This window comes from Bacillus sp. PSXD-155 (assembly GCF_049310765.1).
Lineage (GTDB): Bacteria > Bacillota > Bacilli > Bacillales > Bacillaceae_G > Bacillus_A > Bacillus_A cereus.
On record NZ_JBMOWC010000001.1, the window covers coordinates 115,344 to 230,686 of the forward strand.

Genomic DNA, 115,343 nt, shown 5'->3' on the forward strand with positions numbered 1-115,343 from the left:
AGCGCATTTTCTCCACCTTTGTCATCATCTCTTTCGTAATGACATACTCTGATGCACCAGTTGAACTAATTAAAATATCTGCTTCTAATAATGCACATTGTAATTCGCTTAACGATTTTGCATGTCCCATATATTTCTCAGCCATTACTTCTGCTTTCGAAAGCGTCCTATTCATAACTGTTACTTTACGAGCACCACTTCCATATAAGTTTTGTAGTGCAAGTTCGCCCATTTTACCAGCACCAAGAATAAGCACATGACAATCTGTTAACTCGCCAAATATTTTCTTTCCAAGCTCAACAGCAGCATAACTAACAGACATCGCACTTTCACCAATTGTTGTTTCTGAGTGGGCACGTTTTGCTAATGTAATGACTTGCTTAAACAATTCATTAAAAATTGTGCCTGTTGCTTTAACTTGTTGTGCTTCTAAAAAGCTATCTTTTATTTGGCCTAAAATCTGTGTTTCTCCCACTACCATAGAATCTAAACCGCACGTTACGCGGAATAAATGGTCTATTGCACCATCTTGTTCAAAAATAGTTAAATATGGTGCGACTTCTTCTATTTCAAGCTGAAACCAATCAGCTAAAAATTTCTTAATATAATACCGTCCCGTGTGTAATTGATCGACAACAGCATAAATCTCAGTGCGATTACAAGTTGATACAATGACATTCTCTAACACGCTCTTTTGATTTTGTAATGTAGTCATCGCTCGCTCTAGCTCTGCTGCCTGAAATGTGAGTTTCTCACGAAATTCTACAGGGGCTGTTCGATAATTTACACTAACAACAAGAATATGCACGCAGCATGTCCCCCTTCACCCGTTTTATCACTTTATCTACTATCATAATACAACTTTCCTCTTATGAATCTGACAATCGTGTGAACAACCGATTATTTTTTAATTATTCTCCGTATGTAATAAAGGAGATTCAGCAAACTAATAAAAAAACTTCTACTTTATAATGATTATAAATTAATAACTCTATTTGTACGTTACCAAAAAAAGTCCTCATAATCAAGTGATGGAAACTATTCCATATAAATTATAACATCATCTTTCCTATCTTCTTTCATCATGAAGGAAAATATGTATGATTGTTCCAAAATGTAGCAAACACTTTCTCAATACAATGTATTTGACATTTTATTTCTTTTTCGTTATATTTATTTTACAAAATTAAATTGTGCACAACTTAATAAGAAGGGAGTTATGTATGACAGAGGACTCTTTGCATCTAGATAACCAACTTTGTTTTTCTATTTATGCCTGTTCTAGAGAGGTTACTCGTTTTTATCGACCTTATTTAGAAGAGATGGGTATTACGTATCCCCAGTACATTACTTTACTCGTACTATGGGAGCAAGATGGACTAACAGTAAAAGAAATTGGAGAACGTCTATTTTTAGATTCCGGTACGTTAACACCTATGTTAAAACGAATGGAATCATTAACACTTGTAAAACGTGTTCGTTCCAAAGAAGACGAGCGAAAAGTTTGTATTGAATTAACAGAAAAAGGTAAAAATTTAAAGGAAAAGGCTTGTTCATTACCGACAACAATGGCTACAAACTTAGGAATTACAGAGCAAGAATATCGCTCTTTATTAATTCAACTAAATAAACTAATTGAAACAATGAAAACAATTAATGATGGAAAAGGGGAATAAATATGGATAAATTATATACTGCTTCAGTAACAGCAACAGGTGGAAGAAATGGGAAAGTAGTTTCAGATGATGGCATATTAAATCTTGATGTGAAAATGCCGAAAGCACTAGGTGGTGCAGGTGGAGAAGCAACAAATCCAGAACAACTATTTGCAGCTGGTTATGCAGCTTGTTTCGATAGTGCATTACAACTTGTCATTCGTACAAAACGTATGAAAGTAGGAAGTACAGAAGTAACCGCTCACGTTTCTATCGGAAAAGATACAGATGGTGGTTTTGGCCTATCTGCCGTGCTTGATGTACATGTCGCTGGCGTTTCACATAGCGAAGCACAAGAACTTGTAGAAGCGGCTCACGGTGTATGTCCTTACTCTAAAGCAACACGAGGTAATATTGAAGTTACATTAAACGTACGTTAACAGCTTATATAAAGAAAAAAACGCGCGACATTCGTCACGCGTTTTTTGTTTTTGTCATTTTATGAATTGCCTTCCACGCTTCTTCTTTTCCAAGTCCTGTTTCAGAAGAGAATAGAACGATTTCATCGCCAATTTCAACAGCAAGCGTTTCTTTTACAACTTTTAAATGCTTTTGCCATTTCCCTTTCGGGATTTTATCAGCTTTCGTCGCAATAATAATTGTTGGGATTTCATAATGCTTTAAGAAATCATACATCATCACGTCATCACTTGTCGGTTGGTGACGTAAATCAACTACTAATACAGCTGCGTCTAATTGCTTACGCGTTGTAAAGTACGTTTCAATCATTTTCCCCCATGCCGCGCGCTCCGATTTAGACACTTTCGCATATCCATAACCTGGAACGTCAACAAAATGCATCATCTCATTGATCAAGAAAAAGTTCAGCGTTTGTGTTTTTCCTGGTTTAGAAGAAATACGCACTAACTTTTTACGATTTAAAATTTTATTAATAAAGGAAGACTTCCCGACATTTGAACGACCTGCTAATGCAATTTCTGGTAAATCACTGTCTGGATATTGTTCTGGTTTAACAGCACTAATTACAATATCTGCTTTTGTTACTTTCATTGTTTCACTCCTACTAATGCGTGCTCCAATACTTCATCTAAATGAGATGCAAGCACAAACGTAAGGTTTTCTTTTACGCTCTCTGGAATATCATCTAAATCTTTCTCGTTTTCTGCTGGCAAAATAATTTTTGTTAAGCCTGCGCGGTGAGCACTTAATGTTTTTTCTTTTAAGCCACCAATTGGTAATACACGACCACGAAGTGTAATTTCACCTGTCATACCTACTTCTTTACTTACAGGAATACCTGTTAGTGCAGAAATAAGTGCCGTTGCCATCGTAATACCTGCTGACGGTCCATCTTTCGGAACTGCTCCTTCTGGAACATGAATATGAATATCATTTTTCTCATGGAAATTCGGATCAATCTGAAGCTCTTCTGCACGAGAACGTATATAACTAAACGCAGCTTGTGCTGATTCTTTCATAACATCCCCAAGTTTCCCTGTTAAAATTAGTTTCCCTTTTCCTGGCGCTACAGAAACTTCAATTGCAAGTGTATCGCCGCCTGCTGCTGTGTAAGCTAGACCTGTTGCCATACCAACTTGGTCTGTTTTTTCAGCTTGCCCATAACGGAATATGTGTTTACCAAGTAAATCAACAATCTTTTTCTCTGTCACAACGATACGTTTACGTTCTGCTGTAACGATAATTTTCGCTACTTTACGGCAAACTTTTGCAATTTGGCGTTCTAGCGTACGAACACCAGCCTCACGTGTATAATAACGAATAATTTCAAGAAGCGCTTCATCACGTACTTGTAAATTACCTTTTCGTAAGCCATGCTCTTTTAATTGTTTCGGCAATAAATGCTCACGAGCAATGTGTACTTTTTCAAGTTCTGTATAGCCAGCAATCGAAATGATTTCCATACGGTCAAGTAATGGACCTGGAATACTTGAAAGTGTATTAGCAGTTGCTACAAACATAACTTTCGATAGATCATATGGTTCTTCAATGTAATGATCACTGAAGTTATGGTTTTGTTCTGGATCTAATACTTCAAGTAATGCTGCTGATGGATCTCCACGGAAATCGTTAGACATTTTATCAATCTCATCTAATAAGAAGACTGGATTAACTGTTTTCGCCTTTTTCATACCTTGAATAATGCGTCCTGGCATTGCTCCAACATATGTACGGCGGTGACCACGAATTTCAGATTCATCACGCACACCACCAAGAGATACACGGACAAAGTTACGATTCAATGATGTTGCAATTGAACGCGCTAACGAAGTTTTTCCGACCCCAGGAGGGCCTACTAAACAAAGGATAGGTCCTTTTAATGAATTCGTTAACTTCTGTACAGCTAAATATTCAAGTACACGCTCTTTCACTTTTTCAAGACCGTAATGATCGTTATTTAAAATCTCTTCCGAATGAGCAAGATCAATTATATCTTCTGTTGCCTCTGTCCACGGAAGCGCTAATAACCAATCAATATAATTGCGAATAACACCACTCTCCGCAGAACTTGCTGGTAACTTTTCATAACGATCTAATTCTTTCAGCGCAGCCTTCATTGTTTCTTCAGGCATTCCTGACTGTTCAATTTTTTCACGAAGTTCTTCTACTTCTCCGCCCTTACCTTCTTTGTCGCCAAGTTCAGTTTGAATCGCCTTCATTTGCTCACGTAAGAAATATTCTTTTTGCGTGCGCTCCATTGAACGTTTCACTTGTTGCCCAATTTTCTTTTCTAGGCTAAGTAACTCTTGTTCATCTTGAATAATTGAAATAAGTGTATGTAATCGTTCTTTTACAGATACAATCTCTAGAATCTCTTGTTTCTGCTTCGTTTTAATCGGCAAGTGAGAAGCAATTAAATCAGCTAATCTCCCTGGTTCCTCTACATCAGCTACCGTTGCAAATGTTTCATTTGAAACTTTTTTCGAAACTTTAATATATTGTTCGAAATGCTCCAGTAACGTACGCATAAGAGCTTTCTCTTCTAAATCATCTTCTACTTCTTCAGTTACCGTTTTAATAGACACTTGTACTACATTTTCTTCTTCGATAAACTCTATTACTTCTGCTCTATGTAAACCTTCCACAAGGACACGAAGCGTACCGTTCGGCAATTTTAGCATTTGCTTTACTTTCGCCACTGTACCTACACTATATATGTCATCTTCTTTCGGATCATCGATATTCATTTCTTTTTGCATTGCTAAAAAGATGATATTTTCATCCATTGCCGCCTGCTCTAGTGCTTGTATCGATTTATCACGTCCTACATCAAGATGCAAAACCATCGTTGGATATACGAGAACGCCTCTTAATGGTAGGAGGGGCACGATTCTTTCGTTCGTATTCATACTAGACATAGCACCTCCATAATAAATTAAACTCCTGTTCAACTATTTTATATTACAATACACCTAGATGCAATTGCTGAGATTCCTCGCAATTGTAAATAGCTTGTTTTTCTACCTCACGAAAAGAAAAAAGACTCCGATTAAGCATACAAACTTAAACGAAGTCTGGCAAATTTTATTATTGTTTATTTTTACATAGATTGTGCATCTGTTTCGTCTACGTTAGTATGTACATCTAGCTCTCTATGCATATTTTCTTGCATAAACGTTAACTCAAATACTTCTTTTAATTTACGGACAGGAATAATTTCGATTCCCTTTATCGTATACAAAAATGGTTGCATATTTTCAGCAGGAATAATGACTTTCTTAGCTCCCGCTTTTTTCGCAGCTTTTATTTTTGCGTACACGCCACCAATAGGCTTTACTTCTCCGTGTATACTTATTTCACCTGTCATCGCTACTTCATTATTTACATATGTGCGATGCACCGCAGAATATACACCTGTTGCCATAGCGATTCCTGCAGAAGGTCCATCAATTGGGATACCACCTGGAAAATTAATATGTATATCGTATCCTTCTGGCAACACATCTAAAGAACGAAGTACTGTTAATACATTATCAACAGAGCCTTTTGCCATACTTTTACGGCGAATCGATTTCGTTTGACTACCAATACTTTCTTCTTCTACAATTCCGGTAACATTTACCGATCCTTTATCTTTCGCCGGAATTGCTGTTACTTCAATTTCTAATAACGCACCTGTATTTGGTCCGTATACAGCAAGACCATTTACAAGACCAATCCTTGGAATCGGATAAATGTGCTTTTCGTATTTCGGCGTAAGCTGACTTGAGTGAACAACCCACTCTATATCTTCATCTTTAATAAAAGAACGTTCTTCATTTATCGCCATACCAGCAGAAATTTGTACGAGATTAATCGCCTCTCGTCCATTTCTTGCATACATCCCAATCATTTCAATACCATTTTCACCTATTTGCATTTCCACTTTTTCCGCGGCGTTTTTCGCTACTTTTTGAATCTCTTCCGTATCTAATTCACGGAAAAATACTTCTAAGCAACGTGACCGAATAGCAGGAGGAATTTCCTCTGGCGAACGTGTCGTTGCTCCAACTAAGCGAAAATCTGCCGGTAAGCCTTTTTGGAAAATATCATGTATATATGTTGGGATCATCGTATTTTCTTCACTATAGTACGCACTTTCTAAAAATACTTTTCGATCTTCTAACACCTTTAACATTTTGTTCATTTGAATCGGATGGAGTTCGCCAATCTCATCAATAAACAAAATACCACCATGCGCATCTGTTACAGCACCTTTTTTCGGTTGCGGAATACCTGCTTGCCCCATCGCCCCAGCACCTTGATAAATCGGATCATGCACCGAACCAATTAAAGGGTCTGCGATACCACGTTCATCAAACCGAGCTGTCGTCGCATCAAGTTCAATAAATGTTGCATTCGTACGAAATGGAGATTTAGGATTTCGTTTCGCTTCTTCTAATACAAGACGTGCTGCCGCTGTTTTCCCAACACCTGGTGGGCCATATATGATTACATGTTGCGGATTCGGACCACAAAGAGCCGCTTTTAAGGACTTAATCCCGTCCTCTTGCCCTACAATATCTAAAAAGGTTGTAGGACGCACCTTTTCTGCTAGCGGCTCTGTTAAAGAAATCTCACGCATTTTACGAAGCTGTTCTAATTCTTTTTTCGATTCTCGATCAATTGAAACTTTTTGTGTTCGTTGATTTCGAAGTAAATGCCAGAAATATAATCCGACAATTACACCAAAAACAAGTTGAACAACTAAAAATATATTTGTCCAGCTCATTATTTATTTCCTCCCGCAATATTTTATCTCTTAGTATTTCCGCGGAGGAACGTAGCTAAACATAAAGAAAAACAGCAATTATAAAAATTGCTGTTTCCCTTTCGCATTATGCAGATGTTTTTGTATCAAGTACAGTACCGTCTTGTAACACCAATTTTGGCGGTTCATTATCAGCTACTGTTTCTTTTGTAAGAATACACTTCTCGATATCTTTACGAGATGGAAGTTCGAACATTACATCAAGCATTAAGCCTTCAATAATAGAACGAAGTCCACGAGCACCCGTTTTACGTTCAATTGCTTTTTTCGCAATTTCGATTAGTGCACCTTCTTCAAACTCTAACTCAACATCGTCAAGCTCCAATAGTTTTTGGAATTGCTTAACAAGTGCATTTTTCGGTTTCGTTAAAATATCAACAAGAGCATCTTCATCAAGTGGCTCTAGGTTCGCAATAACTGGAAGACGACCGATAAACTCTGGAATTAAACCAAATCTTAAAAGATCCTCTGGTAATACGTGAGATAAAACATGCTTCTCATTTACATCAGCATTTTTCTTCTCAGAACCAAATCCAATTACTTTCTCACCAAGGCGACGTTTAATAATCGGCTCAATGCCATCAAACGCTCCACCACAAATGAATAAGATGTTCGTTGTATCAATTTGAATAAACTCTTGGTGCGGATGCTTACGACCACCTTGAGGTGGAACGCTTGCTACAGTACCTTCTAAAATTTTCAGAAGTGCCTGCTGCACACCTTCACCAGATACATCACGTGTAATTGATGGATTTTCGGACTTACGTGCCACTTTATCAATCTCATCAATATAAATGATTCCTTTTTCCGCTTTCTCTACATCATAATCAGCTGCTTGAATTAATTTTAGTAAGATATTTTCTACATCTTCCCCAACATATCCAGCTTCTGTTAAAGATGTTGCGTCCGCGATTGCAAATGGAACATTTAGAATACGCGCTAACGTTTGTGCAAGTAATGTTTTACCACTACCTGTTGGCCCGATAAGTGCGATATTACTCTTCGCTAATTCTACATCATCAATTTTGCTGTTAGAATTAATGCGTTTGTAATGGTTATATACCGCTACCGCTAGTGCTTTTTTCGCGCTATCTTGCCCGATGACATACTCATCTAAGATTTCACGAATTTCTACCGGTTTCGGTACATCTTTGAATTCTACTTCTTCGTCCTTCGCAAGCTCCTCTTGTACAATTTCAGTACAAAGTTCGATACACTCGTCACAAATGTAAACACCTGGACCTGCCACTAACTTTCGAACTTGCGTTTGTGTTTTACCACAGAAAGAACATTTTAATTGCCCTTTTTCATCATTAAATTTAAACATATTTTCACACCCCTTACAAAGTGCTAACCTCTTGCCTTCGTATGTACACGATAAATGTATCGTATGTAAATACATATTATGTCACTACGTGGCGAGAAATACAAATAATATGACTAGTTATGTACAAATAAAAAAATTTTAAAACTTTTGAAATATGTATATTCGACTTGTAAAGGAACTTTTCCTTCTCCATCGAAAAGTTTTATAAATATATTTCTATATTTATAAAACAAGGCACGATTAAAATCGTGCCTTGTTATTTTATTATGCAGCGTTTTCTACTAAGAAGTCTACAGCTTTACGCACTTTAAGATCTTCAGCTAAAGCGTCTACACTTCCAAGAGCTTGCTTGATAGCGTCTACTGGCATACCGTACATTTCAGCCATTTTTTCAACTTCTGCAGTTACTTCTTCTTCAGTAACTTCGATGTTTTCAGCTTCAATGATAGCTTCAAGAACAAGATTGATTCTTACACGTTTTTGTGCATCTTCTTTCATTTGCTCTTTTAATTTGTCAGCGTCAGTACCTGTGAATTGGTAGTAAAGCTCAAGGTTCATACCTTGTTGGCTTAAACGTTGCTCGAATTCACGAACCATACGATCTAACTCAGTGTTGATCATAGCTTCTGGAATTTCGATTTCAGCGTTAGCAGCAGCTAATTCTACTACTTCGTCACGTACTTTGTGCTCAGCTTCGTGCTTTTTGCCTTCTTCTAAGTTTGTGCGAAGTTTTGCTTTTAATTCATCAAGAGTTGCAACCGCTTCGTCTGCTTCTTTAGCGAACTCGTCGTTTAACTCAGGAAGTTCTTTTGTTTTGATTTCGTGAATTGTTACTTTGAATGTTGCTGGTTTGCCAGCTAATTCAGCAGCATGGTACTCTTCTGGGAATGATACTTCAACGTCTTTAGACTCACCAGATTTAAGACCGATTACTTGCTCTTCGAAACCTGGGATGAATGTACCAGAACCGATTGCTAGAGAGTAGTTTTCGCCTTTTCCGCCTTCAAATGCTTCGCCATCAACGAAACCTTCGAAGTCGATTACAGCTGTATCACCGTTTTCAACAGTTCCTTCTTCTTTAACAACTAGTTCAGCTTGACGCTCTTGTAAAGATTTTAATTCGTTCTCTACATCTTCGTCAGTTACAGTTGTTTCAACTTTTTCTACTGCTAAACCTTTGTACTCACCTAATTTAACTTCAGGTTTCACTGTAACTTTTGCAGTGAAGATAAGGTTAGCATTTTTTTCGAACTTCTCGATGTCGATTTCAGGATGATCAACTGGGAAGATACCAGCTTCTTCGATCGCTTCACCGTATGCTTTTGGTAAAATGATATCTAAAGCATCTTGGTATAAAGATTCAATACCAAAGCGTTGTTCGAATAATGGACGAGGCATTTTTCCTTTACGGAAACCTGGTACGTTAATTGTTTTTACTACTTTTTTGAACGCAGCGTCGATAGAGTTGTTTACTTCTTTAGCATCAACTTCGATTGTTAAAACGCCAACGTTACCTTCTAATTTTTCCCATTTTGTAGACATTTATTCTTTCCCTCCAACTATAATAATGTATGCACATACCTCTATAGATTAAGATCTTCATTATCTCTTTTTTGAAATAACAAATACACAAATAATCCTCTAGCAAAAGCTTTCAGATATAATGTTCCAATCTACTAATTGCCCAGAAGACAACTACGGTATATTTTGTTCGAGAATAATATGAAACATATTAAGTAAGAGAATTACACTTCTCTTCTCTTACAAACAGGCAGATTTCTGCCTTTTGCAACCCTTACATTATAACATAGAATATGCTCGTTTCAAGAACTGAACGATTCTTTTTCATAATTATACGGGCAAATATCCTTCTCTTTCAACACGTAATAACCATTGATAGGCAATATGAAACTCTTCCAATTCGATATTATATGCTGCCATAAGCTCTTCTTCATCTATAGCCAATCCGAAACGCTTTCTTCCAATTCTCTCTAAAACAGCTGACCAAATCTCTTCTTTATCCATTAATAGAGCGAATGGGAAAACGCTAATTTGCAACTCTTTCCAATATGTAACCATTGCTTCAAATATATCGGGATAATTTTGCTCTAATCGGCTTGATAATTTATGTATAATGTTATTGGATTGCTCCTCATTATGACCTGTAAATGCTGGAATCACCTTAATCGTATTTCCAAACTTTTCTACCTCTATTTCTTCTTCTACCTGACTTTCTATCATTTTATACAAAATAGAAGTTTTCAAATAGGGGTGCTGCTCTTCGTCTATTAAAAATTTCTTTAAAACAGGTAATGCAAGATCTAAGTCTTTTAACGAAAGTCGCTGAATCGCTCTTAGCTTCTGTCCAAAGTTTTCTCCAAAAATTTCATTAGTAAACTCATCCAATTCAAAATTTGAATCCACTAGCGATGCGTCTCCCTCATTTAGCATACCTTCTGCAAATAAAGCAAGCTGCGCTAATTTTTCCTTTTGATCAGGCATTATATCTTTCGTTTGTAAAACCTTTTCAACAGTTTCAATAACACCTTCATAATCATTTGTTTGAACTAAAATAGTTACGTACGTTTCAAGAATATCACCAAATAAGACAACTCCTGTTTTAAGCAACTGTTCACATTTGTCTTTCGCTTCTTCCATACGTTTTAATTCGAGTAAACAAATAACTGAAGCTAATTCCGTTTGTTCCGTTTCCGCATTATACTGACGTAATATTTCAAAGCAACGCAATGCATCTTCGAATTCCCGCTCTTTCAGCGCTAAAAAACCTTCATCAATATAGCGCTCTGATAGTTGTGGAAACAATACGACCGTATTTTCTTTTTTATCCATACGTCCGCCTCTTTTTCTTGATTTTAATTATGTTCAAAGTAAATATATCAAATGCGTAATGAGAACACAACATCCCTAAACTATTTGTTTTAAATATGAAAATATTTAATTTTTACATTCCAATACGAATAAATTTCTACTAAAAATTAAAATTGTACAAATAAAAATCCCCAGCAACAAGCGCAGAGGATTCATCATTAATGGAAAGCTTTTATAATTGTGGGGTATATTACAAGGGTAATAATTTGGAGAACAATAATTGCCATAACAATCATGCTAAAATAGAAGATTGGTTTACTTCGCTTCATTAAAAACATAATAATAAGCATCGTACAAGCAAACAAACTTAAGAAGAACAAACTTGTTGTCGAACTAAGTATACCACTTGGGACAAAGAACAATAACACTACACTACAAGTACCTATAATTCCAAATAACCATTCCATTCATTCACTCATTCCCTTTCCCTCTCATGGCTGTTTTCTCTAAGCGATCAAATGTTTCACAACATCAACTACATACGTTAATTTCTCATACGCTACAAATCCAAAAGCAACCGTTAAGCCCGTTACAACTAATCCTTTCATCATTTCTGCCTCCTCGTTTTATCGTTGTTATCTTCATTATAAAAGATTAGCAATTTCTTACCATCGAACTACCTTACAGTTACCTTACAGAATTGTAAGATTCCAAAAAGAGATTGAAAAACACCTCATATCGCTTGATGTGCTTTCACGGAATTTCTCTATAATCACTTGCAAAATTAACTTTTTTCTCTTGGTTATTTTTCAGCGAATAGACTCTTAAACTAATAGATTTACTAAATAATTTAGAATCAAAATAATTATTCGTTACTTTTCTTAACTTACCTTCAGATATTTTCGTATTACAAGAAAACAACGGGTGAAAATCGTGTTAATATATTTTTGTACAATTAAGAATTTAATTTACAAGGGGGATTATATATGTTTAAAAAAATGGCGGCAGATGTATTAGGACTAAGCGATGTAGGTTCTGTCATTACACCTAAAGACTATGATAAGGTCGATGCTGATGATTATGTGATGCATGAAGATGGGGAGAAAATTTATTTTCTAATTAAATCCAAATCAGATGAATATTGCTTCACAAACAAAGGGTTAATTCACTTAGACGGTACAAGCGCAACAAGCAAAAAACGTACACTGCGCCGCTATAGCTATAGCAAATATCAAATTAAAAACGTAGCACTTGAAACTGCAGGAACGATTGATTTAGATGTAGAAATTAAGTTTCAAATGGGCGATGAACATTACTCAATTGATGTTCATAAAAAACATATTGAAGAATTAAAAGATTTATATAAGGCTTTACTTAAAATCGAAGAAATTTCATACGACAACGATATTACATTACAATATGCACATAAAAGTTTAGATATGGCATCTAATGCCTTTAGCCGCATTTCAAACGCACAAGTAAATTTAGCAGAGCAATTTAAAGAAATGAACGAGATTGCCTTTAACTGGCTTGTTGATACGAAGAAACAATATAATGTGAAAGATTATGGTTTTGTCTTTGACAAGTTTATTAACAACTAATTTAAAACACACAAAAAACCTTGTTATCAAAAGATAACAAGGTTTTCTTAGCACCCCAGGAGAGATTCGAACTCCCACTCCGGCCATTTCCGTACTATTTTATATATTTTGATCGCAGTCTTAATATATCTTCGCCCTCGCGAATGCCTGCCGATCCCTTCCTCACATTTTTTACAACAGTCCAATTCGGGTTAGTTTCATCACCAATGTTCTGTACTGTAAAGTTGCCGTCACCATATTTTCGGTGACCTTCTGCCAATTTCTCCGTTAAATCATTCTCATTTGATCTCGCCATCTTTGCGCCATCTCCCTTTTTTATACGACCTTCTTAAACCCTCTAACCAATCACAGGTCCAGTCAATTGGAGATTCTCGTTTTCCGCTTCTATTAATTGTAACACACTGCCGGGGATAAGTTCCGATAACTGCTGCTCAATCGTACTAGAATGGTAAAGAGTTTGATAATATTATAAGTAAACAATTAAGAGAATCTGGATATGGTTTTCAATACGTGCATAAACCATTTGATGAGCCTGAACAAACAAATAATATAACTGACTAGCAAAGAGCGTTTTTAAGCGCTCTTTTTAATGCACTTTAATCTGTTGCATATACTCATTATCATATATCCCGTTATAATATTTTTAAACCTCTTGCACATACATCAATTTATAGACAAACAAAAAACCTTGTTATCAAAAGATAACAAGGTTTTTTTTAGCGTCCCAGGAGAGATTCGAACTCCCGACCGTACGCTTAGAAGGCGTATGCTCTATCCGGCTGAGCTACTGGGACATGGAGCGGGTGAAGAGAATCGAACTCTCGACCAGAGCTTGGAAGGCTCTTGTTTTACCACTAAACTACACCCGCATATGTTATTTTCTTTTCTTCGTTAGCGCCGTTGCCCTATCGACAATATTTATTATATGTATAACCACACATAAAGTCAACACCTTTTTTAAAAGAGGATAAATTTTCTTATCCTCTTTTAAAAACTGCTTGTTCAACTAGTTGTCCGTCTAACGTTTCAAAACGAACTTCCATTTGATTTTCATCCATTTCTAATAAAGCAAATGTCTTTTCTACACGCTGACGTGGTAATAAAATACTGCCTGGATTAATAAATAAAACGCCCTCGATTAATTCCGCACCTAATACGTGAGAATGTCCGAAGCATGCAACTTGCGCTCCCACTTCTTCAGCATGGTACGCTAGCGTTTGTAATGTCATTTTCACATTATGGCGATGTCCATGCACTACTAAGAAGCGAATTCCATCTACATCAGTTACAATTTCATCTTGAAAGTTAGCATAATCACAGTTTCCTTTTACAACATGGAAACCTTGCAGTTCTTCATGAGCAGGAGTTAGCTCTGAATCACCGCAATGAATCATGATATCTACTTTCCCTTCATATTTCTCTTTCAACTGCTGTAATTCCTTCACAGAGCTATGACTATCGCTTACGATTAAAGCTTTCATCATTCTCTCTCCCTTATTCTCCTAAAAACCATTCCGGGATTTTTTCTTCTAACTTACGAAGAGCACGGCCACGATGGCTAATAGCATTTTTTTCATCTGAACTTAATTCCGCCATTGCTTTTTTGTATTCTTCCACATAAAAAATCGGATCGTATCCAAAGCCATTTTCTCCGCGGCGTTGTTCTAAGATAAATCCTTCACATGTCCCATTTACAATGACAGGCTTTTTATCACCTTCAGGGAAAGCAACTGCTAATGCACAATAGAAACGAGCTTTACGCTTTTCAAAGTCAACGCCATTTAATTCTTGTAACACTTTATCGATATTTGCTTGGTCATTTTTCGGTTCACCAGCAAAACGCGCTGAATACACTCCTGGTTTTCCATTTAAAGCATCTACAATAAGACCCGAATCATCCGCAATTACGATAGAATTCAACTGTCTACTCAAACTATCCGCTTTTAAGATCGCATTTTCTTCAAATGTTTCACCAGTTTCTTCGACTTCTTCAATATGAGGAAAATCGTGTAATGATTTCACTTCTAAATCAAATCGCTCAAATAACTCAGCAAACTCACGTACTTTTCCCATATTTTTTGTCGCTACAACAACTTGTTTCATACTTTCCACCTCTACTCTATATGAGATACGATGTCACCTAAAGCTTCTTTTTGTATATCAATCAGTTGGAAAATGCCTTTTTCCGCAACATCAAGTAGTTCATTTAACTGCGCTCTACTAAACGTCGCTTCTTCTCCAGTTCCTTGCACTTCAACAAATTGGCCTTTTCCAGTCATAATTACGTTCATATCAACGTCTGCTTTAGAATCTTCTGCATAGTTTAAATCTAAAACAACACCTTGCTCTTCAACAATTCCTACTGACGTTGCTGCTAAATAATCTTTTACTGGAATTTTAGATACTTTTTCTGCTTGTAATAATTTCTCGAAAGCTAATACCATCGCTACATATGCACCTGTAATAGACGCTGTTCTCGTTCCACCATCTGCTTGGATAACATCACAGTCAATCCAAACTGTTCTCTCGCCAAGCGCTTCTAAATCAACTACCGCACGTAATGCTCGTCCAATTAGACGTTGAATTTCCATTGTACGTCCTGTTACTTTTCCTTTGCTTGACTCCCTAATTGTACGTTGTTCTGTTGCACGCGGAATCATCGCGTATTCAGCTGTTACCCATCCTTTTCCTTCTCCACGCATAAACGGTGGTACACGCTCTTCAATTGTTGCTGAGCAAATCACCTTTGTATCCCCAACTTCAATTAATACAGATCCCTCTGGATGTTTTAAATAATTCGTATGAATATGTATATGGCGTAATTCTGTTTTCTCTCTACCATCTACTCGCATAAAAATAACCTCCTCTTAATTACTACTCGTTAGTATAGCCAAATTTAAATGTATGATATGTATACAATAAAAGAAGGAGAACCCAAAAAGCAATTCTCCTTTCTTACTTAAGTATATCAAATTATTCAAGATTAAAAACTACCTGTATTCACGTTTTCTGGACGATCTACAGGTTTTATTAACTTTCCGCCCTTTTCATCTATAAGATTTGCTTTTCCATTCACTTCAATAGAAATATTTTTCACACCTTTCTTTTCTGTTAAAGATAAAACTAACGACTTCAATACGTAATTTGAGATCATATTTTTATCTGGGTTTACAAATATATTTTCATTAAAGTTTAATGTAAGATTTCCGTCTTGTAATTTCGGATTCGTAATAAGCTTAACGCCTGGATTAAAATCATTCAGGAGCGATTGATGAATCGGACCTTTTACAAGTTCATCTATAATTGCTGCATAATCATTTTCTTTTCCTTCCGCAACGCGGCGTGTGACTGGTACGTAGTATTGCTGTTTATTATTATTTTGCGCCATGAAATATAGTGTGACTGGTTTTGTATTCGTTACATCTGCTACTTGTTCATCATCGAAGTTAATACCATTTGCACGGCTCACTCCTTCACCAAGCGGTGTACCAGCAACCGGCATCTTCGCCAATTTCTCACCATTTATTTGGAACTGCACTTGTTTTATCTCTGTAAATTGCGTCAACGTCCACGCTATAGATTCAATGATTTGACGCTCTTCTTCTTTCGCATAGTTTTTCATTTCTTTAGAGAAATCAATAACTGCCGTCCCGTCCTTTTTCAAATCTAAAGTCATCGTTGTATTCGCCGGAATGACTGCACGAAACCCATTCGGTAATAAATTCGTTACCGGTCCATCTTTCACAAGGTATTCTAACGTTTGCTTCACAGTCTCATTTGCTTTCGGGGTAGGTATAGCTAACGTTTGTGGTACAACATAACCATTTTTATCAACAAGGTATAGTTCTCTATTTACCATTTGCCCTTGCTTATCTTTTTTAGCTACTTCTTTCTTCCCACCCTCTGTATACGTAACTTGTTTTGGCGGATCAATTTGTTCAGTTGCTTTCTCCTGATTTATAAAGCCACACCCTGTTAGTAAAACAGCGCTCACAGTAGCACCAACAACCCATTTAAAAGTGGATTTAGGCATGCCATTCCCCCCTAAAATCTAAGTTTGTACTATTATGTATACGAGCCGTTTCACATTTTAGAACAAGCTGTGCCTCTTATAAAGTGAAACTTTAATCAGTGGAGGGTCTAACTGCCCAGCAAATAGCAAGATAAAACAAAAAACTCCTGATTTCTCAGGAGCTCACCTATATGAATTCTACTATTATTCTTTTTCTAAATGAATATGCTTCACATTTTCAATCGGTTGACCGAACCATTTTGATGCAATTTCTTTAAACAAGCCTATTTTTCCCGTTGTTAAGAAGAGATGATCGCTTTGTTCTTCTCCTTCATTCAACATTTTACTATGATATAAGATTGTACTTACTTCACGTGCTGTTTCATCACCAGAACTAATTAGTTGTACTTTATTTCCCATTACTTTTTTAATAACAGGTCCTAAAATTGGATAGTGTGTACACCCTAATATAAGTGTATCAATATCGGTACTTTTCAGTGGTTGCAGCGTTTCTCTTACAACTTCATACGCCATTTCACTTTCGAAATTCCCACTCTCTACAAGTTCAACGAAAGGTGGACAAGCTAAACTTTCTACCATAACACGGTTATTAATAGACTTTAACGCCTCTTCGTATGCACCACTTTTCACCGTTCCAATCGTTCCAATAATCCCAACGTGATACGTGTTTGTCACTTTTAAAGCTGTACGTGATCCTGGGTGAATAACTCCTACTACTGGAATTGGTAATTGTTTTTGCATCTCTTCTAATACAACTGCAGTTGCTGTATTACACGCAATAACTAACATTTTAATATTTAAATCTAGTAAATGCTCCGTCATTTCCCACGTAAATTGACGCACTTCTTCTCGAGAACGTGGACCATAAGGACAACGTGCTGTATCTCCTAAATATATGATACGCTCTTTCGGCAACTGACGAATTAATTCCTTCGCTACTGTTAAACCGCCAACTCCTGAATCGATAACACCGATTGCTCTATTCAACTTCATCACCCGTTTTCTCATTCATCATCTTTTATGTCTATCATTATATTTTACACACTTTAAGTTCGCTCACTTCAAATGCTTCTGTATGAAAATTTTCATTTGCCCATGTATAGACTAGGACCTTTTTTATTTTGCTCCTTTTTTTCATAATTTGCAAGATAGAAAAATAACCGACCTTCTATAAGAAAGTCGGTTTCTTCTATATAAAATGCATATTCATTGCTCCATCTTTTTTTGAAAAGAAGACATTCCCATTAATAAGACGAAATGAACAGAAATTAAAATGACGATCAAAATAAAATTCAATCGATAACTATTTGTAGATTCCATAATTTTGCTTGCTACAGCTGGTCCGAATGCCATACCGAAAAAGTTAATTAAATTATATAAACCAAGGCCGACTCCAACTTTAGCTGGATTTAATGTTTTCGGAATAAATGTGTTTAATGATACTTGAATTGCCGAATAACTCATAAATGTTAAAATAACCGCAAATAAAATAAAGAGTAAGTTCCCGTCTGGAATAATCCCTAAAATTAAAAAGCCAATGATCATAACTACAGACGCTACATACATCATCCTCACATTCCCAAACGCAGGAATAATCTTTCCGGTAATAAAACTAGATACAATACCAAAGAGAGATGCAACAAACAATACAATTCCAATAACGAACGGAGACAATCCGTGCCCTCTTCCTAACAGTAATGGTAATAATAATAAACTAGCACATAACGCCACATTAATGATAAATCCGACCGCTATTAAACGCAGTAATGGTTTATTTGTAAACAACTCAATATCAATAAACGGCGACTCTGCTCTCTTCATATGAGCCTTGAATAAAAATAGGAAAGCAACAGATAACACAAAAAGCCAACTATTAATGTTCACTCCTAATAAAACGGTCGTAATCAATACAAATAATAAAAATGCTCCAATGAAATCAAAGTGGAACACTTCATCGGTATGTTGCACCTCTTCTGGCATAAATTTTACGAGCAAGAAAATACCAACCATTGAAATAACCATAAATAAAAATAAATACGGCCACCCTAACGTATTTGTAATTGCCCCACCAACTAAAGGTCCAATACCAACCGCTAATGCAATAGAAGAACTAATCATTGCTAACGCACCCGGTTTTTTAGCTGGAGCAACTAATTTAGCCACCGCAATCATACTAAGCGCAATAAACGCTGCTCCTCCGCTCGCCTGCACTAGCCTTGCGAAAATGATAATCTCATAAGATTGATTTACAAACCCAACAATAGAACCAGCTACAAATATGATAATAGAAATAATTAATAGCCTTTTTACACTGTAACGATCAGCCAGTTTTCCATATATCATCGAACCGATACCGACGACTAAAGAATACCCTACTACAACCCAACTTACTTTCGATTGACTAATTGATAAATCATTAGCAATATCCTCTAGCGCTACATTAAATAACACAGCGTTCATCGGTCCTAACAAAACAATAAAACATAATGTAAAAACAAACCATTTCGAATGGTTACTTATATCTTTCCCCATGTGTAACACTCTCCTGATTGCAATTTTAAAACTATCAAACTATAGATAAAAAAATGAAGTTATTTAAATGTTGTATCACCACTAAACAACTTCATTAAATGTATAAATGGTGCTAATTTATCGCGCGATAAATTGGATTCGAAACGAAACACATATGTTGTTCGATATTCATGGAACTATCATAGTTTCAGCATTACAGTTTGTCAACGAAAAACATACAAAGTAAACTAATTTAGTATTTTTAGTTTACTTTGTTCAAAAGTTATTATACACTAATTTCGAAGCTGATATAAGGAGGACTGGCATGATTATTCAAATTTGCATTTTTTAACTTAATAAAATGAAACGAATACAGAACTTTTATATAGAAGAGACATTATAGGAGAATTATGATGAAGAAAAAAATGTTAGTTGTATTAACAAGCGTAGAAAAATACCCAAATTTAAATAGGGCTACCGGACTTTGGCTCGGTGAAGCTGTACATTTCGTAAAAAAAGTAGAAGAAGCGGGTTACGAAGTTGATTACGTCAGTCCACAAGGCGGTTATACACCAATTGATCCACATAGTTTAGCAATGGCGGAGAGCATCGATTGGGAATGGTACCAAAAGAAAGAGTTTATGAATCGCCTCGGTTCTACAATGAAACCAAGTGAAGTGAATCCAGAAGACTACGCTGTTATTTATTACGCAGGTGGTCACGGGGTTATTTGGGACTTCCCAGAAAATAAAGAACTTCAAAATATTAGCCGCAATATTTATGAAAACGGCGGTATTGTTTCTTCCGTTTGTCATGGAGCTGCTGGTTTATTTCATATTACATTAAGTAATGGGGATCGTTTAATTAGCGGTAAGAAGGTAACAGGCTTTTCAAATGAAGAAGAAAAATTAGCTGAATTAGATCAATTCGTTCCATTTTTAACAGAAGATGAACTCATTAAAAATGGAGGACTTTACGAAAAAGCTGCACAGCCTTGGGAAGCTTTTGCTCTAGAAGATAATCGTGTTATCACTGGTCAAAACCCAGCTTCAGGTGGTCCAGTAGCCGAATTAGTATTAAAACAGTTGCAAAAATAATATGTACTAAAAAAAGCAGATTTCCCTCTATTAAGGGAGATCTGCTTTTTTACGAAATCATTTGCAAAATAGCAATAACTTCTTTTTCAATTTCAGAATCATCAATTGCTTCTATATACTCTGGTTTAAAAAGTTGATACTTCTTTAATTGATAAAAATCAAGTATTGCTTTCTTTAAAGTAATATCGTACTGAATACAAAAAGAATGATCTATAATACGTCGTAACATCACATCATCTTGTACCATAAATAATTGTGCATTCATTTTATTAAAATAACCTTGTTCCATACCCGCTTCAAAAAACATTTGCAAATTATGATTACGATTTTGTTGTGCAGCGACTAATTGATCTGACAAATGCGGATATGCTTCTTTCAAATCTTGCAAAAAAACATCGGAAATATATGTCACACATTTTAAAGAGTGGATAAACGTCTTTTGGAAACGTTCTGCAAAAGACATGCTTTCATCTTGATTATCCGCATCACCTTCGAGTAGATAATTCATAAAATCCTCTACTACCGCCTCAATAATTTCATCTTTCGAAGAAAAACGTTTATATAAAGTAGCTTTACTAATATCCATATATTTCGCAATTTCATCTATTTTCAATTGGCTAAAACTCGTCTTTCTAATAACGGGCTTTATTTTATTAATATAAGTATTTGCACATGCGACTTTTCTCATTTAAAAGAGCCTCCCCTTTTGTCCATACAAAATAGTATAGCAAATTCACGAATGATTATAAATGAAGTTATTATACTCATTATGCTTTTTTAGTTTATTACATTTTCATATACTATACATAAAGAACTAGAATCCATTATCACCAACTGGACGGTTACAAACCAATTTTGAGGGGGGAATTTTAGGATAAAAATACCCACTACCTTTGTTAGTAGCGGGTACTTTTTCTATAATTTATTTACAGCCCTTTTTATAGCCTTACCTATTTCCACGCTCGACTGTGGATTTTGCCCTGTAATTAAATGCCCATCTACTACCACATGCGGCGTAAAATTAGGCGCTACATAAAACAAAGCTCCTTCTTCTTTCAACTTACTTTCTAACAAAAACGGAACGCGCTTTTCTAAATGTACAGCTTTTTCTTCATCGTTTGTATAACCTGTTATACGCTTACCGGCAACAAAAAACGAGCTATCCTTATTTTTCACACCGACTAAGGAGCTTACTCCGTAACAAACAGCCGCTACAATCCGGTTATTGTTATACATATTCTCAATCAAATTTGCTACATATGGATTGCCTGGAAAATCTACAATCGCCCCGTGCCCACCACCAAATAAAACCGCATCATAATCCGAGAAATGAACATTTGAAATCGGCCTCGTATTTTGTAATAAAGAAGCTACATGCTTGAATTCGCGAGGTATACCATTCGGAATAGACACTCTATCTATAGGTACTCTCCCGCCTTTTATTGACACAATATCAACATCAAACTTAGCCTTTTTAAATAAATGATAAGGAGTTGCGAGCTCTTCAAGCCACAAACCAGTCGGGTGTCCATTCATATCATGAGCACTTGTTGAAACTAACAGTATCCTTTTCAACATATCCCCTCCTTATTACCTATTTATGTATGGAGTGTTCTTATCATTCATATAGCAAGTGAAGCAAACAAAAAAATAGCCGACTCTTTGTATAAAAAGTCGGCTGCTTTCTTATAGTTCGAGCTCTCCCATACGAAGAAGCTCCACAACTGCTTGTGAACGTCCTTTAACCCCTAGCTTTTGCATTGCGTTTGAGATGTGGTTGCGAACTGTCTTTTCACTTATAAAAAGTTCACCTGCAATTTCCTTCGTTGTTTTATCTTGAACCAGTAATTCAAATACTTCTCTTTCTCTCTTTGTGAGTAAAGGTTTAGATTGATACGCTTTTTCCTTCAACTGGTATAACCCTCCTTGCTTAAGCCAGAGCTGTGTATGTGTAAGTTGGGTGTTTATTTAGTCAAGATATTGTATGAACGAAATGTGCAGGTGGTGAATGAAAATGGGCTTTATTTCCTATGTTATTTTAGACTTTTATACAGTGCGTACACTCCTTTTATCCACTTACTTTCCAACGCGCCATATTTGTTCTAGCAATATACTTACAACCGTACCTACAAATAAACCATTACCGAATATATATTGCATAACAGACGGCAAGGATTGAAGTGCTCCAGACGGTAAAAACATAACGCCGCTGCCAAATAATACTGCAACGCCTAAAATCGTTACATTCCTTTCACTCATCGGCACTTGTTTTATATTATTAAATCCAATTCCAATTAACTGTACGAACGAAGCCATTAAAACAGCCGATGCGACAGCAGATGGTAAAGATGCTAAGTAACGAATAATACTTGGAAAAAGAGACATTACGACTAGTAACGCACATGCCATTAAGAACGATCGTATATACTTTTGTTTTGTTAAACGTATAAATCCTGCCGTTGCTGGTAACGGAACGACACCTACAGTTGAAAATACAGAAGAGATGATATGTGAAATCCCCCCAACCCATGTTCCATCTTTCAACTGTTTTTGTTCAATAGTCGCTTTATGAATAGTTGCTTGATTAATTGCTATAATAGCTGCCACCGTATTCGAAACTAAAATACATACCATAACGAAACTTGACACAGCCATACCTGTATTCCATTTTGGAAGTCCCCAAGCAAATATATGTGGAAGTTGCACAAAATGAGTTACTTGAGATGGGATTGTCACTTTTCCTGCAATGAGAAAAATAATCCACCCACTAATTAATCCTATTAAAACTGCATAACTTTTGACAAAGCCTTTTCCGAAATTAGATAGTATAATAACGAACAAAAATATACTAAACGCGATCATTGCTGTAAATCCGTCGATTTGAGAAATAGTAGCTGTAATTCCTAACATTCCTTTTAAAAATACACCACTTAATTGTAAACATAATAAAAGTAAAAACGTCCCTGTCACAAGCGGCGTAAATAAAAATAAAATACGTCCTATAAAACCAGTTACTCCTAATCCTATTAAAATAACACCGGAGATTATCATTCCTAATTCTAAAATTTGCAGTGTACTATGTAATTGATCCTGTCCGGCCGTTGCATAAGCAAGTACGGTAAATACACCAACCCAAGATCCAGCCGGCCCATCCGCAATTGGCAGTCTATGCCCAAGCCAGCCTTGTAAAAAAGAAGATATACCAACTACAAAAAACGTACGCTGCATTAAATAAAATATTTCTTCCGTCGTAAGATGAAATAATCCGCCAACGACAATTGGTAGTGCGATTGAATTTGCTAATAAAAATATAAACCATTGCAAAGTTCCCATAATATGATTTTGGTTATGTTGATTGTCCAAAATTTTCATCCCTTCTAGCTTTCCTATAAAAAATATATTGTAAGAATAAAAAAGAAGAGTTCTAGACTTACCATTAGAACCCCCCTCAAAATATTTAAACGATTCTTCTACACAAGATTATTTAATTCCACCTCATTTAAACTTCCAACAACAATATTTCCTTTATACACGACTAAACGTTTTTCTGTTTGACGCGCTACTGCTTCAGCAGCGCATGTCGCATTTGTCAAAACAAAACTCGCTTCATCCCCTACATTCGGCCATACTCGCTTCCCTTCATTATTTAACGTTTCTTTTCCTCCTGTAATAAAGCGAAGTGCTTTTCCTAAAGACCTTTCGTCACTCCACCCAAAACGCTCTGCTAATCGATTCGCCTTTTGAAGCATATCACCTGTTCCAAACGGTGACCAATGATCTGTAATACTATCATTTCCTAATGAAACCTTAACACCATTTTTATCTAATAACGGAATTGGGATTACTTGTTTACCAATTGGTACCGTTGAAGTAATATCAATATTTACATTTGCGAGTCTTTCTGCCACTTCTTCAGCCTCTTTATCAGTAACACCACCAAGTCCAAGTGCATGACTAATTGTTACACGACCTTGCCATCCTGCTTCTTCTGTTAAACTTGCCAATCTCTTCATCGTAAATGTTCCAAGATTATTCGCATCATGCAAATGAATATCAACATCCGCATTAAATTCTACTGCGATATCCATAATTGTATGTAATGATTTTTCAATATCATTATCCACTGTAGCTGGATCTACGCCTCCGACTAGATGAGCACCCATACGCATCGCATCTTTCACGAGTTGCACAGAATTACTGCGCAATAATCCATGTTGCGGAAACGCAACAATTCTACTAGACACTCGATTTTTATATGTTTCTAATGCCGCTAACGTCGCCTCCAAATTACCAAGCCCAATAATTGGATCAACATTACAATGCGTTCTAATATTCGTTGCACCATTTTGCAGTAGTAACTCTAGCATATTTTCCGCTCTATTTTGGGCAGTCGCTAATTGCTTTGGTAAAATTTTTTCTTCTTCATTAAAACGTGTAAAAATACTTTCTGCTGGCATACAAGCTTTCCAAGGACCACTATAATATGTCTTATCAATGTGAATATGCATCTCTTCGAAAGCGGGCAAAATTAATAAACGATTAGCATCAAGAATGAGTACCCCTTCCTCTTGAACAGTCCCTGCTATAATTTTTTTAATTCGTCCCTCTTCAATAAGTAAACTACATAACTCTGTTTCTGTTTTTGAAATTCTCCCCTCTTCATATGTATACCCCGATTCAAGCGTTACATTAGTCAACCAATATACCGTCATCTCTATTTCCCCACCCTTTATTAAAAGTTACCTCTTACTATAATTTTAATATCAACTGAAAATTAAGACAATTAATATGACTGTTCCCTAAAAAAATGTCATACAACCTCATAGTCTCCTCATAGATTTCCATATAGAATAGAAGTATAGAGTTTGCTATAAAAAGGAGTGTATTGGAAGATGTCAAAAAGATTATGTAAATCCGAAACTGATAAAATGCTATTTGGTATATGCGGTGGTTTAGGAGAATATTTTGATATTAGCTCTACTCTCATTCGCATACTTTGGGTCATTGCAGTTTTATGTTTTGGGACGGGGTTTTTAGTTTATTTTATTTGTTTATTACTTATGCCACGCTCTTACTAATAACATTCTTTCATATATTTGAGCATAGTGTATACAAAATCCCCTATAGATTTTTCTATAGGGGATTTTTTCATGAAGAATATTTCATCGTTAAATGTAATACCGCCACTTCTTCTTCTTCATTTTTATAAATATGCTTCTTATTCGCTTCAAATTGAATGGAATCAAACTCATTTAATTCATATACATCATTCTCCACTTGAATAGACACTTTCCCTTTCATTACCGTTACAAGCTCAATCGCACCTTCATGATGAGCTTCTGGTTCATATATACTATTTGATCGTAAACAAGCACGGTGCATTTCCATCCCTGTTTCTTTCGTATAACGGAACATCGTTTCTAAATGCCATGCTTGTCCTACATCTACTGCAAATCCTTCTCCACAGCGCGCGACGGCTACTGGTTCTCCAAAAACCATTAATCTAGATAAAGGAATTGATAACCCTTTCGTTATTTTCCAAATGACAGCTAGCGTCGGATTTGTTTCCCCTCTTTCGATCTTTCCTAATGTTAATTTACTAACTCCTGTTTTATGAGCTAATTCTTCTAAACTTAATTTCTGTTCATTTCGAATTTGTCTCAATAACTGTCCAACTTGTTGAATGACTTCTTTCGTTTGCATATCTTCATTTTCTTTCATATATAAAACCACCTCAAAGTATAAAATAGTTTACTTTTATTAAATTAAAGTATATCATACTATACATAATTATTTATTTTCGAAAGGAGTGCTATACTTCATGCGCGCAATTTTATTAGGTCTTTTATCATCGGCCTTTTTTTCTGCAACCTTTATTATTAATAGAGCAATGAATGTATCTGGAACGAGCTGGGCTTGGACAGCTTCCTTCCGTTTTTTATTTGCTCTCCCTATTTTATTCCTTATCGTTTTATTTCGCAAAAACTTTAGGGGATTATGGAAAGAGTTAAAAAAACATCCATTGGCGTGGATCGGATGGGGTTCTGTTGCCGGTATTGGTTTTTATTCTTTATTAAGTTTCGCAGCTGTCTTTTCTCCAGCTTGGCTCGTTGCTGGAACTTGGCAAGTTACGATTTTAGCTGGTTTACTACTATCACCACTATTTTTTGTGAAAATAGAAACAAAATCAGGTACGAAACTTGTACGTGGAAAAATTCCACTTCGTAGCTTATATGTTGCTTTATTTATTTTACTTGGTGTAATTTGTATGCAAGCAACTGCCGCAGGCCATATTACAATGACTCAGTTCATTTCAGGTTTTTTACCTGTCGTATTAGCCGCTTTCTTATATCCGTTCGGTAACCGAAAAATGATGGAGCTTGTTGGCGGACGCCTTGATACGTTCCAACGTGTATTAGGAATGGCAATTGGAAGTCTTCCTATAACAATTTTGCTTGGTGTATACGGATTTTCTACTACGGGTATTCCAACATCTAGCCAAATGCTTCAAGGATTTTTGTTAGCATTATGTTCCGGCGTTATTGCAACGATGACATTTTTCTTTGCTACTGACTTAGCAAAAGATAACCTGGCTTTACTTGGAGCTGTTGAAGCAACACAAGCTGGAACGATGGTCTTTACCGTACTTGGAGAAATTGTTTTCTTGAATGGTTCGTTTCCTGGCGGGCTTTCCCTACTTGGAATGATTATTATTATGTTAGGAATGGTTGCAAATAGTATTTTAAACCGATCTATTCCAGCCGTTAAACAGAAAAAACCAGCATAAAAAAAGAGTATGGTTCTATAGAGATGAACCATACTCTTTTTTATTGTCCCCCTATTTTGCCTTATCAGAATAGTATTTCATTGGCTGTTTATACTAAAACGTATGTTATAATACGTTTCATGCGCATTAATAGGAGGTAAATTATGTTAAAAAAAGCAATCGCTGAATTTATTGGTACCTTTGTACTTGTATTATTCGGAACTGGAGTAGCTGTCACTGGCGGCGGAATCGAAGGAATTGGAACATTAGGAATCGCTATGGCTTTCGGCTTATCTATTGTAGCTATGGCATATAGCATCGGAACAATTTCTGGATGTCACATTAACCCAGCAGTATCAGTAGCTATGTTCATCAACAAACGCATGAACGCTATGGAACTTTGTTATTATGTATTAGCTCAAATTTTAGGTGGTTTATTAGGAACTGCAACGTTAGTAACAATTTTAAAATCTGCTAAAACACCTTTAGATAATTTAGGACAAAATGGTTTCGGAACTCTTGGTTTATCTGGAGCATTTTTAGTTGAGTTCATTTTAACTTTCGTATTTATTTTAGTTATCGTCGCTGTAACAGGTAAAAAAGGAAGTTCTTCTTTAGCTGGACTAGTAATTGGTTTCACATTAGTTTTAATCCACTTATTAGGAATTCCGTTAACTGGAACATCTGTTAACCCAGCTCGTAGTATCGCACCAGCTTTATTTGTTGGTGGAGAAGCACTTTCTCAACTATGGGTATTCATCGTAGCACCAATTCTTGGTGGTATCTTCGCAGCTATCGTAGGTAAATTCATTTTAAATACTGAAAAATAGAATTTTCAATATTTCTGAATAAAAAAAAGCGAGCCCTCATTATGAGGAAGCTCGCTTTTTTATTCTTTCATTTTAGACTTTAAATTTGTAACTAATTGATCTACCGTTACATTTGCAAGCACGTTTTCCATCGCTTCTTGCGCTTGCATTAAAATAATTTCTAATACTGATTGAATATTAGCTCCTACTGGACATTCAATGTTGGGATTTTCATGGAAGGAAAATAGCTGTCCTTCTTCTACAACTTCCACTGCTTTATATACATCAAGTAATGTAATTTCTTCTAAATCTCGAGCAAGTGTCGTACCACCTTTACCAGCTTGTACATCAACAAGTCCTGCTCTCTTCAACATTCCTGTAATGCGACGAATCACAACTGGATTTGTATTCACACTACCGGCAATCCATTCAGAGGTACAGCGAGAGTTTCGATCTATCGCAAGTAATGTCAGCATATGAACACCTACTGTAAAACGACTACTAATCCCCATCTGCACACCCTCCTTTTTATTCATTCTATTAAAAGACGACTCTTATTATTATATACTATTTTTAATTTATACATAAAGAAAAAGCATGATTTCAATAGGAAATCATGCTTTTCTCTCATTATTGACGCTTTATAAATTTCGCTAAATCTTTAAATTTCACTTTATCTGAGTAATTCATTACGCCATTTACGTAAATGCGGCTTGTAACAGCATTTAATATCGCAATTGTCGCCAATAAGACTGCTAATGTTATCGTAATTTCTAGCATACCTGCTTCACCAGCTACAATACGTGAGAAGGTAACCATCGGTGTAAAAAATGGAACGTAAGAACTTACAACAACGATAGTACTATTCGGATCACTTAATGATTTAATACTAATGAAGAATGCAGCCATAATTAAAATCATTATCGGGAAAGATACAGCTTGTAAATCCTCCGTCTTAGACACGACAGCTCCAGCAGCAGCATACATCATTGCATAAAGTAAATATCCCGTAATGAAATAAACAAGAAACATGCTTACAACCTTTGCATCTAATTTCGTAAAGTCAATTGGAATACCCAATAGTGAGGCACTTTCTAAATCGACCCAACCTAACAAATATGGAATAAGATAACCACACGCCAATATGACAAGTTGCAATAAAGCCGTTGAAACAACCGCTAAAATTTTCGCATACATCATCGTAAGAGGTTTCACTTTCGGAAGCATTACTTCCATTACACGTGACGCCTTCTCAGATGCAATATTCATTGCGATTGTATTTCCGAACGCTACAATAAACATATATAAAGCAAATGTAAAGAAATAGGCAATTCCGAAAGAAGATGTACGATCTTTTATCGCTTCTTGCTTTACTTGAATTTCTGTTTGTAATTGCTGTGCAATTTCTGGTGAAACATTATTTTTGGCAATTGTCACCATCGTATATTGTTGCTTTAAATATCCTGCCATAATTGCAGAAGTTGCTTGGCTTGGAAATCCATTATACATATATGTAATCGATGGAGCCCCACCCTTTTCCGTCACATGGAATAGACCATCTAAATCGCCTTCTTCTACTTGCTTATGCAGTTTATCAAAATCATCCTTTGAACCAAGTGTTATTTTTGCTGATGACAATAGCTTATTTAGCTCATCTTTTTGTACTTTATATGTGGAACTCTCTACTACAACTGCAATTTTATCTTTATCCTTATTTTTATCATCGCCTGAAGTAAAATGATTAAATGCAAAAATCCCAAACACAACTAAAAATAAAATGGCACTCGTAATTAATGATTTTTTAGATAAAAATGCTTCCCTAAAATAAAATGAAAATACGTGAGAAAATTTACGCATCGTTATTTCGCCCTCTCTACAAAGATTTCATTTAACGTCGGCTCTAACATTTTGAATTGTCGTAAGCTAACACCTTGCTCTTGCAACTGTTGCAAAATCTTGAGAGCTTCCGCATCGTCTTGTACTTTCACATAAAGAAGGCCTTGTTGTTTTTCATACGATACATGTATAGCCTCTAATCCCTTTTCATTCTCTACTGTATCTTCAATCGTTAAATTACGGAAACCGTATTCTTTCTTAATATCACTTAGCTGTCCTTTTACGACTGCTTCACCTTTTTTCAAAATACATACATGTTGGCAAAAAGCCTCTACTTGTTCCATACGATGACTTGATAAAATAATCGTCTTTCCGCTCTGTACTTGTTCTTCAATAATACTAGCTAACATCCCGGCGTTAACTGGATCAAGGCCGCTGAATGGTTCATCTAAAATGAGAAGTTCCGGATTATGAAGAAGAGCAGCAATTAATTGGATTTTTTGCTGATTCCCTTTTGAAAGCTCTCCAGCCGTTTTAAATTTATATTCTGGTATCGCTAAACGCTCTAACCAATGATCAATAGCTTGATCTACTTCTTTCTTCGACATTCCTTCTAATCTACCAAAATATCGCAACTGATCTATTACTCTACTTTTTGTATATAAACCTCTTTCTTCTGGTAAATACCCAATTGTTACGCCACTATCCCCAAATGCTTTTCCATCCCACGTAATCGTACCTTCATTAGGCGTTAATAATCCGAGAAGCATTTTGATTGTTGTTGTTTTCCCTGCACCATTTCGTCCAAGTAATCCTAGTACTTCACCTTTTGGTAACGAAATTTGCAAACCGTTAACTGCTTTTGATTCCCCAAATTGTTTCGTTAAGTTTTGAATTTGTAAACTCAAAGTATAAAGCCTCCCCTTTAGTATCATTCGTACTCTCTTTCAAAGACTATGTTTATTCAAGAAAAAATATAGCACTACACTTCATCCTCTTATATGTAAACACCGTCATTAATCCATCATTTGTTCTATTTAGTTAAAATTGTAAATAACAAAACTCTTTTTGTCAATTATAATTGTCATTACGACAATAAAACTTGTCAAAATAACTATTATTATTTTGCTCATCTTTCTAATATAGGACATACTACTATATATACAAAAGACAATATGCAAATGTTCATATAAAAATATTATATTTTAATATATAATATAAAATGATTTTCTAACATCAAGGAGGGTACATATGAAGATGAAGAGGGGCATTACCACTCTATTATCTGTAGCGGTTCTATCTACATCACTTGTAGCATGTTCAGGAACACCAGAGAAAACAGTGGCGAAAGAAGAGAAAGTAAAATTAACAGAACAGCAATTAATGGCTGATTTATGGTATCAAACAGCTGGCGAAACGAAAGCACTTTACTACCAAGGGTACAATATCGGTCAATTAAAGCTTGATGCAGTTCTTGCAAAAGGGACAGAGAAAAAACCTGCTATCGTACTTGATTTAGACGAAACTGTTTTAGATAACAGTCCTCATCAAGCAATGAGCGTAAAAACAGGCAAAGGCTATCCTTACAAATGGGATGATTGGATTAATAAAGCTGAGGCTGAAGCCCTTCCAGGCGCAATTGATTTCTTAAAATATACAGAGTCTAAAGGTGTAGATATTTACTACATCTCAAATCGTAAAACGAACCAACTAGATGCAACAATTAAAAATCTTGAGCGTGTAGGTGCTCCTCAAGCAACGAAAGAACATATATTACTACAAGATCCGAAAGAAAAAGGAAAAGAAAAACGCCGTGAACTCGTTTCTCAAACCCATGATATTGTCTTATTCTTCGGTGATAACTTATCTGATTTCACAGGTTTTGATGGAAAATCTGTAAAAGATCGTAACCAAACAGTAGAAGATTCAAAAGCACAATTTGGTGAGAAATTCATTATTTTCCCGAATCCAATGTATGGCGATTGGGAAGGCGCTTTATATGATTATGATTTCAAAAAATCAGATGCAGAAAAAGATAAAATCCGTCGCGACAACTTAAAATCATTTGAAGTAAAATAAAGAGGATGGCATTCGCCATCCTCTTTATTTTACTTTCTCTGTTAAAGGCAAGATAAACACTTCCACACGTCTATTCTTTGCCTTTCCTTCTTGTGTATCGTTTGGAGCAATTGAACGGTATTCTCCGTATCCAATCGCGCTAAATTTTTCTGGTTGTAATTCTTTATTTTGCAGTAATACTTGCATAAAATTAACTGCCCGCTGCGTACTTAATTCCCAATTCGACGCAAACTGCGCATTGGCAATAGGGACATTATCCGTATGACCCGATACTGTAATTTCACGAGGTGACGCTGAAACAAGTAAGCTAGACATCTCTTTTGCAATCCCTAAAGATTCTAATTTCACATCTGCTTTCCCCGAATCAAACAGTATATTTTCTAATATTGTCACCATTAATCCCTTTTCAGTTAATTTAGTTTGAAAAGAAGAGGATAATTGTTTTTCATTAATATATTGATCAATCTTTTTTTGTAATGCTTTCAATTCATCCATCTCTTTTTTTTCTTTAGCTCTAGCTTCTTCTTGTTTTTTTGCTTGTTCTGCCTCAAGGCTACTTGCTGATAATTCTTTTTCCTCATTTGGCTTTTGATCACTTAAAAATTCTTTGTTACCTGTTCCCCCAGCTAATTCACTTCGAAAAGCAACTGCCATCTGTTTAAACTTCGCAGCATCTATACTACTCATTGCGAATAAAACGATAAACAATGCAAATAACAACGTTAACATATCAGAATATGGAATTAACCACGTTTCATCGATATGCTCATCATGTTTTTTCTTTTTGCCTCTTCTATTTTTCTTACTCCGCATTTTTTTCTGCTCCTTTTTCTAGCTTTTTACGCTCAGTTGCAGAAAGTGCACCTAAAATGCGGTTCTTCATAATAAACGGATATGTACCTTCTTGTAGCATTAATAAACAATCAATGATTAAACGTTTTTTCTCAATTTCAGCTGAAGATTTTTGCTTTAACTTATTTGCAAATGGATGCCATAATACATAACCTGAAAAAATACCAAAAATCGTTGCAATAAACGCACCCGAAATAGCATGACCTAACTTTTCAATATCAGTTAAGTTACCAAGCGCAGCTACAAGACCGATAACAGCACCTAAAACTCCTAATGTCGGTGCATACGTACCAGCTTGTGAAAAAATAGCAGCTCCCTTTGCATGTCTTTCTTCAATTGCCTCTAATTCAGATTCCAAAATCTGCTCTAAATCTTCTGCGGATACGCCATCAATCACAAATTTCATACCGCGCAAAAGAAATTCATCTTGAATTTTGTCTAATTGTTGCTCTAAAGACAAAATACCGTATTTTCTACTTTCAGATGTCCAATGAACAAATAATTCTAGCAACTGTTCATAACTTAAATCCTTTTTATTTGAACCAAAAAGAACTTTAAATAGTTTTGGAACCCTTTTTAGTTGATTCATCGGAAATGCAATACATACTGCAGCAAATGTACCGATAAAAATAATTAATGCTGCGGCAGGATTTAATAAGGCTGTTACGTCAGCGCCCTTGACGACCATCCCTACTACCACTGCTAAAAATCCTAAAACAAGTCCAATAATTGTTGCAAAATCCATTCCCATTCACTCCTAGTCTATACAAGAAGTTCTTTATTCTCGATAATCGCTACATCTTCTTATGTATATATATTACATAAAAAATGCAATTCATGAAAGATAAGAAATGAATTATATAAAAAAATACTACAAATTCACACATTTTCTGACATTTTCTTTGCATTTCTATTACGTTATGACTCTTATATTCCTTTTCCAACAAACTAGACTTATAATAAAAAAACGATACACATTTTATTAAGAAGGGACTGTGATTACAAGGCATTATGAAAAAGATAATAATTATTTCTGCCACTACTATTGTAATCGGTATCACATCTTTCACTTACTTTGGTTCTAAATCACCACTACATAATGAAGCGAAAGCTGTCGAAAGTCAAAAACATACTAACCACCCAAAAGAAGAGATTCCTGCTTTTCCAAAAGCTGATCATAATGCAAAGAAAATAGACAATAACTTTTCAGTTGTAACAAATCCAAAATCTAATCTTGTCTTAATTAATAAACATCGAAAACTACCAGATGGATACATTCCTGAAGACTTAACGAGACCAAACGTACCATTTGCTAGTCCAAAAGCTAAAGAAAAAACATTGCTACGCAAAGATGCTGCAGAGGCACTTGAAAACATGTTCAAAGCTGCGAAAAAAGAAGGGCTTGATCTTACAGCTGTATCTGGTTATCGTTCATACAAACGCCAAAAATCGTTGCATGATACATACGTTAGGCGTCAAGGAAAAGCTGAGGCTAATTCAGTAAGCGCAATTCCTGGTACGAGTGAACACCAAACGGGTTTAGCAATGGATATTAGTTCAAAAACAGCTAAATTTCAATTAGAGCCTATTTTCGGGGAGACAGCAGAAGGAAAATGGGTCGCGGAACACGCTCATGAATTCGGCTTTGTCATTCGTTACTTAGAAGATAAAACAGATACAACAGAATATGCATATGAACCATGGCACTTACGCTACGTTGGTAATCCATACGCTACATACCTATATAAACATCACTTAACATTAGAAGAAGCGATGGAAGACAAAAAATAAGAGAGCAAATTGCTCTCTTATTTTTCTTTCACTCTATCATTGTAGTAATTTCTTCTTCCATTCTTCAGGCCATGGTTCGCCTCTTCCTGTTTTTTTCGACGCTTGAACCATCATTCCACGACCTACTAAACAAACCTCTCCTTCTGCATTCTTCACCATATAATGTAGATCTAAAGAAGAGTTCCCAACCGATCCTGCCTTTACATACACCTTCAACTGTTCATCAAAATATATTTGCTTAATAAAATTACATTGTAAATCCGCAACAACGATCATCGTTTCTGATGATGCATGTGTCCACTCTTGCATAAATCCAAGTTCTTTAAACAACGCGATACGAGCTTCTTCAAAATAAGTAAAAGCAACGACATTATTTACATGTCCAAACATATCTACTTCACCAAAACGAACCTTTACAGGATTGTAAAAGGAAAAACCACTTTCCCATTTCTCGAAGTCTTCAATATAAGAAATTCTCTTCAACGCTATCTCCCCTTCCTGCAAAAAAACAGAATAAACTGAAAAATGAAGTTATAAATATTGCCCCTTCAAGATGAAGAGGCAATATTTATTAATAGTTATTATCGCTACCAAAGAAATCTTTGAACGATTGAATTGTTGTATCACGGTTTAATGCCGCAATTGAAGTTGTTAAAGGAATACCCTTCGGACATGATTGCACACAGTTTTGAGAGTTACCACAGTTTGCTAGTCCTCCATCTCCCATAATTGCACGTAAGCGATCTGCTTTATGCATTTCACCCGTTGGATGTGAGTTGAATAAACGAGCTTGTGATAACGGCGCTGGTCCAATAAAGTCAGACTTACTGTTTACGTTTGGACATGATTCTAAGCAAACACCACATGTCATACATTTTGAAAGCTCATAAGCCCATTGACGCTTTTTCTCAGGCATTCTTGGTCCTGGACCTAAGTCATACGTACCATCAATTGGAATCCAAGCTTTAACGCGTTTTAGAGCATTAAACATGCGACTGCGGTCAACTTGTAAATCACGTACAACTGGGAATGTCTTCATCGGCTTTAAGCGAATTGGCTGTTCTAATTGGTCAATAAGAGCCGTACATGATTGACGTGGCTTTCCGTTAATAACCATCGAACATGCACCGCATACTTCCTCTAAGCAGTTCATATCCCATGCGATCGGAGTTGTTTGGTTTCCTTTTGAATCAACAGGATTACGACGAATTTCCATAAGCGCCGAAATAATATTCATATTAGGACGATATGGAATTTCAAACTCTTGGTCAAACTCTTGTGCATCTGGTCCATCTTGTCTCGTAATGATGAGGCGGATTGTTTTCTCAGACATGTTGTTTATCCCCCTTCTCTTCACCCTTAGCAGCTACATCATGTTTTGAAGAATAATCACGTTTACGTGGTTTAATTAATGAAACATCAACGTCTTCGTAATGGAATGCTGGTGCATTTCCTTCTCCTTCAAATTTTGCCATAGTAGTTTTTAAGAAGTTTGCATCATCACGATTTGGGAATTCAGGTTTGTAATGCGCCCCGCGGCTCTCATTACGGTTATATGCGCCAATTGTAATAACACGTGCTAACTCAAACATATTTGCAAGTTGACGTGTAAATGAAGCACCTTGGTTACTCCATCTTGCTGTATCGTTAATGTTAATACGTTTGTAACGATCCATTAACTCTTCAATTTTCGCATCTGTTTCTAATAACTTTTTATTTTCACGAACTACTGTAACGTTATCTGTCATCCATTCTCCAAGCTCTTTATGAAGAACATATGCATTTTCATTACCATCCATCGTTAAAATATTGTTAAATTTCTCTGTTTCGATTAATTCATTTTGCTCATATACAGTAGATGAAACAGCATCTGATGATTTAGAAAGACCTTTCATATATTCAATTGCGTTTGGTCCTGCTACCATACCACCGTAAATTGCTGATAATAGTGAGTTTGCACCAAGGCGGTTACCACCGTGCATAGAATAATCACACTCACCTGCTGCAAATAAACCTGGAATACTAGTCATTTGCTTATAGTCAACCCATAGTCCACCCATTGAATAGTGAACAGCTGGGAAGATTTTCATTGGTAGTTTACGAGGATCATCCCCTGTAAATTTCTCATAGATTTCAATAATTCCACCAAGTTTAATATCTAGTTCTTTCGGATCTTTATGAGAAAGATCTAAGTACACCATGTTTTCACCGTTAATACCTAGTTTTTGCTCTACGCAAACATCAAAGATTTCACGCGTTGCGATATCACGAGGTACAAGGTTTCCGTAAGCCGGATATTTTTCTTCTAAGAAGTACCATGGTTTACCATCTTTATATGTCCAAACACGTCCACCTTCACCACGTGCAGATTCACTCATAAGACGTAATTTATCGTCTCCAGGAATTGCCGTTGGGTGAATTTGAATGAACTCACCATTTGCATAATATGCACCTTGTTGATATACAGCAGAAGCTGCTGTACCTGTATTAATAATGGAGTTTGTTGATTTTCCGAAAATGATACCAGGGCCCCCTGTTGCCATAATCACGGCATCAGCTCCGAAACTTTTAATCTCCATAGTTTGTAAGTCTTGTGCAACGATTCCTCGGCACACACCTTCATCATCAACAACAGCTCGTAAGAAATCCCAGCCTTCATATTTCGTTACAAGTCCTGCTACTTCGTGACGACGTACTTGCTCATCTAATGCGTAAAGTAATTGCTGTCCAGTTGTTGCACCAGCAAATGCTGTACGGTGATGTTGCGTTCCACCAAATCGACGGAAATCAAGAAGTCCTTCTTCCGTACGGTTGAACATAACACCCATACGGTCCATTAAATGAATGATACCAGGTGCTGCTTCACACATTGCTTTAACTGGTGGTTGGTTCGCTAAGAAGTCCCCACCATAAATTGTATCGTCAAAGTGGATCCATGGAGAATCCCCTTCACCTTTCGTATTTACGGCACCGTTAATTCCGCCCTGAGCACATACAGAATGTGAACGTTTTACTGGTACTAAAGAAAACAGTTCAACATTTACTCCTGCTTCTGCCGCTTTAATCGTTGCCATTAAGCCAGCCAAGCCACCGCCGACTACTATAAGTTTCCCTTTCATGCTCTCCCACTCCTTACTGATTTGCTAGCTGTGGATCGATGAACGCTAATAATGCACTCACACCTACATAAGATAGACCTAAGAAAATAGCTAATGTTACATAAGTAGAGATTCTTTGTGAACGTGGAGATACTGTAATTCCCCAGCTGATGCAGAATGTCCATAGTCCATTTGCAAAGTGGAAAATTGTTGAAACAACACCAACTAAGTAGAATGCAAACATAGCTGGATTGTTTAAAATATCTGCCATCATATCATAGTTTACCTCTTTACCTAACATTGCTTGAATACGAGTTTCCCAGACGTGCCAAGAAATGAAAATCAGCGTAACGATACCTGAAATTCTTTGGAAAACGAACATCCAGTTACGGAAATAACCGTAAGAAACCGCATTGTTCTTAGCTGTAAATGCAATATATAAGCCATATATAGCATGGTACAGTATCGGTAAAAAGATGATGAAAATTTCTAGCGCATACCGGAATGGAAGGAGCTCCATAAAGCCTGCAGCTTTGTTAAAAGCCTCTGCTCCTCTTGTTGCAAAGTTGTTTACAATTAGATGTTGCGTCAAAAAGACACCAACCGGGATGACCCCCATTAATGAGTGCCACTTACGAAACGTATACTCGCGGCCTTTCATGTCCCCATTACCCCCTTGAATGTTTGACTGCTGTTTTCAGATTAATTTATAACAATAATGTTTTTTCACTATTGGCATAAGAAAAACTGAAAAAATTATTCGAAATATTTCAGCATAATTTGATAACAAGTTCATTTTACCCCTATTTTTGTCGAAGCGTCAAGAAAACGTATACATAATTTGCATATAATTTGGCAATTCTTTTTTTCTTCTTAGATATTCAGATTTCCCTAAAGAAAAATCTGTTTTTATAAATGAAAAATGTTATATAATAATCCCTATAGAAAGAGGGGAATATTGTGAGTAAAAATACAATCGATATAACATCTTTAGAAGATGTTTCATTGAACGCCTTCGCTTATGAATTGCTACGTGAAGAATTACTACCTGATTTAATCGGCAACGATTTAGATGGTATTTTATACTGGTCTGGTAGAAACCTTGCAAGAAAATATCCGCTAGAAACAATTGAAGAAGTCATTCAGTTCTTTGAAAAAGCTGGCTGGGGCACTTTAAGCATTATTGAACATAAGCGTCGTGAAATGCAGTTCCAACTTAAAGGCACACTCATTGCAGAACGTCAAAAACAAAAACGACATTCTTCTTATCAACTAGAAGCTGGATTCATCGCTGAACAAATTCAAAAGCAACGGAACGTCGTTGCAGAGTCATACGAAGAAAAGAAAAAACGTTCTGACTCTATTACATTTCTTGTAAAATGGGATATAAAAGATCTCATTGAAGTGTAAGCATTACCTACAGTCAACTAGACATATCAGTTTAGTTGACTTTTTTGTATTTTCATTCAGATGCATTTATTTTAAATCTTCAGAAATTATACCAAAAAACAGAAGACGTTGTAAACTACAACGTCTTCTTATCTGTTAAATACGTATAAATCGTCTCCGCGACATTTTTCGGCATACCCGCTTCGACAAATTCCTCTATAGAAGCTTCTTTCATCTTCTTTAATGAACCAAAATGTTTTAACAATACCTTTTTCCGTTTATCACCTATTCCTGGAATGTCATCCAATGCTGATTGAATGACAGATTTCCCATGTAATTGACGATGGAATGTAATCGCAAATCGATGCACCTCATCTTGAATACGCTGCAATAAATAAAATTCTTGGCTATTTCTCTCAAGCATCACAGGTTCCGGTGGGTCCCCAATAATTAAATGGGAGGTTTTATGTTTATCATCTTTCACAAGACCTGCCATCGGAATATATAATCCGAGCTCATTCTCTAGAATATCACTTGCAGCCGCTAGATGGCCTTTTCCTCCATCAATAATAATCAAATCAGGTAAAGGTGAATTTTCTTTAAGGGCCCTTGTATAACGGCGCCTCACAACTTCTCTCATAGACTCATAATCGTCTGGTCCTTGAACCGTTTTAATTTTATATTTTCGATACTCTTTCTTCGCCGGTTTCCCATCGATAAAAGCAATCATTGCAGAAACAGGATTTGTTCCTTGAATATTTGAGTTATCAAACGCTTCAATACGATACGGCGTTTCAATCCCAAGCTGCTTCCCTAAATGATCTACTGCTTTAATCGTTCGTTCTTCATCACGTTCAATTAAGTAAAACTTCTCTTCAAGAGCAATTTTCGCGTTTTTATTTGCTAATTCTACAAGGTCTTTTTTCTTACCACGTTTCGGCTGTGTCGCTTCTACTTCTAAAAAGCGCTCTACTAATTCCGAGTCTATACTTCCTGGAACGACAATTTCCTTCGGCTTAAAATGACTACTGTTTTCATAAAATTGGCCGATAAACGTTAAAAAGCCCTCTTCTGGTTCATCGTAAATTGGAAACATAGAAACATCACGTTCAATTAGCTTTCCTTTTCGAACGAAGAAAACTTGAACACACATCCATCCTTTATCCACTGCATATCCAAACACATCACGATCCACTAAGTCACTCATAATCATCTTTTGTTTTTCCATAATCGCATCAATATGAGCAATTTGATCACGCAACTCTTTTGCACGTTCAAACTCTAGTTTCTCTGAGGCCTCATACATTTTTACTTCTAATTCTGAACGAACTTCTTTATGTCCACCATTTAAAAACTTAATAATTTCATCTACAATTTCTTTATTTTGTTCTTCCGTCACTTCTTTCACACACGGCGCTAAGCATTGACCCATATGATAATACAAACAAACTTTATCTGGCATATTCGTACATTTCCGAAGTGGATACATACGATCTAGCAGTTTTTTCGTTTCATGAGCAGATTGTGCATTTGGATAAGGACCAAAATACTTTCCTTTATCCTTTTTTACATTTCGAGTAATGAGTAAGCGCGGTTGCTTCTCCGCCGTAATTTTAATAAAAGGATATGTTTTATCATCTTTTAATTGAATATTATATTTCGGATCATATTTTTTAATTAGATTTAACTCTAAAATAAGTGCTTCTAAATTCGAAGAGGTTACAATATATTCAAAATCAACAATTTCTCCTACAAGCCGCAGTGTTTTCCCATCATGTGAACCAGTAAAGTACGAGCGCACACGATTTTTAAGCACTTTTGCCTTTCCAACATATATAACCGTTCCTTGCTTATCTTTCATCAAATAACAACCAGGTTGATCTGGTAAAATAGCCAACTTCTCTTTCAAATGTTCGTGCACTCGTCTCCCTCCATTTCTACATACTTAGCATTTTTATTTTCCCTTGAAAACATACTATGCTCAAACACCCAACATACGTTCTTTTATTGTAACGGAAAGACTGTAAAAAAGAAAATAAAAAAAGCTACCAACTGGTAGCTTTTTTATTTTAGAAATGTTTAGAAACTAATTCTACTAACGCTTCTTTCGGTTTGTAACCTAACGTTTGATCAACTACTTTACCGTCTTTTAATACGAAAAGAGCTGGAATGCTCATTACTTCGAATTGACGAGCAGTTTCTTGGTTCTCATCAACATCTACTTTTACTACTTTTACTTTTTCGCCTAGTTCTGCATCGATCTCCTCTAATACAGGAGCGATCATTTTACAAGGTCCACACCAAGGTGCCCAGAAATCTAATAATACAACACCTTCGCTAGTTTCAGCTGCGAAGCTTTGGTCATTTGCGTTTACAATTGCCATTTTATTTCCTCCTTCAAGTATATTCTACCAAGAGTATATCATTAACTTATATACGTGGCGAATAATATGTATCGTTATGTATTGTAACAAAAAAATGTTCCTTTATACTATATAAAAATATGGATTAAATACTAAAAAGATGAGAGACAGGGGATCTCTCACCTTTTTCTATATATAGGGGTACTTCACTTGGAACTCAAGGGTACTTAAATCATGAATGTACTTTTAACTTTTTAAACTCTTCTGTTAAAAGAGGTACAACTTCGAACAAGTCACCAACAATACCGTAGTCAGCTACTTTGAAGATACTTGCTTCTGGATCTTTATTAATCGCAACGATTATTTTTGAGTTAGACATACCTGCTAAATGCTGAATCGCACCAGAAATACCACATGCAATGTATAAGTCTGGCGTAACAACTTTACCAGTTTGACCAATTTGTAATGAGTACTCACAGTATTCAGCGTCACAAGCACCACGAGATGCCCCAACAGCGCCGCCTAGTACGTCAGCTAACTCTTTTAATGGTTTAAATCCTTCTTCACTCTTCACACCGCGTCCACCAGCGATAATAACTTTCGCTTCAGAAAGATCCACACCTTCTGCTGTTTTACGGACAACATCTTGAATAATTGTACGTAAATCTTTCACATCAACTGTAATAGAAGATACGTCACCGCTGCGAGACTCATCTTTTTCCAGAGTTGCAATGTTATTTGGACGCACTGTCGCAAATAAGATGCCGTCTGTTACAATCTTCTTCTCGAATGCTTTACCAGAGTAAATTGGACGAGTGAAGATAACATTTCCACCTTCAACCTCTAAAGCAGTTACGTCAGAAACTAAACCAGCTTCAAGCTTCGCTGCTAATTTTGGTGATAAATCTTTACCAAGTGCCGTATGTCCAAAGACAATACCTTCTGGATTTTCTTCAGCATGTACAGCTAAAAACGCTTGTGCATAACCATCAGATGTATATGATTTTAATTTATCATTTTCAACTGTCACAACGCGATCTGCACCGTAATGAATCAATTCATTTGCAAAAGAGGCAACGCTGTCTCCAATTAGAAGACCTACTACTTCACCGCCTTCTGCAATTGTTTTTGCTGCTGCTACCGCTTCAAACGAAACGTTACGTAGCGATCCATCACGAACTTCACCCATTACTAATACTTTACGAGCCATAGATTTTCCCTCCTGCATATATAATTTCGTATTTTATTAGATTACTTTCGCTTCTGTATGGAGCAACGATACAAGTTCTTTTACTTGATCTTGCAGCTCGCCTTGTAACACTTTTCCTGCATCTTTCTTAGGAGGCAAATAGATTTCAATTGTTTTTGTCTTTGCTTCCACATCATCTTCTTCTAAATCTAAATCATCTAATTCTAATTCTTCTAGTGGCTTTTTCTTCGCTTTCATAATACCTGGAAGCGATGGGTAACGAGGTTCATTTAAACCTTGCTGTGCTGTTACTAAAACTGGTAATGAAGTTGCAATCACTTCTGTATCACCTTCAACATCACGCTCAATCTTCACATTTGTACCGTCAATTTCAAGTTTTGTAATTGTCGTTACATATGGAATATTTAACGCTTCAGCTACGCGTGGCCCTACTTGTCCAGATGCACCATCAATTGCAACGTTTCCGCCTAAAATTAAATCTGCATCTTTATCTTTTAAATACTCAGCAAGTACTTTTGCTGTCGTGAACTGGTCACCATTTTCTACATCATCTTCAATATTAATTAATACCGCTTTATCACAGCCCATTGCTAATGCAGTACGAAGTTCTTTCTCACTATCTTCGCCACCGACTGTTACAACTGTAACTTCTCCACCTTGTGCGTCTCTTACTTGAATTGCTTCTTCAATTGCATATTCATCGTAAGGGTTGATGATGAATTCCGCTTCGCCATCGTAAATTGCACCGTTTTTAATTACGATTTTTTCTTCTGTATCAAATGTTCGTTTCATGAGTACGTAGATGTTCATTCCATTTACCCCCTTGTTTTTCAGAAAGATTCTATCAATTTTAATTTTCTGTTAATTTATATTAAAAAAATAATTGAACTACCTGCCACTAAATGAAGGTTTACGCTTTTCTAAAAATGCGGCTACACCTTCTCTTCCATCTTCACTCGTAAATACTTCACCAAAAATTTGTGATTCACGTTGTACACCTTCATAGTAATGAGACGATTTTGTCGTTTGCAATAACTCTAGTACAGCACGAGTTGTTGCTGGACTTTTTCCAGCAATTTGTTTTGCAACTTTAAGCGTATCATCTAAAAATGATTCTTCAGAGAACAATCCGTTAACAAGTCCCCACTTTAATGCTTCTGCACCAGTAATTGGTGTACTTGTTAACATCATTTCACAAGCTTTCGCTTTCCCAACATAACGTGGTAAGCGCTGTGTACCTGCAAAGCCAGGAATTAATCCAAGTGTTAATTCAGGTAAACCAAGTTTTGCACTTTCAGTTGCAAAGCGCATGTGGCAAGACATAGCAAACTCAAGGCCGCCGCCCAGTGCCGCTCCATGAATTGCCGCAATAACTGGTTTTGAACATTTTTCAACACGCTCAAACGTAACTTGTCCAAGCTGTGCTAATTCTGTTGCTTGCTTCGCTTCAGTAACAGATGTAAATTCTTTAATATCTGCTCCTGCTGAGAAGAAACGTCCTTCACCGTGAATAACAACAACACGAATGTTATCATCCTTTTCCACTTGATCAATTAATTCAGTAACGTCATGCATAACTTGTGAAGACATCGCATTCGCTGGTGCGTGATTTAACGTCGCCACCGCGATATGATCTTCAACTCTTACAGATAGGAATTTCAACATGATCCCTCCCATTATTGACGATAACCACAAGCTGCAATAAGTAGCCCGTGTACCGTTTTTGAAAGTGCGACCAGATCATACTTATGATCGCTCATTACCCAATTGGTCACAACTTCATCTACTGTTCCAAAGATCATTTGTCTTGCCACGCGAACATTTAAATCTGCTTGAAATTCACCTTGTTTTATACCAGTCTCTAAAATCTCATCCATAACTTGTAAGTAGCCTTTTAATACTTCATTTATTTTAAGGCGCAAGTCTTGATTGGACTGCCTTAGCTCTAATTGCGTAACGATAGCAAGCGGATCATTTTGCGACAACAGCAAGAAGTGCGTTTCTACCAACATGAATAACTTCGATACAGCGCTTTCAATTCCTGCTGTTTTTTGACGAATTGTTTCGACAAATTCTCCCATCTTCTCTTGGAATAAGGATATTAATATATCTTCTTTATTTTTAAAATATAAATAAATCGTGCCATCAGCTACCCCAGCTTGCTTTGCGATTTTAGAAACTTGCGCTTGGTGGTACCCATTCTCCGCAATCACAATGACTGCCGCATCAATAATTTGATTGTATTTCGGTCTATTTTTCTTCACTTTACTGTCCCCTTCAAGAAGATGACTGAATGAATAGTCATTCATATTCTTATAATACTGACTATTTAGAAAAGTGTCAATCCTATTTTTTCAAAAAGAAAGGGCCTTAGCCCGTTTGCTCATCCTCATTCTTTCTCTTCTCTTCATCTATTAGAACACGGCGCAAAATTTTCCCTACTGTCGTTTTCGGCAATTCATCTCTAAACTCATATACTTTCGGCACTTTATAAGCCGCTAAATATTTACGTGCAAACTGATTTAATTCTTCCTCAGAGCATTCCGTACCTTCTTTTAACACAACAAATGCTTTAACTGTCTCTCCTCGGTACGGATCTGGAACTCCAATTGTCACTACTTCTTGCACTTTTTCATGCTCATATAATACTTCTTCAACTTCACGAGGATACACATTAAATCCACTCGCGACAATCATATCTTTCTTGCGATCTTTTACATAGAAGAATCCATCTTCATCCATGTAGCCAACATCACCTGTATGGAGCCAGCCATCTTGCAATACAGCCGCTGTTTCCTCTGGCTTATTCCAATATCCTTTCATAATTTGAGGGCCTTTCACTACAATTTCACCTATTTCTCCTGGCGGTAATGCCTCACCAGTTTCAAGCGACATAATGATTGCTTCTGTATCTGGCCACGGAACTCCGATGCTACCTGGCACTCGCTTTTCCCATAAAAAATTACTATGTGTAACCGGAGAGGATTCTGTTAAACCATATCCCTCTACTAGTTTACCACCTGTAACTTTTTCGAACTTTTCCTGTACTTCTACTGGCAGTGGTGCTGATCCACTAATACAAGCACGAATAGAAGAAATATCGTATTCTTTTAAAAGCGGACTATTTAAAAGAGCGATATAAATAGTTGGTGCCCCTGGAAACAATGTCACTTTATGCTTCTTAATCGCTTCAAAAACCATTTTCATATCAAACTTTGGAATAAGGACCATTTTGTATCCTTGCATAATACTTAAATTCATAACAGCTGTCATACCATAAACATGGAAAAATGGAAGAACCCCAAGAACGACTTCTTCTCCTTCTTTGCAATTATATAACCATTGAACTCCCATTAACGTGTTAGAGACGAGGTTTTTATGCGTTAACATAACTCCTTTCGGAAATCCGGTTGTTCCTCCTGTGTACTGTAAAAGAGCTAGATCATTTTCAGGATCACAAGGCACCTCAACATTCGTATTCACTTCTTTTTCTACTGAATTCCAAAGATGAATCGTTTCACTCTCTGATACTTTCACAACTAAATTCGACTGTTTTTTCTGCACAAATGGATACAATAGATTTTTAGGGAATGGTAAAAAGTCTGCAATACGAGTTACGATAATATGCTCAATTTTTGTAGCAGATTGAACATTCGTTACTCTTGGAAACACTAAATCGAGACAAAGAATTACTTTTGCTCCCGAGTCATGAAGCTGATATTCTAATTCCCTTTCTGTATACAGTGGATTGGTTTGTACTACGATACCTCCCGCAAGTAATGTACCGTAATAACCAATTACAGCTTGCGGACAATTCGGCAACATAATAGCAACTCGATCACCCTTTTCCACACCGAGTTTTTGAAGATAATTTGCAAACCGCTTCACCTTATCATGGAAGTCCGAAAACGTAATATCCTTCCCTAAAAAGTGAAGCGCTTTCTTTTCTGGGTAGCGAGAAGCCATCTGTTCTACATATCTATGAAGCGGCTGAATATCATAAGAAATCGTACTCGGAATTTCCTCTGGATAACTTTTCAACCATGGTTTTTCCACCTTCATTCCCCCTTCAAATACATAAAAAATAAATGAATGTTCATTCATGATGGTTATTTTCATTATATTATAGTCACCATAACGTTACAATCATAATATTCTGACTTTTATATAACTATGCTTTACTTCATTAACTTCTTATTATATGTAGAAACTCTCTTAATCTTAAAAGAGTAAGAGAGTTTGTCATTAACTTAATCTTATAATTGTTAATACCGCTCCTGGGGTAGTTGTTGATAATGTCGCAACAGCTAACAAACCAAATAATTGTAAGCTAATAGCATCTCCTGCTGCAAGAGTTGTAATAATTGTTGCACTAAATGATGTGGTTGCTACCGCAGGAGAATTTATCGTCCCAGCAAGTGCCCCTCCATTAATTGTAATCCGTGAACTGACTAATAATGAAGCCGTTATATTAATTGTATATGAAATATAATAATTACCAGCATTTGCAACCGTAAATACTGTGTTTCCACCAGAAACAGTAATTCCTGGACCGATGTTTTGATTATTCGGAAGCGGGACATTCGTTCCACCAAGAACTACCGATATCGCTGTTCCCGACGTATTATTTGCAAATGCATATGTCGCCGTGATACTTGTACCTGTAGCCCCGGTTGAACCCGTTGAGCCCGTCGCTCCTGTTGCTCCTGTCGGACCGGTTGAACCCGTCGTTCCCGTTGGACCTGTTGAGCCTGTTGAGCCTGTTGAGCCTGTTGCTCCCGTTGGGCCTGTCACTCCTGTTGAACCCGTTGCCCCGGTTGCTCCCGTTGGACCCGTTGCTCCTGTTATTCCTGTCGCTCCTGTTGGGCCTGTTGCTCCTGTTGAACCTGTCGCTCCTGTTGGGCCTGTTGCTCCTGTTGAACCTGTTACTCCCGTCGCCCCCGTTGGGCCTGTTGCCCCTGTTATTCCTGTTGCTCCTGTTACTCCCGTCGCCCCCGTTGGGCCTGTTGCCCCTGTTATTCCTGTCGCTCCCGTTGGGCCTGTTGCTCCTGTTATTCCTGTCGCTCCCGTTGGACCTGTTGCTCCTGTTATTCCTGTCGCTCCCGTTGGACCTGTGTCGCCTGTTACTCCTGTCGCCCCCATTGGGCCTGTGCCACCTGTTGCTCCCGTTGGGCCTGCGCCACCTGTTGCTCCTGTTGCCCCCGTCGGACCGGTTGGACCAACCTTAGGAACTGTCCCATCGCAACTAAAACAGCATGAATCAACATGTACACCATTTTGATTATTACACCCACAATATCCATTTACGTTATTGCTCCATGAAGACATGTTGATCACTTCCTTTACATTCGATCTTTTTAGCGCAATCACCGACTTAAAAAACACCTATCTAAATAACAAAGAAATACTTTGCCTAGTCGGGGATAAAACACAGATTTCCTCCATACATTCTAGTAATTATTACATGCGATTCACTCTCCTTTTGCTTGTACTTTCGCCTTATCTCCACAGACTATTAACAATACACATTACACTATCGTACACAGCCACTTTCCCATTTAAACTTTCCACATTCGCCAATATTTTTAGTAAAGAGGCTTATTCTTCATAAATAGCGACTATAATATATAAAAATCCGTATAATTCGTTATTTTTCGTCAAAATTTTAAAAATATATTGACACTTAAAATACCCTCATAGTATGATTTGGGTGTTGTAATTGATAACCATTTTCACTTATGGTACTAGTTACAAAAAACACTTAATTTGGGGGCAGAAGATGAAGAAAATTCTCAGTATTTTCATAGTAGTTCTTCTATTCGCTGTTGGATGCGGACAGCAAAAAGAGGAGAAAAAAGAAACAAAAGCGGACAATAAAAATCAAGCTATAACAATTAAACACGCTGAAGGGGAAACGAAGTTAGATAAACCAGCAAAAAAAGTAGTTGTACTTGAGTGGGTATATTCTGAAGACTTATTAGCACTTGGTGTTCAGCCAGTAGGGATGGCAGACATTAAGAATTATAATAAATGGGTAAATACAAAAACAAAACCGAGTAAAGATGTTGTAGATGTAGGGACACGTCAACAACCAAACTTAGAAGAAATTAGCCGTTTAAAACCAGACTTAATTATTACAGCTTCATTCCGTGGTAAAGCAATTAAAAATGAATTAGAGCAAATTGCACCAACAGTTATGTTTGATCCATCAACAAGCAATAACGATCACTTTGCTGAAATGACAGAAACATTTAAACAAATTGCAAAAGCAGTTGGAAAAGAAGAAGAAGGTAAAAAAGTATTAGCTGATATGGATAAAGCATTCGCTGATGCAAAAGCAAAAATTGATAAAGCAGACTTAAAAGATAAAAACATCGCAATGGCACAAGCATTTACTGCTAAAAACGTACCAACATTCCGTATCTTAACTGAAAATTCTTTAGCTTTACAAGTTACAAAAAAATTAGGTCTAACAAATACTTTTGAAGCAGGAAAATCTGAGCCAGATGGTTTTAAACAAACAACTGTAGAATCATTACAAAGTGTACAAGATTCAAACTTCATTTACATTGTAGCGGATGAAGATAACATTTTTGACACGCAACTAAAAGGCAACCCTGCTTGGGAAGAATTAAAGTTCAAAAAAGAAAACAAAATGTATAAATTAAAAGGCGACACTTGGATTTTCGGTGGTCCTGAGTCTGCAACATCTTTAGCAACACAAGTAGCAGATGTAATGACAGCGAAGAAGTGATTACACGATGAATAGCCTAAAACATACACTTCGAGCAAGTCTTGTATTCGGAGGAGGAGCAGCTCTCTTGCTCCTCCTTTTCTTTATTCATATCGGACAAGGTCAAGCAAACATTTCCTATAGTATGATTATTGATGCTCTTATCTCACCGAACCAATCGCTAGAACATCAAACTTTAATCATGCTTCGATTACCTAGAGCTGTAATTGCCATTTTAGCTGGAGGCGCTCTTGCTGCATCAGGGGTTATTTTACAAACGTTAACGAAAAATCCACTTGCTGAATCCAGTACAATGGGTATTCACTCTGGCGCATATTTCTTTCTAGTAGCGGCTACAATTTTCTTACCGAAAGATTTACAAATTAATTCTCTTCTGTTCACATTTATCGGTGGTGCTATTACTGCTTTATTTGTATACCGTATTTCTGGTGGAAAAAAGGGAACCCCACTTAGAATGGCATTAGCTGGTATGGTCGTTACATTAATGCTCTCTGCCTTTACCGGAACGATGCAGCTTTTCTATGAAAATGAAACAGCTGGTTTATTTTTATGGGGAGCTGGCTCTCTTATTCAAAATAACTGGGATGGCGTTCAATTTGCTTTTCCATTTATCATTATTTCTTTCCTAGTTTTACTATTTATGTCTCGTAAACTCAACATTCTCTTACTTGGTGATGATGTTGCTATTTCTCTTGGTGAAAAAACAGCAGTAACACGTCTTATCGCCTTCATTGCTGCAATCTTTTTAACAGCAGTAATTGTTACTGTTGTTGGACCAATTGGCTTTGTCGGCTTAGTTGCACCTCATTTAATGCGCCTTATCGGATACCGTCAACACTTTACTCTTCTTCTCTCTTCTTTCTTATGGGGGGCAGTATTATTGCTTGGAGCAGATGTTGTCGGTAGATTAATAGATCCAACCGGTGCAGAACTTCCTGTTGGGGCAGTCACAGCAATGATTGGATCTCCTTGGCTTATTTACTTAGTGTATCGAATGATGAAGTCGAAACAATATATGAATGATAACGGTGCGAATGCAGCTGGAGCTAGTTCCCGCTATTACTCTTATAAAAAGGTAATCATTATATCTATCACACTTTGTATTGTGACGATTGCTCTTGGTGTTACAATCGGTAGTAACGCTTATATCGAAAGCATTACAAATGTTATATCAGGTCAATTAACACAATTTGACAAAAACATGATGATGAATCTTCGATTACCAAGAATGCTCGTTGCCGCTATTGCTGGTGCATGCCTTGCAATAAGTGGGCTTGTTTTCCAAGGTATATTACGAAACCCACTTGCCGATCCTTCTATTATTGGTATTTCATCAGGAGCTGGTGTCGGTGCTTTAACTGTTATGTATGTCTTTCCTGCACTTCCTGGTTTCTTCCTACCAATTGGTGCATTTATCGGCGGACTACTTGCAGTTGGAATTGTCCTCTTCTTCTCATGGAAATCAGGATTTAGCCCAACAGCTCTTGCTTTAATAGGAATTGGTATTTCTGCACTTGGCTCAGCAATTATTCAAATCTTTATCGTTAGAGCCAATTTGAATGTTGCCGCTGCTTTAACATGGTTATCTGGCAGTACGTATGCAAGAGGGTGGAATCACTTAGAAAATATCATTCTATATCCATCTCTAATTCTTGTATTCATTATCTTTTTCTTAATAAAACAACTTGACGTTCTCGTACTGGGAGACGATTTAGCAACTGGACTTGGGCAACCAGTAAATAAAACACGTCTTGCTCTGATTGTGCTAGCGACACTACTTGCATCAGTAAATATCGCTGCTGTCGGTACAATTGCCTTTTTAGGCCTTGTCGCACCTCACTTAGCAAGAATTGTTGTTGGTATGAATCATCAAAGACTATTCGTTTGTTCAGCACTATTTGGAGCAATCCTTCTTTCTGTTGCTGACTTACTTGGACGTACAATCGCATATCCGAAAGAAATTCCTTCTGGTCTTGTCGTTGCTGTACTTGGAGCACCTTATTTCTTATGGCTAATGAGGAAGAGTGGGAAGAAAGTTAATTAAAAAGGAGGCTTCGTTTTAGAAGCCTCCTTTTTATATACTAAATAAAGTGAAACTTTAATTAGTGGGGGGGGGGCTTCATCCCCACTGATTATTAACCCAAACCAATTGGGCTTTTATGAGCAGTGGATCTCCCACCTAACTTCTTTGCTCCAGCCGAATCTTGAGGTGGGAATTTTACTGCAGGTGAATAGCGGGATAAATTACTCTGATCTCACTAATTTCACAGATTTAGTCCCTCCCATAAACTCATGATGTACAGTTAATGTGTTCTCCTCAAGTTTCAAATCAACCTTCTGTTTTCTTTCTCCCATTAAAAATACAAGCTCTATGGAAATAATCCCTTGGTCCACACTTAATATTCGAAAGTCTCCTATAGTAGTCCCTTTCCCAAAAATATTATGTTCCATAAATTCTCCGCCTGTTTTCTCACTATTAATAGATTCTATTTCCAACCCAACTGGCCTGTCTGTACTTTCTGATGACATCCAAGACCCCTTTAACTTTCCAATATCAGCCTCTTTTTTCTTTTCATTTTTTAACTCTTCCTCTTTTTTCTTAACTTCTGCTTGTTGAGTTAGTAAGCCATCTATTTGCTTATTCAGCTCTTCGGCCCGTTGATTTTCCGAAATAAATTGTTGATTTTGGCCAGTATCGTTAACAATTTTATTTACTATCCCTTTAGCCTCTTCATACTTTTTATCATTCTTTAACTTCTCTGCCTTTTCCAATTGACCTATATATTGACCTTTTAACTCTTTATGCTCTATGAGCGAATCTTTTTGTTCTTTCGCTTGACTTTGAAGGATTGCGGAACCATCTTTCATCTTTTCTACTTCTTGAAACAAACCTATTGCTTGTTCTATATTTCCACTCGATTTCTCTTTTATCGAACTTATCATCTTAGTAGTTTGGTCTTTTAATACCTTTGCTTCTTTATCATCCTTTTTCTCTTCTAATGCTAGCTCAAATGATGCTACTGCCGTGTCATATTCTTTACTCGCTAACGCCAATTTCCCTTGATCCATTGCTTTTTTATAGATTTCATTGCTACATCCTACCATTAAAAATAAAATTATGATTCCTAAAATCAATCTTTTCATAATATCCCCCTAAATTAATATAATTCTATATACACTCAATAGTATCATAAAATTTATATATAAAATTTTAAATACCATCATTAAAACATAAAGGGAACTTGTCATTTCTTCTCGAACTTAATCTATGAACATAAGTAGAGGGGGATAACAATAATGTACCAAACAATTGACGGCTTCTTGCAATCATGGACATACGAAGCAGAGTCTACTCAGAAAATGCTTGATTCATTAACCGATGCATCTTTATCACAAGAAATTGCACCTGAACATTGGACGTTAGGTAGAGTTGCTTGGCACATCGTGACGGCAATTCCTGTTATACTATCTGGCACAGGGCTAAAGTTTGAAGGAGAATCGAAAGATTATCCTGTTCCAACTTCTGCAAAAACAATTGCAGATGAATACCGTAAAGTAAACGCGGCTTTTGTTGAAACACTTCAAAGTAAATGGACTGATAAAGACTTAGCTACTATTAATGACTTCTTTGGTCGCCCTATGCCGAATTCTATATTTTTAATGACACTCATTAATCATCAAAATCACCACCGCGGACAAATGACGGTTTTAATGCGACAAGCTGGCTTAACAGTTCCTGGCGTATATGGCCCCGCAAAAGAAGAATGGGCTGCGGCTGGAATGGAAGCTCCTAAAATGTAACGACAAAAAAGACAAGATGTTTACATATCTTGTCTTTTTCTGTAACTTGTTTCATGTGAAACTATTTTTTCTTAATGGTTGTTTTATGGAAAAGATAGGTTAAAATGAATACATATTACGAAGAGGAGTAACCAAATTGAATACAAAAAATAAAAAAATAGCTATGGGAACTATTTTACTAACTTCTCTTATTGGAGTTATTAGTGTATCTCTTTATTTCACCTATTATGGTACCCCTTGGGGAAAACAAGTAGCAATTACGGACTCAAAAGAGTATATTACAAAATATTTTAATCTAGATGCAGAAGTCAAAAATACTTCTTACGATGCTAAAATGAATAGCTATGCAATCTCCTTTGAAACAAGTACCGACGGCGAGTTTACTATCGAATATAAAAGTCCTAATAACTTTAACATTTCTCCAGAAGTGCAAAAGTATTTAAGCACACACTCTAAATTTACAGAGTAGTAACGAAGCATACATATACAAAAAAGAGTTGGTGTAACACCAACTCTTTTTCACATATTCTTATCATACAGTTATATCTTCCTTCTCTATATTTTTAATGCCGTAATATGCAATTACAACTCCAATTGCTGCAAGTGCTAGTTGAAGGGGAAGAAAAGTTGCTGTAGAAAACGCTGGGTTGCCATTATTCATTGCAATTGTGACAACGATAAGAGATGAAACAATTGTAGTTGGCACGGAACGTTTACGCATTCCGAAATATAATGGGATTAAACTCATCCCCGCAGTTGCAATGGCTAAAGGAACTAGTTTTATTCCTTCTTGCATCAATTGATCTACTGTGAATGAATTAGGAAGAATTGAAAAATAACTATCTATCCCAAAGAAAATTCCTACTACTAAAATGTTAGATACAATAACTGTTATAAATGTTACTGTCGCTGTAATAGCCAACTTACTAGCCATCATCTTCTTTCGGTTAATGGGATAAGAAAACATGATTAGTATTGTTTTATTTTTATATTCACCAATTATTAGCCTTGCGATTAATACACTACCAAAAACAATAAACGTTGCTCTTACTATTGTGCTAGCCATTAACAATATCGTCTCTGGATTCCTTATTTCTGCATCACCTTCTACTTGAGCGATGATGCTCACAAAGATCATTAATGCCAGTATAACAATATTTGCAATAATTGCTCTCTTCACGTACCAACCAAGCTTAAACTTTTTCAATTCTAGCTTCATTAAATGTAGCATGATAGTGTCCTCCTTCCTCCTAAGATTTAATCAATATAAATGACTCCTGTTTCACTTAAAATCTTCGCTTCATTTTTTGCATCACCAATCGTTCCTATTTTTATTTTTTCTGTATTTTTATCTTTCTTAAGTCCTTTTAAATCCACTATTACATCAGCTGAATTACTTTTAGCCATAAGCTTCAATGATGCTGGGACACCTTTATACCGTACGCCAATATCCCCTGATTTTGTTTCTATAAATAATGATTTTCCTTCTGTCATATCTTTCAGTAATACTTCCCCAGATGTTGAAGTGATGTTCACATTTTCGTTTTTTACATTTTTCACATAATTATCGCCAGTAGTAGAAGTTATATTTACTTCTTGTAATGAACTATCTTTTAACATCAAATCCCCACTTTCGGATATGAATTCACCCTTCTCTGCCGATAGTCCTGTAATCATTCCATCTCCAGACTTGCCTTTTGTCACGATACTTTTTACTACTATATCGTTTATTTTCACATCACCCGATTTATTATTGACTACAATTTTGTCTATTGCTTTCCTCGGAATAGCTATACATATACTATTTTTCTTCCTAAACGTAAAACCATTAAAAAATTTGGTCACCTTTTGTTTTTGCTTAATCACAATTTTATTTTCGTCATTTTCTATTTTGACGGGATCTATCTTTTTATCTACTTGTTGACCTTGAGCGGAAATTACTATTTTATTAGCGTCTGTACTTTTAAATTCAATATTCCAGTTTTCATTGTCTACTTCTATTTCTTTTATATTATTGATTTCAAAAGACCTTTCTTGCTTAAAATCTTTCACCTGAAATACCTTAAAACCCAAAACCGCACTAGCAATTGTAATGACTAATATTGCAATTACTATTATTTTTTTCACCAGTCATACCCCAGTTCGTTTTTGTTTTAAGCTTGCTTCACGCCACATCAATCTTGTCGATTTTTCGATACGATAGATAACTAATGAAAATTCCTAATAAACAGAGCACGATTGGGATAGCTATAAAATCAAACATACTTACTTGACCATTTCCAGGACCAACGTTACCATTAATCAGCATACCAATTATTACTGCTGAAGTAATCGTTGTCGGTGTCGATTTCTTTCTCATTCCAAAAAATAAAGGAATTAAACTTATACCAGATATCATAAATGCACTTATAATAGTAGTTGGAACGGTAGCTATTATTTCCCCCATCATAACAGGCGTTTCAAGTATTCCTATTATTGGATTCATACAGAATATGAGCAAACTAATAATAAATGTTGCGATTATCGTGCTCACAAAGCAAAAACTAAAAACAATTGCTAATTTCGCTCTCATTAGCATTTTCCTTTGCAGTGGGTACATAAATAGTAGCTGTATTGTTTTGTTCTTGTATTCATCAATCACTAAACGTGATAAAATAACCGATGCAAAAATAATAAATGTAATTCTAATAAAAATATTTGCTAAAGACATGTATTCCATATAGCTAGAGAACATCAACTCATCCTCTACTTTAGATGCCCATGCCATAAGACTTACCGCAGCAAAAATTGCTATAATACAAATGGCTACTCCTTTAAAATAACTAGATAATTTATGTTTTTTCCATTCGAGTTTCATTAATTTAAACATATAAACCACGCCTCCATTCTTTATATAACTCTCTCTACGCTGTTAACATTCTAATTCCAGCAGTAATTACGCTTAACATTCCTATCACTAGTAGAATTAACAACCATTTTCGCTCTGGTTTCCTATAATATGAAATCCCACTTATGAACATTACGATCAATCCACTTACTAGATTCACTAACAATCCATTAAGCATGAATGCCCTCTCCATCCATTACATTTAAGAAATATTCCTCTAAGGAACTATGTTTCTTATTAATACTTTCAATTTCCACATCATTCATAATAAGTGCTTTTGAAATGGCTTGCTGAGACACTGCCGTATCATACACACGAATCATATTTCCGCTCATTATTTTATAATTTTTTATGCCAAGTTTATCTTCTAAAATGTAAGCTGCACGCTTCACATCAGGAACAGTAATTTCAATGTACTCTGTTTGTTTTCCGTTAATACTCTTCATTGAAACTTCTTTTATTAGTTTTCCATTTTGAATTACACCAATTGTATCCGCCATTAATTCCATCTCACCTAAAATATGACTAGAAACTAATAATGTAATGCCATATTCTTTGCAGAGCATTTTAAATAAGTCTCGTAACTCTTTAATACCAATTGGATCTAAACCGTTTATGGGTTCGTCTAAAATGAGCAATTCTGGCTTTGTCACGATTGCCCTTGCAATACCAAGTCGTTGTTTCATTCCTAATGAAAAATCTTTTACTTTTTTATTATCTATCCCTTGCAGTTTCACTAAATGTAATGCATGGTCAATTGCGTTTTTATCGTAATAGCCCATATATTCACAATGTAATTCTAAATTTTCTTTCGCCGTTAATTTATCATAAAAGATTGGGTATTCAATAATTGTCCCCATTCTTTTTAATACTTCATAAGATGTGTCTGTTAACTTCTCACCTAAAACTTCAATCTCACCGCTCGTCGGTTTTATTAAATTTGTAATCATTTTCATAATCGTTGTTTTACCAGCACCATTCGGTCCTAAGAAACCGTATATCTCTCCTTTTTTCACATGCATGTTAACGCTAGAAATAACTTCTTTCCCTTTAAACACTTTCGTTAACTGATTCGTTTTTAATATATAGGTCATGTCACTTTCCCCTTTCGCACTACTTTATATTTTTATAATAGACAACGGAAATCTCTTTTTTCTTACCCGTTTCTTACAAATTCCTTACGCTGAAAAAAAAGCTTGTAGAATCTACTTCTCTACAAGCTAAAACTGCATCTTTTTTAATGCAACTGTAAAAATTGTTTTTTCATACGGCTTACTAGAAAGATGAATTTTTCCATCCATCGCTTCCACCAGTCTTTTCGTAATCGTTAACCCTAAACCGCTTCCTTGGTACAATCTATTTCTTGAATCTTCAAGTGTGTACATACGCTCAAACACTTTATCAATATGAGATTCATCAATCCCTTTTCCTTTATCCCATACGTCTATATACACATTCGTTTCATCATCTCTTAACGTCATACCCAGTATCTTTCCATCGTCTCCATATGTAATTGCATTTGATATTAAATTATTCAATACTCTACCTAATACTTCTACATTTCCAAGTGCATATATATTTTTTTCTGGTATATCAATATGAACTTGAAACCCTTTCGTCGTCACTAAATCATAAAAAGATAAAATCTTCTCACGACAAACCTCATTCATATTTACTTTTGTCATCTCGATTGCCTTGTCACCAGATTCCAATTTTGCTAAATCAAAAAACTTATGAATTAGTTCCATTACTTCTAGTGTTTTCACATGCACCTTTTCAAGTAATATTTGTTGTTCTTCTTTATTCATTGTTTTATCCTTATTTAACATTTCTGTATATCCAAGAATAACTGTTAGTGGCGTCTTTAAATCATGTGAAATATTTGAAAGCATTTTTCTCATCGAAATTTCTACTTTCGCATGATCTGCATTTGTTTTCTGTTTTGCATCTAATAATTGATTAATTGCCACTAATAATTTTTGCAATTCTCGATCATCTGTCATAACGAGTAACTTCTCGCCTGTTTGTACATTTACAATACTTTCTAACTTTTCATATGTGTATCGCAAATTTTTACTACTATTTTTTCTCATTTTATATTGTATGTAAATGACACATAACAATATGAAAATAATACCTATTAACAAATTGACCATATTACATCACTTCCAACTTATAGCCGATGCCCCATAACGTTTTGATATATTCTGGATTAGATGGATCACTTTCGATTTTCTCACGCAATCTTCTCATATGAACATTAATAACGTTATCGTCACCATAATACTCTTCGTTCCAAACTAGCGTATATATTTGTGCTTTTGTAAATACACGATTTTGATTCTTTACGAACAGTTTTAGAATCTCAAATTCTTTTAAAGTAAGCTTGAGAGGCTTCCTATTTTTTTCCACAGTAAAATTAATTGGATCGATTGTTAAATCACCAATTTGAATCATCTTTTCTGTTGTTTCTGTAGCCGAATATTTCGTAGATCTTCGAATACCTGCTTTTACACGCGCCGCCAATTCAATCATAGAAAATGGCTTACAAATGTAATCATCTGCTCCAAGTCCTAATCCAACAGCTTTATCAACATCTGTATCTTTTGCTGACATCATTAATATCGGAACCGCACTTTTTTCACGAATGATACGCACAACCTCTAAGCCATCTAGCTTTGGCATCATAATGTCGAGGATAATCAAATCAAATGAACCTTTTAAATATGTGTTCACGCCTTCTTCTCCATCAGATGCGATTGTAACTTGAAAGCCCTCTTTTATTAAATACTTTTCCACCATCTCTTGAATTGAGAGATCATCTTCAACTAATAAAATATGATGTGACATATGTCTATCCCCTTTTTACAAACGTTAACAATTCAATTGTATCGTAACTACTACAGACTTGAAACAAATATATGAATTTTCAAACCAACTTCCCTTCCTCCCCTAACAATGATATGATAAAATTCACTACGATTGTTCATAATTAACTTTATATAAAGGAGACTTATCATGTCAGAAAACAAAAAAGTAAGCTTAGCTGATTTAATGCGCGAACAACTTGCAAAGAAAAAGCAAGGAAATGGAAATGGGTCAAATAATACAAATCAAAGCCAAGAAACGAAAAAATTACAAAACCAACAAACTAAAAAAACAAACAACCAACGTAGACGTACAGGTGTATAAATGAACGGACAAAAACGTTCTAATATCGCACCCGGTCTTGAAGTTGATATTGTATTAAAACAAGATCAACGCACCGGCAAATTAACACGTGGAATTGTAAAAGATATTTTAACAAACTCCCCTTCCCATCCGCATGGTATTAAAGTACGATTGCAGGACGGGCAAGTCGGTAGAGTGCAAAATATCGTCCAATAAGAAAAAGGAGCTCAAGTAAACTCGAGCTCCTTTTTCTTTATTAACCTTTAATTTTCTCGATGAAAACTACTTTTAAATAGTCTCCTTCTTTAAATTGATCAATGGTACGGAAATCTTCTGGTAAAGAATGTTCTTCTAATATTTTATATTTGCCATTCATTTCTTTAAATGCTGTATCGATAAAGCCTTTAAACTTTTTCATATCGAATGCGCTACAATTTGTAGAAGCAACAATAATCCCGTTATTTTCTGTAATAGCAATTGTTTCTTTTAATAAATTTTTATAATCTTTTGCTGCACTAAACGTATATTTTTTTGAGCGCGCAAAGCTTGGAGGGTCAAGTACGACCATATCAAATTTCATATTTTTCTTCGCTGCATATTTAAAGTAAAGGAATACATCTTCTACAATAATGTCTTGTGCTTCATAATCTATTTCATTTACACTAAACTGCTCAATCGTTTTACTTAAACTACGATTTGCCAAGTCCACACTCGTTGTTTTACTCGCTCCGCCAAGCGCTGCAAATACAGAGAAAGCACCTGTATAAGAGAACATATTTAACACTGTTCTTCCCTTCGCATATTTATCACGAATTTGTTTTCGAACGCTACGCTGATCTAAAAACACACCAACCATCGCTCCGTCATTTAAATAAACAGCGAAGTTCACACCATTCTCTTTTACGATAAGTGGGAACTCACCGCGCTCTCCTGCTACGAAATCATCACCTTCAATGTATTTCCCTTTCGTATCAAAACGCTTTTTCTCATAAATACCTTTAAAGTTTGCTACTTTTTGAAGAGCTGCTATAATCTCATCTCTGAAAGTATAAATCCCTTCACTATACCAACTTACTACGTAATAGCCATCATAATAATCGATGATTAAGCCTCCAAGACCATCACCTTCACCGTTCACAACACGGAATGCTGTCGTATCACTTGATTTGTAAAATTGCTTTCGTTTATGTAAGGCAGATTTTATTTTACTTTCAAAGAAAGATTGATTAATTTGTTCACTCTCTTTTCTCGTTAAAATCCAGCCGTATCCTTTATTTTGTTTTCCATAATAACCTTTTCCAACAAATTGACTCTTCTCATCTACCACTTTAATGATTGTTCCTTCTTCCTGAACATCATTTAAATTTTGAATTGCATCTTTTAAAATAAGCGGATATCCACTTTTAATTTCTTTTATAAATTTCGGTTTTATTTTTACAGTTACTTCTGATCGCATATAATAACTTCCTTTCCATTTGCATGCTTTCTCTATAGGAAGCATTTCAAAAACGAGACTGAAAAACAGCCTCGTTTCACTATACCATATTATTGCTTTGCTAGTACAACTCGCTCATTCTCTCGCTTAACCACCATATATTTACTACATTTTGAAAGGGAAATCTTACTGTCCAAAACAATAAAAAAACTTATTTATTTTACATTTACCATTGACAATGATAATGATTTTCATTATCATTTAATGTATATGAGTTCTCGAAAATAAAGGCTACATTTATAGGAGGAATAAAACATGATTATTGTTACAAATACAGCTAAAATTACAAAGGGAAATGGACATAAATTAATTGAGCGTTTTAATAAAGTAGGTCAAGTCGAAACAATGCCAGGCTTTTTAGGATTAGAAGTTCTTTTAACGCAAAATACAGTTGATTATGATGAAGTAACAATTAGCACACGCTGGAATGCAAAAGAAGATTTCCAAGGTTGGACGAAGAGCTCAGCATTTAAAGATGCTCACTCACATCAAGGCGGGATGCCAGAATATATTCTTGATAATAAAATCGCTTACTACAATGTTGAAGTTGTACGTATGCCAATGGCTGCAGCACAGTAAAAACAGTTCTTTTTTTAAGTATAGAATATGAGAAGCGTTATCTATCACTTCTCATATTCTATACTTTTTTCTTTAATTTCTTTTTACTAATTTTGCGTGTACAACTAGCCTTCCAGCCTCTGGATCAAGCGCATAGTCACAAGTAGAAAGTGTTACAATTTCATCATTAGCCGTCAATTCCGTATCCGTTTTGTACAGTGATTTTTCTTGAATTTCCTTTAAGAACGATGTATATGCTACATCATTTTCAAAATCCGTTTCAATGTAATAAAAGTCCGTTGTTGTCGTGTATACTGAAAAAACTTCAACGTCGTATCCTTCAAATAATGTATCGTAATATAATTTACGATGGGACATGAAAAAGTCTTCGTCCAACATCTTTTTTAAACTACCAAACATAGAACCGTCTTTCATACGATGGCCATATAAAATCGTATTTCGATTTTGAGATTTCACATCATTACGATGGTCCATAAAAATGCTTCCCGCTCTCATATCTTCACCTTTATAATTACGAAATAAATAGTAATCATTATCTTTTGCTTGAACGATTGGATAATTAATTTGTGTATCATCCATCGTAATCCATCCGACTATCTCTGGATTAATTTTCTGGAGATCCTGAAACTGTTTACGTACCTCTCCGTCTTCCGATTTTTCTTCCATTGGACTTCTTTTATAAATATGTTGTGCCTCAGCCATTACTTTACGATTTTCATAATAATCCATGAAAATCCCGCCCAACTCATACATTGAATAGAAAAAGATTCCTAAAAACGCAATTGTAAGTATGCGTTGAAAAAAAGAATTCTTTTTCCGTCCTTTCTTGCTATTCAAATTATCACCTCAAAACGGATTATGCTCAGCCTTTAGATTCCCATAGGTACCATGTACAATCCGGTATCTTCATCCTGCTTTACAATGACATCTACACCATATATTGCTTTAACCATTTCTTCTGTTATTACATCATTAGGATTACCTTTCGTAATGATCTCTCCATCTTTCATAACGATAATATGGTCGCTATAACGAATGGCTTGATTAATATCATGTAATACCATTACAATCGTTAGCCCATACACTTCATTTAACTCTTTCACTAACTCTAATATTTCTAGCTGATAGTAAATATCTAAATATGTTGTCGGTTCATCTAAGAAAAGCATTGGTGTATTTTGAGCTAATGTCATTGCGATCCAAACTCGCTGCCTCTCTCCACCAGATAAAGCATAGATTGGCTTATCACGCTTACTTTGTAAATTCGTACATACTAGTGCGCGCTCTATCGCTTCTCTATCTTCATCTGTTTGCGGAGAGAAAATATTTTTATATGGCATACGCCCAAAGCTTATTAGCTTTTCCACTGTAATATCTGCTGGAGCCTCATTTTGTTGATGGACAACTGCTAGCTTTCTAGCAAACTCTTTCGGTTTATATTCACTAATCGCTTTCCCATCAAGTATTACTTCTCCACTGCTAGGAACGTGATTTCTAGACATGACACTAAGTAATGTTGATTTCCCGCATCCATTCGGGCCGATGATTGTTGTAATTTTCCCAATTTCTATTTCACTACTAACAGACTTTAAACGATTTGTTACGTTATCGTATGAAAAGGTTACATTTTTAATTTCCATGAACTTTATCACTCTTTCTAAGCAAGAATATTAAGAATGGACCACCAATAACCGCCATAATTGTTGCTGCTGGAATTTCGTTAGGTGGCACAATTAACCTTCCAATCGTATCCGCCGTCAAAATTAATAACGCCCCTGCAAGAGCAGAAAATGGAATTAATACTTTATGGTCTGAACCGACTAATTGTCTTGAAATATGCGGAACTAGTAATCCTACAAAAGCAATAACACCTGCAATCGCTGTTGATACTGCCGCTAAGAGTACTGCAATGGCAGAAATAATAAGACGAACTCTCGTCACGTGCAAGCCTAAGTTTTTCGCAGTCTTATCTTGTAGCGATAATAAGTTACACCAAGCTCCTACGAACAGGGCAAGAATAAGACCAATCGTTCCATAAGTCACCATTATTTCTACATCGCCCCACGTCTTCATTGTTATGTTAGAAGTCGTCGTTTGCTTAATACTCTTAATAAAATACCCACAAATCGTAACGAATGATTCATTTAATCCAGTAAACATCGCATTAATGGCAATACCAATTAAAATAATGCGAAGCGGGCTTAACCCTGACTTCCATGAAAACGAATAAACGAGATAACACGCAAACGCACCACCTAAAAAGGCGAATACGGGTGTCCAGAAAAAGAATTGCGGGAACAACGTAATAATAACGAGTGTCATAAAACTAGCTCCTGAAGATATACCGATTACCCCAGCATCAGCGAGTGGATTCTTCATAACGGCTTGAAAAAGCACCCCTGAAACAGCAAGAGTCGCTCCAGTGAACAGCGCAATAATAATACGCGGGAAACGTAAATCTTTAATGACTTCAACATCTTCATTCCCACCTGTAAATATCCCTTGTACAAGTTCAACAATACCTACTTCTAAACTCCCTTTCATCGCTGACAATGATGTCATAACAATGAGCAATGCAGTAACAATGAGGAAACTCCAAGTTTTTTTATTCATTCTGCTCTTCCTTTATATTAAAATGCATCACGGATACATCATTTTTTTCAATTCATCTAACGCTTCAATTGCTGCTAAATTGCCTGTCGTTCCAAATAAACGCTCTTCTAAATCGTAAACACGGTTCTTTTTAACCGCAGCAAAGTGTTTCCAAATGTCATTTGTTTTAAATTCTTTATCAAACATTTTTACAACTTCATCAGGCATACCATGAGCTGCTCGTAAAATAATATCTGGATCAGCTTTCTTTAAATACTCTGTATTAGAAGCTAAATATTCTACTTGTTCACCTTGTACAATATTTTTACCACCTAGTTGTTTCACTAAATCTCCAATATAAGAATGCTCTGTTGCTACTAAATAACTGCCTGGCACACCTAATAAAATAAGCACTGTCGGTTCTTTCTTTCCTTTTACTTCCTTTTGAATGCTAGCAACCTTTTTATCTAACTTAGTTACTACTGCTTCAGCCTGCTTTTCACGTCCATATTTCTTACCTAAATCGCTAATAGAACTTTGCATATTTTTTAAACTCGTTAAATCTAAAAAGTTTGCTTTCATACCCACACCATCAAAAACTGGCTTTAATTCATATTCAAGTGTTGTCACAGATAACACTTCTGAAGGCTTTAATGACTTTACCTTTTCCATATCTGGACTCATTGGATTCCCAACTTCAGGTAAACCTTTATATCGCTTCGGTAAAGTTTTAGAACTTGTTGGAACGCCGACTAAATCTACTTCTAACGCATCCATAATTTCAGTAACAGCCACTGTTGTTGCAACAACGCGCTCCTTACTCTCACTCTTTACCTGCTTTGCTGTTTCTTTTTTTGGTGATGAGCACCCAGCTATACTCATTAACAAAATGATAGCCATTAGTACACTTACGATTTTCTTCACTCTCAATCACCACTCCCTTCCATACAATATGAAACAAGTCTTGATGCACGCGAACATGCATCAAGACTCCAAAAATTACAATCTACCTGCTCTATATTTACGAACTAGTAAAGCAAGTGAACCTAGCAGTAACACCATGTATAAACCAAGTTGTGCTGTATCTGCAGTTTTTGAGTTTTTCTCTTTTTTCGAATCATTTTTTGTATCTTCTTTTTTCTTCTGACCATCTGCATTTCGGTTAAAATCAGGAGTACCTACTGTTTTTACATTATCTACTTTCGGTGTAGTCACTGGATTTTTCGGTTCATTTTTCGGTTCCTCTTTAATAGTTCCTAACGCGCCGATATTATTTGTATCAAATTGAATTTGTACATCGTAGAAATGATGGTAGTTCATCTCATCGATGTCTACCTTTACTTTTGCGTTTAATTTTTTAAATAGATCTTCTACTTCAAACTGTACTACTCGCGTATTTGCATTTTTATCTTCGCTTACTACTTTCGCATCAGCGAATAGTTCCTTGTTTTCCGTTTGGAATTTCGTAATCCACGCACTATTTTTCAGCGTCATCTCAATGTATTTTTTACCATCTTTTACGATTAATTTCGCTGGATTTACAACATAGTCATTCATCTTTGAAATCTCATCTGTTTTATCTTTTAATACTTTAAATGTAATATCATATTGGCCATCTACTAAATTTTTCGGATCAACTATTACTTTCGGGTTATTATTTCCACCTTGGTTGTCATTCCCGCCTTGGTTGTCGTTTCCTCCTTGGTTGTCGTTTCCACCTTGGTTCCCTAAAGCTTTAATACTGTCTTGATCAAATACAAATTGAACATCGTAGAAATGGTGATAATTCATTGAATCAATATCTACTTTTACTTTTGCATTTAATTTTTTAGACAAATCGTTTACTTCTACTTCTACTACTCTTGTATTTTGTTCTTTATTTTCACTTAACACTTTTGCATTAACGAAAGAACCATTCTTCTCAAATTCAAATTTCGTAATCCATGTACTATTTGTTAATGTAAACGCTACGTATTTCTTACCATCTTTTACTTTTAATACACCTGGGCTTTTTGTGTATGTGTTCATCATTGAGATTTCATCTGTTTGATCTTTTAACACTTTAAAGCCAATGCTGTATTCACCATCTTTAAGAGCTTTTGGATCAATTGTTGTGTTATTATCTTGTTTGTCGTTTCCTCCTTGGTTGTTATTTCCGCCTTGGTTGTCGTTTCCTCCTTGGTTGTCGTTTCCTCCTTGGTTGTCGTTTCCTCCTTGGTTGTCGTTTCCTCCTTGGTTGTCGTTTCCTCCTTGGTTATCTAACGGCTTAATGCTACCTTTATCAAATGCAAATTGAATATCGTAAAAATGGTGATAATTCATTGAATCGATATCTACTTTTACTTTTGCATTTAATTTTTTAGACAAATCGTTTACTTCTACTTCCACTACGCGTGTATCAGCTTTTTTATCTTCACTTATTACATTTGTATCAACAAACGAACCATTTTTCTCAAATTCAAATTTTGTAATCCAAGAACTGTTCGTTAACGTAAATGATACATACTTCTTACCATCTTTTACTTTTAGCACACCTGGACTTTTTGTATATGTGTTCATCATTGAAATTTCGTCTGTTTGATCTTTTAATGCTTTAAAATTGATGCTGTATTCACCATCTTTAATTGTTTCAGCATCTGGTTTTTTATTTTCATCTGGTTTTTCTACTTCTGGTTTTTCTGCTTCTGGTTTTTCTGCTTCTGGTTTTTCTGCTTCCGGTTTTTCTACTTCTGGTTGTTTCTCTTCATTTTTAATTTGTTCAAGTTTATCTTGTTCAAATAAAAGTTGTACATCATGCGTTTGCTTATAATTTCTTGATGCCATTTCGATAAATACTTTTGTATTTAGTTTTTTAGATAAATCGTTTACTTCAAACTCTACTACTCTTGTATCTTTTTCCTTATCCTCACTCACTACTTTTGCATCAACAAATGCGCCATCTTTTTCCGTTTGGAAATTTTTAATTAATGAGCTACTTTTTAGTGTTACAATTGCTTTTTTCTTACCGTTTTCTACTTTTAATACTCCTGGATTTACCATGTAAGTATTCATCTTAGATTCTTCATCTGTTTGATCTTTTAATACTTTAAATGGAATGCTGTACGCACCATCTGTAATTGTGTTAGAATTTGGTTGTTGATCTGGGTCAGGCTTTTGGTCGGGCTTCTGACCTGGATCAGTAGTTTCATTTGGATCTGGCTTATTAGCTGGGTCCTCTTTTTCATTTGGTTTTTCTACATGAATTGGTGTAATGCTATTTTGATCAAATGCAATACGAACGTCGTACTCATGATGATAATTTAAAAAATCAATATCTACTTTTACTTTTGCATTTAATACCTTCTCTACATCTTCTACATCAAATTCTACTACTCTTGTGTCTTTTTCTTTATCTTCACTAATTACATTTGTCGCAACTAGCTTACCTGCTTTTTCTGTTTCAAACTTCGTAATCCATGAACTATTCGTTAATGTAAAGGATACTTTCTTTTTCCCATCCTTCACTTTTAAAGTTCCCGGGCTTACTGAATATTGATTCATCATCGATTCTTCATCTGATGTATCTTTTAAAACTTTGAAGCCAATTGAATATTCACCGTCAGCCAACTTGGTAGCTGCTTGAACTGCAAGTGGTTGTAATGTTGATACGAATGTAAATATCATTAAAAACATAGCAACAATAATTTTTGTATACCTGTTCAATGGAACGACTCTCCCTTTTGAAAATTATTTAATACTGTTCCCATCAAATACAAAGCGAATATCATACGAAGCATTATAATTAATAATTGGAATATTAATTTTCACCTTGCCATTTAGTTTTTTTGACAAGTCAGCAACTTCAAATTCTACAACTCTAGTATTATCTTTTTTGTTTTCACTTAACACGGTTGTTTCTACAAATTGACCATCTTTTTCTACTTGGAAACTTTTAATAGAAGCACTATCTTTCACTTTAAATGAAACATATTGTTTTCCATTTTTAACTGTTAATGTTGCTGGGCTTTCAAAATAACTATTCATTCTAGACGATTCATCTTTATCGCCTTTCCATACAGTAAAAGCAATATTATATTTTCCATCAGCTAGTTTTGTAGCAGCCTTTGCATCTTGTAAACCTATTGTTGCGATAAATGTAAATAAAACAGCAAATACGGCAATAATCATTTTAAATTGTTTAAACATATATTCATCACCCTTCAAAAGATTTATTTACTCAATTTCACTTTACGAATTAAGAAAGCACCTGAAATAAGAATTAACGCTGCAAACAATCCAATACGTGCTTCATCGCCTGTTTTTGGGTTATCTGTTTTTTCAGCTTTTCCATTTTCATTTTTTGTTTCTTTGTTCGCTTCTTTAGCTGTTTCCTTACTCTCTACTTTTGTTTTCTCTTCTTTTACTTGTGTATCTGTTTTCGCTTGATCATTATTTTTTGTTGTAGCAGCTACACCGTTATCGCCACCTACAGCTTTTACATTTGCATCAAAAGCAAAACGAATTGTGTAGTGGTGGTCATAGTTTGCATTTGGTACAACAACATGGATTTTTACAGCTGCTGGTTTGGATAAATCATCTACTTTAAACTCTACTGTTCTTTTATCTGCCGATTCATCTTTACTAACAACTTTCGCATCAACAAAATTCCCGTTCTCTGGTGCTTTAAATTCTGTAATCCAAGCACTATGATTCATCGGAACTTGTACTCTCATCTCACCGTTTTTCACTATTAATTTTGCTGGCTTTTCAAAATAGTCATTTGCCATTGAAGCTGAATCATTTTCCGCTTTTTGAATTACGTAATTAATATCGTAAGTACCATCAGCTAGTTTTGCTGAAGCATTCCCGTATGGCATTACAAGAAAAGCTAGCATACATACGAACATTATAATAAAAGCGGGTAATACAGAAACCTTTTTCATTTTTCTTGTTTCCTCCTTTGTTATCTTTCACTTCACTTTTTGAAAATGATAATTATTCTCAATTTATAAGAAAAAAATAATCTCTTCTACCTATTATTTAATTAGCATTCTTTTATGTAATATAAGTATTATTGATTATCATTCTCATTTAATGTTAAAAATAATATCTCACCCTATTCCTTATATGAAGGCATAGAAACTGAGAAAAAATTTCAAAACTTATTTATTGATTATCATTCTCAATATAAATCAAAAAAAATAAACTATCTCTTCTCCTCTTCTTTCACCTCTTCCCCCTAACAACACTTTAGTTATAGAAAACCCTTTTCCCTCACTTCCCTTCCAATATTTCCACAACTAAGTCAATCTTAGCCTACTCATAAATTTTTTGTCAACTATATTACGTATAAAATTTTTAATATCTGAATTTCTCTATATGTGGCTTTTTCTACAAAAAAAGAGACTTTCTATTATAGAAAGCCTCTTTTCTCTATTTTTCTACAGCAATTTCCTGCTTTTGAAACTTAGAAACTATATAACCAAATCCTATACCGATTATGCCTGGAACTAACCAACCAATTCCTACACTATATAATGGAATCTTATCTAAAATAGGTGCTAGCGCTGCAATTTGAAGGTTTGCATTGTGTAACCCATCAAAGAAACTTATTGCAAATGCTCCTACAATCCCGCCCACATACATCGCTAATGGAAGACGAACGTAGTTTTCAACAAGTGATAATACGATAAGTACGATTCCAATTGGATAAATGGCGATTAAGATTGGTAATGCTAATGCATTTAACTGAGTTAACCCAAGGTTTGCTACCATAAATGCTAATACACAGAAAATGAAAACGACTTTTTGATAAGAAAGCTTTGGTAATAAGGAAGAGAAGTAATCACCACAAGCTGCAACAATACCTACAGAAGTTGTTAAACATGCTGCTGTAATTGCGATCCCTAGTAATAAAGTTCCGTAGCTACCAAATAAATGATTCACGACATTTGTTAAAATAATTCCTCCGTTTGCGCCCATTCCAAGCGATACACTAGAAGCTCCAAGATACGCAAGCGCTAAATATACAAGTAGTAAACCAAGTGCTGCAATAAATCCTGCAAAGATTGTTACTTTTGCAATACTATTTTTATTTGTAATGCCTTTTTCTTTTAACGCATGAATTACAACATTTCCGAAAACAAGTGCTGCAAGTCCATCTAAAGTTAAATATCCATCAATAAATCCTTTGAAGAGAGGAGCACTATACGCTTCTGTCGGTGCACCAAATTCTCCAATTGGTGTAATAAGTGCTTTACCTACGATAATTGCAATAACTGCTAATAATATTGGAGTTAGTACTTTACCAATACGCCCCACTAATTTCGAAGGATTTAAAGCTAAATAGAAAGTGACTGCAAAGAAAATAAGTGTAAAGATAACAAGTGGATATGACTGACCAGCTATCTCACTTGGTAAAAACGGTGCAACACTCATCTCATAAGCTACTGTTCCTGTACGCGGCACACTTACAAATACGCCTAAACATAAATAAATTGCAGTGATAAAAACAAGTGCGAATATAGGATGTACACGTCCTGCTAGCTCATTAATATCTCCCTTTAAAGCTATAACAATTACTCCTAATAAAGGTAGTCCAACCCCTGTTACGATAAAACCAAACAGCGCGATCCATACGTCCGTTCCAGCACCTTGCCCTAACGCTGGTGGAAAAATCATATTGCCTGCACCAAAAAACAGTGCAAATAACATTAAACTTATTGCAAACATCTCTGAAAACTTTAAAGATGATTTCATTTCTACTAACCTCCTAAAATAATTAATTGACAAAATATTCTGATTTTAAATCCGTCACATATCCTCTTTCAAGCATACTTCCCCGTAAAAGAACGCAAAAAACACCCGTCCCTAACAAAGGGACGAGTGTTGAAATCGTGGTTCCACCCTTATTCTAATAAAATGAATTTATAGCAAAATAAGCTCATTTTATAGCTCGTGTAAATTGATAACGGTTTTATCCGTCAAGAATTACAATGCATCATGTATGCAGTTCACTCTTGAAGTTTAGAGGTGGTAAGCTTGTCTTTTCGTATTAGGAAGCTCACAGCCTAAGGCTCCCCTCTCTGAGAATCGTAAAATACAACTCATGTCCTCATCATTACTTTTATAAAATATCTTGTCGAAACTTGTTGTTTTTTATTATATGGGCTATTTTTTAAAAAATCAATAGTTTTATTTTTTCTGACAAAAAAATATAGGGAGAAAATTTTTCCTCCCTATAACTGCCCTTTTAATATCTCTAATTCCTCAGTTGCAATGTTCCGCCATTTTCCTACTCCAAGCTCATTTAGCTCTATATTCATAATGCGCACTCGCTTTAGCTTTATTACAGTAAATCCGAAAGCACGACTCATTCTACGAATTTGCCTGTTCATTCCTTGCGTTAAAACGATACGAAATGTTGATTGATCGACTCTCGTCACTTTGCACGGCTTCGTCATACCATCTTTAATCTTTACACCGCTGGACATCTCATCAATAAACCAGTCCGTAAAAGGTTTATCGACTGTGACAACATATTCTTTCTCGTGTTCGTGATCACCGTGTAAAATTTGATTGGCAATCGCGCCATCATTCGTTAATAAAATAAGTCCTTCTGATGCTTTATCTAATCGCCCAACTGGAAAGATTCGCTCTGGGTAATTGATATAATCAATAATATTATCTTCAATATGATCAGCTGCTGTACAAGTAATTCCGACTGGTTTATGGAATGCGATATACACCTTTTCTTTCTCTTCTTTCGCAATAACCTGTCCATCAATCGTTACAACATCACCATCGCTCACAAGTGCACCGTGCGTACATATTTCGCCATTAATAGCCACGCGTCCAGCTTTAATAAGGCGGTCTGTTTCACGTCTTGAGCATGATTTTGCTTCGCTTATGTATTGGTTGATTTTCATGTTTTATTCCTTTTCATATATAATAAAAACGTCAATCTATGGCAATATCATTATGCCACGATTGACGCTTTTTCACTTCGCAAAAACAACTAAATAAATAACCCCAATCACCAAAAATATTCCACAACAAGCTAACAATACTTTTGCAAGTTTGTCCATAAACATATAATGGTTTCCCCTTTGTTTCGTTGTTTGCTATTTTAATTCGACAACTGTTACGCCTAGGCCTCCCTCGCCCATGTCACCGTAACGGTAATTCTTCACGCCGCGATGCTTCTTCAAGTAATCTTGTACACCTTGGCGAAGCGCTCCTGTTCCTTTACCGTGAATGATTGATACACGAGGATAACTTGCAAGCTGGGCATCGTCTAAATATTTTTCAACGCGCATCATTGCATCTTCATAACGTTCACCGCGAAGATCAAGTTCCAATGAAACGTGGTAATCTCTACCCTTCACACTTGCGACTGCTTTTTTCTCTGTTTGCTTCGGTGTGTTAATGTATTCCATGTTAGATTCTTTTACTTTCATCTTCAGAATACCGATTTGTACGCTCCACTCTGTATCACTTACTTTTTCAAGTAATTGACCCTTTTGACCGAACGTTAATACTTTTACTTCATCACCTGCGCGTAACTGTTGTTTCGGCGCAGTGTTTTTCACGTTTACTTTTTGTTTCTTCACAAGCTCTGGCGCTGTTCCTTCTAGACGGCTCTTCGCTTCAATAAGCTCATGGTCTTTCACATTTACAAGCTGTGCTTTACGCAATTGACGAAGTTCTTGAATAATCCCTTCTGCTTCTTTCTTCGCAGCTTCGACTTTTTCTTCCCCTTCTTTTTGCGCTTTTAATAGTTTTTCATCACGCTCATCGTTAAACTCAATAATTTGACGTTGCAACTCACGATGAAGTTTCTCAGATTGTTTGCGAAGTGCCTCTGCTTCGTTCCAGTCACGCTCTGCGTTTTTCTGGCTTTCTTCTAACTTCGCAATCATATTTTCAATTTTATTTGTATCTGTACTAATATGGTTACGTGCTTGGTCAATAACGCGATCAGATAATCCAAGGCGCTTCGAAATTTCAAAGGCGTTACTGCGACCTGGTACACCGATTAATAATTTATAAGTTGGACTTAATGTATTTACATCAAACTCAACACTCGCATTAATAACTTGCTCACGGTTGTATCCGTATGCTTTTAATTCTGGGTAATGCGTCGTAGCAACAACGCGAGCACCGCGGTTACATACTTCATCTAAAATCGAAATTGCTAGTGCAGCACCTTCTTGCGGGTCTGTTCCAGCACCTAATTCATCAAATAAAACTAAGCTTTCAAAATCAGCTTTTTCTAAAATATCTACAATGTTCACCATATGTGAGGAGAACGTACTTAAGCTTTGTTCAATCGACTGCTCATCACCGATATCAGCAAAGATATTTTTAAATACACAAATCTCTGACTCATCCATTACTGGAATGTGAAGACCAGATTGCGCCATTAATACACAAATACCAACTGTTTTCAGCGTAACTGTTTTACCACCTGTATTCGGTCCTGTAATAACAATTGTTGTGAAATCTTTACCTAGCATAATGTTATTTGGCACAATAATTTCTGGATCGATTAGCGGATGACGAGCTTGTCTTAAATCCATATAACGCTCGTTATTTACAATTGGTTTCGTTGCTTTAATTCGTTTCGCATAAAAAGCTTTCGCAAAGATGAAATCAAGATTTGCAACTACTTCTACGTTTGATAAAACGATATCGGCTTCTACTGCCACTTCTTCTGTTAACATTAATAAGATGCGTTCAATTTCTTGTTTTTCTTTCACTCGTGCTTCTTGTAGTGCATTATTTAATTCTACAATTACTTGTGGTTCAATAAATAATGTTTGTCCAGAAGCAGATTGGTCGTGAACAATACCGCCATATACGCCGCGGTATTCTTGTTTTACTGGGATTACGTAACGTTCATTACGAATTGTTACAATCGAGTCAGACAGCATCTTTTGCGCGTTTGAAGAACGCGTCATATTTTCTAACTTTTCACGAATACGGCTTTCCGCAGTACGAATTTGAGTACGAATACCACGCAGTTTATCACTCGCACTATCGACTACTTCACCGCCATCACCGATGCAATTTGTAATTTTCTTTTCTAACTCATATAAAGATACAATTTGAGCGACATGAGTTTCTAAAATCGGAAGCTCGACACCGTTATCAGCCATATCTTCAATGAAACGTTTCATATTACGACTACCATACATCGTATTCGCAATATCAAGTAGTTCATTCGGGCTTAACATACTTCCAATCTTTGCACGCTTCACATTCGAGCGAATATCCGTAATGCCACCTAATGGTGCACTACCTTTTAAACGAATGACTTTCGCTGCTTCATCCGTTGTATCTTGCATTTCTACAATTTCTTCAAAATCAGTGCTCGGCACTAAATTCTTCACTTTATCACGGCCAAGTGAAGAGGCTGTATGTTCAAGTAATTGTTCTTTTACTTTATTGTATTCTAATACACGCAACGTTCTTTCTAACATGTTGCAGGTCCCCCTTGTGTTACTTATTACGTTTAATATAGTCTAATAAACGTTCAATATCCCATGTGTTAATCACGTTATCTTTTTGAATCCAACCTTTACGTGCTGCAGCGACACCTGTTTCCATATCTTCTAACATTTCAAGTGTATGAGCATCCGTATTAATCGCTACTTTTACACCAGCATCTTCTGCTTGTTTTAATAATTTCGCGCTTAAATCTAGACGGTTCGGATTCGCATTTAATTCTAAAACTGTATTTGTCTCTTTTGCGAGTTCAATTAATAAATCTGTATCTACATCATAACCCTCACGGCGCCCGAGAAGACGTCCTGTCGGATGGGCAATCATTGTGACATGTTTATTCTCAAGTGCAGTACGCAGACGCTTCATAATCGTTTCACGGTCTTGTGAGAAGCTAGAGTGAATCGCTCCAATGACATAGTCTAATTCTTCTAATACTTCATCATCAAAATCAAGAGAGGCATCTGGTAAAATGTCCATTTCAATTCCGCGTAAAATTGTAATGTCTGGATACTTTTCATTCATACGTTCAATTTCTTTCGCTTGCTCACGAAGACGCTCTTTCGTTAAACCATTCGCTACTTTCAAATATTGCGAGTGATCAGTAATCGCCATAAACTTGTATCCACGAGCACGGCACGCTTGTACCATTTCTTCAATAGAAAAAGCACCGTCACTCCAAGTTGTATGCATATGTAAATCACCTTGTATATCGGAAAACTGAATTAAGTTCGGATACTCTTTAATTAATTCAATTTCTTTTCCATCTTCACGCACTTCTGGCGGAATAAATGGCAGACCGAAATGAGCGAAGAAGTCTTCTTCAGTCTCAAATGTTTTCACTTCACCTGTTTCCAAGTTCTCTACACCGTATTCACTAATTTTCTCGCCTTTATCTTTTGCGATTTGACGCATTTTTACGTTATGGTCCTTTGATCCTGTGAAATGGTGAAGAGTTGTAATAAACTCTTCTGGTTTTACTAAACGAAAATCGATTGAAATATCATATTCATATTGAAGGCGGACAGAAACTTTTGTATCTCCACTTGCGATTACTTCAATCATATTATCGAATTGTAGTAAATGCTCACGTACCGCTGCTGGTTCTGTCGTTGCAATGATAAAATCTAAATCTTTCACTGTCTCACGAACACGGCGTAAGCTACCAGCGCGAGAGAAACGAATTACTTCAGCAATATTCGACAATTTCTCCTCTATTTCCCCGGCAATAGGCAATACCATCGCAATTGGTAAACGCTCTGGACGAGAGCCTACTTGATCGATTGCTTCTAATATTTTCTCTTCTGTCTTCTTACCGAAACCTGCTAAAGCCTGTACTTTATTTTCCTCACAAACAGCTTTTAGCGATTCCATATCAACAACACCAAGTTCTTTATATAACTTAGCCACCTTTTTACCACCAAGTCCTGGTAGTTTTAATAACGGCAATAAGCTACTTGGTACTTCTTTCTCAAGTTCTTGCAATACTTCAGATGTTCCCGATTCTATATATTCTTGAATAACGGCTGCTGTTCCTTTTCCGATTCCTGGAATCTTTGTGAAATCTTCAATTTCAGAAAGACTACGATCGTCACTTTCTAATGCTGCTGCCGCTTTACGAAATGCAGATATTTTAAATGGATTCGCACCCTTTAGTTCCATAAAAAGCCCGATTGTCTCTAATAATTTGATAACTTGTTTTTTATTTACTTTCATCATTGCCCCGCCTTTCTTTCATAGAAAAAAACTTCTCTTTCCGAAAAAAGAGAAGTTATACTCTGCTACCTGTCTGCCATAGTTCCTTCACCTTTTCAGATAGAATCGGTGTATCGTCTACAATTATTTTGCTAATTGATGATTTTTGTAATGGTGTTTGTACTTGTTCAATCGGAAGAATATTTCCAATGATAATTAAGACAAACAAAATAATATATACTTCTAAAAATCCGAGGATTGCCCCCGCAAACGCATTTACTTGCTTTAAAACCGGTATTTCTGCAAACATATTTAACAAATTACCAAGTAATGAAAGTGCAATTTTAGTGATAATAAACAATATGATAAACGCAAGCGCTTGATAAAATACTGTCTCAATATTATTTGCATCAATCCATTCTGGAACAGATACGTTTTTATCAAATGGATACGGAATAAATTTCGCAAGTGCTGGCGCTAAATCTTTACAGTACCAGTATGCAACAAGGTATGCGATAATAAAGCTTGTTAACTTTACAAGTTGCAGAATAAACCCTCTGCGTAAGCCGAGGAAAAATCCCATAACAAGCAGTAAAATGATAATAATATCAATCATGTTATTCCATTCCTTTTTTTGTCATACTTTCTTTCAATTTCTCATGTTCTTCTTTTAATTTTATGTAATCGTGTATGACGTTTACCGCCGTCAATACCGCTAGTCTACTCGTGTCAAGCGAAGGATTCTTGGCATTGAGTTCGCGCATTTTATCATCCACAATCGCTGCTACCATGCGGATATGACTTGTACTTTCATCGCCAACAACTGAATATTGTTGACCATAGATTTCTACATTAATTCGACTTTTCTTTCCCTTTTGTTGTGACAACTCACCGGCCTCCAATCACGTACAGAATCCTAAAGTTTATCATACCATGAACCTTCATAATATGGAAACAGAAAGAACAATCCGATATGATAAAAATAACAATATAAAAAAAGGGGTGACCATTATGTCAAATTCTATCGTAATTCTAACAAATTCTACAGTAATTGAAGACATGAAACAACAATATAAACATTCGCTTAGCCCGAAAACTCCGCAAGGCGGGATCTTCATGGCAAAGGTACCATCTTGCACGATTACAGCGTATAAATCTGGAAAAGTAATGTTCCAAGGAGGCCGCGCTGAAGCAGAAGCTTCTCGTTGGCAAACTGTCTCTCAAACACCGAAAACAGCTGTGAAAAAATCTGTTGATTCCCATCGTTATGCTCCGCCTGCTTCCATCAGTACAATGTCTATTGTAGGGTCTGATGAAGTTGGTACGGGAGATTTCTTTGGACCGATGACAGTCGTTGCTGTATATGTGGATGCAAAGCAAATTCCACTACTAAAAGAACTTGGTGTAAAAGACTCTAAAAACTTAAATGACGATCAAATTACTGCCATTGCGAAACAACTTCTACACGTTGTTCCTTACAGCTCCCTTGTCCTTCATAATGAAAAATATAACGAGCTATTTGATAAAGGAAACAACCAAGGTAAGTTAAAAGCTTTACTACACAATAAAGCTATTACAAACTTATTAGCTAAAATGGCACCTACAAAACCTGAAGGCGTCTTAATCGATCAATTCACACAACCTGATACATACTATAAATATTTAGCAAAACAAAAACAGGTACAGCGTGAAAATGTTTATTTCGCTACGAAAGGTGAAAGCGTCCATTTAGCAGTAGCCGCTGCTTCTATTTTAGCTCGCTACTCATTCGTAAAACAGTTTGACGAACTAAGTAAAAAAGCTGGTATGCCACTTCCAAAAGGTGCTGGTAAACAAGTTGATATCGCCGCTGCTAAATTAATTCAAAAGCTTGGTAAAGAACGATTACCTGAGTTTGTGAAACTGCATTTCGCTAATACAGAGAAGGCGTTTCGCTTATTAAAATAGTATCGACAAAAACAGGAGCCTACAAACTCCTGTTTTTTGTTTCACCCTACTATTGTCCTTGTAATTATGTCACAACATAAATATACATATTATTAAAATTAAAGAAGATAATTCCTATTACTATTTCTATAAATGATTCTAAACATCTTACTAGGTAATCCCATGAAAGACAATTCAAAATTAGGGAGAATATCCAACTATTAAGTGAGCAACAGGAGTTCCAAAATTTAATCGAAAGATATGGTAGATCATTCCTATTAAATTTTCGGATTCGAAAATTTATCGTGAAACACGATGCACAACAAGCTACAACATTTCTGTGAGGAATTTGAATTCATGATTAGAAGAAAAGGATTGTTTACATAAGGAGAGAATTCATATGGACGCTGTGAAAGTTAAAAAATTATTATATGTTTTCATACACCTCGTAGGTCCACTTTCTTACTTCATTATTTCTACTGTTTGGGGCACTTTCTTCACTACTAAATCCACATTCGAAAACATATCTGATAGCCTTAGCGTTATGGCCATCTATTACGTGTTCATAAGTTTACTGTGGTTTTTCTATTTCGATCGATTAGACAAAGACATAAATAAGATTACAAAAGAAATTAACGATAATATGATGTAACACATAACAAAGGAGAGCCCTTAAGACTCTCCTTTGTTATGTTAGCTTCGTTTCTGCTTCTTATTAGATGAAGGTACTTTATGAGAACCTGTTTCATGTGTCGTCGTTCCTTGTCCTTCTACTTCTGGAGAACCTAGGCCCGATCTTGAATGATCTTTTTTCACTTTTTTACTCATTTATATTCACCCCTTCGCGTTACTTTTTGCTACAGGGTAATAAACTATGCAAAATAAAAAGCGAGAGGAAATCCTCTCGCTTTTTTCACATTTTAGAACTCAGAAGAACCTGGAGTTCTTGGGAATGGAATTACGTCACGGATGTTAGCCATACCAGTGATGTACATTAGGAAGCGCTCGAAACCTAGACCGAATCCAGCGTGTTTTGTACCGCCGTATTTTCTAAGTTCTAAGTACCACCAGTAGTCCTCTTCGTTCATACCTAATTCTTTAATTCTGTCTACTAAAACGTCCATTCTTTCTTCACGTTGACTTCCGCCGATTAATTCGCCGATGCCAGGAACTAGAAGGTCAGTAGCAGCTACTGTTTTTCCATCTTCATTCATACGCATGTAGAACGCTTTAATGTCTTTCGGGTAGTCAGTTACGAATACAGGGCGTTTGAAGATCTCTTCTGATAAGTATCTTTCATGCTCTGTTTGTAAGTCAATACCCCATTCTACTGGGTATTTGAAGTCAGCACCTGATTCTTGAAGTACTTTAATTGCTTCTGTATATGTGATGCGACCGAAGTCAGAGTTAATCACGTTGTTCATACGCTCTAGAACTGTTTTATCAACGAAGCTGTTGAAGAAGTCCATTTCTTCTGGTGCATGCTCTAATACATATTTCATTGCATATTTCAGCATATCTTCTGTAAGATCCATTACATCGCCTAACTCAGCGAATGCAATCTCAGGCTCAACCATCCAGAACTCAGCAGCGTGGCGAGTTGTGTTTGAGTTTTCCGCACGGAATGTAGGTCCGAATGTATATACATCACGGAATGCTAATGCATACGCTTCAGCGTTCAGCTGTCCACTTACTGTTAAGTTTGTTTCTTTACCGAAGAAGTCTTTTGATTCATCAACTTTTCCGTCTTCACCTTTTGGTACGTTATTTAAATCTTGCGTTGTTACGCGGAACATTTCGCCAGCACCTTCTGTATCACTACCAGTGATGATTGGTGTGTGGACATGTACAAATCCACGCTCTTGGAAGAACTGGTGAATCGCAAATGCTGCGATAGAACGTACGCGGAACGTTGCAGAGAATGCATTTGTTCTTGGACGTAAGTGAGCGATTGTACGTAAGTATTCAAACGTATGACGCTTCTTTTGAAGTGGGTAATCAGAATCTGATAAGCCCTCGATATCAATTTTTTCTGCTTTAATTTCAAATGGTTGCTTCGCTCCAGGCGTTGCAATTACTTTACCTTCTACTTTCACCGAAGAGCTAAGTGGAAGCTTTGCAATTTCTTTAAAGTTCTCTAATTCTGTATCGAAAACGATTTGAACGCTTTTGAAGAAGCTACCGTCGTTTAATTCGATGAAACCAAATGCTTTTGAATCACGTAAGTTACGAATCCACCCTGATACTTGTACTGTTTGACCTGCATACTTTTCTGTATCTCTATACAGACTTTTTACTAATGTGTTTTCCATAGTGAAATTCTCCTTTGCTGATATATTTAAATACAAAAAAACCTTTCATCCATAAAGGGACGAAAGGTTAAACTTCGCGGTACCACCCAATTTGTCATAAAGACCAACTTTAACTCGTATGTAATACATACTTCCCGGTTTGTAACAGGCCGGATTCCCGTCTAAGTCTACTCTTGAATACAAGATTCAATTTCGGTTAGCAACTCCAAGGTGTTCTTCACATATACCGCCTCATCAGGCTCTCACCGCCCCTGACTCGCTTTGGATTATAGTATATACTACTTTTCCTTATCATCGTCTTTCATTTTGTTAAACTAAAATTAATGTACTACATTCGAGAGAAAGATGCAAGATGCCAGAAAATATATAAGCGATTTTTGTAATATATCGACTTACCGACATCTGTCGACGATTGTGCAATAAAAAAAATTGCCGGAATGAATCCGGCAATTTTCTAATTACTTACGTAACTCCGCACCAAATTTCTCTTCTACCGTTGTTAATACACGGTTATGCGCTTCTGTTACTTCTTCATCTGTTAACGTACGTTCTGCATCGAAGTAAGTCATAGAGAATGCAAGTGATTTCTTGCCTTCTTCCATTTTTTCACCTTCGTATAAGTCGAATAGTGTTACGTCTTTCAGAAGTTCTCCGCCAGCTTCAGCAATGACTTGCTTCATTTCACCAGCTTTTGTTTCTTTTGTTACTACAACAGCCATGTCACGTGTCATAGATGGGAAACGTGGAATTGCTGAGTAGTAAGTTTCTTCTGCGTCTGCACCGAATACTTTTACAAGAGATAGTTCGAATACGAATGTATTTTTCACATCTAATTGTTTTTCTGCTTCTGGGTGCAATTGACCGATGAAACCAATTACTTCGCCATCTAATACGATATCAGCTGTACGGCCTGGATGCATACCTTCACGTTTTGCTGGTGCATATGTGATTTGGTTTGAAACGCCAAGTACGTCGAATAGTCCTTCTAGTACACCTTTCATAACGAAGAAGTCTACTACTTTCTTCTCACCTTGCCATGCATGGTGAAGAGCAAGACCTGTCATAACACCTGCAAGGTGTTGTTCTTCTTTCGGAAGTTCTCCTGCTTCTGTTGGTAAGAAGATAGAACCTACTTCGTACAAAGCAACGCTGTCGTTTTTACGAGCAACATTGTATGAAACTGCTTCTAGCAATTGTGGCACTAAGCTTAAACGAAGTTGGCTGCGCTCTTCGCTCATTGGAAGCGCAAGGTTTACAGGTGCTTTTTCGTTTGGCTCAACCATGTATTGTTTCGCTTTGTCAGCGCTTGTTAATGAATACGTGATTGCTTCATATAAACCAGCACCCTCTAAGAAGCGGCGTACTGTACGACGTTTCGTTTGTGCTGATGTTAATTTACCACGAGTCATCGTTCCAGAAGGTAATGTAACTGGAATGTGGTCATAACCGTATAAACGGCCCACTTCTTCTACTAAGTCTTCTGAAATTGCAATATCAGGACGACGTGCTGGTACATTTACATGGAATGTTCCTTCTACTTCTGTGAATGGGAATTTCAAGTTTGTAAACATTGTACCCATTTCACTCGCAGAAATATTTGTACCTAATACACGGTTTACTTTTTCAGCAGTAACAGATACTGTACGCTCTTGTACTTGTAAGTTGTCAGCTTCTACTACACCTTCAAGCGCTTCACCGCCAGCATATTTCGCCATTAAAGCAGCTGCGTGTTGAATTGCTTCAAATGTACGTGTTGGGTCGATTCCTTTTTCGAAACGTGCACTTGATTCACTACGAAGACCTAAGTCTTTTGATGTACGACGCACTGTTTGACCTGCAAAGTATGCAGACTCAATTAGAACGTTTACCGTCTCATTTGTAACTTCAGAATCCGCTCCGCCCATTACACCAGCAACAGCTAAAGCTTTTGTTCCGTTTGTAATTACAAGGTGGTGGCTTTGTAATGTACGCTCTTGATCATCTAACGTTTCAATTTTTTCGCCTTCTTTTGCAAGACGAACAACGATTTCTTTTGAACCTAATTTATCGTAATCGAATGCATGTAACGGTTGACCGTATTCCATTAAAATGTAGTTTGTAATATCAACTACGTTGCTAATTGGACGAATGCCAGCTGCCATAAGACGAGTTTGCATCCACATTGGTGATGGACCAATCTTTACGTTTTTAACCATTTTTGCAATGTATAATGGGTTTTCTTCTTTCGCTTCTACACTTACAGAAATATAATCAGAAGTTTTTTCTGCTGTTTCTTGTAATTCGATAGCTGGAAGTTTTACTTCGCGGCCGTAAATAGCAGCCACTTCATATGCAACACCTAACATGTTTAAGCAATCTGCACGGTTTGGTGTTAAACCAAGCTCAAGTACTTCATCGTGTAAGTTTAAAATTTCAAGTGCATCTGCACCAACTTCAGCGTCACTTGGGAAGATGAAGATACCATCTGCATATTCTTTTGAAACTAACTTTCCATCAATGCCAAGCTCTTGAAGAGCACAAACCATACCGTGAGAAGCTTCACCACGTAGTTTTGCTTTTTTAATTTTGAAGTTACCAGGAAGTACAGCACCAACTTTTGCAACTGGTACTTTTAAACCTTTTGCAATATTAGCAGCTCCACAAATAATTTGAACTGGCTCTTCTTCACCGATATCGATTAAGCATTTGCTTAATTTATCAGCTTCTGGGTGTTTTTCACATTCTAATACGTGACCAACTACAACACCTTTTACACCTTTATTTAATACTTCAACGCCTTCTACTTCAATACCACTTTTCGTGATTTTGTCTGCTAGTTCTTGTGCTGTTACATCTTTAATATCTACATACTCTTGTAACCAACGATATGATACGAACATATTTATCCTCTCCTTCCCTTACGCTCGTTTGAATTGTTGTAAGAAACGTACATCATTTGTATAGAAATGACGAATGTCATCTACGCCGTATTTCAACATTGCGATACGCTCTGCGCCCATACCGAATGCGAAACCTTGATATTCTTTTGAATCATAACCAGCCATTTCAAGTACGTTCGGGTGAACCATACCTGCGCCTAAAATTTCAATCCAGCCAGTTCCTTTACAAGTGCCGCAACCTTTGCCATGACACATCATACAAGAAATATCCATCTCTACAGATGGCTCTGTGAATGGGAAGAAACTTGGACGAAGACGGATTTCACGATCTTCACCGAACATCTTTTTCACGAATACTTGCAGTGTACCTTTTAAGTCACTCATACGAATGTTTTTATCAATTACAAGACCTTCAATTTGCATGAACTGATGTGAATGCGTCGCATCATCATCATCGCGGCGATACACTTTACCAGGACAAATAATTTTGATTGGGCCTTTTTCTTTATTATTTTCCATCGTACGTGCTTGCACAGAAGATGTATGTGTACGTAGTAACGTTTCTTCTGTAATGTAGAATGTATCTTGCATGTCACGTGCTGGGTGATCTTTCGGTAAGTTTAGTGCTTCGAAGTTGTAGTAGTCTTTTTCTACTTCTGTTCCTTCAGCTACTTCATAACCCATACCGATGAATACATCTTCAATTTGTTCAACAACAGCTGTTAACGGATGGTGACAACCTGTTTCAACAGGACGACCTGGTAATGTAACATCAATTGTTTCCGTAGCTAATTTCGCTTCAATTACTGCTTTTTCTAAGTTACCAATTTTGTCTTCTAGACGCGTTTGAATCGCTTCACGTACTTCATTTACTAATGCTCCCATACGTGGACGCTCTTCTGCTGATAATTTTCCCATGCCGCGTAATACTTCTGTAATTGGACCTTTTTTTCCTAAATACGCTACGCGTACGTCGTTTAAGCCCTTTAGCTCTTTCGCTTCTTCAATAAGCTCTAACGCTTTTTGCTTTAGCTCTTTTAAACGTGCTTCCATTTTGGAACCCTCCTAATTTTAAAAATAAAAAAACCTCGCTCCCAAAAAGGGACGAGGTAAATTCGCGGTACCACCCTAAATTGACAGAACAAGTCTGCCCACTCATTAGTTATAACGATCAATTCTGACCGGAACGCCTTTACATATACATGGTCCTGGCGTCAACTCCAGAGGTGAATTCACTTCCGTCTACCATAAGAATGCTTTCAGTCTACGGCACTCTCTCCCTATATGGCGATTTTGTAAGCTACTCTTCTCTATCAACGTTTTTCGTTATTTAACTTTTAATATAATGTACTTCAACTTATTATAAGAAGTTTTTTATTTGTTCGCAACCGGGCTTTGCAAATAATACGTTAAAATCCCTGCTGCAACCGCAACATTTAATGATTCTGCCCCGCCGTAAATCGGAATATACAAGTTTTGATCCGTTTTTGCAAGAATTTCTTGGCTTACGCCGCTTCCTTCATTTCCTACAATTAATGCAAAACTTCCGGCCGGAGTTACTTCACCATACGGAACTCCATTTTCAAGAGCTGTTCCATATACAGGAACGTTATTTTCTTTTAACTTATCTACCCATTCTTCTAAGTTCCCTTTTACAACTGGTAAGTGGAAAATAGAACCTTGTGTAGAACGAAGCACTTTACTATTATATGCATCAACGCATCCTTCTCCAAGCACAACGGCATGAATACCAGCTGCATCAGCTGTACGAATAATTGTTCCTAAATTACCTGGGTCTTGCAGGCCATCTAATAAAAGGAATTTCCCATCAGTAAGAGCTACTTCTTTCTCATGCTTCTCACAAACAGCAAATACACCTTGCGTCGTTTCTGTTTCACGAAGTATTTTTACAATCGCCTCAGGCACGATATACATTTCCACATCATTAACTGTCCAATCTTTCGGAAGGTCTGTCTGATCTGAAACGATAAGTTCTGTTACAATTCCTGCCTTCAGAGCTTCCTCGACTAAGTGAAATCCTTCTACAAAAAATAAACCTTTTTTATCGCGTTCTTTTTTCGTTTGCAGCTTTTTCCACTGCTTTACACGCGGATTTTGTACTGAATCAATGTTTTTCATAATATGTATTTCCCTCTCTTCTTGTCTTATCATTATAGCCTATTTTTCATACATATTTACATAAAAAAGAACAAAAACTAACGTCAGTTTCAATTCTGAAGAAGAGGTGAAAGCAATGAGTTTTAATTTACGCGGTGCCGTATTAGCGAATGTATCTGGTAATTCACAAGATCAATTACAAGAAACAATTGTCGATGCAATTCAAAGCGGTGAAGAAAAAATGCTTCCAGGTCTTGGTGTTTTATTTGAAGTCATTTGGAAAAACGCTGATGAAAATGAAAAGCACGAAATGTTAGAAACACTAGAGCAAGGATTAAAAAAATAAGCAATTTGAAAATCACCTTTGCATAAGCTAAGGTGATTTTTTTACGAAAAAATTTTTCTTCTCCTAAACATTTCTACTTTACTAACGAACTATGATGGAGTACAATGTTCAAAATACATTTAAACCGATCGATTTTTCTTCATATACATCATTAGATAAAAGGAGTGAATGTTTTATGCACCGTATTACGCTTGAACAAGTTTTTAAACATCACATTACACAAAAATACGTAAACCGTTCTGGAATGGTCCACGCGATTGCTGTCGCTTACCATGCGTTTCACTTAGCTAAAAAGCATCACGCCTCAGTCGATGCTGCGACAAAAGCCGGTTTCCTTCATGATATCGGACATCATACGTGGTACACAGGCGGCGAATGGGACTATGACTTATATAAAAAGAATGATATCCATGCAATTAAAGGCGCAGAAAGAGCTCATAAATTACTTATTAGATTGGGAGAGCATCCAAAACTAGCAAAAGAAATTTCTATCGCAATTCTTCTTCATACAGATTCTTTCTTAGTGGAACAAGAAATTGAAAGAACATCTCTTCAAAACATTATTAAATGGGCAGACGAAGCAGATGAAGAACCAGGCGGAGCTCATCATTATAGAACGATTTCTTATGAAAAAGCACTTAAAGCTATTCAGCAATTAGATCGATTGGTAGAGCGTGAATTGCAAATAGAGCAAGCAAAATTGAATAACAAGGCAGAACATAGTTATCAATGAGAAAGAGGCATCACTACAGGGTGATACCTCTTTTATTATTTTATGGAAAATAAACCTTTATCCCGCATTAACGGGCAGTAAGACCCCCACCTCGAAATTCAGCAAAGACGAGGAAGTTAGATGGGGAATCAACTGCCCGTAAAAGCCCGATTGGTGAGGGCTGATAATCAGTGGGGGATGAACCTCCCCAATGATTAAAGTTTCACTTTATATGTAATATTTAAATGTTACATTCAAAAACAATTTACTTTATAATTAAATATACAAATATAAAAGAGGTGATTTTACAAATGCAACCCGCTACACAGCTTTCTAATGAACAAAAACACTCGATGTCATGGGGACAATTTATTAGCTCTGTTTTATTCGCCTTTTTTGGAACTGGACTTATTACTGTGTTCCTCGCAATGCCATTAACAATTTATACAGCAGGTCTTACAGATAAAAAACAAGTTGCCCTGTATGAATCTATTGCAAATACTGCAAGTACCGTATTACAACTAGCTGTATTGTTATTCTTCATTTTTAAATTCGAACCCGCAAAAAAATTACTACTAAAGTCTTTTAACTTTAAAACACTGAAAGAATGGCGCACATACGTATACTTACTTCTTTTCTTCGTTATCAACATCATACTCAATTACATCTTGTTAAATTATGTGTTCCAAGACGCAACAAAGCAGCAATCTTCCGCACTAAGCTTAGACGTCTTTAAGCAATATCAAATATTATTACTTCTCAGCTTTGCAATACTCACACCCATTTTTGAAGAACTTATTTTCCGTGGTTTTATACTTCGCTTCTTCTCAGAACGCTTTCCATTTTGGATTGCAGCCATCGTAACAAGTTTCTTCTTCGGTATCGCTCATACATACTCACTTGGGGTAATGGTAATTACTTTCTTTATGGGATTATTAATGGCCATTTTATGTAAAAAAACAAAGTCCATTATTCCAGCTATGTTATTTCATATTATGAATAACATGTTGGCATTCTTGAGTTAAAAAGAGGTATCATCGCGATACCTCTCTTTACTCTTTTATCATAACTTCAAACTCTTCTGCGGTTAGCGTTTTTGATAATCCGTATCGTTATTACCCATTTCCTTCAATTCATATATACTCATTAATAATATCCAAAATAAACCTCATGTAGTAAAATATAACTTAATTCACATAAAGGAGTTTACATATGTTCAGTATTATTTGGATGCTTTTCACGCCACTTCTCTTACTATGCGGGATTGCTGGTGGTATTTTTTTAATAGTAACAGGGATTAAATATCGGAAATTACTCGTTGGTTTAATGGGGCTACTTACCCTATCCTTTGTCACACTACCTTTTGTTCTTTTAAGTGTAGGGATTCATATCGATACAATTTTCCCGATTCCAACTGCTCTATACTGGACGCTATTTTCTTTAACTGGATTATTAGCAGGGGTAAGTGGAGTACAAGCAAAAATTAAAAGTATACGTAATATGGGATTCATTATTTTTACCACTGGAATATTAGGGGTTATTTTCTGGGTACTCATGTCTGTAGGTGATTCATTCTATATATAACATTTTTTGAAACCCACAAATCGGAGGTAATACAGAAGTGTTTGGAATATTAACTTGGATGATTTTAGCTCTTACTTTAATGTTATGCGAATTCATCGTCGGCATTTTTTTAATTATTGCTGGCATGAAACATCGTAAATTACTTACCATTATAGCTGGTTTCACTAGCATATTACTCATCGTTGTTCCTATTGTTTGTATAGGTTCTGGAATAGATTTAGAGGGGATGGTTCCAATTTCGGGAACTTTATATTGGTGCTTCTTCTCTTTAGCTGGACTATTAGCTATTATAAGCGGCAGGCAAATATCGAGTATTTGTTCTATGGGGACAATTTTGTTTATAACAGGGCTGTGCTCCGTAACTGGTTATCATTTTTTATATCTCACTCTTTAAAAAGGCAAAAAAGCAGGGAAATTAATTCCCTGCTTTTCTATTTGGTTTATTGCCTGATGGTAAGAAGAACGATAACACCCAAGCAATCCCTGCAAGTATCGTTGCAATTAAGAAGGCATCGTTAATACCGTTAATTGCAGATAGCTTTGAAATTTGTCCATATAATAGTTGTGTGCTCATCGCGTCTCCTGCTTGAGCTGATCCAGCTAAGGCCGCTAAGCTTTGACCCATGCCGTGTACTTTATCAACTAAAATTGGGTTTGATGTTGTTAACATGTTGCCGTAATCTGCTACGTGAGCAGTCGTTTGTTGCGTCATAAGTGTAATTAAAATCGCTGTTCCGATTGAACCCGCTACTTGTCTTGACGTATTTTGCGTTGCTGTACCGTGAGAAATTAATTTCATCGGCAGCGCGTTCATACCAGCTGTCATAATTGGCATCATAATGAATGACATACCAATTGAACGTATAATATAATCCGTCATAATAACGCTATACGGTGTATCCATCGATAATTTTGTAAATTCATATGTCGCATACGTCGTAATTGCCAATCCAATTATCGCTAATGGACGAATGCCATATTTATCGAATAATTTACCCGCCACTGGTCCCATGATCCCCATAATTAATGATCCTGGAAGAAGTAGTAAACCAGATTCAATTGGCGTAAAGCCACGAATGTTTTGCAGATATACTGGAAGCAATAACATACCTCCGAATAATGCCATCGTAACGATTGCGTTAATTACTAAAGTAAAAGTAAATACTGGATATTTAAATACTTGTAAATCAAGCATTTTATTGTCCGTTGTTAACTCTCTCCAAATAAATAACGCTAAACCAATTACACCGATAACAAGTGAAATAATGACTTCTGCACTAGTCCAACTATTATTTCCAGCTTCACTAAATCCGTACAATAAGCTTCCTAGTCCAATACTTGAACTAACCACACCGAATATATCTAATTTCGTTTTAGACACTGGCTGAGCTAGTGTAAAGAATTTTAAAGATAGAAACGTAATAATTAAACCAATAATAAACATCGCATAGAACATTAAGTTCCAGCTATAGTTTTCAATCACCCAACCTGTTACAGTTGGTCCGATAGCTGGCGCTAAAATCATCGCTACACCTAGTAATCCCATCGCCGCTCCGCGTTTATGAGGCGGGAATAACGTCATAAAGATATTCATACCAACCGGCATTAAAATACCCGCACCAACTGCTTGAATTACGCGACCTGTCATCATCATTGTAAAGTTTCCTGAAGTAGCACAAATGATAGATCCTACCGTGAAGAATAACATTGCTGCTACGAATAATTTACGATACGTAAATCGTGAAACTAAAAAGGCACTAATCGGTACTAAAATACCATTTACAAGCATGAAGCCTGTAATTAACCATTGTGCTGTTGAAGTTGATACATTAAATTCATTCATTAACGGAGGTAATGCAACGTTAATGATTGTTTGGTTTAAAATAGAAACGAACATGCCGAGAATTAATACAGCTACAACTGCTTTTACGTTCACATTCTCTACAGGCATAGACATTTGTTTTTTCGGCACTTCTTTTTCTTGTTTTACTTCTTCTTGCTTTCCTGTTTCTAACTCAACTACATTAGAAATTTCCGATTCTTGCTTTCGTTCAATTTCTTTCTCTTCTGTTTCAACTTTACTTACTTCTATTTTACTTACGGCTGGGACTTGTTCTTCTCCCATTTTCGTTTTTTTCTTTCGTAAAAGACGATTTACAAGGAAGAAGACGATTATACAAAATAGTGCATATCCTGCAATTACAATTGAGGACATCTCATCTCCCCCTTACTTATGAATACGAACTGTCACATTCATGCCAGGAACAATATTTACTGATTTGCTATGATCTAAAGAAATTTTAACTGGTACTACTTGTGTTACTTTCGTATAGTTCGCTGTTGCGTTGCTTGATGGCAACATAGAGAATGTATTCGCTGTTGTTAAGCCAACTTGTTCTACTTTTCCTGTTAACGTTGTATCTGGGTATGCATCTACATACACATCTACATCTTGACCTTTTTGAACATCATCAACATCTGTTTCTTCAATGTTTGCTGTTACCCATAAATTGTTCATATCAAATGCATAAGCAATCGGGCTACCTGCTCCAACGAAAGCATTTGTTGTTGCGTTTGATTGTACAACTGTTGCATTTTGTGGAATTGTTACATCTACTGTTTGTTCTCCATTAGCTGCCGCTACAGTAACAGTACCTAATTTATCGTTCTCATTATAATTTTTTCCTACTTCAGCTTTCCAGTCAGTTAGTTTACCTGCTACTGGTGAAGCAACCGGAATTACCTTTCCATCAATCTTTGCATTGTCTGTTTTTAAGTAATTTTCCGTTTGATTGTAATAGTAATAACCGCCAATACCGCCGCCAACTAGTACAATTAATGTGATAATGTTGATAATTACCATTCTTCGAAACTGATTCATTGCATTCCTCTCCTTATATCGCATATAATTTTTTTCTAAACTATTTATGCCCTTATTGTTTAGATTGTTTAATTGTTAATTATATTAACCTTTTAACAAAAAAATCACACCATCTGCAGCGTAAATCGAAATTTATCTACCTGCGAGCGGTGCTGATTTCTGAAGGACTATCGTTTATAATTATAAATAATTATTTTGAATCTACAACCGACAATTTACGTATGAAATGTCGTTTAAACAACAATATAATACCAATATGTTGTTTAAGTACAGAAAATTAAACGAGGGGAAATAAAAATGTCTATTAAAAATACAAATGATCCACGTGTAAAACGGACGAGACAACTCATACAGGATGCTTTTGTCGCTTTAGTAGGCGAAAAAGGTTTTGAAAATGTTACTGTTCAACATATTGCAGAACGCGCTCCTGTAAACCGCGCTACATTTTATAGCCATTACCACGATAAATATGACTTACTAGACAAAAGCATTGAAGAAATGTTAGAAAAGCTAACTGAAGTAATTAAACCGAGAAATAGAAATAAAGAAGATTTCCAACTAACATTTGATTCGCCACATCCAAGTTTTTTGGCCTTGTTCGAACATATTGCAGAAAACACTAACTTCTATAACGTCATGCTTGGTGATAAAGCTGCCGGAAACTATACGTATAAGATGATGAAAGCAATTCAAACGCATTTAACATTAAGCCTCTCTATTTCACAACCTAACGATGAAAAACTAATGGTTCCACGCGATATTCTCATTAGTTATGTTACTGGTGCCCATCTAGGGATGATTATGTCATGGCTTAAAAGAGGAATGATATATACCCCGCATTTTATGGCGATGCAATTAACTCGTTTAATTATTTTAGGCGCTCATACTGCAGCGGGATTAGAACGGCCTTTTTAAAACATAAAAAAGCGAAGGAGAATCTCCTTCGCTTTTTCTATTAATTAAATGTAATGTTATGTACAGCCTCTTTATCAAGACGTTTAATAACTTCTACAATTAACTTCACTGCATTTTCATAATCATCACGATGTAACATTGCCGCATGAGAATGGATATAGCGCGTTGCAATTGTAATTGCCATAGAAGGAATACCATTTACAGCAATGTGAATCGCACCCGCATCCGTTCCTCCGCCCGCTACTGAATCATATTGATAAGGGATTTGTAATTCATCAGCAACATCAACTACGAAATCACGTAAACCTGTATGTCCAATAACAGAAGCATCATATAAAATGATTTGTGGTCCATCGCCCATTTTACTTTGTGCTTCTTTTGACGTTACACCCGGTGTATCTCCAGCGATACCAACATCTACTGCGAACGCGATATCTGGTTTAATATAATTCGCAGATGTTTTTGCACCACGAAGACCAACTTCTTCTTGTACAGTTCCAACGCCGTATACAACGTTTGGATGCTTTTCATCTTTTAGTTGTTTTAATACGTCAATTGCAATTGCACAACCGATTCGGTTATCCCACGCTTTTGCAAGTAACATTTTTTCATTCTTCATCACTTGGAATTCAAAGTACGGTACAACTTGATCTCCTGGTCGTACGCCCCACTCCATCGCTTCTTCTTGGCTAGAAGCACCGATATCGATGAACATGTCTTTAATTTCAACTGGCTTTTTACGAGCTTCTGGAGGTAAAATGTGCGGTGGTTTTGAACCAATTACACCTGTTACATCTCCTTTACGCGTTACAATCGTCACGCGCTGTGCAAGCATAACTTGTGACCACCAGCCACCAACCGTTTGGAAGCGAAGGAAACCTTTGTCATCGATTTGTGTAATCATAAATCCAACTTCATCTAAATGACCTGCAACCATAATTTTCGGACCGTTTTCTTCCCCTACTTTTTTCGCAACTAAACTCCCTAAATTATCAGTAGAAAGTTCGTCCGCAAACGGCTCGATATATTTCTTCATTACTTCACGTGGTTCACGTTCGTTACCAGCAATACCACGTGCATCCGTTAATTCTTTTAGCATTGTCAATGTCGCGTCTAATTTTGTCATTGCCAACACCCTCCTTTTTCTTCAGTCAATTCATTATACAATAATTAAATTGAAATATTCAAAAATTAAATTAGTATCCTTGTGTTTGACGCTGATGATTTACCTCATTTTTATCTAAATATGCTTTTTCAATCTCTTCTTGCTCAAATTCAAGTGCTTGTCCAAGTCGAAGATAGCTCGTAAATAATTCAATATAGTTTGTAATAGATGGTTGATCTGTAAAACGAATTACTTTCGCATATGTGTCTAAGAAAATTTCCACTTGTGTTTTATTCGTTTGTGCACATTTATAGAATAAGAAGTTTTTATCAATACCTAAATCAATTCCGATTGATAAAATAAAATGCAAACCATCTACGTATTCTTCTAATATTACTTCACGTTCCGAAGCTGGTTTGTTGCTCCAATATTTAAAACAACGTGTTTCATTTGCAAGTTCACCAATTTCTACAAGAAGAGCTAACATTTTTTCTTTTAACAATTTTTTCGGTTGTAAGTCATGTTCTTTTGCAATACGGTCATCTAATTCTTTTTGTAATTTAAATAGTTGTAGTAAGTCCATTCTATTGTCCTCCTCCAACATCGCATTTTACGCAACAATGTTGTTTCATCTCAAAGTTCATTATTATGTTTCAGTTCTTATGAATAAGTCAGCTATCTACCTCTTTATAAAATAGCTTGTCCTTAATTTGCAAATACGTTTCAGTCATCACTCTTAAATTGTTCATCTGATGAAAGTTCCATATCATCTTTCCATTATAGCAGTGTCGTTTCGGCTAGGAAAGATACTCTTCTTTCCAAACGTGCATAATTAAAAAAAGCCAGGAGGATTCTCCTGACTTCATATGTATATTCTTCTATATCACTATAGTTTTTATGTTGATTTTGTCATATCGATAACAACACATCCGTTAATCTTTAGAACTTCAAACTTCTCTCTGAACACAAACAAAAAAACCTTAGAAGAAAATTCTTCTAAGGTTTCAACTAATTAATTAGTTAATGTTGTTTTTTGCAACTGTTGCTAATTCAGCGAAAGCTTTTTCGTCATGAACAGCTAAGTCAGCAAGCATCTTGCGGTTAACTTCGATGCCAGCATTTTTAAGACCGTGCATTAAGCGGCTGTAAGAAAGACCATTCATACGAGCTGCTGCGTTGATACGTGTAATCCATAATTTACGGAAGTCACGTTTCTTTTGACGGCGGTCACGGAATGCATACATTAGAGATTTCATAACCTGTTGGTTAGCAACCTTGAATAATGTATTTTTTGAACCGTAGTAACCTTTTGCTAATTTAATTACTTTTTTACGACGTTGACGAGTAACTGTACCACCTTTTACTCTTGGCATAATATTACCTCCTAATTGTTCTATATATCAGCCGAACTTATTTTAAGTTGTCAAGCATTTGACGAATGCGTTTGAAGTCACCAGCGCTTACTACACCAGCTTTACGTAGTTTACGTTTAGCTTTTGTAGATTTGTTAGCGAATAAATGGCTTGTGTAAGCGTGAGAACGTTTCAGTTTACCTGATCCAGTCTTTTTGAAACGCTTTGCAGCGCCGCGATGAGTTTTTTGTTTAGGCATAGGTATTTCCTCCTCTATCTATTACTTATCGTTTTTCGGTGCTAAAACTAAGAACATACTGCGTCCTTCCATTTTAGGCTTAGATTCAACTGTACTAACTTCAGCACAAGCTTCTGAGAAGCGATCTAAAACACGTTGACCGATTTCTTTATGAGTAATGGCACGTCCTTTAAAGCGAATTGACGCTTTAACCTTGTCGCCTTTCTCTAAAAACTTGATAGCATTACGAAGTTTTGTGTTAAAGTCGTGTTCATCAATTGTTGGACTTAAACGAACTTCTTTCATGCTAATTACTTTTTGATTTTTGCGCTGCTCTTTTTCTTTCTTCTGTTGCTCAAAGCGGAATTTACCGTAGTCCATAATGCGGCATACTGGCGGTTTCGCATTTGGAGCAACTAATACTAAATCAAGATTAAGATTTGCAGCTAAGTCTAAAGCGTCATTACGAGACTTGATTCCAAGTTGATCGCCATTTGCGCCAACTAAACGTACTTCACGTGCACGAATTTGCTCGTTAATCATCATATCCTTGCTAATAGTAAGCCACCTCCAAGGTTTTCTCAGAACATATTTTGTAGTCATAGAACCCGACAAAAAAAGTGCGGGCATACGACACCCACACTTGTAAAATCTTAAGTAAGAAATACATTTACCTGCTAACTGCGAATGCGTCCATCAGGTGAGAAGCGGGTGCTTCTACTTGTTCCACAAAACAATATTCTATTATCCTTGATGAGTTTATCATAGGACATGACGTCTGTCAAGAAGACGCGATGTGTTTTACTAACAACAAGAAATATTGTAACAAACAACTAACATACTTGCAATACTTTTTTATGATAAGTGTTACATGGTTATTTTTTCTAGTTTTTCTCTTTTATATTACAAAGAAAAGCCGCGGTATACCGCGGCTTTTTCTTATCGTTTTCCTTCTACTTTAATCATATCAACAAAAGCATCTAATGCGATTGTTTCTGATTTTTGTTCACCATATTTACGTACGTTTACGCCGTTTTCAGTTACTTCATTATCACCTACTACAAGCATGTACGGAATTTTTTGCATTTGTGCTTCACGGATTTTGTAACCGATCTTCTCTTCACGAGTGTCTAATTCAACACGGATACCAGCACGACGCAATTCGTCTTGTACTTTCTTCGCATAGTCTAAATGTACTTGCGGAGAAACTGGAATTACTTGTACTTGAACTGGAGCTAACCAAGTTGGGAATGCACCTTTGTATTCTTCAATTAAGAAGGCTACGAAGCGTTCCATAGTTGATACAACACCACGGTGAATTACAACTGGACGATGTTGCTTACCGTCTTCGCCAACATAAGTTAATTCAAAGCGTTCTGGAAGTAAGAAGTCTAATTGTACAGTTGAAAGTGTTTCGTCTTTTCCAAGAGCAGTACGAACTTGAACATCAAGTTTTGGACCGTAGAATGCTGCTTCACCTTCAGCTTCATAGTAATCAAGACCCATTTCATCCATAGCTTCTTTTAACATACCTTGTGCTTTTTCCCACATCTCATCATCCGCATAATACTTTTTAGTATCTGCTGGATCACGATAAGATAGACGGAATGAGTAGTTCTCTAAACCGAAATCTTTGTACACTTCTAGAGTTAAGTTTACAACACGTTTTAACTCTTCTTTAATTTGATCTGGACGAACGAAAATGTGCGCATCGTTTAAAGTCATTCCGCGTACACGTTGTAACCCAGATAACGCACCTGACATTTCATAACGGTGCATTGTTCCAAGTTCCGCAATACGGATTGGTAATTCACGGTAGCTGTGAATATCATTTTTATAAACCATCATATGGTGAGGACAGTTCATTGGACGAAGAACTAATTCTTCATTATCCATTTCCATTGATGGGAACATGCCATCACGGTAGTGATTCCAGTGACCAGAAGTTTCATATAACTCTCTACTTCCTAATACTGGAGTGTATACGTGATCATAGCCTAAGCTTGCTTCTTTATCAACGATGTAACGCTCGATAATACGACGAATTGTTGCACCCTTTGGTAACCAAAGTGGTAAACCTTGTCCTACTTTTTGGCTATTAGTAAATAGTTTTAATTCTTTACCTAATTTACGGTGATCGCGCTCTTTCGCTTCTTCAAGCATACGTAAGTGCTCATCTAATTCTGCTTTCTTAACGAATGCAGTACCGTAAATACGTTGTAACATTTTATTATTGCTATCGCCGCGCCAGTAAGCACCTGCAACGCTTAATAATTTAAACACTTTAATTTTCCCTGTAGATGGAAGGTGAACACCACGGCAAAGGTCGAAGAATTCGCCTTGCTCATAGATTGAAATAACTGCATCCTCTGGAAGATCGTTAATTAAATCTAATTTTAACTCATCACCAATTTCTTCAAAGCGACGAAGTGCTTCTGCACGTGGTACTTCATGACGAACGATTTCTAAGTTTTCGTTCACGATTTTTTGCATTTCTTTTTCAATTTTCTTGAAGTCTTCAACTGTAATTGCTTCTTCCATATCGATATCGTAATAGAAGCCATTTTCAATTACTGGACCAATGCCAAGCTCAAGCTTAACATCTTTATATAAACGTTTTAACGCTTGTGCTAAAAGGTGGGCTGTTGAATGGCGTAAAATATATAAGCCATCTTCAGAATCTAATGTAATAATAGAAACTGCACCATCTTCTTCGATTGGTGTAACAAGATCGATCATCTCATCGTTTAATTTTCCAGCTACAGCTTTTTTCTTTAAGCCTGGGCTAATAGAAGCTGCGATTTCTTCAGTTGTTACGCCTTTTGGAAACTCCTTCACAGCTCCATCAGGGAAAGTAATTTTAACTACATCTGCCATCACTGGTCACTCCTCTTTTTCTCAAAATAAAAAACACTCATCCCGTAAAAAGGGACGAGTGTTGAATTCGTGGTTCCACCCTTGTTCCAATTAACATAATTGTTAATTGCTCAAGTTCAACATAACGGTGTTGTCCGTTAGCAATTACTAGAAAAACCGTTCACTGCTAAAGTTTAGAGGTGGTAAGTAATAATCCCGTACTAGGAAGCTCACACCCTAAGGCTTCCCTCTCTGAAAATCGTAGAAAACTACTCATGTCCTCATCATGACATTTCGATATATTTCATTTATGTAGGTAATTATATGCTCAAAAACTTAGAAAATCAAGGGCGTTACCTTTATTTTTTAAATTTTTCACATTGCGCTCAAAATCATGTAATCCATGTAATTGGACCCGTTCTTGAAACACATTTCGCAAAGTAATAATCATATTATGGTCTTGTTCTTTCGTATATAAATAAATCTTTTTGGGCGAAATAGAAAGAAGCGGCGCAATTACTTTCGTATCAATATATACATCATTTTGCTTTAATAATTCCTCATCTATATATTGGACCAACTTCTCCTGTTTTAAACGTCTACCTTTATCATCATAAAAGATAAAGCTTTCATCAAAAATAAGATGCACACAGGACAAGCGTGATTTACGGCTACTTACTTGTTGCCGAAGCGTCTCAATGAACATTTGGTATTCTTGCTCCATCTTATATTCATCAATTGCCACTTCCGCAAGTTTAGCCACCATTTCCCTATATGTACGAAGACGAAAACGGATATATGATGAAAACGAGAATGAGAGCGGATCACAAAGCCAATTATTTAAAGAAGACTTAATATATGACTCAAATGCGTTACGCGTTAAATCCTGAGCTACCCCTTTTCTTCTTCCCTTTAAAATCTCATGTGCCATGTGCAATATTTGATGACACTCTTCTTGTTCTTCATAAAAAAACTTTTCTTTTAAGATCGTATAAATCCACTCATTTTGTTTCACATTCACAATAAAATACACCATTACCGGCAATAAGATCTTTTCAATATAATTTGATTCACGTACTGGTATGTGAATCACCACTTTTTGTTCCTGTAAATACACACTCGTTTCCTTATATAATACTTCCGCTCTTTTCAGCAATTGTCTATATACGTGCATAGCATCATTTTTTTCTTCGAAGCAAATTTCAATCACTTTTGTCCCCCCTTTTATCCCTGCTCTAAAGGACTGTATCTATACGTTACAAATCCTATAAGAGTCCGTCCCGTGGAAGTTCACTCTTAGTAGAATTACATTTCCTATCGTTAGAAAATCCACTCAATATGGCTTGCTAATTTTATATATATTAAGGGAGGGAGAAAAAAATGATACAAGCTACTATGAATTTTTTTATTGTATACTTTACTTATTACTAAAGGGAGGTATCTGAATGTTTGAATATAAATTCGTAAAAGTCGAATTTCATTGGGGGCTCACTCGCTCAAAACTAGCTGAAGACTACCAAGAAATTATTCAAGAACATGCTAGAGATGACTGGAGGTTCGTACAGATTGTTGCCCCTACGATTGGCAGTTCTGGACAACCTGAATATTTCGATCTCATATTTGAAAAGAAAATATCACTATAATACAAAAGAGCAAGCTTCTCAGCTTGCTCTTTTACTTATGACGACGGTTTTTCCCACCAATTGGAATTGGTTTCGCTAAATATTTAATTCGTTCCATAATACGTGCTGCCTTCATTTCTTCAGCCTCACCACGTTGTGTATACGTTAAATGATGTTCCAATTGTTTAAAATCAAAATTAGACGTAAAGAACGTCGGTAAGTTTTCTAGCATACGGAATTGCAAGATTGCACCAAGCACATCGTCACGCACAAAGCTCGACATCGCTTCTGCCCCGATATCATCTAACATTAAAACTTGTACGCGTTTAACAGCATCAATCTTTTCGCCAATCGAATTATCTTGAATCGAACTTTTAATTTCACGTAAAAATTCCGGGAAGTATACGAGCATCGAACTTATTTTCTTTCGAGCAAGCTCGTTCGCAATTGCTCCTAAAAGGTACGTTTTTCCTACACCAAATTTACCGTACAAATATAAACCTTGTGCTTTTTTACCTGGTTCATATGTACTTAAAAATTCATTCGCTGCGCCAATTGCATCGATACGTGCATTTAAATCAGAAGGGTCTAAGTTTTCCATAGTTGCCTGTAAAATATCCGTTGGCATATATACACTTTGAACGAGTTTTTCATATTTCTTTCTCTCGTCATATGCTACTTTTCTAACGCAGCGATCGTATTGAATATCAATCATTTTCCCTTGAATAACAAGCTTTGGCTCATACCCTTGCAGCATATTTTTACATGCACCTAAATCCGGGCAATCTACGCAACCTACACTTTGTCCAATATATTCATATAACTTCACAAGACTGCGCTCAATCATAGAAGTCGTTACTTCACCTTTATGTTCGTCTATAAATTCTTTCACACGCGGATGCGCCATTACTTCTGCCTTTAATACTTCATATCTATTTTTAAAGTTTTCATTTTCCATTAATTTTGTAAATGAATTTTGAATATGCTCCATTTTCTCACCTCAAAGAGCGTTCATTCTCTTCTATTAATCACGCTTATATTTTTTTAGCACTTCTTCTAATCGTTTTCGTTCATCTTCTAGCGTACTTGCATCTTTTTCTACACTTACATCTTTCTTCGCCGTTTCTTTCTCTTGTTCTTTCGGCTCTTCTTCCTTAAGCCAATCTGGCACCATTTCTTTTCGTACCGTCTTCTTCGCCGTACGGCCTTTTTTCTTCGTCTCAGCCCACTCTTGATATTGACGGTTCTCTTCTTTCGCTAACGCCATCGCGTCCGCTACTGTACCGACCTTTTTACGTGCCCAATGCCCAGCAATCTTCTCGACATACGTTTTCGCAAGTTTCATATCTGAGCGTAGCATAACGTAATAAATAAGTACATTCACAACTCCTGGTGTCAATTTTTGATTAATCATGACATCTTCAACGATTTGCAAGTCCGCTTTCGTTGCCTCTGCACCACCAGAAATCTCTTTCAATAGTTGTTTTGGCGAGATTTCCTCTAGCTGCTTTATTAACATCTCCTCTTGTGATGAAGGCTCTTTCTCTTTCATCGTACGTGCAGCATGAGGCTGTACTCTTTCACTTAGTACCGGTAATGCTTGACCATTTTCAAATTGATACCAATCGCGCGCTCCTTTTCTAAGCCTTTCCATATCAATTGTTTGCATCTCCGTCACCGCACCAAGAACGATATTTTGCATCGATAACACATCTACACCATACACATAAGCAAGTGTTATAACGCAGTCTCTTACTTGATCTGTAATCGCCTTTTTAGGAACAAGAGCGGACAATCCATCTACAAATAAAGAGAAATCAAAGAAATCATTCCAAACTTTCGGAGCGTCTCCCTTCTCGTTACTTGGCATAGTTGTCGTTTTTGGAATACGAAGGTCTTCTTGCGCATGCTCAAGCTGTCCTGGATTAAACGAACCAAACACATCATTGAAAGAGCGCGTAACATTTTCATAAGAAGCAAAATCAAATTCTTCTTCTAAGAAATATTGCTTTACTTGATTATATTTTGTCCGACTCAATCGATTGTATAAAAAGATACTTAAAACAATATCATCAAAAAACTGCTTCGGAGATAAAGGTGGTTGCAACTCATATATGAACATTCGAATATCTTTTTCTTTCTTAATATATACCTTCAAAAGCCCAATTGCCTCTAACTTTACTCGTTCCTCATATATTTCAGGAAGTTGCATTTGCATAGTCACCATAAGGGAATGATGTGTATTCTCTTTTCCAAATACACGATCTTGCTCTAGCTCCCCCCATAGTGTCATGTATAAGCTAAAAGCTCTACTACCTATTAACGGCTGATACAACATCGTTAATACTTTTCGGTCGTAATTATGCAGTAGCCCTTTCGCACTTACTTTATAACGATCAATCGGCAATAGCTCCATCCATGACTGTTTTTCCATTCTTGCTTTTCCTTTCTCTCATCCAATCTATCCTCTACTTCATTCCTTCTATCTTCATTATATAAATTCTTAGTGAAAAAGAGCTATTAGCTTTCGCTTCTAGCTCTCTTATCCTATTACTTACGGTATGTAAAGAGAATAAAATACAACTTCTACTCTCTTTCTTTTTGCAGTATATCTTTTAATTCTTCAATAAATACATTTAAATCTTTAAATTGACGATATACAGAAGCAAAACGTACATAAGCAACATCATCAATATCGCGAAGTTCTTCCATAACAATTTCACCAATCATATCACTTTTCACTTCTGATATACCTAAATTACGCAGTTCACGTTCCACGCTTTGTGTTACTTCTTCTAATTGTCTTAAAGATACTGGTCTTTTTTCACACGCTTTAATTAAACCGCGTAAAATCTTTTCTTTATTAAACTCTTCTCGTGTGCCTTCTTTTTTAACAACGATAAGAGGTGACTCTTCTACCCTTTCAAAGGTCGTAAAGCGACTTAAACAACTTTCACACTCTCTTCTTCTTCGAATAGAGCGCCCCTCGTCTACCGGACGCGAATCTAACACTCTTGTACCATTATGAGAACAGGATGGACAACGCAATTCATTCACTCCTTTACACTATACTCTTTATTTTTCTCTACTCAATTCACCTAAAATATATATACAATATTATATAACTCATTCTAACTCTCTTACCACTTTAAGTTTCAGCGCATCACTTTATCATCTCATACTTAAAAATAAGATGGTATATAGGGCACTACCTCATTTGCAAGAGTCCAATGTATTCAACTAACGAGTACGTTATATTTTTCCTTTTTTATAAACTAAAAAAGAGGTGCATTATACACCTCTTTACATTTTAAATCAATTATGTTCTTTTTTAAAGAGCTTTTGTTTCTCTCTGCTTAATTTCGAAGCTACCAGTGCCTCGAGGAAGCTCGATGCTCTCACGCGTTTTCGCGTTTAAACCTTCTGCAATATATTCTGCAGCAACATTTGGATCAATACGATCCCCACAAGTATAAACATCAATACTTGCGTAACCGTGCTCCGGAAAGCTATGAATTGTTAAATGTGATTCTGAGATAATTACTACTCCACTTACACCTTGTGGTGCAAATTTATGGAAAGCAACCTCACGCACTTCAGCACCAGCTCTTAGTGCTGCATCCACAAATAATTGTTCAATATACGGCATGTCATTAAGCTTGTCGAAATCGCAATCCCAAAGTTCAGCGATCACGTGACGACCCATCGTATCCATAGTATCCATTCTACAGTTCCCCCTTGTAAATTTATTCTAACTGTTCGAATTGAAAACTAATTTGCAATTTGGCTTGCTCCACTACCACGGGGGAAAGTTAGTCCAGAGAGGTCCTAACCCTTTAAGTAGTGACTACGTACCTCAGCTCTTAAGTTTACGAGTGTTAGTATACTTTGTTTATTTTCATTTTGCAACAACAGTTTTTTCGATTTTCTGTCATATTTTCCTCTTTACTTTTCCCTAAAAAAAATAAACGATTCACAAATGCAGTAATCACAACGTTTCGTGGTATGTCCACTTTTTAAAATATACTTATATAATTTTTTTCCTTTTCAGAAAAAAATAAAAAAAGAGGGCAAATATTGCCTTGCCCTCTCCTCCCTTATTCACTTAAATGTGTTGCACATTTTCTTGTTTCGCTAACTCTTCAACAACTAACGTTACAAGATCTACAACACGACGAGAGTAGCCCCACTCGTTATCATACCAAGCAAGTACTTTCACTTTACGATCACCCATTACCATTGTAGATAAACCATCGATAATAGCTGAATGTGTATTTGTATTAAAGTCGATAGATACTAAAGGCTCTTCGCTGAATTCTACAATACCTTTTAACGCACCGTTTGCAACAGTTTTGAATGCATCATTAATAGCTTCAACTGTCACATCGCGTTTTACATCTACTACTAAGTCAACAAGAGACACGTTTGGTGTTGGTACACGAAGTGCCATACCATGAAGTTTTCCGTTTAAGTGCGGAAGAACTTTTGCTAGCGCTTTCGCAGCACCTGTCGTTGTCGGAATGATTGATTGTCCGCAAGCACGTGCTCTTCTTAAATCTTTATGTGGGTTATCAATATTTTTTTGGTCATTTGTATAAGCGTGAACTGTCGTCATTAAACCGTTTTCAATTCCAAACTGCTCATCTAACACCTTCACAACAGGCGCTAAACAGTTTGTTGTACAAGATGCATTTGAAATAACAGTATGTTTTGTAATATCTAATTGGTCTTCGTTCACACCAACTACAATTGTTACATCTTCATTTTTACCAGGCGCTGTTAAAATAACTTTTTTCGCTCCAGCTTCAACGTGAAGAATTGCTTTTTCTTTTGAATTAAATTTACCAGTTGCTTCAATTACAACTTCAACACCTAAATCTGTCCAAGGCAATTCCTTTGGATCGCGGTTGTTTAAAAGGCGAATCATTTTTCCATCAACTAATAAGTGATCTTCAAATGCTTCTACTGTTCCGTCAAACTTGCCATGAACTGTATCATATTTAATTAAGTGTGCTAACGTTTCAGATGGATAGCTTGCATTGATTGCTACAATTTCGAATGCGCTTTCTTTTATTGCTTGACGAAATACCATTCTCCCAATACGTCCAAATCCATTAATTGCCACACGAGTCATAATATGTTATCCCCCTTGAATGCGTTATACTATTTATCTCCAATCCCAATAATAGTATAACACAAAAAGGAGATATGTCACTAAGCATTTTCATTAATTTCACAATTTTTTAGTCAATAATGTTCCACTTCTTTAAAATTACCTGCAATTGTGTTTTCGTTCCCATAATTGTGCCATCATTATTTATCACTTCATCTGCATTTTTCACTTTTTCTTCTAACGGCATTTGAGATTGAATACGAGCTGTTGCTTCTTCTTCTGAAAAGTTATTTCGTTTCATTAAACGCTCTAATTGCGTATGCGGCTTAACTGCTACAACTAAAACGCGGTCAACGAGACTTGTTAATTTGCTTTCAAATAAGAGAGGAATATCTAACACAACCGCTTGCATATCTTCTTTTATGTACATTTCCTTTTGCCTATTCATTTCCTCACGCACTGCAGGATGAACAATTTTATTTAACTGCAATCGTTTTTCTTCATTATAGAAAACGACACTTCCCAGTTTTGGACGATCTAGTTCTCCATCTTCTTGTAACACTTCCGTTCCAAATACTTCTACTATTTTGTTATATGCTGGTTTTCCTTGTTCTACAACTTCTCTTGCAATAACATCTGCATCAATAACTGGTATGCTCAGTTCACGAAACATTTGAGATACCGTACTTTTTCCGCTTGCAATGCCTCCCGTTAATCCAATTACTACTGTCATAATAATCCTCCTCATAATAAAAGGCGCGAAACCAATGTTCCACGCCCATACTTACATTTTCCAAATTCCAATTATAATGAGTAATACCCCAGGCAGGAATGTAAATTTTTGTAACCACTTCATATTCGATAAAACCGTTCCAAGTTTCATTCCAATAAATAAAAACAAAGAACTCATAATTGCAACTAATATCGCCATCATAGCGGGTGCATACCCTAATAAAGATGCACCAATTCCGGCACCAAATGAGTCTACAGAAAGAGCGATACCAAGAAGCAATGCCTCTCCTGCAGAAATGGTGCCTGATTTATCAAAATCTGCTACAGTCGGTTTCCGTAAAATTTGAATCACTAGCCCTAGCGAGGCAATCTCTAATTTCCAGACCTTCTCCTCTTGCTTTGGTTCTTCTTTTTTCTCACTTCGAAAAAATTGATACAATACCCAAATCCCTATTCCAATAAGAACAAGCCCACCGATACGCGTTGCGATAACAGGTGAAAATACTTTCGCGATCATATGTCCAATTCCCATTGAAACAAGCATAACAGCCGCTGAACACATTCCGATAATTATAATTGATCTTAGTGGAATTCTTACGCTTCTTAAACCATATGTTAGCCCTACACTACAGCTATCTAAGCTTAATGTAAAAGCTAATAAAATAAGAGATAAATAAAGGTACATCGGTAAGCTCCTCCCTTATACATAGCTCTGCTGTATGTATATGACAAATGCCTATCCGATGTTATCTCTTTTCTATATTCTTGGCTGACAAATTGGGCAGTAATGCGTTCCTCGCCCGCCAACAACTGTTTTTTCTAATATCGTACCGCAAGTTACACACGGTTCTCCTTTTTTTCCGTATACATTTAGGAGTTCTTGGAACGAACCAATTTGCCCTTGTGAGTTGATATACGTTCGAATTGTACTTCCACCACGCTTCACTGCTTCGCCTAGCGTTGTAACGGTAGCCTCATAAATTCGCTCAATTTCTTCTATTGTCAAAGACGAAGCTTCTCGTTCCGGATGAATTTGAGAACGGAATAAAACTTCATCTACATATATATTTCCAAGCCCTACTAAAAGACGCTGGTCCAATAGCACAACTTTTATTTTACGATTTGTCTTTTGCAATCTTTCTTGTAAATACTGTGGTGTCAATTCAGCATCAAACGGCTCCGGACCTAAGTCAGCAAGAGGCATTTGGTTCATCTCTTCACCTTTCTTAAAGAGATGCATCGTACCAAACTTTCTCACATCTTTATAATGTAATTCAGTTCCATCTGTAAATAAGAAACGGACGTGCGTATGTTTATCAATCGGCTCATCCTCTTGATGTAGTAAAAACTTACCTTCCATACGCAAATGTGAAACAATAACATAATTTGTTACATATAGAAGCAAAAACTTTCCTCTTCGCTTTATATTTTCAATCTTCTCGCCTTTTAGCATTTCTTTAAAGATTTCTGCATCATCCGGTCGTTTCACTATTTTTGGATAAGTAACAATAACATCTTCAATCGTTTTTCCTGTTACAAGATTTTCAAGTGTCCGTCTGACGTTTTCAACCTCTGGTAATTCAGGCATTTCATCACTTCCTTATTTTGCGTCGTACCAAGTTGGACCGTAAGAATAATCAACTTTCAGCGGAACTGCGAGTTCAATCGCATGCTCCATTACTTCAGGTACAAGCTGCTCTAATTTTTCAATTTCTTCTTTTGGTGCTTCAAATATTAATTCATCGTGTACTTGCAGAAGAAGACGCGCTTGTAATCCTTCTTCTTCTAAACGATCTGCCATAATAATCATCGCTTTTTTAATAATATCTGCTGCAGTACCTTGAATTGGTGTATTCATCGCTGTACGCTCAGCAAAGCTACGTAAATTGAAATTACGACTCGTAATTTCTGGAATATAACGACGACGATTTAATAATGTAGCCACATATCCTTTTTGTTTCGCATCTTTTACGATGTCCTCCATGTATTCTTGTACACCAGGGAAACTTTCTAAATACTTTTCAATAAATTCCGCTGCTGCTTTTCTTGTAATTCCTAAGTTTTGTGAAAGACCATAATCACTAATACCATACACAATTCCGAAGTTAACAGCTTTCGCTTGCCGTCTCATATTTGAAGTTACTTCATCTTTTTCAACGCCAAATACATCCATAGCTGTTTTCGTATGAATATCCATGTCATGCTGGAATGCTTCAACTAGCCCTTTATCATTTGCAATATGAGCTAATACACGAAGTTCGATTTGTGAATAATCAGCCGCATACATAATCCAACCTTCTTCTGATGGAACAAATGCCTGACGAATCTTTCTTCCTTCTTCTAATCGAATCGGGATATTTTGCAAGTTCGGATCCGTTGAACTTAATCGACCTGTTTGCGTTAACACTTGATTAAAGCGAGTATGAATTTTAGATGAATCTTCATGTACAACTTTCAGTAAACCTTCAATATAAGTTGAATTTAGCTTCCCTAATTGACGATAATGTAAAATGTTTGGAATAATTTCATGGCGATCCATAAGCTTGTCTAATACATCAGCTGACGTAGAATAACCTGTTTTCGTCTTTTTAATAACCGGTAAGTTTAAGTTCTCAAACAGAATTACACCAAGCTGCTTCGGTGAATTAATATTAAATTCTGTTCCCGCAAGCTTATAAATTTCCTGTTCCATTTCCTTTAATCTACCTGCGAGTTCTTCTCCCATATTACGAAGACGCTCCGTATCAACTTTTACACCTTTTACTTCCATATCAGCTAATACACGCGCAAGTGGCAATTCTAACTCTGTAAACAGTTCATATTGCTCATTCTTCTTTAACTCTTCAACGAATGTTTGCTTTACATCATATAATACATGCACTTTACGAGCCACATGCTCCGCTACTACTTCTAACTCTGGAACAGCACGCTTCGCACCTTTTCCGTAAACTTCTTCATCTGATTTCACAGCATGCGTTTCTTTCATTTTCGCTACAGTACGGAAATCTTTATCTGTATCAGCCGGGTCAAGTAAATAAGCAGCGATTAATAGATCAAAGTCAATCCCTTGCATATCTATCCCATTCCATTTCAGTGCAACGATTGCTCGCTTCGCATCAAATGTATGCTTTCTCATTTCTCCATTTGCAAGCCATGCTTTAAATGCATCCGATGCAAGAGCAATATCCTTCTGAATAAAGTAGCAACCATTTTCATTTTGAATACCAAAGCCTTGAATGTCCGCCTTATGATAATTATCTTCTTGCACTTCAACAATAAGTGCACTATTTTGCTGAAGCATTTCTTCTGTAACTTCTTCCACAATATCAAATGTAATATCATCTAATTCAGCTGGAGCTGTTTCTTCTGGCGTAACGCCTAATTTATTTAAAAGAGATGTAAATCCTAAACTCTCAAACATTGGAATCACATCACTTGCTTCATATCCTTTATACGCCATATCATCCACATGAACTGTAATCGGTGCATCTGTAATAATAGTCGCAAGATCTTTACTCATAAGAGCTTGTTCTTTATTTTCTTCTAGTTTTTCTTTTAATTTCTTCCCGCTTACTTGATCTAGATTTTCATACACTTCTTCAACCGTTCCAAACTGTGTTAACAATTTAATCGCCGTTTTTTCACCAACTCCTGGTACACCCGGAATATTATCTGATTGGTCTCCCATTAAACCTTTCATATCGATAATTTGCTTTGGTGATAAGCTATATTTTTCAAATAAAGCTTCTTTCGTATATTCATCTACTTCCGTAATCCCTTTTCGCGGAATACATACAAGCGTGTTATCAGAAACAAGTTGAAGTAAATCTTTATCTCCTGAAATAACTTTTACACTTGCTCCTTGTTCACTCGCTTCTTTTGCTAGCGTTCCCATAATATCATCCGCTTCATAATTTTCTAATTCATAACGCGGTACGTTGAATGCATCCAGCATCTCACGAATAAACGGGAACTGCTCTGATAATTCAGGTGGAGTCTTTTGACGTCCTCCTTTATACTCACTATACGTTTTATGACGGAAGGTTGTTTTGCCTGCATCAAACGCCACTAACATATGAGTTGGCTTTTCTTCCTCTAATATTCTCATTAACATCATTGTAAAACCGTAAATTGCGTTCGTATGTATACCTTTGTCGTTATTTAAAAGCGGTAGTGCAAAGAAAGCACGATACGCGATATTATTACCATCTACTAATACGACCTTTTTTTCCAAAATTGAAACCTCCCCATACAAATTTGAAATGATTTTTTTCACAGAAAAAAACCGTTCCTTTCCTCTCTCTATATTAACATGACTAATAGAGAGAAGAAAAATAACGGTTATTTTCTTTCATATATAAAACAGACTTATATTGGCATAAAGGGAAGTGACGAGAACAGCTTAACTATTCTCGTCCAAAATTACTCCTTGGATGAAGGGGTTTTCATGTATTATATTAACAGAGCTTTATTAATATTTAATTAAGCCATTGTTAATATATTGTAAACATCCTTCATCCTATTTTTCAGTTGCTGATTTTGGTAAAACAACTGTAAATGTTGTCCCTTCCCCAACTTCACTATCCACTGTAATTGTACCGTGATGCGCCTCTACTAAATGCTTTACAATTGATAATCCGAGGCCTGTACCACCAGTATTTCTACTTCTCGCTTTATCCACTCGGTAAAAGCGTTCAAAAATACGCGGAATTTCCTCTTTACTAATACCAATTCCAGTATCCGATACTTTTATATAAGCATTATACTTATCTTCCGCTAACTCTACTGAAACAACGCCTCCAGCCGGTGTATATACGATCGCGTTATTTATTAAATTAATAAAGATTTGTTTCAAACGACTTGGATCTCCAATAACAGAAGCACGTTTTAATACATTCACTTGTAAAGAGATTTCTTTTTCTCCTGCTTTATTATCAAGCACCATATGAATATCTTCAAGCAGCCCCTTCATGTCAACGGTTCCCATATTTAATTTAAATCCTTGTTGTTCGATCTTTGACAAATCTAATAAATCTTCAATTAATCCTTGCATGCGCTCACTTTCTTTTAAAATAATGTGCAAGAAATGTTCGCAGAATTTTTTATTATCCATCGCTCCGTCTAAGAGTGTTTCTGAAAAACCTTTAATAGAAGTAATCGGTGTCTTTAATTCATGAGAAACATTCGCTAAAAAGTCTTTTCTCATTTGTTCTAATTTCTTTAACTCTGTTATGTCATGGAATACGAGAACAATCCCTTTCCATTCATGGTTTGTCCCGATAATCGGCGCTCCATATACTTCGAAATGCTTCCGCTCAATTCCAAGTGGCAATAACATTTGTTTACGCACTTTCACTTCTGTCATAAAGATTTCTTCTACAAGCTCAATAATTTCTGTATGATGAAACGATTCATAATATAAGCGATCTAAATATTCTTCATCTGTTACGTGGAAAGTTTCCTTATAAGAGCGGTTTACAAGGTTTATATACCCGCGGCTATCAATTAAAATCATTCCGCTTCCCATATTTTCAATTAACGTATGCAGACGATCTTGCTGCATTTCTTGTTCAAGTGTCATCTCTTGTAAGTTACGAGCTAAAATATTAATCGCTTTACTCAGCATTCCTGTTTCATCCGAATGACTTTCGTATGCACGTGCTTTATAATTACCCTTTGCCAATTCAATTGCAACTTTTGTAACCGATTCAATCGGCCTAATATATTGCCCTGTAATTTTCATACCTAAAAATACAACTACGAGACAAGCAATAACAAATCCGATAATTAATAATCCCCACGTTTTTTGATGTACGTCTTTTAAAGGATCGATTGTACTTTTCACCAAAACGTATCCTTGTTTTCCTTCTACATCTTGAACGAACACCGCATGATAAAATTCATTCTTTCGATCTGTCTCTTTCGTAATCACTTTACTTCGTTGTTTTGCCAATTCCGAAGTAAGTTCTTTAATCGTCTCTGGACTAAATGCCAATTCTTGTCCTTTTCTATATTGAACTTTCTTTTTTTCATCCACAAATACGATAGAAGCTGGTATTTTTTCTTCTAACTTTTCAAATACGTATGGATTTTTTAAGACATTATCAAAACCTTGCTCTTCTGCTAACGCCGCAACATACTCCGTCTCTTTTACCATTCTCTCTTTAGCATGATCTATATAGTAGTTTTCAAACACAGTTTCTAGCAATAAACCTAGTCCAACTAAAATAAATACAATAAGAGAAACAAATGTAAAAAGAAGCCTGGAACGAAATTTATTCATTCCCTTTTGGCTCCTCTAATTTATATCCTAAACCACGTATCGTTTTAATGTACGTCGGTTTTTTCGTATTTTGTTCAATTTTATCGCGCAAATGGCTAATATGAACATCAACAATTCGTGTATCACCAGCAAAATCGTAATTCCATACAGCACTTAATAATTGATCACGCGTCAACACGCGACTTTTATTTTTCGCAAGATACACAAGTAGTTCAAATTCTTTTGGTGTTAATTCAAGCTTTCTTCCTTGGAAATAAGCCTCATAAAACTCCGGTAAAATTTTAAGTTCTGCAATTGTGATGCTATCTTCATCTGGCGCTTCTGCAACTTGTTCTTCTTGTTGTAATTTCGTGCGGCGCAAAATCGCCTTCACACGAGCAACAACTTCCCTTGGACTAAATGGCTTCGTCATATAATCATCTGCCCCAAGTTCAAGGCCTAGCACCTTATCAAACTCATCATCTTTTGCCGTTAACATTAAAATCGGCGTCATAACGCGCTGCAATCGTAATTCTTTACACACTTCCATACCATCCATTTTCGGAAGCATTAAATCTAATATAATTAAATCTGGGCGTTCTGTTGTCGCTTTTTGAAGCGCCATTTCTCCATCCATCGCTGTTATAACTTCAAACCCAGCTTGTTGTAAATTAAATTCGATTAAAGTTAAGATAAATTCCTCATCATCAACTACTAAAATACGATTGTTCATTCTTTTCCTCCAAGTTATAGACTTGAAACCTTCTTCATCCTAGTATTTTCCCCGTTATTCTCATCATACTAGAAAACAAGGTCCCTCTCAATATAATTGTCTATTCAAGGAGATCGTTTGTGTAGAATTGAGAAAATAGAAGTAATTACGATTCACCTGCAACTACACAGGATTTTGCCAAACTTTATAGATTACTCTCTCTTCTTTAAAGCTCACTTCCGTATGAACTATAAAATCTTGATTTTGTGCTAGGAAAAACGAAAGAGCATACGCAATTTTATAATCCGGTGTTTCATATCCATCAAATACTCTCCCGTGCATTTCATTCGCAACCCCGTCTGCCCACACTTCAGCTTCTCTTACCGTTTCAAAGATAACGGCTTCTCCTTTCCACCTCATCTTAAAGAATCACTCCTTCCATTGACTTAAATTATCAAATTATAATATAGTAAATATTGTTAATCCAATAATCCGAATATAAAAAGGGGTCTATTATGCGACTATTACTACCTATTTTAACTTTAGTAGTAACATGTTTCCTTACTTTTAACGTACCGAGCTGGGATACGATTAAAACGGGGTGCTCAGAATTTGCTGAAGGGTTCAAAGAAGGATTTTTCAACTAAAAATAGCGCTAGCATCCTTATTCAAGGTATGCTAGCGCTATTCATATTTTCATCTTTTAAAAATTATCTAATGCTTTTTCCATAATGGAAACAGATTTAAAAGGCGGCGTGACTGTTAATGAACCTTTTACAACAGTTTCTCCTTTTTCATCATGAGCAGATACAAGCATATCAATTGTATGTTCCTCCTCAGAAACAGCCACAACTTCAAAGTGGATTTGTAACGTTTCATAATGGTGAACATGCTTCACGAACGTAAGGTCCTTTCTAGTAATATGACTTCCTGGACCCGGTAAATATTTCGTAACTGCCGTTGTAATCATTCCCGTTAGCATAATGCTTGGTACAATCGGCTTTTCATACGGAGTTTGGGATGCGTAATCATGCTGAATATATAATGGATTGGCATCATTCGTTAACCCTAAGTACAATAACAAATCTTTATCCTCAATTTTTTCAGTGATAGATAATTTCTCTCCTACTGTAATTTCATCCATTTTACGACCAATTTGAACTTTTTTCTTTAACATGTTACAACCCCCTCCGATTTTTTCACCTTATTATCCTACTAAAAGCGATACCTTATCCGAAATTTACTATGATGAGGGCAATGTATAGTATAAATCTATAGTTTCATTATAGGATACTACAAATGATAGCGTTTTCATATTATTTCAAAAAAACAATTCGGTAAATAGTAGAAAAAGATTCGGAATCCCGAATCTTTTTCACTACTATTCAATTATTAAACAAGAACTTTCATTACGTTACGTACAGATTCTACAGAGCGATCTAACGCTTCTTTTTCATCTGCAAGAAGTTCTAATTCAATAATTTTTTCAATTCCGTTACCACCTAGAATTACTGGTACCCCTAAGTAAAGGTCACTATAACCATACTCACCTTCAAGGTACGCAATAGCTGGTAATACACGGCGTTGATCTTTTAAGATTGCTTCTGTCATTTCAACTAAAGAAGCTGCTGGTGCGTAATATGCACTACCGTTTCCTAATAAGCCTACAATCTCACCGCCACCTTTACGTGTACGTTCTACGATTGCTTCTAAACGCTCTTTCGGAATTAACGTTTCTAACGGAATACCGCCTGCATAAGAATAACGCACAAGAGGTACCATGTCGTCACCGTGTCCACCAAGAACAAATCCTGTAATGTCTTTCACAGAAAGATTTAATTCTTGTGCGATGAATGTACGGAAACGAGCTGTATCTAATACGCCCGATTGGCCAATTACACGCTCTTTCGGGAATCCTGCTTCTTTAAATACAGAATATGTCATTGCATCAACTGGATTTGTTAACACAACAATAATTGCATTTGGTGAATGTTTTGCAATGTCGCGCGTAATACTTTTCATAATTTTAGAGTTCGTTGCTACTAAGTCATCACGGCTCATACCAGGCTTACGTGCAATACCTGCTGTAATAACGACAACGTCAGAATCAGCAGTATCTGCGTAATCAGATGTTCCAATAATGTTAGCATCAAAACCTTGTACTGGGCTCGCTTCTAACATATCTAACGCTTTCCCTTTTGTTGGATTTTCCAGTTGTGGAATGTCCACTAATACAACATCTGCAAGTTCTTTTTGTGCTAATAAGAATGCCGTTGTTGCTCCTGTAAATCCTGCACCGATGACTGAAACTTTCTTGCGTTTGATTGTCATAATTTACCCCCCGCTTTAATTATGCATTTTTGATTATCGCTACATCCATGTTTTTAATAAGCTCATTAGCAAACTCAGAACACTTCACTTCTGTTGCGCCTTCCATTAGGCGAGCGAAGTCATATGTTACTACTTTTGATGCAATTGTTTTCTCAACTGAATCTGTTACTAATTTCGCTGCTTCATTCCATCCTAAGTGTTCTAATAATAATACACCTGAAAGAAGAACTGAAGATGGGTTTACTTTATCTAAACCTGCATATTTTGGAGCTGTACCGTGTGTAGCTTCAAAGATAGCATGTCCAGTCACATAGTTAATGTTTGCACCAGGTGCAATACCAATTCCACCTACTTGTGCAGCAAGTGCATCAGAGATATAGTCACCATTTAAGTTCATTGTTGCAACAACATCGAACTCACGTGGACGAGTTAAAATTTGTTGTAAGAAGATGTCTGCAATAGAATCCTTTACGATGATTTTTCCAGCCACTTCAGCGTCTGCCATCGCTTTATTTGCTGCATCTTTACCATCTTTTTCAACAATGCGATCATATTCAGCCCAAGTAAATACTTTGTCGCCGAATTCTTGTTCCGCTACTTCGTAACCCCAGTTTTTGAAAGCACCTTCTGTAAATTTCATAATGTTTCCTTTATGAACTAATGTAACAGAAGAGCGTTTTTCATTAATTGCATATTGAATTGCAGCACGAACAAGACGCTTTGTCCCTTCTTCTGAGATTGGTTTAATACCAATACCAGATGTTTCTGGGAAGCGGATTTTATTAACACCCATTGCTTCTTTTAAGAAAGCAAGAACTTTTTCTGCTTCTGGAGATCCTTGTGCATATTCAATTCCAGCATAAATGTCTTCTGTATTTTCACGGAAAATAACCATATCAGTATCTTCCGGACGTTTTACAGGTGAAGGAACACCTTCAAAATAACGAACTGGACGTAGACATACATATAGATCTAATTCTTGACGAAGTGCTACGTTTAGAGAACGAATACCACCGCCAACTGGAGTTGTAAGTGGACCTTTAATTGCGATTAAATATTCGCGAATTAAATTTAAAGTTTCTTCTGGTAACCACTCGCCTGTTTGGTTGAATGCTTTTTCCCCTGCAAGCACTTCTTTCCAAACGATTTTCTTCTCACCATCATAAGCTTTTTCAACTGCTGCTTCTATTACGCGAGATGCAGCTGCCCAAATATCAGGACCAATTCCATCTCCTTCAATAAATGGAATAATCGGATTGTTTGGTACATTCATAACACCATTAGTTACAGTAATTTTTTCACCTGTCGTCAATGTGATAACCCCCATGTTTGAAATTTCATATGTATGAAAC

116 protein-coding genes, 2 tRNA genes, 1 pseudogene and 5 other annotated features (1 of these 124 only partly in view) are annotated in these 115,343 nt (G+C 36.2%); of the genes and pseudogenes, 28 read left to right on the forward strand and 91 right to left on the reverse strand.

Annotated elements, in window-relative coordinates:
* Positions 1 to 808, reverse strand: partial view of a glutamyl-tRNA reductase gene (gene hemA, locus ACO6VI_RS00560; RefSeq protein WP_000547865.1) — the 5' portion only. Its footprint begins 527 nt before the window's first position; the window shows 808 of its 1,335 coding nt (coding positions 1–808); the start codon lies at positions 806 to 808; the stop codon falls past the left edge of the window.
* A 415-nt stretch (positions 809 to 1,223) separates the two neighbouring features.
* Between hemA and ACO6VI_RS00565 the strand changes: the two genes are divergently transcribed.
* Both ACO6VI_RS00565 and ACO6VI_RS00570 read left to right on the forward strand, forming a co-directional pair.
* A complete protein-coding gene (locus tag ACO6VI_RS00565; protein WP_078993650.1) occupies positions 1,224 to 1,676 on the forward strand; it encodes a MarR family winged helix-turn-helix transcriptional regulator in 453 nt (150 codons plus the stop codon).
* A 2-nt stretch (positions 1,677 to 1,678) separates the two neighbouring features.
* A complete protein-coding gene (locus tag ACO6VI_RS00570; RefSeq protein ID WP_161520055.1) occupies positions 1,679 to 2,095 on the forward strand; it encodes an organic hydroperoxide resistance protein in 417 nt (138 codons plus the stop codon).
* 34 nt (positions 2,096 to 2,129) lie between these two features.
* On the opposite strand, the gene ysxC is transcribed toward ACO6VI_RS00570, so the two are convergent.
* The 7 genes from ysxC to ACO6VI_RS00605 form a co-directional block, all read right to left on the reverse strand.
* The gene (gene ysxC, locus ACO6VI_RS00575) at positions 2,130 to 2,726 is read right to left on the reverse strand and encodes a ribosome biogenesis GTP-binding protein YsxC (RefSeq protein WP_000869118.1); all 597 of its coding nucleotides are present in this window, start codon (positions 2,724 to 2,726) and stop codon (positions 2,130 to 2,132) included.
* Positions 2,723 to 5,053, reverse strand: a complete 2,331-nt coding sequence (lon, locus tag ACO6VI_RS00580; protein ID WP_000097288.1) for an endopeptidase La — start codon at positions 5,051 to 5,053, stop codon at positions 2,723 to 2,725. Before lon ends, ysxC begins: the two co-directional genes overlap by 4 nt.
* 182 nt (positions 5,054 to 5,235) lie before the next feature.
* Complete coding sequence (gene lonB / locus ACO6VI_RS00585) at positions 5,236 to 6,906, reverse strand: ATP-dependent protease LonB (RefSeq protein WP_000119173.1); 1,671 nt, start codon at positions 6,904 to 6,906, stop codon at positions 5,236 to 5,238.
* Between the two features lie 106 nt (positions 6,907 to 7,012).
* Positions 7,013 to 8,272 (reverse strand): ATP-dependent protease ATP-binding subunit ClpX, encoded by a 1,260-nt coding sequence (gene clpX / locus ACO6VI_RS00590; RefSeq protein WP_000472289.1) that lies wholly within the window; start codon positions 8,270 to 8,272, stop codon positions 7,013 to 7,015.
* A 264-nt stretch (positions 8,273 to 8,536) separates the two neighbouring features.
* The gene (gene tig, locus ACO6VI_RS00595; protein WP_000105215.1) at positions 8,537 to 9,814 is read right to left on the reverse strand and encodes a trigger factor; all 1,278 of its coding nucleotides are present in this window, start codon (positions 9,812 to 9,814) and stop codon (positions 8,537 to 8,539) included.
* Positions 9,815 to 10,123: 309 nt separating this feature from the next.
* Positions 10,124 to 11,122 carry a hypothetical protein gene (locus ACO6VI_RS00600; RefSeq protein ID WP_000358255.1) on the reverse strand — a complete coding sequence of 333 codons (999 nt, stop codon included), beginning with the start codon at positions 11,120 to 11,122 and terminating at the stop codon, positions 10,124 to 10,126.
* A gap of 197 nt (positions 11,123 to 11,319) precedes the next feature.
* Positions 11,320 to 11,568, reverse strand: a complete 249-nt coding sequence (locus ACO6VI_RS00605) for a hypothetical protein (RefSeq protein WP_001983650.1) — start codon at positions 11,566 to 11,568, stop codon at positions 11,320 to 11,322.
* 519 nt (positions 11,569 to 12,087) lie between these two features.
* On the opposite strand from ACO6VI_RS00605, the gene ACO6VI_RS00610 reads away from it, so the two are divergent.
* Positions 12,088 to 12,702 carry a PH domain-containing protein gene (locus tag ACO6VI_RS00610; RefSeq protein WP_000473872.1) on the forward strand — a complete coding sequence of 205 codons (615 nt, stop codon included), beginning with the start codon at positions 12,088 to 12,090 and terminating at the stop codon, positions 12,700 to 12,702.
* Positions 12,703 to 12,796: 94 nt separating this feature from the next.
* Here the strand turns inward: ACO6VI_RS00610 and ACO6VI_RS00615 are convergent, their stop codons facing one another.
* The 9 genes from ACO6VI_RS00615 to ACO6VI_RS00655 form a co-directional block, all read right to left on the reverse strand.
* On the reverse strand, positions 12,797 to 12,997 hold the full coding sequence (locus ACO6VI_RS00615; RefSeq protein WP_000124460.1) for a hypothetical protein: 201 nt from the start codon (positions 12,995 to 12,997) through the stop codon (positions 12,797 to 12,799).
* Between the two features lie 425 nt (positions 12,998 to 13,422).
* Positions 13,423 to 13,496: transfer RNA gene (locus ACO6VI_RS00620), tRNA-Arg, on the reverse strand.
* 1 nt (position 13,497) lies between these two features.
* Positions 13,498 to 13,571 (reverse strand) — tRNA-Gly (locus ACO6VI_RS00625).
* A gap of 108 nt (positions 13,572 to 13,679) precedes the next feature.
* Positions 13,680 to 14,183 (reverse strand): metallophosphoesterase, encoded by a 504-nt coding sequence (locus ACO6VI_RS00630; protein WP_000645488.1) that lies wholly within the window; start codon positions 14,181 to 14,183, stop codon positions 13,680 to 13,682.
* Positions 14,184 to 14,196: 13 nt separating this feature from the next.
* Positions 14,197 to 14,805: an XTP/dITP diphosphatase gene (locus tag ACO6VI_RS00635; RefSeq protein ID WP_000815949.1), complete on the reverse strand. Its 609-nt coding sequence runs from the start codon at positions 14,803 to 14,805 to the stop codon at positions 14,197 to 14,199.
* Positions 14,806 to 14,816: 11 nt separating this feature from the next.
* Positions 14,817 to 15,554 carry a ribonuclease PH gene (rph, locus tag ACO6VI_RS00640; protein ID WP_023523121.1) on the reverse strand — a complete coding sequence of 246 codons (738 nt, stop codon included), beginning with the start codon at positions 15,552 to 15,554 and terminating at the stop codon, positions 14,817 to 14,819.
* Between the two features lie 131 nt (positions 15,555 to 15,685).
* Positions 15,686 to 16,735, reverse strand: coding sequence for a spore germination protein GerM (gene gerM / locus ACO6VI_RS00645; RefSeq protein WP_001126743.1), 1,050 nt, complete (start codon positions 16,733 to 16,735; stop codon positions 15,686 to 15,688).
* A gap of 183 nt (positions 16,736 to 16,918) precedes the next feature.
* Positions 16,919 to 17,728, reverse strand: a complete 810-nt coding sequence (racE, locus tag ACO6VI_RS00650; RefSeq protein WP_016512279.1) for a glutamate racemase — start codon at positions 17,726 to 17,728, stop codon at positions 16,919 to 16,921.
* A 213-nt stretch (positions 17,729 to 17,941) separates the two neighbouring features.
* Complete coding sequence (locus ACO6VI_RS00655) at positions 17,942 to 19,267, reverse strand: MFS transporter (protein ID WP_000513864.1); 1,326 nt, start codon at positions 19,265 to 19,267, stop codon at positions 17,942 to 17,944.
* A 392-nt stretch (positions 19,268 to 19,659) separates the two neighbouring features.
* Between ACO6VI_RS00655 and ACO6VI_RS00660 the strand changes: the two genes are divergently transcribed.
* A complete protein-coding gene (locus tag ACO6VI_RS00660) occupies positions 19,660 to 20,343 on the forward strand; it encodes a type 1 glutamine amidotransferase domain-containing protein (protein ID WP_000728514.1) in 684 nt (227 codons plus the stop codon).
* Positions 20,344 to 20,392: 49 nt separating this feature from the next.
* Here the strand turns inward: ACO6VI_RS00660 and ACO6VI_RS00665 are convergent, their stop codons facing one another.
* The 5 genes from ACO6VI_RS00665 to ACO6VI_RS00685 all read right to left on the reverse strand — a co-directional run bounded on the left by ACO6VI_RS00665 (position 20,393) and on the right by ACO6VI_RS00685 (position 25,055).
* Complete coding sequence (locus tag ACO6VI_RS00665; RefSeq protein ID WP_029443378.1) at positions 20,393 to 21,031, reverse strand: TetR/AcrR family transcriptional regulator; 639 nt, start codon at positions 21,029 to 21,031, stop codon at positions 20,393 to 20,395.
* A gap of 227 nt (positions 21,032 to 21,258) precedes the next feature.
* A complete protein-coding gene (locus tag ACO6VI_RS00670; protein WP_161520054.1) occupies positions 21,259 to 21,921 on the reverse strand; it encodes a type 1 glutamine amidotransferase domain-containing protein in 663 nt (220 codons plus the stop codon).
* 108 nt (positions 21,922 to 22,029) lie between these two features.
* Positions 22,030 to 22,254 carry a spore germination transcription factor GerE gene (gene gerE, locus ACO6VI_RS00675; RefSeq protein ID WP_000659484.1) on the reverse strand — a complete coding sequence of 75 codons (225 nt, stop codon included), beginning with the start codon at positions 22,252 to 22,254 and terminating at the stop codon, positions 22,030 to 22,032.
* Between the two features lie 165 nt (positions 22,255 to 22,419).
* On the reverse strand, positions 22,420 to 23,715 hold the full coding sequence (locus ACO6VI_RS00680; protein WP_053563595.1) for a purine/pyrimidine permease: 1,296 nt from the start codon (positions 23,713 to 23,715) through the stop codon (positions 22,420 to 22,422).
* 98 nt (positions 23,716 to 23,813) lie between these two features.
* The gene (locus ACO6VI_RS00685; RefSeq protein WP_063548712.1) at positions 23,814 to 25,055 is read right to left on the reverse strand and encodes an amidohydrolase family protein; all 1,242 of its coding nucleotides are present in this window, start codon (positions 25,053 to 25,055) and stop codon (positions 23,814 to 23,816) included.
* A 180-nt stretch (positions 25,056 to 25,235) separates the two neighbouring features.
* Here ACO6VI_RS00685 and ACO6VI_RS00690 point away from each other — a divergent pair, with 180 nt between their 5' ends.
* A complete protein-coding gene (locus ACO6VI_RS00690; protein WP_000044337.1) occupies positions 25,236 to 25,421 on the forward strand; it encodes a PspC domain-containing protein in 186 nt (61 codons plus the stop codon).
* A gap of 70 nt (positions 25,422 to 25,491) precedes the next feature.
* Here the strand turns inward: ACO6VI_RS00690 and ACO6VI_RS00695 are convergent, their stop codons facing one another.
* Positions 25,492 to 26,064, reverse strand: a complete 573-nt coding sequence (locus ACO6VI_RS00695; RefSeq protein WP_000661921.1) for a helix-turn-helix domain-containing protein — start codon at positions 26,062 to 26,064, stop codon at positions 25,492 to 25,494.
* A gap of 100 nt (positions 26,065 to 26,164) precedes the next feature.
* On the opposite strand from ACO6VI_RS00695, the gene ACO6VI_RS00700 reads away from it, so the two are divergent.
* Both ACO6VI_RS00700 and ACO6VI_RS00705 read left to right on the forward strand, forming a co-directional pair.
* On the forward strand, positions 26,165 to 27,130 hold the full coding sequence (locus tag ACO6VI_RS00700; protein ID WP_078993653.1) for a multidrug resistance efflux transporter family protein: 966 nt from the start codon (positions 26,165 to 26,167) through the stop codon (positions 27,128 to 27,130).
* Between the two features lie 143 nt (positions 27,131 to 27,273).
* Positions 27,274 to 27,939 (forward strand): aquaporin, encoded by a 666-nt coding sequence (locus ACO6VI_RS00705; RefSeq protein WP_000913213.1) that lies wholly within the window; start codon positions 27,274 to 27,276, stop codon positions 27,937 to 27,939.
* Positions 27,940 to 27,998: 59 nt separating this feature from the next.
* On the opposite strand, the gene ACO6VI_RS00710 is transcribed toward ACO6VI_RS00705, so the two are convergent.
* The 3 genes from ACO6VI_RS00710 to ACO6VI_RS00720 all read right to left on the reverse strand — a co-directional run bounded on the left by ACO6VI_RS00710 (position 27,999) and on the right by ACO6VI_RS00720 (position 30,662).
* Positions 27,999 to 28,430 (reverse strand): Rrf2 family transcriptional regulator, encoded by a 432-nt coding sequence (locus ACO6VI_RS00710; RefSeq protein WP_000512998.1) that lies wholly within the window; start codon positions 28,428 to 28,430, stop codon positions 27,999 to 28,001.
* A 118-nt stretch (positions 28,431 to 28,548) separates the two neighbouring features.
* Positions 28,549 to 29,775: an ABC transporter permease gene (locus tag ACO6VI_RS00715; protein WP_088021603.1), complete on the reverse strand. Its 1,227-nt coding sequence runs from the start codon at positions 29,773 to 29,775 to the stop codon at positions 28,549 to 28,551.
* A 2-nt stretch (positions 29,776 to 29,777) separates the two neighbouring features.
* Positions 29,778 to 30,662: an ABC transporter ATP-binding protein gene (locus tag ACO6VI_RS00720; protein ID WP_000058130.1), complete on the reverse strand. Its 885-nt coding sequence runs from the start codon at positions 30,660 to 30,662 to the stop codon at positions 29,778 to 29,780.
* A 343-nt stretch (positions 30,663 to 31,005) separates the two neighbouring features.
* Between ACO6VI_RS00720 and ACO6VI_RS00725 the strand changes: the two genes are divergently transcribed.
* Positions 31,006 to 31,833 carry a 5'-nucleotidase, lipoprotein e(P4) family gene (locus tag ACO6VI_RS00725; RefSeq protein WP_000782771.1) on the forward strand — a complete coding sequence of 276 codons (828 nt, stop codon included), beginning with the start codon at positions 31,006 to 31,008 and terminating at the stop codon, positions 31,831 to 31,833.
* Between the two features lie 24 nt (positions 31,834 to 31,857).
* Here ACO6VI_RS00725 and motB read toward each other — a convergent pair whose 3' ends face one another.
* Positions 31,858 to 32,646, reverse strand: coding sequence for a flagellar motor protein MotB (motB, locus tag ACO6VI_RS00730; RefSeq protein ID WP_001256741.1), 789 nt, complete (start codon positions 32,644 to 32,646; stop codon positions 31,858 to 31,860).
* Positions 32,636 to 33,430, reverse strand: a complete 795-nt coding sequence (motA, locus tag ACO6VI_RS00735) for a flagellar motor stator protein MotA (RefSeq protein WP_000344862.1) — start codon at positions 33,428 to 33,430, stop codon at positions 32,636 to 32,638. Before motA ends, motB begins: the two co-directional genes overlap by 11 nt.
* Positions 33,431 to 33,696: 266 nt before the next feature.
* On the opposite strand from motA, the gene ACO6VI_RS00740 reads away from it, so the two are divergent.
* Positions 33,697 to 34,476, forward strand: a complete 780-nt coding sequence (locus ACO6VI_RS00740; RefSeq protein ID WP_422422959.1) for a M15 family metallopeptidase — start codon at positions 33,697 to 33,699, stop codon at positions 34,474 to 34,476.
* A gap of 36 nt (positions 34,477 to 34,512) precedes the next feature.
* Here ACO6VI_RS00740 and ACO6VI_RS00745 read toward each other — a convergent pair whose 3' ends face one another.
* The 4 genes from ACO6VI_RS00745 to sdhC all read right to left on the reverse strand — a co-directional run bounded on the left by ACO6VI_RS00745 (position 34,513) and on the right by sdhC (position 38,235).
* Positions 34,513 to 34,959, reverse strand: coding sequence for an acyl-CoA thioesterase (locus ACO6VI_RS00745; RefSeq protein ID WP_000822727.1), 447 nt, complete (start codon positions 34,957 to 34,959; stop codon positions 34,513 to 34,515).
* A gap of 88 nt (positions 34,960 to 35,047) precedes the next feature.
* On the reverse strand, positions 35,048 to 35,809 hold the full coding sequence (gene sdhB / locus ACO6VI_RS00750) for a succinate dehydrogenase iron-sulfur subunit (RefSeq protein ID WP_001291830.1): 762 nt from the start codon (positions 35,807 to 35,809) through the stop codon (positions 35,048 to 35,050).
* The gene (gene sdhA / locus ACO6VI_RS00755; protein ID WP_000676743.1) at positions 35,802 to 37,595 is read right to left on the reverse strand and encodes a succinate dehydrogenase flavoprotein subunit; all 1,794 of its coding nucleotides are present in this window, start codon (positions 37,593 to 37,595) and stop codon (positions 35,802 to 35,804) included. The genes sdhB and sdhA overlap by 8 nt, the downstream gene beginning before the upstream one ends.
* A 13-nt stretch (positions 37,596 to 37,608) precedes the next feature.
* Positions 37,609 to 38,235 (reverse strand): succinate dehydrogenase cytochrome B558, encoded by a 627-nt coding sequence (gene sdhC, locus ACO6VI_RS00760; RefSeq protein WP_000678354.1) that lies wholly within the window; start codon positions 38,233 to 38,235, stop codon positions 37,609 to 37,611.
* Positions 38,236 to 38,534: 299 nt separating this feature from the next.
* Here sdhC and ACO6VI_RS00765 point away from each other — a divergent pair, with 299 nt between their 5' ends.
* Entirely contained in the window at positions 38,535 to 38,984 is a 450-nt protein-coding gene (locus tag ACO6VI_RS00765) for a YslB family protein (protein WP_000042214.1), read from the forward strand.
* 115 nt (positions 38,985 to 39,099) lie between these two features.
* On the opposite strand, the gene uvrC is transcribed toward ACO6VI_RS00765, so the two are convergent.
* The 8 genes from uvrC to ACO6VI_RS00805 all read right to left on the reverse strand — a co-directional run bounded on the left by uvrC (position 39,100) and on the right by ACO6VI_RS00805 (position 47,864).
* Positions 39,100 to 40,884, reverse strand: coding sequence for an excinuclease ABC subunit C (gene uvrC / locus ACO6VI_RS00770; protein WP_000544300.1), 1,785 nt, complete (start codon positions 40,882 to 40,884; stop codon positions 39,100 to 39,102).
* Between the two features lie 148 nt (positions 40,885 to 41,032).
* Positions 41,033 to 41,347 (reverse strand): thioredoxin, encoded by a 315-nt coding sequence (gene trxA / locus ACO6VI_RS00775; RefSeq protein WP_001018944.1) that lies wholly within the window; start codon positions 41,345 to 41,347, stop codon positions 41,033 to 41,035.
* Positions 41,348 to 41,558: 211 nt separating this feature from the next.
* On the reverse strand, positions 41,559 to 42,536 hold the full coding sequence (etfA, locus tag ACO6VI_RS00780; RefSeq protein ID WP_000101946.1) for an electron transfer flavoprotein subunit alpha: 978 nt from the start codon (positions 42,534 to 42,536) through the stop codon (positions 41,559 to 41,561).
* 36 nt (positions 42,537 to 42,572) lie between these two features.
* Positions 42,573 to 43,346 (reverse strand): electron transfer flavoprotein subunit beta, encoded by a 774-nt coding sequence (gene etfB / locus ACO6VI_RS00785; RefSeq protein WP_001029028.1) that lies wholly within the window; start codon positions 43,344 to 43,346, stop codon positions 42,573 to 42,575.
* 78 nt (positions 43,347 to 43,424) lie between these two features.
* Positions 43,425 to 44,201, reverse strand: a complete 777-nt coding sequence (locus ACO6VI_RS00790; protein WP_000911291.1) for an enoyl-CoA hydratase — start codon at positions 44,199 to 44,201, stop codon at positions 43,425 to 43,427.
* 11 nt (positions 44,202 to 44,212) lie between these two features.
* Positions 44,213 to 44,845, reverse strand: a complete 633-nt coding sequence (locus ACO6VI_RS00795) for a TetR/AcrR family transcriptional regulator (RefSeq protein ID WP_002001012.1) — start codon at positions 44,843 to 44,845, stop codon at positions 44,213 to 44,215.
* Between the two features lie 61 nt (positions 44,846 to 44,906).
* Positions 44,907 to 46,592, reverse strand: a complete 1,686-nt coding sequence (locus ACO6VI_RS00800; protein ID WP_000414744.1) for a long-chain-fatty-acid--CoA ligase — start codon at positions 46,590 to 46,592, stop codon at positions 44,907 to 44,909.
* A gap of 189 nt (positions 46,593 to 46,781) precedes the next feature.
* The gene (locus tag ACO6VI_RS00805; RefSeq protein ID WP_142321536.1) at positions 46,782 to 47,864 is read right to left on the reverse strand and encodes a collagen-like protein; all 1,083 of its coding nucleotides are present in this window, start codon (positions 47,862 to 47,864) and stop codon (positions 46,782 to 46,784) included.
* Positions 47,865 to 48,315: 451 nt separating this feature from the next.
* Between ACO6VI_RS00805 and ACO6VI_RS00810 the strand changes: the two genes are divergently transcribed.
* A complete protein-coding gene (locus tag ACO6VI_RS00810) occupies positions 48,316 to 49,290 on the forward strand; it encodes an ABC transporter substrate-binding protein (protein ID WP_000722820.1) in 975 nt (324 codons plus the stop codon).
* 7 nt (positions 49,291 to 49,297) lie between these two features.
* On the forward strand, positions 49,298 to 51,334 hold the full coding sequence (gene fhuB / locus ACO6VI_RS00815; RefSeq protein ID WP_161520053.1) for a Fe(3+)-hydroxamate ABC transporter permease FhuB: 2,037 nt from the start codon (positions 49,298 to 49,300) through the stop codon (positions 51,332 to 51,334).
* Positions 51,335 to 51,534: 200 nt separating this feature from the next.
* Here fhuB and ACO6VI_RS00820 read toward each other — a convergent pair whose 3' ends face one another.
* On the reverse strand, positions 51,535 to 52,434 hold the full coding sequence (locus ACO6VI_RS00820) for a hypothetical protein (RefSeq protein ID WP_071731442.1): 900 nt from the start codon (positions 52,432 to 52,434) through the stop codon (positions 51,535 to 51,537).
* Positions 52,435 to 52,587: 153 nt separating this feature from the next.
* Between ACO6VI_RS00820 and ACO6VI_RS00825 the strand changes: the two genes are divergently transcribed.
* On the forward strand, positions 52,588 to 53,091 hold the full coding sequence (locus ACO6VI_RS00825) for a DinB family protein (protein WP_000284950.1): 504 nt from the start codon (positions 52,588 to 52,590) through the stop codon (positions 53,089 to 53,091).
* 136 nt (positions 53,092 to 53,227) lie between these two features.
* Entirely contained in the window at positions 53,228 to 53,560 is a 333-nt protein-coding gene (locus ACO6VI_RS00830; protein ID WP_001093302.1) for a hypothetical protein, read from the forward strand.
* A gap of 63 nt (positions 53,561 to 53,623) precedes the next feature.
* On the opposite strand, the gene ACO6VI_RS00835 is transcribed toward ACO6VI_RS00830, so the two are convergent.
* From ACO6VI_RS00835 to ACO6VI_RS00865, 7 genes are all read right to left on the reverse strand, one after another.
* A complete protein-coding gene (locus ACO6VI_RS00835) occupies positions 53,624 to 54,322 on the reverse strand; it encodes an ABC transporter permease (protein ID WP_000902920.1) in 699 nt (232 codons plus the stop codon).
* A gap of 26 nt (positions 54,323 to 54,348) precedes the next feature.
* Positions 54,349 to 55,218 carry a DUF4097 family beta strand repeat-containing protein gene (locus ACO6VI_RS00840; protein WP_000721012.1) on the reverse strand — a complete coding sequence of 290 codons (870 nt, stop codon included), beginning with the start codon at positions 55,216 to 55,218 and terminating at the stop codon, positions 54,349 to 54,351.
* 37 nt (positions 55,219 to 55,255) lie between these two features.
* Positions 55,256 to 55,960: an ABC transporter permease gene (locus ACO6VI_RS00845; RefSeq protein ID WP_063548724.1), complete on the reverse strand. Its 705-nt coding sequence runs from the start codon at positions 55,958 to 55,960 to the stop codon at positions 55,256 to 55,258.
* A gap of 34 nt (positions 55,961 to 55,994) precedes the next feature.
* Positions 55,995 to 56,156, reverse strand: coding sequence for a hypothetical protein (locus ACO6VI_RS00850; RefSeq protein WP_000931770.1), 162 nt, complete (start codon positions 56,154 to 56,156; stop codon positions 55,995 to 55,997).
* Complete coding sequence (locus tag ACO6VI_RS00855; RefSeq protein ID WP_063548726.1) at positions 56,149 to 57,072, reverse strand: ABC transporter ATP-binding protein; 924 nt, start codon at positions 57,070 to 57,072, stop codon at positions 56,149 to 56,151. The genes ACO6VI_RS00850 and ACO6VI_RS00855 overlap by 8 nt, the downstream gene beginning before the upstream one ends.
* 126 nt (positions 57,073 to 57,198) lie before the next feature.
* Positions 57,199 to 58,134, reverse strand: a complete 936-nt coding sequence (locus tag ACO6VI_RS00860; RefSeq protein ID WP_000247669.1) for a HAMP domain-containing histidine kinase — start codon at positions 58,132 to 58,134, stop codon at positions 57,199 to 57,201.
* 1 nt (position 58,135) lies between these two features.
* Complete coding sequence (locus ACO6VI_RS00865) at positions 58,136 to 58,828, reverse strand: response regulator transcription factor (RefSeq protein ID WP_000018060.1); 693 nt, start codon at positions 58,826 to 58,828, stop codon at positions 58,136 to 58,138.
* A 168-nt stretch (positions 58,829 to 58,996) separates the two neighbouring features.
* Here ACO6VI_RS00865 and ACO6VI_RS00870 point away from each other — a divergent pair, with 168 nt between their 5' ends.
* Both ACO6VI_RS00870 and ACO6VI_RS00875 read left to right on the forward strand, forming a co-directional pair.
* Positions 58,997 to 59,170 carry a hypothetical protein gene (locus ACO6VI_RS00870; RefSeq protein ID WP_001293585.1) on the forward strand — a complete coding sequence of 58 codons (174 nt, stop codon included), beginning with the start codon at positions 58,997 to 58,999 and terminating at the stop codon, positions 59,168 to 59,170.
* Entirely contained in the window at positions 59,171 to 59,365 is a 195-nt protein-coding gene (locus tag ACO6VI_RS00875; protein WP_001014310.1) for a YwbE family protein, read from the forward strand. It begins immediately after the preceding gene.
* A 40-nt stretch (positions 59,366 to 59,405) separates the two neighbouring features.
* Here the strand turns inward: ACO6VI_RS00875 and ACO6VI_RS00880 are convergent, their stop codons facing one another.
* A complete protein-coding gene (locus tag ACO6VI_RS00880; RefSeq protein ID WP_001255968.1) occupies positions 59,406 to 60,605 on the reverse strand; it encodes a class I SAM-dependent rRNA methyltransferase in 1,200 nt (399 codons plus the stop codon).
* Positions 60,606 to 60,899: 294 nt separating this feature from the next.
* On the opposite strand from ACO6VI_RS00880, the gene isdG reads away from it, so the two are divergent.
* Positions 60,900 to 61,223, forward strand: a complete 324-nt coding sequence (gene isdG, locus ACO6VI_RS00885; RefSeq protein WP_000587824.1) for a heme oxygenase — start codon at positions 60,900 to 60,902, stop codon at positions 61,221 to 61,223.
* A 72-nt stretch (positions 61,224 to 61,295) separates the two neighbouring features.
* Here the strand turns inward: isdG and srtB are convergent, their stop codons facing one another.
* The 13 genes from srtB to zapA form a co-directional block, all read right to left on the reverse strand.
* Entirely contained in the window at positions 61,296 to 62,060 is a 765-nt protein-coding gene (gene srtB, locus ACO6VI_RS00890; protein ID WP_063548728.1) for a class B sortase, read from the reverse strand.
* Between the two features lie 32 nt (positions 62,061 to 62,092).
* A complete protein-coding gene (locus tag ACO6VI_RS00895; RefSeq protein WP_000403765.1) occupies positions 62,093 to 62,863 on the reverse strand; it encodes an ABC transporter ATP-binding protein in 771 nt (256 codons plus the stop codon).
* Positions 62,853 to 63,836, reverse strand: coding sequence for a FecCD family ABC transporter permease (locus ACO6VI_RS00900; RefSeq protein WP_063548730.1), 984 nt, complete (start codon positions 63,834 to 63,836; stop codon positions 62,853 to 62,855). The genes ACO6VI_RS00895 and ACO6VI_RS00900 overlap by 11 nt, the downstream gene beginning before the upstream one ends.
* Positions 63,837 to 63,863: 27 nt before the next feature.
* Positions 63,864 to 64,745: a heme ABC transporter substrate-binding protein IsdE gene (gene isdE / locus ACO6VI_RS00905; protein WP_063548732.1), complete on the reverse strand. Its 882-nt coding sequence runs from the start codon at positions 64,743 to 64,745 to the stop codon at positions 63,864 to 63,866.
* A 69-nt stretch (positions 64,746 to 64,814) separates the two neighbouring features.
* Positions 64,815 to 67,517, reverse strand: a complete 2,703-nt coding sequence (locus tag ACO6VI_RS00910) for an NEAT domain-containing protein (RefSeq protein ID WP_422422960.1) — start codon at positions 67,515 to 67,517, stop codon at positions 64,815 to 64,817.
* Between the two features lie 24 nt (positions 67,518 to 67,541).
* Positions 67,542 to 68,000: an NEAT domain-containing protein gene (locus ACO6VI_RS00915; RefSeq protein ID WP_023523142.1), complete on the reverse strand. Its 459-nt coding sequence runs from the start codon at positions 67,998 to 68,000 to the stop codon at positions 67,542 to 67,544.
* A 23-nt stretch (positions 68,001 to 68,023) separates the two neighbouring features.
* Positions 68,024 to 68,737, reverse strand: coding sequence for a heme uptake protein IsdC (gene isdC / locus ACO6VI_RS00920; protein WP_000757939.1), 714 nt, complete (start codon positions 68,735 to 68,737; stop codon positions 68,024 to 68,026).
* A gap of 490 nt (positions 68,738 to 69,227) precedes the next feature.
* Entirely contained in the window at positions 69,228 to 70,553 is a 1,326-nt protein-coding gene (gene brnQ6 / locus ACO6VI_RS00925) for a branched-chain amino acid transport system II carrier protein BrnQ6 (RefSeq protein ID WP_000842650.1), read from the reverse strand.
* 115 nt (positions 70,554 to 70,668) lie between these two features.
* Positions 70,669 to 70,924, reverse strand: a binding site (T-box leader).
* Between the two features lie 108 nt (positions 70,925 to 71,032).
* On the reverse strand, positions 71,033 to 71,722 hold the full coding sequence (locus ACO6VI_RS00930) for a 23S rRNA pseudouridine(2604) synthase RluF (RefSeq protein WP_000700737.1): 690 nt from the start codon (positions 71,720 to 71,722) through the stop codon (positions 71,033 to 71,035).
* Positions 71,723 to 71,917: 195 nt separating this feature from the next.
* Positions 71,918 to 74,278, reverse strand: coding sequence for an endonuclease MutS2 (locus ACO6VI_RS00935; protein ID WP_000893743.1), 2,361 nt, complete (start codon positions 74,276 to 74,278; stop codon positions 71,918 to 71,920).
* A 19-nt stretch (positions 74,279 to 74,297) separates the two neighbouring features.
* Positions 74,298 to 76,016, reverse strand: coding sequence for a DNA polymerase/3'-5' exonuclease PolX (gene polX, locus ACO6VI_RS00940; protein ID WP_161520051.1), 1,719 nt, complete (start codon positions 76,014 to 76,016; stop codon positions 74,298 to 74,300).
* A 55-nt stretch (positions 76,017 to 76,071) separates the two neighbouring features.
* Positions 76,072 to 76,611 (reverse strand): CvpA family protein, encoded by a 540-nt coding sequence (locus ACO6VI_RS00945; protein ID WP_000565409.1) that lies wholly within the window; start codon positions 76,609 to 76,611, stop codon positions 76,072 to 76,074.
* 1 nt (position 76,612) lies between these two features.
* On the reverse strand, positions 76,613 to 76,882 hold the full coding sequence (gene zapA, locus ACO6VI_RS00950; RefSeq protein WP_000082701.1) for a cell division protein ZapA: 270 nt from the start codon (positions 76,880 to 76,882) through the stop codon (positions 76,613 to 76,615).
* Positions 76,883 to 77,006: 124 nt separating this feature from the next.
* Between zapA and rnhC the strand changes: the two genes are divergently transcribed.
* From rnhC to ACO6VI_RS00965, 3 genes and pseudogenes are all read left to right on the forward strand, one after another.
* Positions 77,007 to 77,942, forward strand: coding sequence for a ribonuclease HIII (gene rnhC / locus ACO6VI_RS00955; RefSeq protein ID WP_000071564.1), 936 nt, complete (start codon positions 77,007 to 77,009; stop codon positions 77,940 to 77,942).
* Between the two features lie 132 nt (positions 77,943 to 78,074).
* Positions 78,075 to 78,308, forward strand: a pseudogene (locus tag ACO6VI_RS00960) (hypothetical protein).
* A 13-nt stretch (positions 78,309 to 78,321) separates the two neighbouring features.
* Positions 78,322 to 78,573: a hypothetical protein gene (locus ACO6VI_RS00965; protein WP_000340262.1), complete on the forward strand. Its 252-nt coding sequence runs from the start codon at positions 78,322 to 78,324 to the stop codon at positions 78,571 to 78,573.
* Between the two features lie 41 nt (positions 78,574 to 78,614).
* Here ACO6VI_RS00965 and ACO6VI_RS00970 read toward each other — a convergent pair whose 3' ends face one another.
* The 5 genes from ACO6VI_RS00970 to ACO6VI_RS00990 form a co-directional block, all read right to left on the reverse strand.
* A complete protein-coding gene (locus ACO6VI_RS00970) occupies positions 78,615 to 78,749 on the reverse strand; it encodes a YuzL family protein (protein ID WP_000039588.1) in 135 nt (44 codons plus the stop codon).
* 92 nt (positions 78,750 to 78,841) lie between these two features.
* On the reverse strand, positions 78,842 to 80,233 hold the full coding sequence (asnS, locus tag ACO6VI_RS00975) for an asparagine--tRNA ligase (protein ID WP_000432188.1): 1,392 nt from the start codon (positions 80,231 to 80,233) through the stop codon (positions 78,842 to 78,844).
* Positions 80,234 to 80,285: 52 nt separating this feature from the next.
* Positions 80,286 to 80,537 (reverse strand) — a binding site (T-box leader).
* A gap of 154 nt (positions 80,538 to 80,691) precedes the next feature.
* Entirely contained in the window at positions 80,692 to 83,112 is a 2,421-nt protein-coding gene (pheT, locus tag ACO6VI_RS00980; protein ID WP_422422961.1) for a phenylalanine--tRNA ligase subunit beta, read from the reverse strand.
* Between the two features lie 18 nt (positions 83,113 to 83,130).
* On the reverse strand, positions 83,131 to 84,165 hold the full coding sequence (gene pheS, locus ACO6VI_RS00985) for a phenylalanine--tRNA ligase subunit alpha (protein WP_000388220.1): 1,035 nt from the start codon (positions 84,163 to 84,165) through the stop codon (positions 83,131 to 83,133).
* Between the two features lie 44 nt (positions 84,166 to 84,209).
* Positions 84,210 to 84,438 (reverse strand) — a binding site (T-box leader).
* A gap of 48 nt (positions 84,439 to 84,486) precedes the next feature.
* The gene (locus ACO6VI_RS00990; protein ID WP_065485378.1) at positions 84,487 to 85,284 is read right to left on the reverse strand and encodes a TrmH family RNA methyltransferase; all 798 of its coding nucleotides are present in this window, start codon (positions 85,282 to 85,284) and stop codon (positions 84,487 to 84,489) included.
* A gap of 82 nt (positions 85,285 to 85,366) precedes the next feature.
* Here ACO6VI_RS00990 and sspI point away from each other — a divergent pair, with 82 nt between their 5' ends.
* The 5 genes from sspI to ACO6VI_RS01015 all read left to right on the forward strand — a co-directional run bounded on the left by sspI (position 85,367) and on the right by ACO6VI_RS01015 (position 88,266).
* Positions 85,367 to 85,576 (forward strand): small acid-soluble spore protein SspI, encoded by a 210-nt coding sequence (gene sspI, locus ACO6VI_RS00995; protein WP_000009509.1) that lies wholly within the window; start codon positions 85,367 to 85,369, stop codon positions 85,574 to 85,576.
* Positions 85,577 to 85,751: 175 nt separating this feature from the next.
* Positions 85,752 to 86,309: an HD domain-containing protein gene (locus tag ACO6VI_RS01000; RefSeq protein ID WP_000554803.1), complete on the forward strand. Its 558-nt coding sequence runs from the start codon at positions 85,752 to 85,754 to the stop codon at positions 86,307 to 86,309.
* A gap of 290 nt (positions 86,310 to 86,599) precedes the next feature.
* On the forward strand, positions 86,600 to 87,313 hold the full coding sequence (locus tag ACO6VI_RS01005) for a CPBP family intramembrane glutamic endopeptidase (RefSeq protein WP_001182112.1): 714 nt from the start codon (positions 86,600 to 86,602) through the stop codon (positions 87,311 to 87,313).
* Between the two features lie 187 nt (positions 87,314 to 87,500).
* Positions 87,501 to 87,872, forward strand: a complete 372-nt coding sequence (locus ACO6VI_RS01010; protein WP_000491397.1) for a hypothetical protein — start codon at positions 87,501 to 87,503, stop codon at positions 87,870 to 87,872.
* A 37-nt stretch (positions 87,873 to 87,909) separates the two neighbouring features.
* A complete protein-coding gene (locus ACO6VI_RS01015) occupies positions 87,910 to 88,266 on the forward strand; it encodes a hypothetical protein (RefSeq protein ID WP_000467059.1) in 357 nt (118 codons plus the stop codon).
* A gap of 21 nt (positions 88,267 to 88,287) precedes the next feature.
* Here ACO6VI_RS01015 and ACO6VI_RS01020 read toward each other — a convergent pair whose 3' ends face one another.
* Together ACO6VI_RS01020 and ACO6VI_RS01025 are read right to left on the reverse strand one after the other, a co-directional pair.
* Complete coding sequence (locus ACO6VI_RS01020; RefSeq protein ID WP_000095293.1) at positions 88,288 to 90,087, reverse strand: DHA2 family efflux MFS transporter permease subunit; 1,800 nt, start codon at positions 90,085 to 90,087, stop codon at positions 88,288 to 88,290.
* Between the two features lie 12 nt (positions 90,088 to 90,099).
* Positions 90,100 to 90,753, reverse strand: a complete 654-nt coding sequence (locus ACO6VI_RS01025; RefSeq protein WP_001071419.1) for an HlyD family secretion protein — start codon at positions 90,751 to 90,753, stop codon at positions 90,100 to 90,102.
* A gap of 297 nt (positions 90,754 to 91,050) precedes the next feature.
* Between ACO6VI_RS01025 and ACO6VI_RS01030 the strand changes: the two genes are divergently transcribed.
* Complete coding sequence (locus ACO6VI_RS01030; RefSeq protein ID WP_000023672.1) at positions 91,051 to 91,668, forward strand: TetR/AcrR family transcriptional regulator; 618 nt, start codon at positions 91,051 to 91,053, stop codon at positions 91,666 to 91,668.
* Positions 91,669 to 91,708: 40 nt separating this feature from the next.
* Here the strand turns inward: ACO6VI_RS01030 and ACO6VI_RS01035 are convergent, their stop codons facing one another.
* The 7 genes from ACO6VI_RS01035 to ytxC form a co-directional block, all read right to left on the reverse strand.
* The gene (locus tag ACO6VI_RS01035; RefSeq protein ID WP_000163555.1) at positions 91,709 to 92,794 is read right to left on the reverse strand and encodes a M42 family metallopeptidase; all 1,086 of its coding nucleotides are present in this window, start codon (positions 92,792 to 92,794) and stop codon (positions 91,709 to 91,711) included.
* Between the two features lie 70 nt (positions 92,795 to 92,864).
* Positions 92,865 to 93,356, reverse strand: coding sequence for a dUTP diphosphatase (locus tag ACO6VI_RS01040; RefSeq protein WP_000365050.1), 492 nt, complete (start codon positions 93,354 to 93,356; stop codon positions 92,865 to 92,867).
* A 433-nt stretch (positions 93,357 to 93,789) separates the two neighbouring features.
* Complete coding sequence (gene rplT / locus ACO6VI_RS01045; protein WP_001138362.1) at positions 93,790 to 94,146, reverse strand: 50S ribosomal protein L20; 357 nt, start codon at positions 94,144 to 94,146, stop codon at positions 93,790 to 93,792.
* A 37-nt stretch (positions 94,147 to 94,183) separates the two neighbouring features.
* Positions 94,184 to 94,384 (reverse strand): 50S ribosomal protein L35, encoded by a 201-nt coding sequence (rpmI, locus tag ACO6VI_RS01050; RefSeq protein WP_001125945.1) that lies wholly within the window; start codon positions 94,382 to 94,384, stop codon positions 94,184 to 94,186.
* A gap of 21 nt (positions 94,385 to 94,405) precedes the next feature.
* On the reverse strand, positions 94,406 to 94,909 hold the full coding sequence (gene infC / locus ACO6VI_RS01055; protein ID WP_000973215.1) for a translation initiation factor IF-3: 504 nt from the start codon (positions 94,907 to 94,909) through the stop codon (positions 94,406 to 94,408).
* A 62-nt stretch (positions 94,910 to 94,971) separates the two neighbouring features.
* Positions 94,972 to 95,092, reverse strand: a sequence feature (ribosomal protein L20 leader region).
* A gap of 210 nt (positions 95,093 to 95,302) precedes the next feature.
* The gene (gene thrS / locus ACO6VI_RS01060; protein ID WP_000786077.1) at positions 95,303 to 97,240 is read right to left on the reverse strand and encodes a threonine--tRNA ligase; all 1,938 of its coding nucleotides are present in this window, start codon (positions 97,238 to 97,240) and stop codon (positions 95,303 to 95,305) included.
* Between the two features lie 47 nt (positions 97,241 to 97,287).
* Positions 97,288 to 97,516: a binding site (T-box leader), on the reverse strand.
* 31 nt (positions 97,517 to 97,547) lie between these two features.
* Positions 97,548 to 98,429, reverse strand: a complete 882-nt coding sequence (gene ytxC, locus ACO6VI_RS01065) for a putative sporulation protein YtxC (protein WP_000569629.1) — start codon at positions 98,427 to 98,429, stop codon at positions 97,548 to 97,550.
* A gap of 235 nt (positions 98,430 to 98,664) precedes the next feature.
* Between ytxC and ACO6VI_RS01070 the strand changes: the two genes are divergently transcribed.
* Positions 98,665 to 98,862, forward strand: coding sequence for a DUF4177 domain-containing protein (locus ACO6VI_RS01070; protein ID WP_000464454.1), 198 nt, complete (start codon positions 98,665 to 98,667; stop codon positions 98,860 to 98,862).
* Positions 98,863 to 98,893: 31 nt separating this feature from the next.
* Here ACO6VI_RS01070 and dnaI read toward each other — a convergent pair whose 3' ends face one another.
* The 12 genes from dnaI to ACO6VI_RS01130 form a co-directional block, all read right to left on the reverse strand.
* A complete protein-coding gene (gene dnaI, locus ACO6VI_RS01075; RefSeq protein WP_000400120.1) occupies positions 98,894 to 99,832 on the reverse strand; it encodes a primosomal protein DnaI in 939 nt (312 codons plus the stop codon).
* Positions 99,833 to 99,865: 33 nt separating this feature from the next.
* Positions 99,866 to 101,275, reverse strand: coding sequence for a replication initiation and membrane attachment family protein (locus ACO6VI_RS01080; RefSeq protein ID WP_000415025.1), 1,410 nt, complete (start codon positions 101,273 to 101,275; stop codon positions 99,866 to 99,868).
* A 152-nt stretch (positions 101,276 to 101,427) separates the two neighbouring features.
* The gene (gene nrdR, locus ACO6VI_RS01085; RefSeq protein WP_001203687.1) at positions 101,428 to 101,889 is read right to left on the reverse strand and encodes a transcriptional regulator NrdR; all 462 of its coding nucleotides are present in this window, start codon (positions 101,887 to 101,889) and stop codon (positions 101,428 to 101,430) included.
* A 283-nt stretch (positions 101,890 to 102,172) separates the two neighbouring features.
* Entirely contained in the window at positions 102,173 to 102,556 is a 384-nt protein-coding gene (gene speD, locus ACO6VI_RS01090) for an adenosylmethionine decarboxylase (protein ID WP_002003660.1), read from the reverse strand.
* A gap of 390 nt (positions 102,557 to 102,946) precedes the next feature.
* Positions 102,947 to 103,975 carry a glyceraldehyde-3-phosphate dehydrogenase gene (locus tag ACO6VI_RS01095; RefSeq protein ID WP_000198974.1) on the reverse strand — a complete coding sequence of 343 codons (1,029 nt, stop codon included), beginning with the start codon at positions 103,973 to 103,975 and terminating at the stop codon, positions 102,947 to 102,949.
* A gap of 109 nt (positions 103,976 to 104,084) precedes the next feature.
* A complete protein-coding gene (gene coaE / locus ACO6VI_RS01100) occupies positions 104,085 to 104,687 on the reverse strand; it encodes a dephospho-CoA kinase (RefSeq protein ID WP_000219328.1) in 603 nt (200 codons plus the stop codon).
* Between the two features lie 51 nt (positions 104,688 to 104,738).
* Positions 104,739 to 105,371, reverse strand: a complete 633-nt coding sequence (ytaF, locus tag ACO6VI_RS01105) for a sporulation membrane protein YtaF (protein ID WP_000281743.1) — start codon at positions 105,369 to 105,371, stop codon at positions 104,739 to 104,741.
* 72 nt (positions 105,372 to 105,443) lie between these two features.
* Positions 105,444 to 106,274 carry a DNA-formamidopyrimidine glycosylase gene (gene mutM, locus ACO6VI_RS01110; RefSeq protein WP_001114474.1) on the reverse strand — a complete coding sequence of 277 codons (831 nt, stop codon included), beginning with the start codon at positions 106,272 to 106,274 and terminating at the stop codon, positions 105,444 to 105,446.
* Positions 106,275 to 106,286: 12 nt separating this feature from the next.
* Positions 106,287 to 108,920 (reverse strand): DNA polymerase I, encoded by a 2,634-nt coding sequence (gene polA / locus ACO6VI_RS01115; protein WP_065485383.1) that lies wholly within the window; start codon positions 108,918 to 108,920, stop codon positions 106,287 to 106,289.
* Positions 108,921 to 109,205: 285 nt separating this feature from the next.
* Positions 109,206 to 110,969, reverse strand: a complete 1,764-nt coding sequence (gene phoR / locus ACO6VI_RS01120) for a sensory box histidine kinase PhoR (protein ID WP_001032099.1) — start codon at positions 110,967 to 110,969, stop codon at positions 109,206 to 109,208.
* Positions 110,962 to 111,681: a two-component system response regulator PhoP gene (gene phoP / locus ACO6VI_RS01125; protein WP_001065220.1), complete on the reverse strand. Its 720-nt coding sequence runs from the start codon at positions 111,679 to 111,681 to the stop codon at positions 110,962 to 110,964. The genes phoR and phoP overlap by 8 nt, the downstream gene beginning before the upstream one ends.
* A gap of 162 nt (positions 111,682 to 111,843) precedes the next feature.
* Complete coding sequence (locus ACO6VI_RS01130; RefSeq protein ID WP_001267348.1) at positions 111,844 to 112,080, reverse strand: hypothetical protein; 237 nt, start codon at positions 112,078 to 112,080, stop codon at positions 111,844 to 111,846.
* 95 nt (positions 112,081 to 112,175) lie between these two features.
* On the opposite strand from ACO6VI_RS01130, the gene ACO6VI_RS01135 reads away from it, so the two are divergent.
* On the forward strand, positions 112,176 to 112,307 hold the full coding sequence (locus ACO6VI_RS01135; protein WP_001238014.1) for a hypothetical protein: 132 nt from the start codon (positions 112,176 to 112,178) through the stop codon (positions 112,305 to 112,307).
* Positions 112,308 to 112,363: 56 nt separating this feature from the next.
* On the opposite strand, the gene ACO6VI_RS01140 is transcribed toward ACO6VI_RS01135, so the two are convergent.
* From ACO6VI_RS01140 to icd, 3 genes are all read right to left on the reverse strand, one after another.
* Positions 112,364 to 112,837 carry a MaoC family dehydratase gene (locus ACO6VI_RS01140; RefSeq protein WP_000914180.1) on the reverse strand — a complete coding sequence of 158 codons (474 nt, stop codon included), beginning with the start codon at positions 112,835 to 112,837 and terminating at the stop codon, positions 112,364 to 112,366.
* Positions 112,838 to 113,052: 215 nt separating this feature from the next.
* Positions 113,053 to 113,991, reverse strand: a complete 939-nt coding sequence (gene mdh, locus ACO6VI_RS01145) for a malate dehydrogenase (protein WP_000153232.1) — start codon at positions 113,989 to 113,991, stop codon at positions 113,053 to 113,055.
* Positions 113,992 to 114,010: 19 nt separating this feature from the next.
* Positions 114,011 to 115,303 carry an NADP-dependent isocitrate dehydrogenase gene (icd, locus tag ACO6VI_RS01150; RefSeq protein ID WP_000206893.1) on the reverse strand — a complete coding sequence of 431 codons (1,293 nt, stop codon included), beginning with the start codon at positions 115,301 to 115,303 and terminating at the stop codon, positions 114,011 to 114,013.
* Positions 115,304 to 115,343 lie beyond the last annotated feature (40 nt).

What these genes read in the sequence shown, in the direction of transcription:
- ACO6VI_RS00870 (WP_001293585.1), top strand. Translation starts at nt 58,997, where the DNA reads ATGTCAGAAAACAAAAAAGTAAGCTTAGCTGATTTAATGCGCGAACAA.
- clpX (WP_000472289.1), bottom strand. Translation starts at nt 8,272, where the DNA reads ATGTTTAAATTTAATGATGAAAAAGGGCAATTAAAATGTTCTTTCTGT.
- ACO6VI_RS00825 (WP_000284950.1), top strand. Translation starts at nt 52,588, where the DNA reads ATGTACCAAACAATTGACGGCTTCTTGCAATCATGGACATACGAAGCA.
- ACO6VI_RS01020 (WP_000095293.1), bottom strand. Translation starts at nt 90,087, where the DNA reads ATGTCCTCAATTGTAATTGCAGGATATGCACTATTTTGTATAATCGTC.
- ACO6VI_RS01025 (WP_001071419.1), bottom strand. Translation starts at nt 90,753, where the DNA reads ATGAATCAGTTTCGAAGAATGGTAATTATCAACATTATCACATTAATT.
- ACO6VI_RS01010 (WP_000491397.1), top strand. Translation starts at nt 87,501, where the DNA reads ATGTTCAGTATTATTTGGATGCTTTTCACGCCACTTCTCTTACTATGC.
- brnQ6 (WP_000842650.1), bottom strand. Translation starts at nt 70,553, where the DNA reads ATGAAATCATCTTTAAAGTTTTCAGAGATGTTTGCAATAAGTTTAATG.
- ACO6VI_RS01035 (WP_000163555.1), bottom strand. Translation starts at nt 92,794, where the DNA reads ATGACAAAATTAGACGCGACATTGACAATGCTAAAAGAATTAACGGAT.
- ACO6VI_RS00970 (WP_000039588.1), bottom strand. Translation starts at nt 78,749, where the DNA reads ATGAGTAAAAAAGTGAAAAAAGATCATTCAAGATCGGGCCTAGGTTCT.
- lon (WP_000097288.1), bottom strand. Translation starts at nt 5,053, where the DNA reads ATGTCTAGTATGAATACGAACGAAAGAATCGTGCCCCTCCTACCATTA.
- ACO6VI_RS00935 (WP_000893743.1), bottom strand. Translation starts at nt 74,278, where the DNA reads ATGTTAGAAAGAACGTTGCGTGTATTAGAATACAATAAAGTAAAAGAA.
- ACO6VI_RS01030 (WP_000023672.1), top strand. Translation starts at nt 91,051, where the DNA reads ATGTCTATTAAAAATACAAATGATCCACGTGTAAAACGGACGAGACAA.
- rpmI (WP_001125945.1), bottom strand. Translation starts at nt 94,384, where the DNA reads ATGCCTAAACAAAAAACTCATCGCGGCGCTGCAAAGCGTTTCAAAAAG.
- pheS (WP_000388220.1), bottom strand. Translation starts at nt 84,165, where the DNA reads ATGGAAGCACGTTTAAAAGAGCTAAAGCAAAAAGCGTTAGAGCTTATT.
- phoR (WP_001032099.1), bottom strand. Translation starts at nt 110,969, where the DNA reads ATGAATAAATTTCGTTCCAGGCTTCTTTTTACATTTGTTTCTCTTATT.
- sdhB (WP_001291830.1), bottom strand. Translation starts at nt 35,809, where the DNA reads ATGTCTGAGAAAACAATCCGCCTCATCATTACGAGACAAGATGGACCA.
- ACO6VI_RS00665 (WP_029443378.1), bottom strand. Translation starts at nt 21,031, where the DNA reads ATGAGAAAAGTCGCATGTGCAAATACTTATATTAATAAAATAAAGCCC.
- ACO6VI_RS00635 (WP_000815949.1), bottom strand. Translation starts at nt 14,805, where the DNA reads ATGAAACAAGTTGTTGTAGCGACAAAAAATATGGGAAAAGTACGTGAG.
- ACO6VI_RS00700 (WP_078993653.1), top strand. Translation starts at nt 26,165, where the DNA reads ATGCGCGCAATTTTATTAGGTCTTTTATCATCGGCCTTTTTTTCTGCA.
- ACO6VI_RS00880 (WP_001255968.1), bottom strand. Translation starts at nt 60,605, where the DNA reads ATGCGATCAGAAGTAACTGTAAAAATAAAACCGAAATTTATAAAAGAA.
- thrS (WP_000786077.1), bottom strand. Translation starts at nt 97,240, where the DNA reads ATGGCAGATGTAGTTAAAATTACTTTCCCTGATGGAGCTGTGAAGGAG.
- sspI (WP_000009509.1), top strand. Translation starts at nt 85,367, where the DNA reads ATGAGTTTTAATTTACGCGGTGCCGTATTAGCGAATGTATCTGGTAAT.
- tig (WP_000105215.1), bottom strand. Translation starts at nt 9,814, where the DNA reads ATGTCTACAAAATGGGAAAAATTAGAAGGTAACGTTGGCGTTTTAACA.
- gerM (WP_001126743.1), bottom strand. Translation starts at nt 16,735, where the DNA reads ATGCCTAAATCCACTTTTAAATGGGTTGTTGGTGCTACTGTGAGCGCT.
- rnhC (WP_000071564.1), top strand. Translation starts at nt 77,007, where the DNA reads ATGTCAAATTCTATCGTAATTCTAACAAATTCTACAGTAATTGAAGAC.
- ACO6VI_RS00685 (WP_063548712.1), bottom strand. Translation starts at nt 25,055, where the DNA reads ATGACGGTATATTGGTTGACTAATGTAACGCTTGAATCGGGGTATACA.
- infC (WP_000973215.1), bottom strand. Translation starts at nt 94,909, where the DNA reads ATGATGATTAACGAGCAAATTCGTGCACGTGAAGTACGTTTAGTTGGC.
- ACO6VI_RS00610 (WP_000473872.1), top strand. Translation starts at nt 12,088, where the DNA reads ATGTTTAAAAAAATGGCGGCAGATGTATTAGGACTAAGCGATGTAGGT.
- ACO6VI_RS00565 (WP_078993650.1), top strand. Translation starts at nt 1,224, where the DNA reads ATGACAGAGGACTCTTTGCATCTAGATAACCAACTTTGTTTTTCTATT.
- ACO6VI_RS01095 (WP_000198974.1), bottom strand. Translation starts at nt 103,975, where the DNA reads ATGACTCGTGTGGCAATTAATGGATTTGGACGTATTGGGAGAATGGTA.
- ACO6VI_RS01080 (WP_000415025.1), bottom strand. Translation starts at nt 101,275, where the DNA reads ATGGAAAAACAGTCATGGATGGAGCTATTGCCGATTGATCGTTATAAA.
- lonB (WP_000119173.1), bottom strand. Translation starts at nt 6,906, where the DNA reads ATGAGCTGGACAAATATATTTTTAGTTGTTCAACTTGTTTTTGGTGTA.
- ACO6VI_RS01005 (WP_001182112.1), top strand. Translation starts at nt 86,600, where the DNA reads ATGCAACCCGCTACACAGCTTTCTAATGAACAAAAACACTCGATGTCA.
- polX (WP_161520051.1), bottom strand. Translation starts at nt 76,016, where the DNA reads ATGAAAGTAAATAAAAAACAAGTTATCAAATTATTAGAGACAATCGGG.
- ACO6VI_RS00790 (WP_000911291.1), bottom strand. Translation starts at nt 44,201, where the DNA reads ATGTTGAAATTCCTATCTGTAAGAGTTGAAGATCATATCGCGGTGGCG.
- ACO6VI_RS00795 (WP_002001012.1), bottom strand. Translation starts at nt 44,845, where the DNA reads ATGAATGACTATTCATTCAGTCATCTTCTTGAAGGGGACAGTAAAGTG.
- isdG (WP_000587824.1), top strand. Translation starts at nt 60,900, where the DNA reads ATGATTATTGTTACAAATACAGCTAAAATTACAAAGGGAAATGGACAT.
- motB (WP_001256741.1), bottom strand. Translation starts at nt 32,646, where the DNA reads ATGCGGAGTAAGAAAAATAGAAGAGGCAAAAAGAAAAAACATGATGAG.
- ACO6VI_RS00810 (WP_000722820.1), top strand. Translation starts at nt 48,316, where the DNA reads ATGAAGAAAATTCTCAGTATTTTCATAGTAGTTCTTCTATTCGCTGTT.
- ysxC (WP_000869118.1), bottom strand. Translation starts at nt 2,726, where the DNA reads ATGAAAGTAACAAAAGCAGATATTGTAATTAGTGCTGTTAAACCAGAA.
- ACO6VI_RS00855 (WP_063548726.1), bottom strand. Translation starts at nt 57,072, where the DNA reads ATGACCTATATATTAAAAACGAATCAGTTAACGAAAGTGTTTAAAGGG.
- sdhC (WP_000678354.1), bottom strand. Translation starts at nt 38,235, where the DNA reads ATGAAAGGCCGCGAGTATACGTTTCGTAAGTGGCACTCATTAATGGGG.
- ACO6VI_RS00930 (WP_000700737.1), bottom strand. Translation starts at nt 71,722, where the DNA reads ATGAAAATCAACCAATACATAAGCGAAGCAAAATCATGCTCAAGACGT.
- ACO6VI_RS00740 (WP_422422959.1), top strand. Translation starts at nt 33,697, where the DNA reads ATGAAAAAGATAATAATTATTTCTGCCACTACTATTGTAATCGGTATC.
- ACO6VI_RS00600 (WP_000358255.1), bottom strand. Translation starts at nt 11,122, where the DNA reads ATGGATAAAAAAGAAAATACGGTCGTATTGTTTCCACAACTATCAGAG.
- fhuB (WP_161520053.1), top strand. Translation starts at nt 49,298, where the DNA reads ATGAATAGCCTAAAACATACACTTCGAGCAAGTCTTGTATTCGGAGGA.
- mutM (WP_001114474.1), bottom strand. Translation starts at nt 106,274, where the DNA reads ATGCCTGAATTACCAGAGGTTGAAAACGTCAGACGGACACTTGAAAAT.
- ACO6VI_RS01140 (WP_000914180.1), bottom strand. Translation starts at nt 112,837, where the DNA reads ATGTTAAAGAAAAAAGTTCAAATTGGTCGTAAAATGGATGAAATTACA.
- phoP (WP_001065220.1), bottom strand. Translation starts at nt 111,681, where the DNA reads ATGAACAATCGTATTTTAGTAGTTGATGATGAGGAATTTATCTTAACT.
- rplT (WP_001138362.1), bottom strand. Translation starts at nt 94,146, where the DNA reads ATGCCAAGAGTAAAAGGTGGTACAGTTACTCGTCAACGTCGTAAAAAA.
- ACO6VI_RS00680 (WP_053563595.1), bottom strand. Translation starts at nt 23,715, where the DNA reads ATGAAAATTTTGGACAATCAACATAACCAAAATCATATTATGGGAACT.
- ACO6VI_RS00805 (WP_142321536.1), bottom strand. Translation starts at nt 47,864, where the DNA reads ATGTCTTCATGGAGCAATAACGTAAATGGATATTGTGGGTGTAATAAT.
- trxA (WP_001018944.1), bottom strand. Translation starts at nt 41,347, where the DNA reads ATGGCAATTGTAAACGCAAATGACCAAAGCTTCGCAGCTGAAACTAGC.
- ytaF (WP_000281743.1), bottom strand. Translation starts at nt 105,371, where the DNA reads ATGTACCTTTATTTATCTCTTATTTTATTAGCTTTTACATTAAGCTTA.
- ACO6VI_RS00865 (WP_000018060.1), bottom strand. Translation starts at nt 58,828, where the DNA reads ATGTCACATCATATTTTATTAGTTGAAGATGATCTCTCAATTCAAGAG.
- ACO6VI_RS00860 (WP_000247669.1), bottom strand. Translation starts at nt 58,134, where the DNA reads ATGGTCAATTTGTTAATAGGTATTATTTTCATATTGTTATGTGTCATT.
- ACO6VI_RS01000 (WP_000554803.1), top strand. Translation starts at nt 85,752, where the DNA reads ATGCACCGTATTACGCTTGAACAAGTTTTTAAACATCACATTACACAA.
- ACO6VI_RS00630 (WP_000645488.1), bottom strand. Translation starts at nt 14,183, where the DNA reads ATGAAAGCTTTAATCGTAAGCGATAGTCATAGCTCTGTGAAGGAATTA.
- ACO6VI_RS00915 (WP_023523142.1), bottom strand. Translation starts at nt 68,000, where the DNA reads ATGTTTAAACAATTTAAAATGATTATTGCCGTATTTGCTGTTTTATTT.
- ACO6VI_RS00615 (WP_000124460.1), bottom strand. Translation starts at nt 12,997, where the DNA reads ATGGCGAGATCAAATGAGAATGATTTAACGGAGAAATTGGCAGAAGGT.
- ACO6VI_RS00900 (WP_063548730.1), bottom strand. Translation starts at nt 63,836, where the DNA reads ATGAATAAAAAAACTTGGAGTTTCCTCATTGTTACTGCATTGCTCATT.
- ACO6VI_RS01135 (WP_001238014.1), top strand. Translation starts at nt 112,176, where the DNA reads ATGCGACTATTACTACCTATTTTAACTTTAGTAGTAACATGTTTCCTT.
- etfA (WP_000101946.1), bottom strand. Translation starts at nt 42,536, where the DNA reads ATGGCTCGTAAAGTATTAGTAATGGGTGAAGTTCGTGATGGATCGCTA.
- ACO6VI_RS00990 (WP_065485378.1), bottom strand. Translation starts at nt 85,284, where the DNA reads ATGATAAGACAAGAAGAGAGGGAAATACATATTATGAAAAACATTGAT.
- ACO6VI_RS00835 (WP_000902920.1), bottom strand. Translation starts at nt 54,322, where the DNA reads ATGCTACATTTAATGAAGCTAGAATTGAAAAAGTTTAAGCTTGGTTGG.
- ACO6VI_RS00725 (WP_000782771.1), top strand. Translation starts at nt 31,006, where the DNA reads ATGAAGATGAAGAGGGGCATTACCACTCTATTATCTGTAGCGGTTCTA.
- speD (WP_002003660.1), bottom strand. Translation starts at nt 102,556, where the DNA reads ATGGATACGATGGGTCGTCACGTGATCGCTGAACTTTGGGATTGCGAT.
- isdC (WP_000757939.1), bottom strand. Translation starts at nt 68,737, where the DNA reads ATGAAAAAGGTTTCTGTATTACCCGCTTTTATTATAATGTTCGTATGT.
- asnS (WP_000432188.1), bottom strand. Translation starts at nt 80,233, where the DNA reads ATGGAAAACACATTAGTAAAAAGTCTGTATAGAGATACAGAAAAGTAT.
- ACO6VI_RS01070 (WP_000464454.1), top strand. Translation starts at nt 98,665, where the DNA reads ATGTTTGAATATAAATTCGTAAAAGTCGAATTTCATTGGGGGCTCACT.
- motA (WP_000344862.1), bottom strand. Translation starts at nt 33,430, where the DNA reads ATGGATTTTGCAACAATTATTGGACTTGTTTTAGGATTTTTAGCAGTG.
- rph (WP_023523121.1), bottom strand. Translation starts at nt 15,554, where the DNA reads ATGCGAGTAGATGGTAGAGAGAAAACAGAATTACGCCATATACATATT.
- ACO6VI_RS01130 (WP_001267348.1), bottom strand. Translation starts at nt 112,080, where the DNA reads ATGAGGTGGAAAGGAGAAGCCGTTATCTTTGAAACGGTAAGAGAAGCT.
- pheT (WP_422422961.1), bottom strand. Translation starts at nt 83,112, where the DNA reads ATGTTCGTATCATATCGTTGGTTACAAGAGTATGTAGATATTAAAGAT.
- ACO6VI_RS00875 (WP_001014310.1), top strand. Translation starts at nt 59,171, where the DNA reads ATGAACGGACAAAAACGTTCTAATATCGCACCCGGTCTTGAAGTTGAT.
- ACO6VI_RS00605 (WP_001983650.1), bottom strand. Translation starts at nt 11,568, where the DNA reads ATGGAATGGTTATTTGGAATTATAGGTACTTGTAGTGTAGTGTTATTG.
- ACO6VI_RS00965 (WP_000340262.1), top strand. Translation starts at nt 78,322, where the DNA reads ATGGACGCTGTGAAAGTTAAAAAATTATTATATGTTTTCATACACCTC.
- ACO6VI_RS00820 (WP_071731442.1), bottom strand. Translation starts at nt 52,434, where the DNA reads ATGAAAAGATTGATTTTAGGAATCATAATTTTATTTTTAATGGTAGGA.
- ACO6VI_RS00570 (WP_161520055.1), top strand. Translation starts at nt 1,679, where the DNA reads ATGGATAAATTATATACTGCTTCAGTAACAGCAACAGGTGGAAGAAAT.
- sdhA (WP_000676743.1), bottom strand. Translation starts at nt 37,595, where the DNA reads ATGAAAGGGAAACTTATAGTAGTCGGCGGTGGCTTGGCTGGCTTAATG.
- ACO6VI_RS00690 (WP_000044337.1), top strand. Translation starts at nt 25,236, where the DNA reads ATGTCAAAAAGATTATGTAAATCCGAAACTGATAAAATGCTATTTGGT.
- ACO6VI_RS01040 (WP_000365050.1), bottom strand. Translation starts at nt 93,356, where the DNA reads ATGGACTTACTACAACTATTTAAATTACAAAAAGAATTAGATGACCGT.
- ACO6VI_RS00705 (WP_000913213.1), top strand. Translation starts at nt 27,274, where the DNA reads ATGTTAAAAAAAGCAATCGCTGAATTTATTGGTACCTTTGTACTTGTA.
- ACO6VI_RS00715 (WP_088021603.1), bottom strand. Translation starts at nt 29,775, where the DNA reads ATGCGTAAATTTTCTCACGTATTTTCATTTTATTTTAGGGAAGCATTT.
- dnaI (WP_000400120.1), bottom strand. Translation starts at nt 99,832, where the DNA reads ATGGAGCATATTCAAAATTCATTTACAAAATTAATGGAAAATGAAAAC.
- ACO6VI_RS00670 (WP_161520054.1), bottom strand. Translation starts at nt 21,921, where the DNA reads ATGTTGAAAAGGATACTGTTAGTTTCAACAAGTGCTCATGATATGAAT.
- ACO6VI_RS00945 (WP_000565409.1), bottom strand. Translation starts at nt 76,611, where the DNA reads ATGATTGATATTATTATCATTTTACTGCTTGTTATGGGATTTTTCCTC.
- coaE (WP_000219328.1), bottom strand. Translation starts at nt 104,687, where the DNA reads ATGACAGTAGTAATTGGATTAACGGGAGGCATTGCAAGCGGAAAAAGT.
- racE (WP_016512279.1), bottom strand. Translation starts at nt 17,728, where the DNA reads ATGAAGTTGAATAGAGCAATCGGTGTTATCGATTCAGGAGTTGGCGGT.
- mdh (WP_000153232.1), bottom strand. Translation starts at nt 113,991, where the DNA reads ATGACAATCAAACGCAAGAAAGTTTCAGTCATCGGTGCAGGATTTACA.
- ACO6VI_RS00710 (WP_000512998.1), bottom strand. Translation starts at nt 28,430, where the DNA reads ATGGGGATTAGTAGTCGTTTTACAGTAGGTGTTCATATGCTGACATTA.
- etfB (WP_001029028.1), bottom strand. Translation starts at nt 43,346, where the DNA reads ATGAACATCTACGTACTCATGAAACGAACATTTGATACAGAAGAAAAA.
- ACO6VI_RS00695 (WP_000661921.1), bottom strand. Translation starts at nt 26,064, where the DNA reads ATGAAAGAAAATGAAGATATGCAAACGAAAGAAGTCATTCAACAAGTT.
- ACO6VI_RS00655 (WP_000513864.1), bottom strand. Translation starts at nt 19,267, where the DNA reads ATGGGGAAAGATATAAGTAACCATTCGAAATGGTTTGTTTTTACATTA.
- ACO6VI_RS00895 (WP_000403765.1), bottom strand. Translation starts at nt 62,863, where the DNA reads ATGGAAATTAAAAATGTAACCTTTTCATACGATAACGTAACAAATCGT.
- ACO6VI_RS00845 (WP_063548724.1), bottom strand. Translation starts at nt 55,960, where the DNA reads ATGTTTAAATTAATGAAACTCGAATGGAAAAAACATAAATTATCTAGT.
- ACO6VI_RS00850 (WP_000931770.1), bottom strand. Translation starts at nt 56,156, where the DNA reads ATGCTTAATGGATTGTTAGTGAATCTAGTAAGTGGATTGATCGTAATG.
- ACO6VI_RS00660 (WP_000728514.1), top strand. Translation starts at nt 19,660, where the DNA reads ATGAAGAAAAAAATGTTAGTTGTATTAACAAGCGTAGAAAAATACCCA.